Origin of the sequence: Undibacterium sp. Ji50W (genome assembly GCF_049340445.1) — a bacterium.
Classification (GTDB): Bacteria; Pseudomonadota; Gammaproteobacteria; order Burkholderiales; family Burkholderiaceae_D; genus Undibacterium.
Map to the genome: position 1 here is coordinate 115,004 of NZ_JBMPOX010000009.1, position 84,806 is coordinate 199,809.

The 84,806-nt window shown below is 52.1% G+C and carries 84 protein-coding genes and 2 tRNA genes (1 of these 86 cut by a window edge); 69 read left to right on the forward strand and 17 right to left on the reverse strand.

Annotation, left to right across the window (positions count from 1 at the left end; translation table 11 throughout):
• Positions 1 to 38 carry the end of an FAD-binding oxidoreductase gene (locus ACO0K9_RS14845; RefSeq protein ID WP_422986196.1) on the forward strand. The gene continues 1,324 nt to the left of window position 1, outside the view, so 38 of the gene's 1,362 nt are visible here — the last part of the coding sequence; its start codon lies off the left edge, out of view; it ends in the stop codon at positions 36 to 38.
• A gap of 61 nt (positions 39 to 99) precedes the next feature.
• Here the strand turns inward: ACO0K9_RS14845 and rarD are convergent, their stop codons facing one another.
• From rarD to ACO0K9_RS14900, 11 genes are all read right to left on the reverse strand, one after another.
• Positions 100 to 987: an EamA family transporter RarD gene (gene rarD, locus ACO0K9_RS14850; protein ID WP_422986198.1), complete on the reverse strand. Its 888-nt coding sequence runs from the start codon at positions 985 to 987 to the stop codon at positions 100 to 102.
• A 127-nt stretch (positions 988 to 1,114) separates the two neighbouring features.
• A complete protein-coding gene (locus ACO0K9_RS14855) occupies positions 1,115 to 2,044 on the reverse strand; it encodes a cobalamin-binding protein (protein ID WP_422986200.1) in 930 nt (309 codons plus the stop codon).
• Positions 2,044 to 2,883, reverse strand: a complete 840-nt coding sequence (gene panC, locus ACO0K9_RS14860) for a pantoate--beta-alanine ligase (RefSeq protein WP_422986202.1) — start codon at positions 2,881 to 2,883, stop codon at positions 2,044 to 2,046. The genes ACO0K9_RS14855 and panC overlap by 1 nt, the downstream gene beginning before the upstream one ends.
• 88 nt (positions 2,884 to 2,971) lie before the next feature.
• Complete coding sequence (locus tag ACO0K9_RS14865; protein WP_422986204.1) at positions 2,972 to 3,829, reverse strand: segregation and condensation protein A; 858 nt, start codon at positions 3,827 to 3,829, stop codon at positions 2,972 to 2,974.
• A 54-nt stretch (positions 3,830 to 3,883) separates the two neighbouring features.
• On the reverse strand, positions 3,884 to 4,093 hold the full coding sequence (locus tag ACO0K9_RS14870; protein WP_422986206.1) for a DUF3460 family protein: 210 nt from the start codon (positions 4,091 to 4,093) through the stop codon (positions 3,884 to 3,886).
• A 141-nt stretch (positions 4,094 to 4,234) separates the two neighbouring features.
• Entirely contained in the window at positions 4,235 to 4,816 is a 582-nt protein-coding gene (locus tag ACO0K9_RS14875) for a TIGR00730 family Rossman fold protein (protein ID WP_422986341.1), read from the reverse strand.
• An 8-nt stretch (positions 4,817 to 4,824) separates the two neighbouring features.
• Entirely contained in the window at positions 4,825 to 5,496 is a 672-nt protein-coding gene (locus tag ACO0K9_RS14880; RefSeq protein WP_422986208.1) for a TetR/AcrR family transcriptional regulator, read from the reverse strand.
• A 62-nt stretch (positions 5,497 to 5,558) separates the two neighbouring features.
• Positions 5,559 to 6,077, reverse strand: a complete 519-nt coding sequence (locus ACO0K9_RS14885; RefSeq protein ID WP_422986210.1) for an RDD family protein — start codon at positions 6,075 to 6,077, stop codon at positions 5,559 to 5,561.
• Positions 6,078 to 6,081: 4 nt separating this feature from the next.
• Positions 6,082 to 6,795, reverse strand: a complete 714-nt coding sequence (locus ACO0K9_RS14890) for a DUF3106 domain-containing protein (protein WP_422986212.1) — start codon at positions 6,793 to 6,795, stop codon at positions 6,082 to 6,084.
• 2 nt (positions 6,796 to 6,797) lie between these two features.
• On the reverse strand, positions 6,798 to 7,214 hold the full coding sequence (locus tag ACO0K9_RS14895; protein WP_422986214.1) for a DUF3619 family protein: 417 nt from the start codon (positions 7,212 to 7,214) through the stop codon (positions 6,798 to 6,800).
• Positions 7,211 to 7,783: an RNA polymerase sigma factor gene (locus ACO0K9_RS14900; RefSeq protein WP_422986216.1), complete on the reverse strand. Its 573-nt coding sequence runs from the start codon at positions 7,781 to 7,783 to the stop codon at positions 7,211 to 7,213. Before ACO0K9_RS14900 ends, ACO0K9_RS14895 begins: the two co-directional genes overlap by 4 nt.
• Before the next feature lie 563 nt (positions 7,784 to 8,346).
• On the opposite strand from ACO0K9_RS14900, the gene ACO0K9_RS14905 reads away from it, so the two are divergent.
• The 27 genes from ACO0K9_RS14905 to ACO0K9_RS15035 all read left to right on the forward strand — a co-directional run bounded on the left by ACO0K9_RS14905 (position 8,347) and on the right by ACO0K9_RS15035 (position 36,155).
• Positions 8,347 to 10,062 (forward strand): acetolactate synthase 3 catalytic subunit, encoded by a 1,716-nt coding sequence (locus tag ACO0K9_RS14905; RefSeq protein ID WP_422986218.1) that lies wholly within the window; start codon positions 8,347 to 8,349, stop codon positions 10,060 to 10,062.
• A complete protein-coding gene (ilvN, locus tag ACO0K9_RS14910) occupies positions 10,062 to 10,553 on the forward strand; it encodes an acetolactate synthase small subunit (protein WP_162059361.1) in 492 nt (163 codons plus the stop codon). The genes ACO0K9_RS14905 and ilvN overlap by 1 nt, the downstream gene beginning before the upstream one ends.
• A 64-nt stretch (positions 10,554 to 10,617) precedes the next feature.
• The gene (gene ilvC / locus ACO0K9_RS14915; RefSeq protein ID WP_110253979.1) at positions 10,618 to 11,634 is read left to right on the forward strand and encodes a ketol-acid reductoisomerase; all 1,017 of its coding nucleotides are present in this window, start codon (positions 10,618 to 10,620) and stop codon (positions 11,632 to 11,634) included.
• Positions 11,635 to 12,071: 437 nt separating this feature from the next.
• Positions 12,072 to 12,935, forward strand: a complete 864-nt coding sequence (gene pssA / locus ACO0K9_RS14920) for a CDP-diacylglycerol--serine O-phosphatidyltransferase (RefSeq protein ID WP_422986220.1) — start codon at positions 12,072 to 12,074, stop codon at positions 12,933 to 12,935.
• A 402-nt stretch (positions 12,936 to 13,337) separates the two neighbouring features.
• Positions 13,338 to 14,876 carry a 2-isopropylmalate synthase gene (locus tag ACO0K9_RS14925; RefSeq protein ID WP_422986222.1) on the forward strand — a complete coding sequence of 513 codons (1,539 nt, stop codon included), beginning with the start codon at positions 13,338 to 13,340 and terminating at the stop codon, positions 14,874 to 14,876.
• A 142-nt stretch (positions 14,877 to 15,018) separates the two neighbouring features.
• Positions 15,019 to 15,288 (forward strand): 30S ribosomal protein S15, encoded by a 270-nt coding sequence (gene rpsO, locus ACO0K9_RS14930; RefSeq protein WP_110253976.1) that lies wholly within the window; start codon positions 15,019 to 15,021, stop codon positions 15,286 to 15,288.
• Between the two features lie 216 nt (positions 15,289 to 15,504).
• Positions 15,505 to 17,637 (forward strand): polyribonucleotide nucleotidyltransferase, encoded by a 2,133-nt coding sequence (gene pnp, locus ACO0K9_RS14935; protein ID WP_422986224.1) that lies wholly within the window; start codon positions 15,505 to 15,507, stop codon positions 17,635 to 17,637.
• Between the two features lie 171 nt (positions 17,638 to 17,808).
• A complete protein-coding gene (locus ACO0K9_RS14940; RefSeq protein ID WP_422986343.1) occupies positions 17,809 to 18,795 on the forward strand; it encodes an NAD(P)H-quinone oxidoreductase in 987 nt (328 codons plus the stop codon).
• Positions 18,796 to 19,135: 340 nt separating this feature from the next.
• Positions 19,136 to 19,879: a triose-phosphate isomerase gene (gene tpiA, locus ACO0K9_RS14945; protein WP_422986226.1), complete on the forward strand. Its 744-nt coding sequence runs from the start codon at positions 19,136 to 19,138 to the stop codon at positions 19,877 to 19,879.
• Positions 19,880 to 19,928: 49 nt separating this feature from the next.
• Complete coding sequence (gene secG, locus ACO0K9_RS14950; RefSeq protein WP_422986228.1) at positions 19,929 to 20,315, forward strand: preprotein translocase subunit SecG; 387 nt, start codon at positions 19,929 to 19,931, stop codon at positions 20,313 to 20,315.
• Positions 20,316 to 20,399: 84 nt separating this feature from the next.
• Positions 20,400 to 20,484 (forward strand) — tRNA-Leu (locus tag ACO0K9_RS14955).
• Positions 20,485 to 20,599: 115 nt separating this feature from the next.
• Positions 20,600 to 20,959 (forward strand): NADH-quinone oxidoreductase subunit A, encoded by a 360-nt coding sequence (locus tag ACO0K9_RS14960; RefSeq protein ID WP_162059352.1) that lies wholly within the window; start codon positions 20,600 to 20,602, stop codon positions 20,957 to 20,959.
• Between the two features lie 6 nt (positions 20,960 to 20,965).
• Positions 20,966 to 21,442, forward strand: a complete 477-nt coding sequence (locus ACO0K9_RS14965) for a NuoB/complex I 20 kDa subunit family protein (RefSeq protein ID WP_422986230.1) — start codon at positions 20,966 to 20,968, stop codon at positions 21,440 to 21,442.
• 29 nt (positions 21,443 to 21,471) lie between these two features.
• Positions 21,472 to 22,068, forward strand: a complete 597-nt coding sequence (locus ACO0K9_RS14970; RefSeq protein ID WP_422986232.1) for an NADH-quinone oxidoreductase subunit C — start codon at positions 21,472 to 21,474, stop codon at positions 22,066 to 22,068.
• Positions 22,068 to 23,321, forward strand: coding sequence for an NADH-quinone oxidoreductase subunit D (locus tag ACO0K9_RS14975; RefSeq protein WP_422986234.1), 1,254 nt, complete (start codon positions 22,068 to 22,070; stop codon positions 23,319 to 23,321). Before ACO0K9_RS14970 ends, ACO0K9_RS14975 begins: the two co-directional genes overlap by 1 nt.
• Positions 23,322 to 23,358: 37 nt before the next feature.
• Positions 23,359 to 23,847: an NADH-quinone oxidoreductase subunit NuoE gene (gene nuoE, locus ACO0K9_RS14980; protein ID WP_422986236.1), complete on the forward strand. Its 489-nt coding sequence runs from the start codon at positions 23,359 to 23,361 to the stop codon at positions 23,845 to 23,847.
• Complete coding sequence (nuoF, locus tag ACO0K9_RS14985; protein WP_422986238.1) at positions 23,847 to 25,142, forward strand: NADH-quinone oxidoreductase subunit NuoF; 1,296 nt, start codon at positions 23,847 to 23,849, stop codon at positions 25,140 to 25,142. The genes nuoE and nuoF overlap by 1 nt, the downstream gene beginning before the upstream one ends.
• A gap of 32 nt (positions 25,143 to 25,174) precedes the next feature.
• The gene (gene nuoG, locus ACO0K9_RS14990) at positions 25,175 to 27,481 is read left to right on the forward strand and encodes an NADH-quinone oxidoreductase subunit NuoG (RefSeq protein ID WP_422986240.1); all 2,307 of its coding nucleotides are present in this window, start codon (positions 25,175 to 25,177) and stop codon (positions 27,479 to 27,481) included.
• Complete coding sequence (gene nuoH, locus ACO0K9_RS14995; protein ID WP_422986242.1) at positions 27,481 to 28,545, forward strand: NADH-quinone oxidoreductase subunit NuoH; 1,065 nt, start codon at positions 27,481 to 27,483, stop codon at positions 28,543 to 28,545. Before nuoG ends, nuoH begins: the two co-directional genes overlap by 1 nt.
• A 12-nt stretch (positions 28,546 to 28,557) precedes the next feature.
• Positions 28,558 to 29,046: an NADH-quinone oxidoreductase subunit NuoI gene (nuoI, locus tag ACO0K9_RS15000; protein ID WP_422986244.1), complete on the forward strand. Its 489-nt coding sequence runs from the start codon at positions 28,558 to 28,560 to the stop codon at positions 29,044 to 29,046.
• 16 nt (positions 29,047 to 29,062) lie between these two features.
• Entirely contained in the window at positions 29,063 to 29,710 is a 648-nt protein-coding gene (locus ACO0K9_RS15005; RefSeq protein ID WP_422986345.1) for an NADH-quinone oxidoreductase subunit J, read from the forward strand.
• A complete protein-coding gene (gene nuoK, locus ACO0K9_RS15010; protein ID WP_162041807.1) occupies positions 29,711 to 30,025 on the forward strand; it encodes an NADH-quinone oxidoreductase subunit NuoK in 315 nt (104 codons plus the stop codon).
• Between the two features lie 87 nt (positions 30,026 to 30,112).
• The gene (nuoL, locus tag ACO0K9_RS15015; protein WP_422986246.1) at positions 30,113 to 32,206 is read left to right on the forward strand and encodes an NADH-quinone oxidoreductase subunit L; all 2,094 of its coding nucleotides are present in this window, start codon (positions 30,113 to 30,115) and stop codon (positions 32,204 to 32,206) included.
• A 26-nt stretch (positions 32,207 to 32,232) separates the two neighbouring features.
• Positions 32,233 to 33,726 (forward strand): NADH-quinone oxidoreductase subunit M, encoded by a 1,494-nt coding sequence (locus tag ACO0K9_RS15020; protein WP_422986248.1) that lies wholly within the window; start codon positions 32,233 to 32,235, stop codon positions 33,724 to 33,726.
• 71 nt (positions 33,727 to 33,797) lie between these two features.
• Complete coding sequence (gene nuoN / locus ACO0K9_RS15025; RefSeq protein ID WP_422986250.1) at positions 33,798 to 35,282, forward strand: NADH-quinone oxidoreductase subunit NuoN; 1,485 nt, start codon at positions 33,798 to 33,800, stop codon at positions 35,280 to 35,282.
• A 2-nt stretch (positions 35,283 to 35,284) separates the two neighbouring features.
• Entirely contained in the window at positions 35,285 to 35,596 is a 312-nt protein-coding gene (locus tag ACO0K9_RS15030) for a DUF2818 family protein (RefSeq protein WP_422986252.1), read from the forward strand.
• A complete protein-coding gene (locus ACO0K9_RS15035) occupies positions 35,589 to 36,155 on the forward strand; it encodes an NUDIX domain-containing protein (RefSeq protein WP_422986254.1) in 567 nt (188 codons plus the stop codon). Before ACO0K9_RS15030 ends, ACO0K9_RS15035 begins: the two co-directional genes overlap by 8 nt.
• A gap of 235 nt (positions 36,156 to 36,390) precedes the next feature.
• Here ACO0K9_RS15035 and ACO0K9_RS15040 read toward each other — a convergent pair whose 3' ends face one another.
• Positions 36,391 to 38,013: an electron transfer flavoprotein-ubiquinone oxidoreductase gene (locus ACO0K9_RS15040; RefSeq protein ID WP_422986347.1), complete on the reverse strand. Its 1,623-nt coding sequence runs from the start codon at positions 38,011 to 38,013 to the stop codon at positions 36,391 to 36,393.
• 344 nt (positions 38,014 to 38,357) lie between these two features.
• On the opposite strand from ACO0K9_RS15040, the gene ACO0K9_RS15045 reads away from it, so the two are divergent.
• Together ACO0K9_RS15045 and ACO0K9_RS15050 are read left to right on the forward strand one after the other, a co-directional pair.
• Complete coding sequence (locus ACO0K9_RS15045) at positions 38,358 to 39,134, forward strand: SDR family oxidoreductase (RefSeq protein ID WP_422986256.1); 777 nt, start codon at positions 38,358 to 38,360, stop codon at positions 39,132 to 39,134.
• A complete protein-coding gene (locus ACO0K9_RS15050) occupies positions 39,131 to 39,583 on the forward strand; it encodes an acyl-CoA thioesterase (RefSeq protein WP_422986258.1) in 453 nt (150 codons plus the stop codon). Before ACO0K9_RS15045 ends, ACO0K9_RS15050 begins: the two co-directional genes overlap by 4 nt.
• Positions 39,584 to 39,620: 37 nt before the next feature.
• On the opposite strand, the gene ACO0K9_RS15055 is transcribed toward ACO0K9_RS15050, so the two are convergent.
• Positions 39,621 to 40,181: a LuxR C-terminal-related transcriptional regulator gene (locus tag ACO0K9_RS15055; RefSeq protein WP_422986349.1), complete on the reverse strand. Its 561-nt coding sequence runs from the start codon at positions 40,179 to 40,181 to the stop codon at positions 39,621 to 39,623.
• Positions 40,182 to 40,494: 313 nt separating this feature from the next.
• On the opposite strand from ACO0K9_RS15055, the gene ACO0K9_RS15060 reads away from it, so the two are divergent.
• Both ACO0K9_RS15060 and ACO0K9_RS15065 read left to right on the forward strand, forming a co-directional pair.
• Positions 40,495 to 41,196: a CoA transferase subunit A gene (locus tag ACO0K9_RS15060; RefSeq protein ID WP_422986260.1), complete on the forward strand. Its 702-nt coding sequence runs from the start codon at positions 40,495 to 40,497 to the stop codon at positions 41,194 to 41,196.
• A 19-nt stretch (positions 41,197 to 41,215) separates the two neighbouring features.
• On the forward strand, positions 41,216 to 41,857 hold the full coding sequence (locus tag ACO0K9_RS15065) for a CoA transferase subunit B (protein WP_422986262.1): 642 nt from the start codon (positions 41,216 to 41,218) through the stop codon (positions 41,855 to 41,857).
• A gap of 86 nt (positions 41,858 to 41,943) precedes the next feature.
• Here ACO0K9_RS15065 and ACO0K9_RS15070 read toward each other — a convergent pair whose 3' ends face one another.
• Complete coding sequence (locus ACO0K9_RS15070) at positions 41,944 to 42,468, reverse strand: DUF3617 domain-containing protein (protein ID WP_422986264.1); 525 nt, start codon at positions 42,466 to 42,468, stop codon at positions 41,944 to 41,946.
• A gap of 377 nt (positions 42,469 to 42,845) precedes the next feature.
• Here ACO0K9_RS15070 and ACO0K9_RS15075 point away from each other — a divergent pair, with 377 nt between their 5' ends.
• The 3 genes from ACO0K9_RS15075 to ACO0K9_RS15085 are packed head-to-tail and all read left to right on the forward strand — an operon-like array spanning position 42,846 to position 46,317.
• Positions 42,846 to 43,715: an alpha/beta fold hydrolase gene (locus ACO0K9_RS15075; protein WP_422986266.1), complete on the forward strand. Its 870-nt coding sequence runs from the start codon at positions 42,846 to 42,848 to the stop codon at positions 43,713 to 43,715.
• An 8-nt stretch (positions 43,716 to 43,723) separates the two neighbouring features.
• Positions 43,724 to 44,074, forward strand: a complete 351-nt coding sequence (locus ACO0K9_RS15080) for a RidA family protein (RefSeq protein WP_422986267.1) — start codon at positions 43,724 to 43,726, stop codon at positions 44,072 to 44,074.
• A 5-nt stretch (positions 44,075 to 44,079) separates the two neighbouring features.
• A complete protein-coding gene (locus ACO0K9_RS15085) occupies positions 44,080 to 46,317 on the forward strand; it encodes a RelA/SpoT family protein (RefSeq protein WP_422986351.1) in 2,238 nt (745 codons plus the stop codon).
• A gap of 48 nt (positions 46,318 to 46,365) precedes the next feature.
• On the opposite strand, the gene ACO0K9_RS15090 is transcribed toward ACO0K9_RS15085, so the two are convergent.
• On the reverse strand, positions 46,366 to 47,298 hold the full coding sequence (locus ACO0K9_RS15090) for a cation diffusion facilitator family transporter (protein ID WP_422986269.1): 933 nt from the start codon (positions 47,296 to 47,298) through the stop codon (positions 46,366 to 46,368).
• A gap of 220 nt (positions 47,299 to 47,518) precedes the next feature.
• Between ACO0K9_RS15090 and ACO0K9_RS15095 the strand changes: the two genes are divergently transcribed.
• The 9 genes from ACO0K9_RS15095 (at position 47,519) to ACO0K9_RS15135 (ending at position 55,724) form a co-directional block, all read left to right on the forward strand.
• Positions 47,519 to 47,595 (forward strand) — tRNA-Val (locus ACO0K9_RS15095).
• A gap of 227 nt (positions 47,596 to 47,822) precedes the next feature.
• The gene (thrS, locus tag ACO0K9_RS15100) at positions 47,823 to 49,730 is read left to right on the forward strand and encodes a threonine--tRNA ligase (RefSeq protein WP_422986271.1); all 1,908 of its coding nucleotides are present in this window, start codon (positions 47,823 to 47,825) and stop codon (positions 49,728 to 49,730) included.
• A gap of 53 nt (positions 49,731 to 49,783) precedes the next feature.
• On the forward strand, positions 49,784 to 50,320 hold the full coding sequence (gene infC, locus ACO0K9_RS15105) for a translation initiation factor IF-3 (RefSeq protein WP_422986273.1): 537 nt from the start codon (positions 49,784 to 49,786) through the stop codon (positions 50,318 to 50,320).
• A 329-nt stretch (positions 50,321 to 50,649) separates the two neighbouring features.
• Entirely contained in the window at positions 50,650 to 50,847 is a 198-nt protein-coding gene (gene rpmI, locus ACO0K9_RS15110; RefSeq protein ID WP_110253942.1) for a 50S ribosomal protein L35, read from the forward strand.
• A gap of 28 nt (positions 50,848 to 50,875) precedes the next feature.
• A complete protein-coding gene (gene rplT / locus ACO0K9_RS15115; protein ID WP_186949063.1) occupies positions 50,876 to 51,235 on the forward strand; it encodes a 50S ribosomal protein L20 in 360 nt (119 codons plus the stop codon).
• A 143-nt stretch (positions 51,236 to 51,378) separates the two neighbouring features.
• The gene (pheS, locus tag ACO0K9_RS15120; protein ID WP_422986275.1) at positions 51,379 to 52,395 is read left to right on the forward strand and encodes a phenylalanine--tRNA ligase subunit alpha; all 1,017 of its coding nucleotides are present in this window, start codon (positions 51,379 to 51,381) and stop codon (positions 52,393 to 52,395) included.
• A 69-nt stretch (positions 52,396 to 52,464) separates the two neighbouring features.
• The gene (gene pheT / locus ACO0K9_RS15125) at positions 52,465 to 54,891 is read left to right on the forward strand and encodes a phenylalanine--tRNA ligase subunit beta (RefSeq protein WP_422986277.1); all 2,427 of its coding nucleotides are present in this window, start codon (positions 52,465 to 52,467) and stop codon (positions 54,889 to 54,891) included.
• Between the two features lie 42 nt (positions 54,892 to 54,933).
• On the forward strand, positions 54,934 to 55,347 hold the full coding sequence (locus tag ACO0K9_RS15130) for an integration host factor subunit alpha (protein WP_186949066.1): 414 nt from the start codon (positions 54,934 to 54,936) through the stop codon (positions 55,345 to 55,347).
• A gap of 8 nt (positions 55,348 to 55,355) precedes the next feature.
• Entirely contained in the window at positions 55,356 to 55,724 is a 369-nt protein-coding gene (locus ACO0K9_RS15135; RefSeq protein WP_422986279.1) for a MerR family transcriptional regulator, read from the forward strand.
• A gap of 150 nt (positions 55,725 to 55,874) precedes the next feature.
• Here the strand turns inward: ACO0K9_RS15135 and ACO0K9_RS15140 are convergent, their stop codons facing one another.
• A complete protein-coding gene (locus tag ACO0K9_RS15140) occupies positions 55,875 to 57,857 on the reverse strand; it encodes a methyl-accepting chemotaxis protein (protein ID WP_422986281.1) in 1,983 nt (660 codons plus the stop codon).
• 284 nt (positions 57,858 to 58,141) lie between these two features.
• On the opposite strand from ACO0K9_RS15140, the gene ACO0K9_RS15145 reads away from it, so the two are divergent.
• The 25 genes from ACO0K9_RS15145 to ACO0K9_RS15265 all read left to right on the forward strand — a co-directional run bounded on the left by ACO0K9_RS15145 (position 58,142) and on the right by ACO0K9_RS15265 (position 83,315).
• The gene (locus ACO0K9_RS15145) at positions 58,142 to 58,909 is read left to right on the forward strand and encodes a CerR family C-terminal domain-containing protein (RefSeq protein ID WP_422986283.1); all 768 of its coding nucleotides are present in this window, start codon (positions 58,142 to 58,144) and stop codon (positions 58,907 to 58,909) included.
• 8 nt (positions 58,910 to 58,917) lie between these two features.
• Positions 58,918 to 60,402 carry an efflux transporter outer membrane subunit gene (locus ACO0K9_RS15150; RefSeq protein ID WP_422986285.1) on the forward strand — a complete coding sequence of 495 codons (1,485 nt, stop codon included), beginning with the start codon at positions 58,918 to 58,920 and terminating at the stop codon, positions 60,400 to 60,402.
• Between the two features lie 30 nt (positions 60,403 to 60,432).
• Complete coding sequence (locus tag ACO0K9_RS15155) at positions 60,433 to 61,674, forward strand: efflux RND transporter periplasmic adaptor subunit (protein WP_422986287.1); 1,242 nt, start codon at positions 60,433 to 60,435, stop codon at positions 61,672 to 61,674.
• A gap of 9 nt (positions 61,675 to 61,683) precedes the next feature.
• The gene (locus tag ACO0K9_RS15160; protein WP_422986289.1) at positions 61,684 to 64,833 is read left to right on the forward strand and encodes an efflux RND transporter permease subunit; all 3,150 of its coding nucleotides are present in this window, start codon (positions 61,684 to 61,686) and stop codon (positions 64,831 to 64,833) included.
• A 338-nt stretch (positions 64,834 to 65,171) separates the two neighbouring features.
• Entirely contained in the window at positions 65,172 to 65,936 is a 765-nt protein-coding gene (locus tag ACO0K9_RS15165) for a beta-ketoacyl synthase chain length factor (RefSeq protein ID WP_422986291.1), read from the forward strand.
• A complete protein-coding gene (locus ACO0K9_RS15170) occupies positions 65,929 to 66,702 on the forward strand; it encodes a lysophospholipid acyltransferase family protein (RefSeq protein WP_422986293.1) in 774 nt (257 codons plus the stop codon). The genes ACO0K9_RS15165 and ACO0K9_RS15170 overlap by 8 nt, the downstream gene beginning before the upstream one ends.
• Complete coding sequence (locus tag ACO0K9_RS15175; RefSeq protein WP_186949074.1) at positions 66,695 to 66,949, forward strand: phosphopantetheine-binding protein; 255 nt, start codon at positions 66,695 to 66,697, stop codon at positions 66,947 to 66,949. Before ACO0K9_RS15170 ends, ACO0K9_RS15175 begins: the two co-directional genes overlap by 8 nt.
• A 28-nt stretch (positions 66,950 to 66,977) precedes the next feature.
• Complete coding sequence (locus tag ACO0K9_RS15180) at positions 66,978 to 67,223, forward strand: acyl carrier protein (protein ID WP_422986295.1); 246 nt, start codon at positions 66,978 to 66,980, stop codon at positions 67,221 to 67,223.
• A gap of 62 nt (positions 67,224 to 67,285) precedes the next feature.
• Positions 67,286 to 67,783 carry a hypothetical protein gene (locus ACO0K9_RS15185; protein WP_422986297.1) on the forward strand — a complete coding sequence of 166 codons (498 nt, stop codon included), beginning with the start codon at positions 67,286 to 67,288 and terminating at the stop codon, positions 67,781 to 67,783.
• Complete coding sequence (locus tag ACO0K9_RS15190; protein WP_422986299.1) at positions 67,776 to 69,518, forward strand: AMP-binding protein; 1,743 nt, start codon at positions 67,776 to 67,778, stop codon at positions 69,516 to 69,518. Before ACO0K9_RS15185 ends, ACO0K9_RS15190 begins: the two co-directional genes overlap by 8 nt.
• Positions 69,512 to 70,591, forward strand: coding sequence for a class I SAM-dependent methyltransferase (locus tag ACO0K9_RS15195; RefSeq protein ID WP_422986301.1), 1,080 nt, complete (start codon positions 69,512 to 69,514; stop codon positions 70,589 to 70,591). The genes ACO0K9_RS15190 and ACO0K9_RS15195 overlap by 7 nt, the downstream gene beginning before the upstream one ends.
• Before the next feature lies 1 nt (position 70,592).
• Positions 70,593 to 71,339: a glycosyltransferase family 2 protein gene (locus ACO0K9_RS15200; protein WP_422986303.1), complete on the forward strand. Its 747-nt coding sequence runs from the start codon at positions 70,593 to 70,595 to the stop codon at positions 71,337 to 71,339.
• On the forward strand, positions 71,336 to 72,292 hold the full coding sequence (locus tag ACO0K9_RS15205; protein WP_422986305.1) for an acyltransferase: 957 nt from the start codon (positions 71,336 to 71,338) through the stop codon (positions 72,290 to 72,292). Before ACO0K9_RS15200 ends, ACO0K9_RS15205 begins: the two co-directional genes overlap by 4 nt.
• Positions 72,279 to 73,853, forward strand: coding sequence for an HAL/PAL/TAL family ammonia-lyase (locus ACO0K9_RS15210; protein ID WP_422986307.1), 1,575 nt, complete (start codon positions 72,279 to 72,281; stop codon positions 73,851 to 73,853). Before ACO0K9_RS15205 ends, ACO0K9_RS15210 begins: the two co-directional genes overlap by 14 nt.
• Entirely contained in the window at positions 73,846 to 74,280 is a 435-nt protein-coding gene (locus ACO0K9_RS15215; protein ID WP_422986309.1) for an acyl-CoA thioesterase, read from the forward strand. The genes ACO0K9_RS15210 and ACO0K9_RS15215 overlap by 8 nt, the downstream gene beginning before the upstream one ends.
• Positions 74,277 to 74,891, forward strand: a complete 615-nt coding sequence (locus ACO0K9_RS15220; RefSeq protein WP_422986311.1) for a LolA family protein — start codon at positions 74,277 to 74,279, stop codon at positions 74,889 to 74,891. Before ACO0K9_RS15215 ends, ACO0K9_RS15220 begins: the two co-directional genes overlap by 4 nt.
• Positions 74,892 to 74,972: 81 nt before the next feature.
• Complete coding sequence (locus ACO0K9_RS15225) at positions 74,973 to 77,336, forward strand: MMPL family transporter (protein WP_422986313.1); 2,364 nt, start codon at positions 74,973 to 74,975, stop codon at positions 77,334 to 77,336.
• On the forward strand, positions 77,314 to 77,877 hold the full coding sequence (locus ACO0K9_RS15230) for a DUF3261 domain-containing protein (RefSeq protein WP_422986315.1): 564 nt from the start codon (positions 77,314 to 77,316) through the stop codon (positions 77,875 to 77,877). The genes ACO0K9_RS15225 and ACO0K9_RS15230 overlap by 23 nt, the downstream gene beginning before the upstream one ends.
• A gap of 13 nt (positions 77,878 to 77,890) precedes the next feature.
• Complete coding sequence (locus ACO0K9_RS15235) at positions 77,891 to 79,093, forward strand: beta-ketoacyl-ACP synthase (RefSeq protein WP_422986317.1); 1,203 nt, start codon at positions 77,891 to 77,893, stop codon at positions 79,091 to 79,093.
• Positions 79,090 to 79,566 (forward strand): 3-hydroxylacyl-ACP dehydratase, encoded by a 477-nt coding sequence (locus tag ACO0K9_RS15240; protein ID WP_422986319.1) that lies wholly within the window; start codon positions 79,090 to 79,092, stop codon positions 79,564 to 79,566. Before ACO0K9_RS15235 ends, ACO0K9_RS15240 begins: the two co-directional genes overlap by 4 nt.
• Entirely contained in the window at positions 79,563 to 80,288 is a 726-nt protein-coding gene (gene fabG, locus ACO0K9_RS15245) for a 3-oxoacyl-ACP reductase FabG (protein WP_422986321.1), read from the forward strand. The genes ACO0K9_RS15240 and fabG overlap by 4 nt, the downstream gene beginning before the upstream one ends.
• Positions 80,285 to 81,547 (forward strand): beta-ketoacyl-ACP synthase, encoded by a 1,263-nt coding sequence (locus tag ACO0K9_RS15250; RefSeq protein WP_422986323.1) that lies wholly within the window; start codon positions 80,285 to 80,287, stop codon positions 81,545 to 81,547. Before fabG ends, ACO0K9_RS15250 begins: the two co-directional genes overlap by 4 nt.
• A 44-nt stretch (positions 81,548 to 81,591) precedes the next feature.
• On the forward strand, positions 81,592 to 82,041 hold the full coding sequence (locus ACO0K9_RS15255) for an excinuclease ATPase subunit (protein ID WP_422986325.1): 450 nt from the start codon (positions 81,592 to 81,594) through the stop codon (positions 82,039 to 82,041).
• Positions 82,042 to 82,113: 72 nt separating this feature from the next.
• Positions 82,114 to 82,698 (forward strand): hypothetical protein, encoded by a 585-nt coding sequence (locus ACO0K9_RS15260; RefSeq protein WP_422986327.1) that lies wholly within the window; start codon positions 82,114 to 82,116, stop codon positions 82,696 to 82,698.
• An 11-nt stretch (positions 82,699 to 82,709) separates the two neighbouring features.
• Complete coding sequence (locus ACO0K9_RS15265; RefSeq protein WP_422986329.1) at positions 82,710 to 83,315, forward strand: 4'-phosphopantetheinyl transferase family protein; 606 nt, start codon at positions 82,710 to 82,712, stop codon at positions 83,313 to 83,315.
• Here ACO0K9_RS15265 and ACO0K9_RS15270 read toward each other — a convergent pair.
• A complete protein-coding gene (locus ACO0K9_RS15270) occupies positions 83,304 to 84,194 on the reverse strand; it encodes a polysaccharide deacetylase family protein (RefSeq protein WP_422986331.1) in 891 nt (296 codons plus the stop codon). The two genes, ACO0K9_RS15265 and ACO0K9_RS15270, sit on opposite strands and share 12 nt — an antisense overlap.
• Positions 84,195 to 84,806: the final 612 nt, after the last annotated feature.

Below are 84,806 nucleotides of genomic sequence, written 5' to 3' on the forward strand. Positions count from 1 at the left end.
GCAAATTTGACAATGATTTTTTAAATAGTTATTTCTAAAAAAAACTGGAATGTTTTTCAAAAAAAATTGGATTTAGTCAGAACTTCTTTAATATCATTGTTACGATGTTTTTACCTTTTGTCCGCTTAAATTTATCCATAAGCCTTCTGCGGAGTACACAATCAGCGCAGCCCAGATGGCTACAAAGCCGAGCATTCTGCCAGAATCAAAAGGCTCGTGATACAGCCATACGCCGAGCAGCAACTGCACCAGTGGCGACATGTATTGCAACAAGCCCAGTGTGGTCATGGGTATGCGCCTTGCGCCAGCGGCAAACAGCAGCAGCGGGATGGCGGTGATGGGGCCGCTGACCAGTATCAGCATTTTGATGTCGATGTCGCCGCTGATGAAGGCATTCTGGCCGTGCATACCCATCCAGACCAGATAGCCAAGGGCAAACGGGAAGAGCAGGGTAGTTTCCAGCGACAGACCTTCCAGCGCACCCAGGGGCGAGGTTTTGCGCAACAGGCCATAGGTGCCAAAGGAAATGGCCAGGATCAGGCCTATCCATGGCAGGTGACCGGCTTGCCAGGTCAGCCAGGCCACACCACACGCTGCCAGTGCAACCGACAGCCATTGCACAGGGCGCAGGCGTTCACGCAGCCAGACCGAGCCGATGAGGATGTTCACCAGCGGTGTAATAAAGTAGCCAAGACTGGCATCAATGATATGACCGTGATTGACGGCCCAGATATACACAAACCAGTTGGCAGACAACAGCAGGGCACTGATGGCAAAGCCGGCGATTAGTTTGGGTTGACGTGCTGCTTCACTGATCCATGACCATTGCTTGCGCCAGGTCAGCACACCAAGCAAGAACAGCAGCGACCAGACCATGCGATTCAGCAGGATTTCTAAGGCGGGCACTTCATGCAGGGCTTTGAAATAGATAGGGAAAAGGCCCCACAGCAAATACGCGGAGCCTGCAAACAAGATACCTTTACGCATCGTTGCCAATCAAAATATAAGCCTGGCAGACCAGGCGAGATCGCTATTATCGCCTTAAAGCCGAATGCTTGCTTTGATAGGGCTTACGCAAAAGCGCCCCAGCTGTGTTGCATAAGTCCTGTTAGCCTTATTTTGATCTGGCTGTTGCCAGGTGTTTGCATAGTGCTTCGGTACCGTCGAGTATGCGTGGCCCGGCGCGATTCAGCCAGTCACCTTTGACGGTGTAGAAATGATTCTTTTTGACGGCGGTCAGGATGGGAAATTGTTGCCAGTCGGCCAGTGCTTCCACGTTGTCGCCTGTGGTCAGCATTATGTCGGGATTGGCTGACAGCACCGCTTCAGTGGTGATGGTGGAACTGAGTTCCTTCAATTTGCCGAATACATTTCTGCCGCCACACAGGCGTATTGCATCTGACACCATGTGATCATCATTGAGTGTCATCAGTGGCCGGCGCACCATCTGGTAAAACACGCTGACCGGCGTGGCAGAGGCGGGCAGGGCATAGGTCTTGCGCAGGTGGTCCAGGCGCTGGCGAAATTTCTGTGCTGCGGCCTGACCAACTGCATCAGTGCCTGCCAGACTTGCCAGCCGTTCTATCGAGGTCGCCACCATTTCAAAATCATGGGGTTCGCTTTCGAAAACGGTGATGTTATTGCTGCGTAATTTGTTGGCCAGTATCTTGGCATTGCCGGTTCCCCAGATAATCACCAGATCAGGTTTCAGTGCCAGCAGGCGTTCCAGGTCGAGGGCGAAGATATTCCCTATCGAAGGCAGTTTCTTTGCTGCTTCGGGGTAGTCGCTGTAATCGGTGACGGCAACAATCTGCTTCCCTGCACCGGCTTCAAACAATAACTCGGTAATGTGCGGTGCCAGGCTGATGATGCGTTGTGCTGGTTTGGCCAGGGTCACCTGGCGCTGCGCATCGTCCAGTACGGTGATGGCAGTTTTTCCTGTAGCCGTAGCCGCAGAGGCTGCTGCACATACACCGGCAAGCACCAGCATGCAAGTAAGGCATAAGCGTTTCAGCAGCGGTTTCGCGGCTAGCAGAATGCGCATCAAATTTCCAGATTGTCGATCAGGCGCGTGCCGCCCAGTTTGGCAGCAGCTACGACGACCAGTTGCGCTTTCTGTGCAATGTCACCGGCAGACGGTGGTTGTAAATCAGCGCGCTTGCGGATGGAGATGTAATCCGGTTTCCAGTTGCGTGCGGCCAGCCTGGCCATGGCTTCCCGTTCCAGTTCGAACATGTCGAGATGGCCGGCGCTCACTTCAGCAGCAACTTCATTCAGGGTTTGGTACAGGGCAGGTGCTTCGGCGCGTTCTGCTGCAGACAGATACATATTGCGCGAAGACAGGGCCAGGCCATCATCTGCACGGTAGGTTTCTGCAGCGATGATTTCGGTTGGCAGGGCAAATTGCTTGCTCATGTTACGGACGATCATCAACTGTTGATAATCCTTTTTCCCAAACACGGCAACACGCGGCTGTACGCATGAAAACAGTTTCAGCACGACCGTAGTGACGCCGGTAAAAAAGCCGGGACGGAATTCACCTTCAAGGATATTGCCCAGATCATCCGGCGGGCGCACGCGGTATTCTTGTGGTTCTGGATACAGGTCTTTTTCCGTCGGTGCAAACAGCACATAGACGCCTTCTTTTTCCAGCTTTTCTACGTCAGCCTGGAAGGTGCGCGGGTATTTGTCGAAATCTTCATTCGGGCCAAATTGCAGGCGATTGACGAAAATCGATGCGACCACAGGGTCGCCATGTTTTTTTGCCAGGCGCATCAGGGATAAGTGTCCCTCATGCAGATTGCCCATGGTCGGTACAAATGCGGTACGCAATTGTCCGCTTAACTGGTCGCGCAACTCTTCAATGGAGGAAACGATTTTCATGGTGCAGCTCTATAGTAATAAATAAGTTTTTTATCAGTGCCAATGGATGACGCATCAATATGCATCAAAACGCATCCAGACGCATCAATCAGGCTGGCGAATAGGCCAGGCGCACATAAATCGGCGCAAAGGCTTCGGCCTGGGTGATTTCTATCAGTGTTTCCTTGGCCAGTTCAAGCAGGGCGACAAAATTGACGACCAGCACAGGGGCACCGCGACTGGGGTCGAACAGATCAGAGAATTCTACAAATTTGGCTGACTGCAATTTACGCAAAATGCCGGTCATGTGTTCGCGTACAGATAATTCTTCCCGACTGATTTTGTGATGTGCTACCAGCGTTGCCCGCTTCAGCACATCGGCCCAGGCGGACTGCAGGTCGGCAATCTCTACCTGCGGCCAGTGCAGGACGGTATGTTGTTCAATGAAGACCTGGGCATGCAGGAAATCGCGCCCCAGTTGCGGCACTGCATTCAGGTCATAGGCGGCCAGTTTCATTTGCTCATATTCGAGCAGGCGGCGTACCAGCTCGGCGCGTGGATCATCGGCTTCATCGCTGTCGGCACTTTTGTTCGATGGCAGCAGCATGCGTGATTTGATTTCAATCAGCATGGCGGCCATCAGCAGGTATTCTGCAGCCAGTTCCAGATTGTGTTTGCGTATCTGATCCACATACTGCAGATATTGCAAGGTGACTTGCGCCATCGGAATATCGAGGATGTTGAAATTTTGTTTGCGTATCAGGTACAGCAGCAGATCCAGCGGGCCTTCAAATGCTTCCAGGAAAATTTCCAGGGCATCCGGCGGGATATACAGATCGGTAGGCAGCTTGAACAGCGGCTCGCCATATAATTTGGCAAAGGCCAGCCCATCGACAACATCAGGTGTGCTGTCAACTGCGCCAACCAGTGGCAACTCGGTTGGCGGCAAGGCATTGGTGGTTGTCACAAGCTTCTCTATTTACGGGCGGGTATGGGCTAGTGTGGGCGGATATGGGTGGTATCAGCCCTTGTTTTGATAAACGTAAGCTTGCTGGTTGATGCGCGACTCAAGCTGGCGCTTCTGGGTATCGAGGTCGACCGGTTGTTTGTCCCACAGCAGGGCACGACCATCGCGCTGGCTTTGTTCCAACGCAGGATTGGTTTTTTTCAGGTCTTTGATGAACTGACTTGCTTCGGATTCGTATAAGGGGAATTGCTTGGAGAATTTCATAATTTGAAATAAACACGAAAAGGTCGGATAAAGGCGCATTTTACTCCGGTTTTGACCGGGAACTGCTTTCGCCTGCGAAGTAAAGCTATCGATGTGGCTACAGATGCTGCTCCCAACAAGGCTTCAGATCATGCCGGGAACTTACAGGTCTTTGGCATCCAGCCATTTTCTGACATGGACAGGGCGGTATGCGGTAAATTTCAGCAAGAGGCTGGCGGCATCATTGTCGATATATAACAAGTCCAGATGGGCTGCTCGCAGGAAGCCTTGCTCTACGGTATGCAGCAAGAAATCATGCAGTTTCTGGTAAAAGCCATTGATGTTGTATAAACCGACCGGTTTTTCATGAAAACCCAGTTGCGACCAGGTCAGGACTTCAAACAGTTCTTCCAGCGTGCCTATGCCGCCAGGCATGGCAATAAAACCATCCGACAGGTCTGCCATCATGGCTTTGCGTTCATGCATATTGCTAACTATATGCAGCTCAGTCAGGCTGGTATGGCCGACTTCCTTGTCCATCAATGCCTTGGGGATGACGCCGGTGACTTGTCCACCCAGGCGCAATACTTCATCGGCAATGATGCCCATCAGGCCGACATTGCCGCCACCATAGACCAGGCGTAATTGCTGGCTGACCAGTTGTGCTGCCAGTTGCCGGGCGCCAGCCGCATAGTCAGCCGTGACGCCGGGTAAAGAGCCACAATAAACGCAGACCGTTTTCATACCGGATGTCATGCCGGATTCATCTTGCGCAGGTAGTCTTGCGAGAGTTTTTCAAAGACATTCTTGGTTTCGCCACGCAGATAAGGGCTGATCAGCACGATGACCTGATAACAGCCGCGCGCCAGCGAGTCTGACATGGTCTGTAATTCAGTGTATTTGCGCGGATTGCGCACATATTCATACGACAGCCAGTAAGTGGCTACCACCACCATATTGGTGGCCAGGGCATTGATATCCATGTCAGTGGCTTCAAACTCGCCATCGGCGCGCAGGCCGTTGCACAATTCGGTCGCGACCTTGATTTTGTGGGTCAGGATTTGCTTGAAATTCAGTTCCAGCTTGCGATTCCTGGACAGCAGGTCATTGAGGTCGCGGTAAAAAAAACGATAACGCCAGACCAGTTCAAATGTCAGGTGCAGGTAGGTCCAGATATCCTGGATATTCGCCTTGCGGCCTTCAGGGAAGGACAGCTTTTTATTGATTTCCGTTTCGAACTGGGTAAAGATGGAATTGACGATATCATCTTTGTTGCGAAAATGGTAATACAGATTGCCGGGAGAAATATTCATTTCCTCCGCAATCACGGTCGTGGTGATGTTTGGTTCACCGAATTCATTGAAAAGGCGCAGGGATAATTCCAGTATGCGTTCCCTGGTGCGACGAGGAGCTTTGTGTTGCATGTCATTCTTCTCGATAAATTATTTCATAAGAATAACATTGAAAAGCCAACATCAACAGCAGATCAGGTGTCAGAACTCGCTTTGAGTTCGTTTTCGGAAGGAATGTGGATCAATCGCGTCTTGGCAAGTTTGTCGTGCAGAAACTGTCCCTGTTTGTCCAGACGGGTCGTCATGGCCCAGCCGATGACTCCAGCGGTGACGAGCAATACCGTGGGCCATTCTTTCAGGCCTAGCTGATAATTCAATGCCATGGCTGGCAAAAACCACATCCATGCCAGGCAATACCGCACGATGGCCTTCACCACAGGTAATTTGCCGCCATCCAGGTCTACCGCCTTGATGCGCCAGGTCTGCATTGCCAGGGTCTGGCCGCTGCGACTCCAGCAAAATACAAAGTAGGCACCGATCACCAGAAACAGCCAGAACTGGCGCGCATGACGCAATACCAGCGCATGCCGGCTTTGTGTCAGTACATCAAAAATCCAGTCAGACACAAAAACAATGCCAAACAACAGCATGCCTTCATAAACCATGCAAATCAGACGGCGACGTAATGGTGGAGCAGTAAGTTCAGAATTCACAGATTTATTTGGCAGAGCCCTGAGATGCAGTAGCGCTGGCAGGCGCTGCGTCTGTCACTGTCGCGACGGAAACCGGGGCAGGTGTAGCAGAAATGGCTGGCGCCGACGCACTGACTGGCTGTTGGGCCAATGGTGCAGCTATTGGTGGCGTGGCTTTGACTGTGACAGCAGGCTTGGGGCCTACTTTGAGAGGGGCCAGGATTTTTGGGTTTTTCAGTGCGTCAGCCGGAAGATTGGTGACGCTTTTCTTTTTCTCGTTTTCAGAGGCCAGGCGTTTTTTCTCGTCCTCGCTCAATTGCTGGTATTGCTGCCACTGGGCAGACTTGTGTTCCGGCTTGAGTTGGGTGGATTTTGCATAGTTTTCGCGTGCAGCCATACGTTGTTCTGGTGTCAGTTTGACCCAGTCACGCATGCGTTCTTGCAATCTGGCTTGCTCGTCAGGCTTCATCGTTGCGTAACGATTGGCGATTTCCAGCCATTTTTTCTTGCCCAGTTCGGACATCCTGTCCCATTCAGGGCTGAGTGATGTCAGGGCCTGCTTTTGGGTGGGGCTGAGTTCTACCCATAAAGGTTTGGCATAGCTGGAGCTTGCCGCGCCATTGGCTGGCTTGGCATTTGTTTGTGGTGCGAGCGCAGTGCTACCACCGGCAAAAGCCGGTGATAATGAGAAAAGCACAACAGTAAGACACAGCAGATCTCGCATTAAGTGCAACGTCACGCCTATTCCTCCGTTTTGTTCAAATAGGCAGTGAACCCGGTATCAACATAAGCGGCTGGCGGCAATTCATCAACCAGAACGGCAGTGTCGATATCTGCCAGCTCATTGATGTTTTGCTGTTGTTCATATTCATAAATGCCTATCAGGCCGGCCACCAGCACCAGCAGTGGCAGGGCGATACCCAGCTTGCCCATCCAGGAACCAGGTCCCTGGAAAGAAAAACCGGAATTGCCGGCCAGCACGCCTTTAAATGCCAATACAGCAACAGGTGCTTCCTGTTTCTTGCGTGCCATGGCCATTTTACGAGCCTGTGCTAACCTATCCAGAGTTGGCACAGAGAGGCTTTCCGCTGATTCATTCAGCGCTCGTCTTACCTTGTAAGCAAATTCAAGGTCTTTCGCTTCTTTTGAATAATTCATAGGTGAATTCCTTTAGCCTTTAGTGTGACGGCCAATGCGTGTGTTGCTCTGGAGCAGTGTGTTTTGACGCTGCCTTCTGAGCAACCCATTGCAGCGGCGGTCTCCGCTACATCCATGTCTTCCCAATAACGCATGAGGAAGGCTTCCCGTTGACGCGCAGGAAGCTTTTTTATTTCTTCGTCAATTATATTCAGAACCTGCTCGCGTTCTATCTTGTCGGCGCTGGATTCTGAGGCTTCTGTTCCTTCTTCTGCCGCATAACTTTCCAATAAGTCAAAATTGTCATCATCCTGGTTATTGGCCGGGGTAATGCTGGAAAACAGGCTGACCCAGGTATTGCGCACTTTTTCCCTGCGGAAAAAATCCAGAATGGTGTTTTGCAGTATGCGCTGAAACAGCATGGGCAATTCGGCGGCAGGCTTGTCACCATATTTTTCCGCGAGTTTGATCATTGCTTCCTGGACAATGTCTAAAGCAGATTCCTCATTGCGGACGGTATACACGGCGTGCTTGAAAGCACGACGCTCTACACCTTCCAAAAAGCTGGATAATTCTTTGTCTGTGGCCATCGTTGGCAGTTACGTTGCGGGCAGTTACGTTGTAATTACGTGTTTAGTCAGGTATTTAAGCAGGCACCAGTTCCTGATCTGATTGGATTTCTTTAGGAAGATGCCAGCACTCAAAATTGCGCACATGCTAGCAAAAATACGCGTTTATGTCCTGCATTTCGTTAAGAATAGTTTTTATGATAATCAAATTTATTATAATAACTCGCTTTTTACTGTGAATTTTCCTTGACCAAAATGCTGCGACGCAGTACCTTGTGAGTCCGCTCCAAAATCTCGGGGCACAAAATGCTTGTCTGGAACAGCCCACAATGCTGACACCGACGGGTTCGCTTTAAGAAGCTGTTTGTTCTGACCCATGCCACAAGCGTGAGAAGTCTGTCGTTGTAAAGCCTTAATACTGATTGAACGAGTGCACTAAGCCTTGCCTGGCACCACATCCAACGGATGTGTAAAGGGGAATGTGACCGCACATAAAGGGATTTCAGCTTTCCGGTCTTGCATGTCGATTTCGCCAGGAAAGAACATCCGATCAATCTCCTATGGACCTTGAAAGGACACAATTTATGAGTTCAGAATTTACAGGCGCAGAGATACTTGTCAAGTGTCTGGCCGAAGAGGGTGTTGAGCATGTGTTCGGATATCCGGGCGGTGCCGTACTCTATATCTATGATGCAATTTTCAATCAGGACAAGTTTCAACATATCCTGGTGCGTCACGAGCAAGCTGCAGTACATGCCGCTGATGCCTATTCCCGTTCATCCAATAAAGTCGGTGTGGCTCTGGTCACTTCCGGGCCTGGTGTTACCAATGCGGTGACCGGTCTGGCTACTGCTTATATGGATTCCATACCCATGGTGATCATTTCAGGTCAGGTTCCCAGTGCCGTTATCGGCCAGGACGCCTTCCAGGAATGCGACACCGTTGGTATTACCCGTCCCTGCGTAAAGCATAATTTTTTGGTGAAAGACGTCAGAGACCTGGCCGAGACCGTCAAGAAGGCATTCTATATTGCGACGACAGGTCGTCCGGGTCCTGTGCTGGTGGATATCCCTAAAGATATCAGCATGCACAAAACTACCTACAGCTACCCTAAAGAAGTCGAAATGCGCTCTTACAAGCCAGTCGACAAAGGGCATGCAGGACAAATTCGCAAGGCTGTGCAACTGTTGTTGCAGGCTGAACGTCCGATGATTTATACCGGTGGCGGCGTGATTCTCGCGCATGCAGCGCCGGAACTGAATAAACTGGTTGATACACTCGGTTTCCCATGCACCAATACCCTGATGGGTCTGGGTGGCTACCGTGCCAGCGATGAAAAATTCGTCGGCATGCCAGGCATGCATGGTACCTACGAAGCCAATATGGCCATGCAGCACTGCGACGTGCTGATCGCCATTGGCGCACGTTTTGATGACCGTGTGATCGGCAACCCGAAACATTTTTCTTCGCATCCACGCAAGATCATTCATATTGATATTGATCCATCGTCGATTTCCAAACGCGTCAAGGTTGATATTCCTATCGTTGGCAATGTCAAGGATGTGTTGCAGGAAATGCTGTCACAACTGAGTGCAGTGGAGACGCGTCCTGATCCCAAGGCGCTGGCCGCCTGGTGGAAGCAGGTCAATGAATGGCGTGCTCGTGATTGCCTGAAATACCCGACTTCCAGTGAAGTCATCAAGCCACAATCCGTTGTTGAAAAAGTCTGGGAAGTCACTAAGGGCGATGCCTTTGTAACCTCTGACGTTGGTCAGCATCAGATGTGGGCAGCACAGTACTATCGCTTCGACAAACCACGTCGCTGGATCAATTCTGGCGGCCTGGGCACCATGGGTGTGGGCTTGCCGTATGCCATGGGCGTGCAGATGGCCAATCCGGATGCGACTGTCGCCTGTATCACTGGCGAAGCTTCGATACAGATGTGCATACAAGAGCTGGCAACCTGCAAGCAATATCACCTGACACCAAAAATCATCTTGTTGAACAACCGCTTCCTTGGCATGGTCAGGCAGTGGCAACAGATTGATTATGGCTCACGCTATTCCGAGTCTTACATGGATTCTTTGCCTGACTTTACCAAGCTGGTAGAGGCCTACGGCCACGTTGGCATGAAGATAGAAAATCCGGCAGACGTGGATGGCGCAGTGCGTGAAGCCTTTGCCATGAAAGACAGACTGGTATTCATGAATTTCATTACTGATCAAACCGAGAATGTCTGGCCTATGGTCAAGGCAGGCAAGGGCTTGACTGAAATGTTGCTGGGTTCGGAGGATCTGTGATGAGACATATTATTTCCATCCTTCTCGAAAATGAAGCCGGTGCCTTGTCGCGCGTGGTCGGTCTGTTTTCTGCCCGTGGTTACAACATTGAAACCCTGACCGTTGCGCCGACTGAAGATGCCACCTTATCGAGGATGACGATCGTGACCTCCGGTTCCGATGACATCATCGAGCAGATCACCAAGCACTTGAACCGCCTGATCGAGGTAGTCAAGGTGGTTGACCTGACCGAGGGCGCGCACATAGAACGTGAACTGATGCTGATCAAGGTAAGAGCGGTCGGCAAGGAACGCGAAGAAATGAAGCGCACCGCAGATATTTTCCGTGGCCGCATCATTGATGTCACCGAAAAGACCTACACCATAGAATTGACCGGTAATAAAGGTAAATTGGATGCTTTCATTGATTCAATCGACCGCACGGCCATTCTGGAAACGGTACGTACCGGTGGTTCAGGCATAGGGCGCGGCGAACGCATCCTCAAGGTTTAGCAATTCAGGCATTTGCTGTTATTTGCCAATTCTCTACAAAAATACTTAATTATTAGGATACAAAATGAAAGTTTTCTACGACAAAGATTGTGATCTCTCCCTGATCAAAGGCAAAAACGTTGCTATCATCGGCTACGGCTCCCAAGGCCATGCCCATGCGCAAAACCTGAATGATTCCGGCTGTAAAGTGACTGTCGCCCTGCGTAAAGGCGGCGCGTCCTGGGACAAGGCAAAAAATGCCGGTCTGAACGTTGCTGAAGTGAATGACGCAGTCAAAGCTGCCGACGTCATCATGATTTTGCTGCCTGATGAAAACATCGCCCAGGTGTATGCTGAAAACGTTGCACCACACGCCAAACAAGGCGCAGTGCTGGCATTTGCCCACGGCTTCAATGTTCACTACGGTCAAGTCGTGCCACGCGCTGACCTGGACGTCATCATGATCGCTCCTAAAGCACCTGGCCACACTGTACGTGGTACTTATAGCCAGGGTGGCGGCGTGCCTCACCTGATCGCTGTATATCAGGACAAATCCGGTTCTGCCCGTGACATCGCCTTGTCTTACGCCATGGCTAACGGCGGTGGCCGTGCTGGCATCATCGAAACCAACTTCCGTGAAGAAACAGAAACCGATTTGTTCGGTGAACAAGCTGTTTTGTGCGGTGGTGCAGTTGAACTGATCAAAGCTGGTTTTGAAACGCTGGTCGAAGCTGGCTACGCGCCAGAAATGGCTTACTTCGAATGCCTGCATGAACTGAAACTGATTGTTGACCTGATCTATGAAGGCGGTATCGCCAACATGAATTACTCGATCTCCAACAATGCAGAATACGGTGAATATGTGACTGGCCCGAAAGTCGTCACAGAAGACACCAAAAACGCCATGCGCCAATGCCTGAAAGATATTCAGACTGGCGAATACGCGAAGAGCTTCATCCTGGAAAACAAAGCAGGTGCACCAACTTTGATCTCCCGCCGTCGCTTGACTTCTGAACACCAGATCGAAGAAGTGGGCGCGAAATTGCGTGCCATGATGCCATGGATCGCCAAGAACAAACTGGTCGATCAAAGCAAGAACTAATTGCTGAGATTACCGGGCATCATCCAGCGTGCGCTCGTAGGCGCACGCAGCTAGAAGGCTAAAAGTCGTCCACTTGGACGACTTTTTTTACGCCTTCAAGTGCACTTGGATCGCTAAAAACAAACTGGTTGATCAAAGCAAGAACTAATTGCTGAGATCGCCGGGCATCATCCAGCGTGCGCTCGTAGGCGCACGCAGCTCGAAGACTAAAAATCGCCCGCAGGGGCGATTTTTACTTTGTGGGTCTTATGATTGCTTATCAGATCTGTGCATTAAATTTTAATTAAATGTAAATGAAGATGTATATTGGAGGCCGGACCGTGAACGAGGCATGTCTCTGAGTTTGTTTTCACCGGCAATAATCGGGGTTATACTTCGCACACTTTTGCATCCCTTGCACAGGCAAGTGACCTATTCCACAGATTACGATAGCAAGAATGGCACCTATACTAAAACGAAAGCCCAAAGGCAGTTTCAAGTTGTTCCCCAAGAGTATGCGCAAGAACTCGGCTGCGAACGGGCATGAGGGGGACGATGTACGCGTGCCGGCCAAACCCAGGCGCGGGATTTATTTGTTGCCGAATGCTTTTACGACGGCAGCCCTGTTCTGCGGGTTCTACGCCATTGTGATGGCGATGAATCAACGTTTTGACCAGTCTGCACTGGCGATCTTTGTGGCCATGGTGCTGGATAGCCTGGATGGTCGCGTGGCGCGTATGACCAATACTCAAAGTGAATTTGGGGCCCAGTACGACAGTTTGTCAGACATGATTTCTTTCGGTGCAGCGCCAGCGCTGGTTGCCTATGAATGGTCGTTAAAGGGCATGGGCAAGCTGGGATGGCTGGCTGCCTTTGTGTATTGTGCCGGTGCTGCTTTGCGCCTGGCACGCTTCAATACCAATATTGGGATTGTCGATAAACGCTACTTCCAGGGCTTGCCTAGCCCTGCAGCTGCGGCCCTGGTGGCAGGCTTTGTATTGTTGATGGAAGACTTGCATTTCCCTGGCCGTGAGCTGAGCTGGAGTACCTGGAGCATTACCCTGTTTGCCGGTTTGACGATGGTGACCAATGTGCCTTTCTATAGCTTCAAAGATGTCAATTTACGTCGTTCGGTGCCGTTTATCGCCCCATTTCTGATTGTATTGGCCTATGTGGCTGTGGTCAGTGACCCACCCAAGGTGTTATTTGGTTTGTTCGTCTTGTATGGTTTGTCTGGTTATGCCGTGTTGCTATGGCGCTGGCGCAAGGGCAGGCCGGTCAGCCTGGTGCAGACCAGTGTCGAGCCACATGAAGAGAAATAATATTTGAGAATATGTGCGCCGGATAATATTCGGCATTTTGCAAGAAAAGTCGCCATACAGAAAATGTATCGCGGCTTTTTTGTTTTTCTGCCTGAGAAAAATGGGATTTTGCTGCTATAAATTCTTGCACTTTTCTGCAATCGCGCTTATAGTCTTTGGCATGAACTTCGCATCCACATCAATAGCAAAAAACACTATGGCAGGCCTGTCTGGTCTGCTATCGCTATTGCTGGCATCTCTACTAGCGGTTACGCGCTAAATTCCCCATACCCACAATTCGAGTAGTCTCACCACCCATGTGCGTCTTGCAAGGGTAGGCTAGAGAATATTCACAATTTACAGTTTCATCTCATATCAATTTTGTAAATTCTGTTTTTTTAAATTTATCTCAGGAGCAATATCATGGCTGACAAACTCATCATATTCGACACAACCTTGCGCGATGGCGAACAATCACCTGGTGCATCCATGACCAAGGATGAAAAAATCCGCATTGCCAAGCAACTGGAAAGAATGAAGGTCGATGTGATTGAAGCCGGTTTTGCCGCAGCGTCGCCAGGTGATTTTGAATCCATCAAGGCGATTGCCTCCATCATCAAGGATTCCACGATTTGCTCACTGTCGCGCGCCAATGACCGTGACATCGCGCGTGCCGCCGAAGCCTTGCAGGCCGCGCAGCGCAAGCGTATCCATACGTTTATTGCGACTTCTCCTTTGCATATGGAAAAGAAATTGCGCATGACGCCAGACCAGGTGCTGGAGCAGGCGATACAGGCCGTGCGCTATGCCCGCAACTTTACGGATGATGTCGAATTCAGTCCGGAAGATGGCAGCCGCTCGGACATGGATTTCCTCTGTCGCGTGCTGGAGGCAGTCATCAAGGAAGGCGCAACGACCATCAATTTTGCGGATACCGTTGGTTATGCCGTGCCTGAACTGTACGGCAATATGCTGAAATCCCTGCGTGAACGCATCCCGAATTCCGACAAGGTGGTGTGGTCGGTACATTGTCACAACGATCTGGGCATGGCGGTGGCCAATTCCCTGGCGGGCGTCATGATAGGTGGTGCACGTCAGATCGAATGCACCATCAATGGCCTGGGTGAGCGCGCAGGAAATACTGCGCTTGAAGAAATTGTCATGGCAGTGCGCACCCGCAAGGATTATTTTGATCTGCAACTGGGTATTGATATCAGCCAGATCGTGCCTGCATCCAAGCTGGTGTCGCAAATCACCGGCTTTGCCGTGCAGCCGAACAAGGCCGTGGTGGGGGCAAATGCCTTTGCGCATGCATCCGGCATCCATCAGGATGGTATTTTGAAAGCGCGTGATACCTATGAAATCATGCGTGCCGAAGACGTGGGCTGGAGCGCGAATAAACTGGTCCTGGGTAAATTGTCTGGCCGTAACGCCTTCAAACAGCGTTTGGAAGAGTTGGGCATCGCATTGGAATCAGAGGCTGAAGTCAATGCAGCCTTTGCCCGTTTCAAGGAACTGGCCGACCGTAAGTCTGAAATATTCGACGAAGATATCCTTGCCCTGGTGTCTGATGAAGAGCATGCGCAAAACAACGACGCCTTCCATTATGTTTCTCTTTCGCAACGTTCTGAAACTGGTGAGTTGCCATTTGCTAAAGTCGTATTTACTTCAAACGGCAAGGAAGTCAGTTGCGAAGCGAACGGTAATGGCCCGGTTGATGCCATGGTCAATGCGATTGATTCCAAGGTGCAGAGTGGGGCAGAGCTGTTATTGTTCTCGGTGAACGCGATCACGACTGGTACGCAATCACAGGGTGAGGTCACCATGCGTTTGTCCAAGGCTGGCCGCATCGTCAATGGCGTCGGCGCTGATCCTGATATCGTTGTTGCTTCAGCGAAAGCCTATTTGTCGGCATTGAATAAATTGCAATCAAAGACTGAGAAACTGAATCCCCAGATTTAAAGCAGGATTTGATTCCGGCTTAAAACGGTGGTATAGTCACGCGTCCTGTCATTCCGGCGGGATTGCTATTTCACGATAACGATGGTTTTGTAGCTGTTTTTATAAAAACGGCGACTCTTGTTATCGCATGTTAAGGAAAATTATGTCTATCGAAAAAAATGCAAAAGCCGCTATCGTAGCGGACAATGCCCGTGGTCAAAATGACACAGGCTCTCCTGAAGTGCAAGTTGCTTTGTTGACTGCACGTATCAATGACCTGAATGGTCACTTCAAAGCGCACTCTAAAGATCACCACTCCCGTCGTGGTTTGATCATGATGGTTAACCGTCGTAAGAGTCTGCTGTCTTACCTGAAAGGTAAAGACCTGAATCGCTATCGCTCACTGATCGAAAAACTCGGCTTGCGTAAGTAATTCTTGCTGAGCTTAGCAAATCATTGGTAGTAAAAAGCCTGCGTCAGTCGTCTGTCGCAGGCTTTTTGTCTATGTAGAGTTTTAGTTTCTCCCAGTTTTAGCCCGGTTTTTAACGGAAATGTTGAAAACAGGCAAAAAAGCAATCCAGGCGGGTTGCTCGCGGTGAGGTGAACGACAGCGCCTGAAAATCTGTCGGCAAAATAGAAAGGACACATTGTGTTTAATAAAATTACGAAAACCTTCCAATACGGTCAGCACCAGGTCACACTGGAAACCGGTGAAATCGCCCGCCAGGCTTCTGGCGCGGTCCTGGTATCCATAGAAGATACCGTCGTACTGGCAACCGTTGTTGCAAAGAAGGATGCCAAGCCAGGTCAGGATTTCTTTCCTCTGACCGTGGATTACATGGAAAAAACTTACGCTGCTGGCCGTATTCCCGGCGGTTTCTTCAAGCGTGAAGGTCGTCCATCTGAAAAAGAAACACTGACTTCCCGTTTGATCGACAGGCCTATCCGCCCTCTGTTCCCAGAAGGCTATCTGAACGAAGTTCAGGTCATCATTCATGTATTGTCCGTCAATCCGGAAATCGATCCTGATATCGCTGCGATGATCGGCGCTTCTGCTGCGATTTCCGTTGCTGGCATCCCATTCAGTGGCCCGGTTGGTGCAGCACGTGTTGGTTATATCGATGGTCAATATGTATTGAACCCGACTGCAACGCAACTGAAACAATCCAAACTGGATCTGGTTGTTGCCGGTACTGAGCAAGCCGTGTTGATGGTGGAATCTGAAGCGCAGCAATTGTCTGAAGAAATCATGCTGGGCGCGGTAGTTTATGGCCACACGCAAATGAAAGCGGTGATCGATGCAATCCATGAACTGGTACGTGACGGCGGTAAGCCTGAAGTGCAATGGGCACCTGCTGCAAAAAATGAGCCACTGATTGCTGCTGTAACTGCAGTCGCAGAACCCTTGTTGCGCGCTGCTTATCAAACCAAAGAAAAACAGGCACGTACTGAGCAACTGAAGGCGGCAACGTCCACAGTCGCTGCCGCACTGGCTGAACAAGCTGCTGCCAAAGGCGAAGCTGCTCCTGATTCTTCCGAAGTGGGTAATATCCTGTTTGATCTGGAAGCGAAAATCGTTCGTTCCCAAATCCTCGAAGGCGAACCACGTATCGATGGTCGTGATACACGCACAGTGCGTCCTATCACCATTCGTACCGGTGTTCTGCCACGTACGCATGGCACCGCCCTGTTCACACGTGGTGAAACTCAGGCTTTGGTGATTGCTACACTGGGTACCGCCCGTGACGAGCAAAAAATTGATGCGCTGATGGGTGAATACTCTGATCGCTTCATGCTGCATTACAATATGCCTCCGTTCGCAACTGGCGAAACAGGCCGTGTTGGCACACCTAAGCGTCGTGAAATCGGCCATGGCCGTTTGGCTAAACGCGCATTGCAGGCTGCCTTGCCTGATCCGGAAGATTTCAGCTATTCCGTACGCCTGGTGTCCGAAATTACTGAATCCAATGGTTCTTCTTCCATGGCCTCCGTCTGCGGCGGTTGCCTGGCTTTGATGGATGCTGGCGTGCCGATGAAGGCACACGTGGCCGGTATCGCCATGGGCCTGATCAAGGATGGCAACAAGTTTGCCGTCCTGACCGACATCCTGGGTGATGAAGATCATCTGGGTGACATGGACTTTAAAGTAGCTGGTACTGCAGAAGGCATTACTGCCCTGCAAATGGATATCAAAATCCAGGGTATCACCAAAGAAATCATGCAAGTCGCTCTGGCGCAAGCCAAAGAAGGCCGTATCCATATTCTGGGTAAAATGCAAGAAGCCGTACCTGTCGGTAAAACCGAATTGTCTGACTTTGCGCCACGTCTGATCACAGTCAAGATCAACCCTGAAAAAATCCGTGATGTTATCGGTAAGGGTGGTGCAGTGATCCGTGCATTGACGGAAGAAACTGGTACGCAAATCGATATCAGCGATGAAGGTGTGGTCACTATCGCTTCTGTGGATGCAGCAGCTGGCCAGGAAGCCAAACGTCGCATCGAAGAACTGACTGCAGAAGTTGAAGTTGGCAAGGTCTACGAAGGTACAGTATTGAAGTTGCTGGACTTCGGCGCGATTGTCCAAATCATGCCAGGCAAAGACGGTTTGCTGCACATCAGCCAGATCGCCAATGAGCGCGTGAATGCGGTTGCTGACTACCTCAAAGAAGGTCAGCAAGTGCGCGTCAAAGTGCTGGAAACAGATGACCGTGGTCGCTTTAAGCTGTCCATGAAGGCGGCATTGTCTGAGTCTGAAGCACAAGGTCAGCCACAGCAGCAATAACAGCGGCAGGTAGTGAGGTAGATGATCAGTAGATAATCAGGCCGTCACTTGCCTTGCACCGCCAGGCTGGAAAAATGAAGAAACGCCCGTGCTTTGTACGGGCGTTTTTTTATTCGCTTACAATTCAAATCCCATCGTCCACTTTATTGATGAGTCCCCATGAAAACTGAAATGCGCGCCATAGAAATCACCCAGTACGGCAAGCCGGAAGTGTTGCAGATGGCTACCCGGCCCGTGCCTGTACCCGGCAAGGGTGAATTGCTGATACGGGTCAGTGCCGCCGGTGTGAACCGGCCTGATGTCTTGCAGCGTCTGGGCTTTTACCCGGTCCCTCCAGGAGCGTCGGATTTGCCGGGGCTAGAAGTGGCGGGAGAGGTGGTTGCCGGTGATGTCGAGGGTAGCGCGTTTCAGGTTGGAGATCAGGTTTGTGCCCTGGTGCAGGGCGGTGGCTATGCCGAATACTGTGTGGCACCGGCAGGACAATGCCTGAAGCTGCCGCAGGGCCTGTCTTTGCTGGAAGCGGCATCTTTGCCTGAAACTTATTTCACGGTCTGGAGTAATGTATTCCAGCGCGCCCATTTATCGCCGGGTGAAAGTTTTCTGGTGCAGGGCGGTACCTCGGGTATCGGTGTGGCCGCGATTCAAATTGCAAAGGCATTGGGGCATCGTGTATTTGCCACTGCCGGTTCGGACGACAAGTGTCGTGCGACAGAAAAGCTGGGTGCGGAACGCGGTATCAACTACAAGACTGAGAAATTTGTCGATGTCGTCAAGGAATTGACGGCTGGCAAAGGCGTTGACGTTATTCTGGACATGGTGGCGGGCAGTTATGTGCCGCAAGAGATCAATTGCCTTGCCGATGATGGTCGCCTGGCCATTATTGCCTTGCTGGGTGGTTCTACTGCAGAACTGGATCTGGCCCAGGTATTGCGCCGCCGCCTGACCGTGACTGGTTCTACCTTGCGCCCACGCTCGGTGGCTTTCAAAAAGGCGATTGCGACTGAATTGCAGGAACGTGTCTGGCCGCTGCTGAGTTCCCGGGCGATCGTGCCTGTGATTCATCATGTCTTCCCCCTGGCGCAGGCCGCGCAGGCGCATGCCATGATGGAAGAGGGTGCGCATATAGGAAAAATCATGCTGTCTATGGATGCAGGTTAAGAACCTGTTTACGATCTTACTGCGCGAGCGCAATCGGAGTCCACGCGGGGTTCATGTGCTGCTCAAAATGCTCATGGTCTTAAGTACATTCCGCTTTTTGCGCTGCGTTTTTGTTACCCTTACCCCGCTGACGCTCGCTCGCTACAGATCGTAAACACGTTCTACGACCTTAAAGTTTGGCTGATATGGCCAAAAAGATAGCTTATCTGCACTAAAAGCCTTCATTGAAGCGCCCTCTGGTGCAGTTTTTGTAGTCATAAAGTCATAAACCTGAGTACGCTGGTTTGACCCTGATAGCGCTGAGGGCTACAATAGACGGTTATTTATATTTTGGCTTACTATGCGACGCACCTTAATAGCCGGTAACTGGAAGATGAATGGTGGTTTTTCTGCTAACCGTTCGTTGTTGTCTGAAATAAAGGCGGGTTTGCCTGCATCATTAAATTGTGATGTCCTGGTATGCCCACCAGCACCGTATCTGGCGCAATGTGCTGAATTATTGACAGGTACTGCAGTCATGTGGGGCGCACAAGATGTGTCCGTGCATGCGCAGGGTGCTTATACCGGCGAGATATCGGCAGCCATGCTGGCGGATTGCGGTAGCAGGTATGTGATAGTCGGGCATTCCGAGCGCCGTGCCTATCATGCTGAAAGCGATGAGCTGGTGGCGCAAAAGGCATTGCGCTTGCAGAAATCAGGTCTGTTGCCTATTGTTTGTGTTGGTGAAACGCTGGAGCAGCGTGAAAACGGCCAGACCAATCAGGTGGTGGCTGCGCAGTTGAATGCGGTCCTTGATGTGCTCGACGATATGACGGCAATGGTGGTCGCGTATGAGCCGGTATGGGCAATTGGCACCGGCAAGACGGCAACGCCGCAAATGGCGCAGGATGTGCATCAGTTCCTGCGTCAGCAAATGGCAGCCAGAAATGCTGAGGCTGCAAGCAAGGTACAGATTTTGTACGGTGGCAGCATGAAACCGGAAAATGCCGCAGAATTGCTGGCAATGTCCGATATTGATGGTGGCCTGATAGGTGGTGCAGCATTGAAATCGCAGGATTTCCTGTCGATTATTGCAGCGACCTGAGTGGTTTGGATTAATTTGTTGGATGCTTAATTTTTTTTGGATGTCTTGAATGCAAACTTTATTTACGTTGGTTGTGGTTGTTCAGGTATTGTCAGCTTTGGCAATTATTGGCCTGGTTTTGTTGCAGCACGGTAAAGGTGCTGATATGGGGGCCTCTTTTGGTTCTGGCGCATCGGGCAGCCTGTTCGGTGCAACCGGCTCTTCCAACTTCCTGTCCAAGGCCACAGGCGTGGCTGCTGCGATCTTTTTTGCAGCGACTTTGGGCCTGGCTGTTTCTAGTGGCAATCGCAAGCCTGCCATTGGTGTTATGGAAGGTGTAACAGCTGTTAAGCCGGCCGCGCCAGCAAGTTCTGCAGGTGCGGCTTCTGGTCCGGTTATCACTGCCGTGCCTGCATCCTCTGCAGCTACTGGTCAGGCAAACCAGATTCCAAAATAATTTGATTTTCCCAGCAAAAAACATTGGATTGCTGCAATTGTGCGTTGAACAATGAGGCTAGACATAGTAGAATGCTGGGCTTAGGCCGACGTGGTGAAATTGGTAGACACGCTATCTTGAGGGGGTAGTGGCGAAAGCTGTACGAGTTCGAGTCTCGTCGTCGGCACCAATAAAAATAGAGTCAGTTTTCTTTGCTGACTTGGTCGAGGAAGCAGTTGTTTCTTGCTTGTCAATATCAATAAATGACTTGCTTCAATCTGGCGTTCAATTACAGGTAGCCTAACGTGAACCTCGAAAATTATTTCCCAGTTCTTCTCTTTATTCTGGTTGGTATCGCCGTTGGTGTGGTGCCGCAAATTCTGGGACGTGTTCTTGCCCCATATAAACCGGATTCACAAAAAAATTCTGCTTACGAATGCGGTTTTGAGGCGTTCGAAGATGCGCGCATGAAGTTTGATGTGCGTTACTACCTGGTAGCAATTCTGTTCATTTTGTTTGATCTGGAAACGGCATTCTTCTTCCCATGGGGCGTGGCGATGCGTGACCTGGGTTGGGCAGGTTTTCTGATTATGCTCGGCTTTGTGCTGGAGTTTGGCGTTGGATTTTGGTACATCTGGAAAAAAGGCGCTCTGGATTGGGAGTGATGGATTATGTCAATTGAAGGTGTATTGAACGAAGGCTTTGTTACGACAACAGCCGATAAGCTGATCAACTGGACGCGTACCGGTTCCATGTGGCCCATGACCTTTGGTCTGGCCTGCTGCGCAGTAGAGATGATGCACGCTGGTGCTTCGCGCTATGATCTGGACCGCTTCGGGGTCGTGTTTCGCCCATCGCCGCGTCAGTCTGACGTGATGATCGTTGCCGGTACGCTGTGCAACAAGATGGCACCTGCGCTGCGCAAGGTGTATGACCAGATGGCCGAGCCACGCTGGGTTATTTCCATGGGTTCCTGTGCCAACGGCGGTGGTTATTATCACTATTCGTATTCCGTGGTGCGTGGTTGTGATCGTATTGTTCCTGTGGATGTGTATGTGCCAGGTTGCCCGCCGACGGCAGAGGCCCTGATATACGGCATCATACAGTTGCAAAACAAGATCAAACGTACCAATACCATTGCGCGTTAATTGCGTCGTCGCCGGGGCAACATTAAATTATGACTACCAAACTGGAAAACCTTGAGGCGGCGGTAAAAACTGTCCTGGGTGAACGCATTCTGGAATTAAAAAATGCGTTGGGTGAAATCACTATCGTGGTTTCTGCAGCAGCTTACCTGGATGCCATGCGTACGTTGCGCGATCATCCGGATACCCACTTCGAAGAATTGATTGATCTGTGTGGTGTTGATTATTCCACCTATGGCGATGGCTTGTGGGAAGGCGCGCGTTATGCCGCCGTGTCACATTTGCTGTCCATTAAAAACAACTGGCGTCTGCGCGTGCGTGTCTTTGCGCCGGATGATGAAATGCCGGTCGTGCCTTCCCTGATTGATATCTGGAATGCTGCCAACTGGTATGAGCGTGAAGCGTTCGACTTGTTTGGTATCTTGTTTGATGGTCACAATGACTTGCGCCGCATTCTGACTGACTATGGTTTTATCGGACATCCTTTCCGTAAAGACTTTCCAGTTTCCGGCTATGTTGAAATGCGCTATGACGCAGATCAAAAGCGCGTCGTTTACCAGCCTGTCACGATAGAACCACGCGAAAATGTGCCGCGTATCATTCGTGAAGAACATTACGGGATGAAATAATGGCTGAGATTAAGAATTACACCCTGAACTTCGGTCCTCAGCATCCTGCTGCGCATGGTGTGTTGCGCCTGGTGCTTGAGCTCGATGGTGAAGTCATACAGCGTGCCGATCCGCATATCGGACTGTTGCATCGTGCGACTGAAAAACTGGCAGAACAAAAAACCTTCCTGCAATCCGTGCCTTACATGGATCGCCTGGACTATGTATCGATGATGGCCAATGAACATGCATATGTCATGGCGATTGAAAAGATGCTGGGCCTGGAAGTGCCTTTGCGTGCTCAGTACATTCGCGTCATGTTTGACGAAATCACGCGCTTGCTGAACCACTTGCTGTGGATAGGCGCGCATGCGCTGGACGTGGGGGCGATGGCGGTATTCCTGTACGCTTTCCGCGAACGTGAAGACCTGATGGATTGCTATGAAGCAGTCTCGGGTGCACGTTTGCATGCTGCTTACTATCGTCCAGGTGGCGTGTATCGTGATTTGCCAGAGCAAATGCCGCAATTCACGACTTCGGCTTTGAAGAATGAAAAGGCGATGCGCTTGCTGAATGAAAACCGCCAGGGTTCCCTGCTGGATTTCATTGAAGACTTCACCAACCGTTTTCCGAAATACGTCGATGAATACGAAACACTGCTGACCGACAACCGTATCTGGAAACAACGTCTGGTCGGTATCGGTGTCGTGTCGCCTGAGCGTGCCAAAGCCATGGGCTTTACCGGCCCTATGTTGCGTGGTTCCGGCATTGAATGGGATTTGCGCAAGAAGCAGCCGTATGAAGTGTATGACTTGCTGGACTTTGATATTCCAGTCGGTGTGAATGGCGACAGCTATGACCGTTATCTGGTACGCGTGGAAGAAATGCGCCAGTCCAATCGCATCATCAAACAATGTGTGGAATGGCTGAGAAACAACCAGGGTCCGGTGATTACTGATAACCACAAGGTGGCGCCACCACATCGTGTGAACATGAAGTCGAATATGGAAGAACTCATCCATCACTTCAAACTGTTCACAGAAGGTTTCCATGTTCCTGCTGGCGAAGCGTATGCCGCAGTCGAGCATCCTAAAGGTGAGTTTGGTATTTACTTGATGTCCGATGGTGCTAACAAGCCGTATCGTCTGAAAATCCGTGCGCCAGGTTTCGCGCATTTGCAGGGTTTGGATGAAATGGCAAAAGGTCACATGATTGCTGATGCGGTAACGATCATCGGTACTCAGGATATTGTGTTTGGTGAGATTGACAGATAAAGCGGCGTCCTGAGGGCGTCGAATCGAGGCATTAGCTATGGTGTTATCAGAGCAGGCATTTAAAAAAATTGATCGTGAACTGGCAAAGTTCCCGGCTGACCAGCGCCAGTCCGCTGTGATGGCCGCATTGGCTATCGCCCAGGATGAAACTGGCTGGGTATCTCCGGAAGTCATGCAGACCCTGGCTGATTACATCGGCATGCCTGCGGTAGCAGTGCAGGAAGTCGCGACTTTCTACAACATGTACAACACCAAACCGGTGGGCAAGTTCAAGATTTCGGTCTGTACCAATCTGCCTTGCGCCCTGTCAGGTGGCGAACGTGCAGCACATCACCTGAAGCAAAAGCTCGGTATTGATTACAAGGAAACCACGGCAGACGGCCAATTCACGCTGGTTGAAGGTGAATGTATGGGTGCCTGTGGTGATGCGCCTGTGATGATCGTCAATAACAAACGCATGTGCAGTTTCATGTCGAATGACAAAATTGACGGTCTGGTCAATGAATTGAAAGAGGCAGGTAAATAATGACGAGTCTGCACAATCGCCATATTAAGCCTTTGATACTGGCTGGCCTGGATGGCAAGAACTGGCATCTGCAAGATTACGTAGCACGTGGTGGCTATGAATCACTGAAACGTATCCTGAATGAAAAAATCCCGCCTGAGCAAGTGATCGCCGAGTTGAAGGCATCTTCATTGCGTGGTCGTGGCGGTGCGGGTTTTCCTACTGGTTTGAAGTGGAGCTTCATGCCGCGTCAGTTCCCAGGTCAAAAATACCTGGTCTGTAATACTGACGAAGGCGAACCTGGTACATTCAAAGACCGTGACATCATCCGTTATAACCCGCATGCCCTGATCGAAGGCATGGCCATAGGCGCTTACGCCATGGGCATCACAGTTGGTTATAACTATATCCACGGCGAAATTTTTGCTGATTACGACCGTTTCGAAGAAGCGCTGGAAGAGGCGCGTGCGGCCAATATGCTGGGCGACAAAATTGCCGGTTCCGATTTCAATTTCCAGTTGCATGCTTTCCACGGCTACGGCGCGTACATTTGCGGCGAAGAAACGGCCTTGCTGGAATCGCTGGAAGGGAAGAAAGGGCAGCCACGCTTCAAGCCACCTTTCCCGGCCAGCTTTGGTTTGTATGGCAAGCCAACCACGATCAATAACACAGAAACTTTTGCAGCCGTGCCGTTTGTGTTTGCCATGGGTGGTGAAAAATATGCAGCACTGGGCAAGCCAAATAACGGCGGCACCAAGATTTTCTCCATGTCGGGCGACGTAGCCAAACCAGGCAATTATGAAGTGCCGCTGGGTACGCCATTTGCGACATTGCTGGAACTGGCTGGTGGCATGCGCGACGGTAAAAAGATCAAGGCAGTTATCCCTGGTGGTTCTTCCATGCCAGTATTGACCGGCGATGTGATGATGGCTACCGATATGGATTATGACGCCATCGCCAAGGCGGGCTCCATGCTGGGTTCTGGTGCGGTGATCGTCATGGATGAAACGCGCTGCATGGTGAAATCATTGTTGCGCCTGTCTTACTTTTATTTTGAAGAATCTTGCGGTCAGTGCACGCCTTGCCGTGAAGGTACGGGCTGGTTGTATCGCATGGTGCACAGGATAGAACATGGCCAGGGTCGTGCGGATGATCTGGATATGCTGAACTCCATCGCTGACAATATTCAGGGCAAGACAATTTGCGCCCTGGGTGATGCAGCGGCGATGCCGGTACGCGCCATGATCAAGAATTTCCGCGAAGAATTTGAATATCACATCGAGCATAAGCATTGCTTGGTGCCCACTTACATGTAAGCCAGCTTCGGTTAGCACACTTAGAGTAGACCATGGTTGAAATCGAAATAGACGGCAAAAAAGTCGAAGTCCAAGAGGGCAGTATGGTGATGGACGCTGCCAATAAGCTTGGCACCTACATCCCGCACTTTTGCTATCACAAAAAATTATCTATTGCGGCCAACTGCCGCATGTGTCTGGTCGAGGTTGAAAAAGCACCGAAACCTTTGCCTGCCTGCGCCACGCCAGTGACCGCCGGCATGATCGTGCGTTCTTCCAGCGACAAGGCAGTAAAAGCACAAAAAGCGGTGATGGAATTTTTGCTCATCAATCACCCGCTGGATTGTCCTATCTGCGATCAGGGCGGCGAATGCCAGTTGCAGGATCTGGCTGTCGGTTACGGTGGCACGGCATCCCGTTACGAAGAAGAAAAACGCGTCGTATTCCACAAGGATGTCGGTCCGCTGGTATCCATGGAAGAAATGAGCCGTTGCATACACTGCACACGTTGCGTACGTTTCGGTCAGGAAATCGCTGGCGTCATGGAACTGGGCATGCTCAACCGTGGCGAACATTCCGAAATCACTTCCTTCGTCGGCAAAACGGTTGATTCCGAATTGTCTGGCAACATGATCGATCTGTGCCCGGTTGGTGCGTTGACATCCAAGCCTTTCCGTTATTCTGCCCGTACCTGGGAATTGTCCCGCCGTAAATCGGTAAGTGCCCATGATGGCCTGGGTTCCAACCTGATCGTGCAGGTCAAGAACAACAAGGTCATGCGCGTGGTCCCGCTGGAAAACGAAGAAATCAATGAATGCTGGATTTCTGACAAAGACCGCTTCTCTTACGAAGCGCTGAACAGCACAGAACGCCTGACCAAGCCGATGATCAAGCAGGGCGGTGAATGGCAGGAAACTGACTGGCAGACAGCTCTCGAATATGTTGCCCATGGCCTGCGTAACGTCAAGCATGAACATGGTGCTGATGCCATTGCTGCGGTTGCTGCACCCAGTGCAACACTGGAAGAACTGACCCTGTTGCAACGTGTCGTTCGTGGCCTGGGTTCTGATAATGTCGATTTCCGCCTGCGTCAGTCTGACTTCGCTTTGAATTCTGCCATCAAACCTTGGCTGGGTACCAGTATCGCCAAGTTTGCTCAGTTGAAAAATGTCTTCGTGATTGGTTCTTTCCTGCGTAAAGACCATCCTTTGCTGGCCGCCCGCTTGCGTCAATCGGTAAAAATGGGTGCCAAGCTGAGTATCCTGCATGCAACCGATGATGAATTGCTCATCAAGCTGGCCAACAATGCAGTCGTGGCACCATCGCTGTGGGCCGCTTTCCTGGCTGAAGTTGCGGTAGCCGTAGCAACGAAAAAAGAAATCGCCAAACCAGCCGGCCTGGAAGCAGTGCAGGCATCTGCCAAAGCAGAAGCGATTGCGGCCAGCCTGTTGGCTGGCAAAGCAGGTGTGTTCCTCGGTAACACCGCGTCTTACCATCCAGAAGCATCGCAATTGCATGCGCTGGCACAATGGATAGCTGAAAATGCAGGTAGCGAATTTGGTTACCTGACAGAAGCAGCGAATACTGTTGGTGGTTATCTGGCAAATGCCATACCGGCCAATAATGCCAAACCAGTTTTCACGCAAGCCAAAAAAGCCTACATCGTGTTGCACGCCGAGCCTTTGCTCGACAGCGCGTATCCGGTGCAAGCCAAGGCTGCACTGGATCAGGCTGACATGGTGGTCGTCATGTCGCCATTCAAGCATGGCGCAGAATATGCAGACGTCTTGCTGCCGGTTTCTCCATTCACTGAAACTGCAGGTACCTTCGTCAGTTGCGAAGGCCGTGCCCAAAGTTTCCAAGGCGTGGTCAAGCCTCTGGGTGACACCCGTCCAGCATGGAAAGTCTTGCGCGTAATGGGTAATTTGCTGGGTCTGGAAAACTTTGATTTTGAAACGGCAGAAGCAGTGCGCGATACCGTGTTGACGCAAGCTGACCTGACGGTGCAACTGAATAACCTGGCCAAAATCGCCCCGGCTGTTTCTGCTAATGCCAGTTCTGGTCTGGAACGTATTGCCGATGTCGGCATTTACAGCACAGACGCTATCGTACGTCGTGCAGAATCCCTGCAACTGACCGCCGATGCGCGTGCGCCACAAGCCTGGATCAGCCAGGCCGAAGCAGGCAAGTTGGGTATTGCCGAAGGTGACATGGTAAGACTGAGCAAAACAGGTTCTACCCTGATCCCTGTGGGAATAGATAAATCCCTGCCTGACAATGTGGTCAGGATTGCAGCAGGCCACAGCCTGACAACCAATCTGGACGGCATGTTCGGTGCCATCAAACTGGAGCGTGCATAATGAATTTGCTGCTCTCTATTCATGAGCTAGGTCAGCACTACCTCGGCGCTTTATGGCTGCCGCTGTGGACCTTGGTCAAGATTGTCTGCATCACCTTGCCTGTCATGGGCTGCGTGGCTTACCTGACCTTGTGGGAACGCAAGATGATAGGCTGGATGCATATTCGTCTTGGCCCGAATCGCGTTGGCCCTGCCGGCTTGCTGCAGCCTATCGCGGATGCGCTAAAGCTGCTGCTGAAAGAAATCATCATCCCGGCCAAGGCAAATAAAATCTTGTTCGTGCTGGCACCTATCATGACCATCATGCCTGCGCTGGCAGCCTGGTCGGTGATTCCTTTCGGCCCTGAAACAGTGTTGGCGAATGTAAATGCCGGTCTGTTGCTCATCATGGCGATCACTTCGATGGAAGTGTACGGCATCATCATCGCCGGTTGGGCATCCAATTCCAAGTATGCTTTCCTCGGTGCCATGCGTGCATCGGCACAGATGGTGTCGTATGAAATCGCCATGGGCTTTGTGCTGGTCATCGTATTGATGGTATCAGGCAGTTTGAACATGACGGACATCGTCAATGCGCAAACCCAGGGCTTTGCTGCCCGCCATGGTTTCAACCTATTCTCGTGGAACTGGTTGCCGCTGCTGCCCATGTTTGTGGTGTATGTGATTTCCGGTATTGCTGAAACCAACCGTCATCCGTTCGACGTGGTGGAAGGCGAATCCGAGATTGTTGCGGGTCACATGGTTGAATATTCGGGTATGTCCTTCGCCATGTTCTTCCTGGCCGAATATGCCAACATGATTTTGATTTCTGCCATGGCATCCCTGATGTTCCTGGGCGGCTGGTCTGCACCGTTTAGCTTCCTGGATTTCGTCCCCGGCTGGATTTGGCTGGGCATCAAGACCTTCTTTGTGGTTTCCCTGTTCATCTGGGCACGTGCTTCTTTCCCGCGCTATCGCTATGACCAGATCATGCGTCTGGGCTGGAAAGTGTTTATCCCGCTGACCCTGGTGTATCTGGTGATCGTCGCAGCATGGATGCAAACTCCATGGAATATTTGGAAGTAAGAGGCTAAAAAAATGGAAGCAATCAAGGATTTTTTTGGCAGCCTGATGCTGCGCGAACTGATCAAGGGCCTGGCCCTGACAGGCCGCTATATGTTTGCCCGCAAGATCACGGTGCAATTCCCGGAAGAAAAGACACCGCAGTCGCCACGTTTCCGTGGTTTGCATGCCTTACGCCGTTACCCGAACGGGGAAGAGCGCTGCATCGCCTGTAAATTGTGTGAAGCAGTATGTCCAGCCATGGCGATCACGATCGAATCTGAGCAGCGTGCGGACGGCAGTCGTCGTACTACCCGTTATGACATCGACCTGACCAAGTGCATTTTCTGTGGTTTCTGTGAAGAGTCCTGTCCGGTCGATTCCATCGTGGAAACCCATGTACTGGAATACCACGGTGAAAAACGCGGCGACCTGTATTTCACCAAAGAGATGCTGCTGGCTGTAGGTGATCGTTACGAGACACAAATTGCAGCAGCGCGAAGCGCTGATGCTACATACCGCTAACTGGACCTGGTTCGATATGGAATTTACTACCGTTTTATTTTATGTTTTCTCAGCGATCATGATAGTCGCTGCGATCCAGGTTATTTCTGCACGCAATCCTGTGCATGCTGCCTTGTTTCTGGTCTTGACCTTCTTCAATGCCGCGGGCATCTGGATGCTGCTGAAGGCCGAGTTCCTGGCGATTGTACTGGTGCTGGTCTATGTCGGCGCGGTGATGGTGCTGTTCCTGTTTGTCGTGATGATGCTGGACATCAATCTCGACAAGCTCAGGGAAGGTTTCTGGAGTCATTTCCCGCTGGCGGCAGCCGTTGGCGGCATTATCGTGCTGGAAATGGCGGCGGTACTGTGGCGCGGCTTTTTGCGTCCAGACAATCATGTGCCGGCAGCCGCAGACAAAATTGGTAATACCAAGGCCTTGGGTATAGAGATTTTCACGCATTACCAGTTTGCTTTTGAAGTGGCAGCAGCGATCTTGTTGCTGGCCATCGTGGCAGCGGTTGCCTTGACTTTGCGTCGCCGCAAGGACAGCAAGTACTTTGATCCGGCTGCTGCGGTGAAAGTGAAAGCCAAGGACCGTATCCGCATCGTCAGCATGAAGGCTGAATCCGAACGCGCTGAGAATAATGCAACTGCTGCGGCAGCTACTGTGAATCCGGAGGCTTAAATGGCTTTGACTTTGAGTTTGACGCATTACCTGATATTGGGCGCAATCCTGTTTGCGATTTCCATCGTCGGTATCTTCCTCAATCGTAAAAACATCATTGTGTTGTTGATGGCGATCGAGTTGATGTTGTTGGCAGTGAATATTAATTTCATCGCTTTTTCTCATTATTTGGGTGATGCCGCTGGTCAGGTATTCGTCTTCTTCATATTGACCGTGGCCGCCGCTGAATCTGCGATTGGTCTGGCAATACTGGTTGTGTTGTTCCGTAATCTGGACACGATCAATGTCGAAGATCTGGATGCATTAAAAGGTTAACAAGGATAATGCTGCGGACTGAGGTATGGCGACAGTCCGGCATACGCTGGCGATTTAAGAAAAGTAATAAGCTAACAAAGGGTCATCATGGCGGGGCAACTTAACCCACAATTATTATTGGCAGTACCTCTGGCGCCTCTGGCAGGGTCTGCTATCGCAGGTTTGCTAGGAACGAAGTTTTTTGGCAATGTGGTAGGACGAAAAGTATCGCATACAGCGACCATACTGGGCGTGCTGATTGCCTTCGTCATTTCTTGCATGACTTTGTCTGCCGTGATGGATGGCGCAAGCTATAACGCTACCCTGTATCAATGGATGAATGTTGGCGGCCTGAAGCTGGAAGTCGGCTTCATGGTCGATAGCCTGACCGCCATGATGATGTGCGTCGTGACCTTTGTGTCGCTGATGGTGCATATCTATACCATCGGTTATATGGCTGAAGACGAAGGTTACAACCGCTTCTTCTCGTACATTTCGCTGTTCACCTTCTCGATGCTGATGCTGGTCATGAGCAACAACTTCCTGCAATTGTTCTTTGGCTGGGAAGCGGTGGGTCTGGTGTCTTATCTGCTGATTGGTTTCTGGTATACCAAACCGACTGCCATCTACGCCAACATGAAAGCCTTCCTGGTTAACCGCGTTGGTGACTTTGGTTTCATCCTCGGCATAGGCTTGTTGGTGGCAAATGCCGGTTCCATGAACTATCTCGAAGTCTTCGCCAAAAAACAAGAATTGGCTACCATGCTGTTGCCACATACAGACTGGATGTTGATTACCGTTGCCTGTATCTGCCTGTTTATCGGCGCCATGGGTAAGTCGGCACAATTCCCCTTGCATGTCTGGTTGCCCGATTCGATGGAAGGCCCGACACCGATTTCTGCACTGATCCACGCGGCGACCATGGTAACGGCTGGTATCTTCATGGTGTCGCGCATGTCGCCACTGTTTGAACTGTCTGATACGGCCTTGTCCTTCATCTTGGTGATCGGTTCGATTACCGCCTTGTTCATGGGTTTCCTGGGGATTATCCAGAACGACATCAAGCGCGTGGTGGCCTATTCGACTCTGTCACAACTCGGTTACATGACGGTGGCTCTGGGCGCATCTGCGTACTCGGTGGCGGTGTTCCACTTGATGACGCATGCCTTCTTCAAAGCCTTGCTGTTCTTGGCTGCTGGTTCCGTGATTATCGGTATGCACCATGATCAGGACATCCGCAATATGGGTGGCCTGCGCAAATACATGCCGATTACCTGGATCACGTCCTTGCTGGGTTCGCTGGCGCTGATCGGTACACCGTTCTTTTCCGGTTTTTATTCCAAGGACAGCATTATTGAAGCCGTGCAGGCAAGTCATCTGCCAGGCGCAGGCTTTGCCCAGTTTGCCGTGCTGGCAGGCGTGTTTGTGACTGCTTTCTATTCTTTCCGCATGTACTTCCTGGTCTTTCACGGCAAGGAAAACTTTGGCCATGCGCACGATCATCATGATGATCACCATGCCAAAGATGCCCACGCTGCGCATGCAGATGACGCCCACGACGCCCACGGTGCGCACGACGACCATGATGCACATCACCATGGTCTGGCACCAGGGCAAAAACCGCATGAATCACCCATGGTGGTGTGGTTGCCACTGGTCTTGCTGGCAATTCCTTCCGTGCTCATTGGCTTCATTACCATCGAGCCTATGCTGTTTGGCAAATTCTTTGACAATGTCATTTTCGTCAATGAAGCCCACCATGCGATGGAAGAGCTCAGGCATGAATTCCATTCCCCATTTGCGATGGCCCTGCATGCACTGATGACGCCTCCGTTCTGGCTGGCACTGGCTGGTGTGGCGACTTCCTATGTGTTCTACATGGTCAAGCCTGCGATTCCTGCTGCGATCAAAGTCAAAGCCAGCGCCATTTATACGCTGCTGGACAACAAGTACTACATGGATCGTTTCAATGAGATCGTATTTGCTGGCGGCGCACGCGTGCTGGGTGGCGGTTTGTGGAATATCGGTGACAAGGGCCTGATTGATGGCCTGGTGGTGAACGGCAGCGCAAAACTGGTTGGCTGGTTCTCCAAAGTGATACGCCGGTTGCAAAGTGGTTATATCTATCACTACGCGTTTGTAATGATACTCGGCGTAATGGCATTCCTGGCTTACACAGTGCTGTTTCCCTTCGCTAAATAAGTGACCACGGCTATAAAAATATAATCATGATGCAGTCAACTTCTACTCTACTTAGCCTCGCGATCTGGTGTCCGATTGCGTTCGGCATTTTCGTCCTCGCTTTTGGTCGCGACAATAATCCTGGCCTGGTGCGCGGTGTGTCACTGATCGGTTCCATCGCCAGTTTCCTGGTCACGATTCCACTGATCAAGAATTTTGACAATGCCGCACACGGCATGCAGTTTGTCGAAAAATTTTCCTGGATAGAACGCTTCAACATCTTTTACTCGTTGGGTATAGATGGCATTTCCCTGTGGCTGATACCACTGACGGCATTTATCACCGTCATCGTGGTCATCGCTGCATGGGAAGTGGTTGAAAAGCAGGTTGCCCAGTACATGGGTGCTTTCCTGATACTGTCCGGTTTGATGATAGGTGTATTCTGCGCCACCGACGGTATGTTGTTCTATGTGTTCTTCGAAGCGACGCTGATTCCTATGTACATCATCGTCGGTGTCTGGGGTGGCCCGAATCGTGTGTATGCCGCCTTCAAGTTTTTCCTGTACACCTTGCTGGGCTCCTTGCTGACGCTGGTTGCCATCATTTACCTGTACCTGAAAGCCGGTCATTCTTTCGACATTCTGGTATGGCATAAACTGCCCTTGCCACTGACGACACAGATCATGATTTTCTGCGCCTTCCTGATGGCGTTTGCGGTCAAGGTGCCGATGTGGCCAGTGCATACCTGGTTGCCAGACGCCCACGTGGAAGCACCTACTGGTGGTTCCGTGGTACTGGCGGCGATCATGCTGAAACTGGGTGCTTACGGTTTCTTGCGTTTCTCTTTACCTATCGCGCCGGATGCCAGTCATTACATGGCTGGTTTCATTATTACTTTGTCGCTGATCGCCGTTATATACATCGGCCTGGTGGCGCTGGTACAAAAGGATATGAAAAAGCTGGTGGCGTATTCTTCGATTGCGCACATGGGCTTTGTGACGCTCGGCTTCTTCATGTTCAATGACATGTCGGTGCAGGGTGCTATCGTACAGATGATTTCCCATGGCTTTATCTCCGGCGCGATGTTCCTGTGTATCGGCGTACTGTATGACCGTGTACATTCCCGCGAAATCGCTGATTACGGTGGCGTGGTCAACACCATGCCAAAGTTTGCTGCCCTGTTCGTTCTGTTCTCCATGGCGAACTGCGGCTTGCCGGCGACGTCCGGTTTCGTTGGCGAATTCATGGTGATTCTGGGCGCGGTCCAGTTCAATTTCTGGATAGGCATGCTGGCAGCAACAGCTTTGATTTTTGGCGCAGCGTATTCGTTGTGGATGGTAAAACGTGTGATTTTCGGCAATATCACGAATGAACACGTAGCGCACCTGACAGATATCAACAAGCGTGAATTTTTCATGCTGGGTGTGTTGGCCATTGCGGTACTGGTGATGGGTTTGTACCCGGCCCCATTTACAGATGCAATGCAGGTCTCGGTGACTGATCTGTTGAAACATGTGGCAGTGTCAAAAGTGATGCCTTGATAGAGGATATGGATGCGCGAGCCACGTACTGAGAGCAGATCTCATGTGGCGGCAGATCAATGCTTGTAAAAATGAATAATATGAACCTGATACCACTTTATCCTGAAATCTTTTTGCTATTGGCGATTTGCGTCATATTGCTGATAGATATGTTTCTGGCAGACAGCAAGCGCAACGTCACGTATGTGCTGAGCCTGCTGAGCCTGGCCGTGTGTGGTGCCTTGACTGCGGCCAATTCTGATACGGTGATGTCAATCTACGTCAGCAACAACATGTTTGTTTCTGACCCCATGTCGAATATGCTGAAACTGCTATCTTACCTGGCAGTGGGCGTCACCCTGATTTATTCACGTCAGTACGTGAGTGATCGTGGCATGACCAATACCCAGCTGGGCGGTGAGTACTATGTATTGGCGCTGTTTGCCTTGCTGGGGCAGATGGTGATGATTTCCGGTAACAATTTCCTCGTCATTTACCTGGGCGTGGAATTGATGTCGCTGTCGCTGTATGCGCTGGTTGCCTTGCGTCGTAACCACACGGTATCGACTGAAGCCGCGATGAAGTATTTCATCCTGGGTGCGCTGGCATCGGGTTTCATGCTGTATGGTATTTCCATGCTGTACGGTGCGACCGGCTCTCTGCAATTGAGTGAAGTGGTCAAAGTAGCAGCAACAGCGACAGCCAACAAAACCATACTGGTGTTTGGCATTGTGTTCCTGGTTGCTGGCCTGGCGTTCAAACTGGGCGTGGTTCCTTTCCATATGTGGGTACCTGACGTGTATCAAGGTGCACCGACAGCCGTCACCCTGTTGTTGGGTGGCGCACCTAAGCTGGCAGCATTTGCCATCACTTTCCGTTTGCTGGTAGAAGGGCTGTTCCCGCTGGCGGTCGATTGGCAACAGATGCTGGTGGTGCTGGCAGTGTTGTCGATGGCCGTGGGTAACCTGACCGCTATCGCCCAGACCAATCTGAAACGTATGTTGGCGTATTCCACCATTTCACAAATGGGTTTCATGCTGCTGGGTATGTTGTCTGGCGTCGCCAATGGCAATGCTGATCTGGCGGTTGATGCCTACAGTGCTTCCATGTTCTACAGCATTACCTATGTGCTGACGACCTTGGGTACCTTCGGCGTCATCATGCTGCTGGCACGTACCGGCTTTGAAGCAGAAAATCTGGAAGACCTGAAGGGCCTGAACAAGCGCAACCCATGGTTTGCATTTGTCATGCTGCTGTTGATGTTCTCGCTGGCAGGTATCCCGCCTATGATGGGCTTTTACGCCAAACTGTCCGTATTGCAGGCAGTATTGTCTACAGGTCAGTTGTGGCTGGCAATTGTTGCCGTGCTGTTCTCGCTGATCGGTACTTTCTATTATCTGCGTGTCGTCAAACTCATGTATTTTGACGAACCTGTGGATCATAGTCCTATCGTTGCCAGCACCGACATGCGCGTCATACTGAGCATCAATGGCCTGGCGGTATTGGTCATGGGTCTGTTGCCCGGTTCCCTGATGATGGCCTGTGCAAACGCCATTTCTAACACGCTTAAATATTAATAGTGGGTAATTCTGCCTCAGTCTGGCTGGTGATCGTATTGGCGGTGTTGGCTGCCAATACGCCATTTGTGAATGAACGCTGTTTTGCGGTGATCAGCCTCAAATGGTTTGCCGATGCCAAGCCTTTATGGGTGCGCCTGCTTGAACTGATCGTCCTGTATTTTTGTCTTGGCTTGATTGCCCATGCATTGGAAGCCGGGGCAGGTAATCCTTTCCCGCAGGGCTGGGAATTCTATGCTGTCAATGCCTGCCTGTTCCTGGTGCTGGCTTTCCCTGGTTTTGTGTATCGTTACCTGAAACGCAAACATGGCTGAAAAAGTCACCAGCAAGCTGGATTTGCAAGAAACACGGCTCAGCACAGAGCTGGTGTATGCAGGCAGTTTTCTCAAGGTCGACAAAGATGTGGTGTCGCTGCCTGATGGTCAGACCGCCACCAGAGAATATATACGCCACCCGGGTGCAGTAGTCGTGATTCCCTTGTTTGATGATGGCAGGATCTTGTTGGAGAAGCAGTTTCGCTATCCGCTGGACCGCATTTTCATCGAATTCCCCGCTGGCAAGATTGATCCCGGTGAAGACCCCCTGGTCTGCGCCCAACGTGAACTGCGTGAAGAAACCGGCTATACCGCGACAGACTGGTCTTTCGTCTGCACCATACACAATGCCATCGCGTATTCTGATGAGCATCTGGACATCTACCTGGCCAAAGGCCTGACGGCAGGCAAGGCAGCACTGGATGAAGAAGAATTCCTGGAAGTATTCACCGCCACCTTGCCAGAGATGCTGGACTGGATCAAATCCGGCCACATCACCGACGTAAAAACCGTCATAGGTACTTTCTGGCTAGAGAAAATCCTGGCTGGTAAGTGGTGATTGCAGATCAGAGCCGCAAAAAATATTGAAAACAAAAAAGCCGCTGATCAGCGGCTTTTTGCATTATGGAAGATGTGAAGTTTCAATTCATATTACGACAGGAGGTGCTGAGTAAGCGTAGCGAGCGGCCTTAATTTTAGTTAAGAAGCGCAATCGTACTTTAGTACGATGACGAATTTGAAAAAAACAGCAGGCTAAAAATAAGGTCGCGCAGTAGCTTAATCAGCGCCTCATGTTACATGTTTGGATAATTTGGCCCACCCCCACCTTCAGGCGTCACCCACACGATATTTTGGGTCGGGTCCTTGATATCGCAGGTCTTGCAATGCACGCAGTTTTGCGCATTGATTTGCAGGCGATCTGCGCCTTCTTCGGTTTTCACGAATTCATATACGCCGGCCGGGCAATAGCGTGATTCCGGACCAGCAAATTTCACCAGGTTGATGGCTACCGGCACATCGGCATTTTTCAATGTCAGATGGATGGGTTGGTCTTCGGCATGATTGGTATTCGAAATGAACACCGATGACAGGCGGTCAAAGGTCAGCTTGCCATCCGGCTTGGGATAAACAATAGGTGTAAATTCCGAAGCAGGGCGCAGGCATTCATGATCTGCCTTGCTGTGATGCAGAGTCCACGGTGCCTTGCCGCGCAACACCACCTGATCCAGCCACACCAGTGGTGAGCCATAAGTGCCGCGCTTCAGCAATGCTTTGACATTGCGTGCGGTGTACAGCTCTTCATGCAGCCAGGATTGTTCAAACGCCGTCGAATAGCTGCTCAGTTCATCGTGCTGGCGACTGGCTGACACCGCTTCAAAGGCAGCTGTTGCTGCCAGCATGCCCGTCTTGATTGCGGCATGGCTGCCCTTGATACGGCTCATGTTCAGGAAACCGGCATCACAACCGATCAATGCGCCACCCGGGAACACCAGTTTAGGCAGGGATTGCAAGCCACCGGCAGTAATCGCCCGTGCACCATAAGAAATACGCTTGCCACCTTCAAAGAAACCACGAATCGCTGGATGGGTCTTGAAGCGCTGGAATTCTTCGTAGGGTGACAGGTAAGGGTTTTCATACGCGAGGCCGACAACATAACCCACGGCCACCAGATTGTCTTCCAGATGATACAGGAAAGAGCCGCTGTACTGATCCATCAAAGGCCAGCCCGTCGTATGCACGACCAGGCCTGCTTGATGTTGCTTGGGATCGATTTCCCACAATTCCTTGATGCCTATGCCATAGGATTGCGGGTCTTTGCCCTTGTTCAAGTCATATTTGGCGATGACCTGCTTGCCCAGGTGGCCACGTGCGCCTTCCGCAAACAGGGTGTATTTCGCGTGCAATTCCATCCCCAGCTGGAAAGAGGAAGTAGGTTGGCCGTGACGGTCTACGCCCATATTGCCGGTGGCCACGCCTTTGACCGAACCATCATCGTTATACAAAACTTCTGCAGCGGCAAAACCAGGAAACACTTCCACACCCAGTGCTTCGGCCTGCTGAGCCAGCCAGCGCGTCACATTGGCCAGCGAGACGATGTAGTTGCCGTGATTTTCGAAACAGGCTGGCAGCATCCAGTTTGGCGTGCGGTAAGCTTTGCTATCTGTCAGAACCAGGACGCGGTCTTCGGTGACTTCGGTATTCAGGGGCGCGCCCATTTCCTTCCAGTTGGGAAAGAGTTCGGTCAGTGCCTTGGGGTCCATGACGGCACCAGAAAGGATATGCGCGCCAGGTTCGCCGCCTTTTTCCAGTACGCAGACTGAGACCTCGGTGCCTTTTTCTGCCGCCAGTTGCTTCAGTTTGATGGCCGCCGACAAACCAGCCGGGCCACCACCGACGACGACCACATCATATTCCATTGCATCGCGAGGGCCGTACTGTTCAAGTATGCTTTGTGTCATGACTATTTTCACTTTCTGAAGATTTTCGAACGAGCGTGCTTATTTGTTTTCAGCATGTTATCTGCTGTAGATGTATTGCGCAAGCGAGGGTGCACTCCAAAAATTTTTCTTATTGGTGCACGAAATACACCGGATTATCGCAGAGCCAACTTTGGGATGCACCAAGATCATGTCAATTAGCAGGAAAATTTCTGTAAAAATCTTCAACTAATTCAAATCCATACAACACAAGCATAATCTCTATGTCATCATAGCGGCTAGATAGAGTAGTAAGCTTATTCCAATTATTAGCGGAGAATCAGATGGGCATAGAAGTCAATTTCGAAGGCAAAATAGCGTTGATAACTGGCGCTTCCAGTGGTCTTGGTGCACGCTTTGCCAAAATTCTGGCACAGGCCGGCGCACAGGTCGTGCTGGCATCGCGTCGTATAGACAGACTGAAAGAATTACGTGCCGAAATCGAATCAGAAGGAGGTGCCGCGCATGTGGTGGCGCTGGACGTGACCGACTATGGCAGCATCAAATCAGCGATTGCCCATGCCGAGACAGAGGCCGGTCCGATTGATATCCTGATCAATAATTCCGGTGTGTCGACTACGCAACGCCTGGTTGACGTGACGCCGGATGATTATGCCTATGTGATGGACACCAACCAGCGCGGTGCCTTCTTTGTGGCACAGGAAGCTGCCAAGCGCATGATAGCTCGCCATAAGGGGGACCCTAAAAAACAGCATCGCATCATCAATATTGCCTCGGTCGCCGGTTTGCGCGTGCTGCCACAGATAGGCATTTACTGTATGAGCAAGGCAGCGGTAGTGCATATGACCAAGGCCATGGCAGTGGAGTGGGGCAAGTACGGCATCAATGTGAATGCGATTTGCCCTGGCTATATTTCTACAGAAATTAATTCAGACTATTTTGCTACCGAGGCTGGCCAGAAACTGGTCGAGATGCTGCCAAGAAAACGCGTAGGTACGCCGGAAGACCTGGATGGCCTGCTGCTTTTGCTGGCGGCTGAAGAATCACGCTTCCTGAATGGCGCAATCGTCACTGCCGATGATGGTATGAGCGTGCAATGATAGAGGCTAAGGTAACGGAAAAGAAACTGGTCTATACCGTCACCATCCCCATACGATGGGGCGATATGGATGCCATGGGCCATGTCAACAATACCGTGTATTTTCGTTATATGGAGCAGGCGCGCATAGAGTGGCTGAGCATGATGGGTTGCCAGCCGGATGAACAGGGTAACGGCCCCGTCATCGTGAATGCCTATTGCATCTTCAAGAAACCGCTGAAATATCCTGACCAGGTTGAAGTCTGTACCTATATTGGCGAAGCAGGGCGCAGCAGTTTTGAAACCATACAGGAAATGCGCTCGGTCGGTGACGGTTACGCCCTGTATGCAGAAGGCGGTGCCAAAGTGGTCTGGGTGGCGGCAGAGACAGGTAAATCCGTCAGCCTGCCAGAATCGATCAAGCAAAAGCTGAGCGAAATCAAGGTCGCAAAACGTAAAAATAAGACCTGATGGCTTATTGCACGCGCCTTGTTTCAGGTGCCCCGGTTCAACGTATGATGCCGAGTAGCTTGTGTACCAGCTCACTGGATGTCGCTGAATTGAACTTGCGCATCAGCTTGGCCCTGTGCATTTCTACTGTCCGGGGACTGAGGTCGATCTGGCGTGCAATCAGCTTGCTGGTTTTACCTTCCACCAGTAGTGCGGCAATTTCGCGTTCACGTGGGGTCAGTTCGGCAGTTACCGGGCGTTTGGCGCTCAGGTCTTCAAAAGTCCAGATGCCAGCGGCGTGCGGATCGTCCTTGTTCAATCCCCGTCCTGATACGTGGCACCAAAACAGTTCCTGGTTGGCGCGTTTCATGATGCGTTCATCAGAGTAGTAGCCTTTGGCATTCATGATGGGGGTAATACGGGCACCGGTACGCTCAAATTCGTCGGGGCTGGGATACAGCACCAGGAAAGACTGACCCAGTAATTCGTCGTTTTGATAGCCAAACATTTTCGCCAGGTCATTATTGCAGGCATGAATGATGCGGTTCTGCGACACGCACATACCGACAGGCGCATGTTGAAATATGGATTCAAAATCTATGGGCTGTACGACATTCATTTCCACGATCCACTGACAGGGTTGTAGTAAAGGCGTATTTTTACGGTATTGCGAAGTATAACGCAGCATCATATCCTGTAAGAACCTGTTTACGATCTTACTGCGCGGGCGTGATCGGGGCTCATGCGCTGCTCAAAATGCTCATGTACTTGAGTACATTCCGCTTTTTGCGCTGCTCTTCACTCCCGCTGACGCACGCTCGCTACAGATCGTAAACACGTTCTAAAGCTAATGATTTGTAGTGTGCTTGACTGCATTTGCAGAGACCAAAGACAAAAGAAATATCGATTTAAAACCTGGAGAGGGAGACATTATGGACAAAGTTTATCCTGACGCTGCCAGCGCGCTGGCAGGTGTGATCAAGGATGGTCAGACCATCGCCGTAGGCGGTTTTGGCCTGTGCGGTATACCCGAGGCACTGATCGCTGCCTTGCGTGATTCTGGTGTCAAGGAACTGACTGCCATTTCGAATAATGCTGGCGTGGATGGATTTGGTTTAGGCCAGTTGCTGACCACCCGCCAGATCAAGAAAATGATTTCATCCTATGTCGGTGAAAACAAGGAATTTGAACGCCAGTACCTGGCTGGCGAACTGGAACTGGAATTTACCCCGCAAGGCACGCTGGCAGAAAAGCTGCGCGCAGGTGGCGCCGGTATCCCGGCTTTCTTCACCAAGACGGGGGTCGGCACCATCGTGGCCGACGGCAAGGAAATCCGTGAGTTTGATGGCCAAAAATACGTGATGGAGCGTTCGCTGGTATCCGACGTATCCCTGGTCAAGGCCTGGAAGGCCGACAAGGCCGGTAATCTGGTCTATCGCAAGACAGCGCGCAACTTTAACCCGAATGTGGCGATGGCTGGCAAGATCACTGTGGCAGAGGTTGAAGTACTGGTCGAAATCGGTGAGCTCGACCCGGATGAAGTCCACACACCGGGTATTTTCGTGCAGCGCATTGTGGTCAATGCCAATCCGGAAAAACGTATAGAACAGCGTACCGTACGCCCTTCGAAATAAACCGAGCAGGAGACAAGACATGGCATGGAATCGTGATGAAATGGCTGCACGTGCAGCACAGGAATTGCAAGACGGTTTTTACGTCAATCTGGGTATAGGCTTGCCGACCATGGTCGCCAACCATGTACCAGAAGGCATGGAAGTCTGGCTGCAATCCGAAAACGGCTTATTGGGCATAGGCCCTTTCCCAACGGAAGAAGAAGTAGACCCCGACATGATCAATGCCGGCAAGCAAACCGTAACGACCTTGCCGGGTTCATCGATATTCAGCTCGGCTGATTCTTTCGCCATGATACGCGGCGGCAAGATCAACCTGGCTATCCTGGGGGCGATGCAGGTCAGCGAACATGGCGATCTGGCTAACTGGATGATCCCTGGCAAAATGGTCAAAGGCATGGGCGGTGCGATGGACCTGGTGGCTGGTGTGGGTCGCGTCGTGGTCTTGATGGAGCATGTTGCCAAAGGTGATGTCCACAAGATTCTGAAAGCCTGCAATCTGCCTTTGACTGGCGTTGCCGTGGTCAACCGCATTATCACTGACCTGGGTGTGATTGATGTGACGCCTGCCGGTTTGAAACTGGTCGAACTGGCGACAGGTGTCAGCAAGGAAGAAATCATTGCCAAAACCGAAGCTGCAATCGATGTCAGTGGCGTGGCCTGAATCTGGGTCATTGTCGTTGACTTGAAACAAAAAGCCGATGTCAGAAACATCGGCTTTTTGTTTGCTTGCAGCAAAGCATGCAGGATTTATTTTTTCTGTGGCATGACAAAGGGTTTGACGTCGCCACAATCGCTGCCCATCCACTTGCCTGTGGTTTCCGTATGGTGCGAAAACGGCTTGCCGTGAGAGACACCCTTGAAATCATAAACGGAAGTCAGACTGTCAGGAGTGAAACTGCCTTTCACGTTACCTGTGCCCTTCATTTCCGGCATGTCGCAGACGATTTCCGAAGTATAGCTATTGCCTGAACGGGAAAAGTCCTTGTTCTGGCATTGCTGTTCACGACCACCTGAAGGCGGTTTATCCTGATCCACCATTTCCTTGGTAAAGCAGACTTTTTGTACCATTGCGCCGTTTTGCATGTCAGGCATTTTGATGCCCATCTGCTTCATTTTTTCCATTTGTTCCGGCGGGATTTTAGGCATGGCTTTCATGGCATCTGACTTGATCGTCAGTTCCCACAGGCCAGGTTTCATTTTATCTGCGGCAAGGCAGGTTCCGGTCATGATGAGAAGGGCAGAAATGCTTGCCAGGCGCACAAAAAGCTGCATGAGGGGCTCCCGTTTCGACAGTGTTATCGCACTATACATCCGAAAAAAGGGCGGCGAAAGCAAAAAAATACAAGCTGTCGCTTCTTTGCCCCTCACAGAGTGGCAGGTTCGCTATTCACCTGCCATTAAAAAGGGAACGCATCACATAAGCCCTTGAATTATCAGTGGGTGAGAGCGAATCAAGAATGGGCAAGGTAATTTCAAAAAATCATCTTTGCCCGGGATAGTTCGCGTTGTTAGTGGTAGTTAGTGGTAAGTAGCTGCCACATTTTGTTAATAAAACATGCCTTTGCACAGTTAACAATGATTTTAAGCGCAACGAACGGTAAAATGGAGGCCATCTTCATTCGTAAAAATACTGTTCACAGGAATAAATCATGCAGGCAAGACGCAAATCAGTGCAATGTATCTCGCCTACCGGCTTGCATACCATGTCCTACAAAGAGTGGGGTGACCCGCAGAATTCCAGGGTGTTAATTTGCGTGCACGGCGTGACCCGTGTCGCCGATGACTTTGATGCCCTGGCCGCCGAGCTGTGCCAGCATTACCGGGTAGTGTGTCCCGATGTGGTCGGACGCGGCTATTCCGGTCGTCTGCGCAACCCCATGCATTACCAGATTCCGCAATACGTCAGTGATATGGTGACCCTGCTGGCAAGGCTGGAAGCGGACACGGTGCACTGGTTTGGTACCTCCATGGGCGGCCTGATAGGCATGAGCCTCGCGAGTTTGCCGGATAATCCTATCAGCAAACTGATCCTGAATGATGTGGGGCCGGTACTGAATCCCGACGCCCTGGCCAGGATAGGTGATTACATAGGGCAGGATGTGCGCTTTGCGACATTTGAAGAAGCGCAAGCTTATATCAAGGCGATATCCATCTCCTTTGGTCCGCATACGCCAGACCAGTGGGAAAAGCTGGCCCGGGATGTGCTACGTCAAAATGAGCAGGGGCAATGGGTGCGACACTATGACCTCGGCCTGGCCCAGCCGTTCAAGACCAGCACGCCGGAAATGGTTGCCGTTGCCCAGACCATGCTGTGGGCAGCGTATGATGCAATACAGTGCCCGACTTTGCTGGTGCGCGGTAGCGAATCAGATTTGCTGACGGTCGAGTCAGCGGCAGCCATGACACAGCGCGGCCCACGGGCAAAGCTGGTGGAGTTTCCGGGAGTAGGACATGCGCCGACATTTGTGCAGCCGGATCAGATTGCCGTTGCAGTTGATTTTTTGTTGAACCAGGTTTGAGTATAAAAATGAGTATCCAGAGATTTCATGTAGGCCCGCGTTTGTCGGAAACGGCCCTGTTCAATAAAGTCGTCTATCTTGCTGGCCAGGTGCCGGATGATGCAACGCAGGGAATAGAAGGCCAGACTGAACAAGTGCTGGCCCATGTAGACCGTTTGCTGGCCGAAGCTGGCAGCGACAAGACGCGTATTTTAAGTTGCCAGATATTTTTGTCAGACATTACATTGATTAGCGCCATGAACCAGGTGTGGGACGCATGGGTAGCCGAAGGCAATTCACCACCACGTGCAACGGTGCAAGCCAAACTGGCGAAGCCCGAATGGCTGATCGAGATCGTCGTTACCGCAGCACAGAAATAAATCATATGGTATCAATTTCGACTACAGCTTCCGAAGCAGCATTGCTCGAAGGTTTGTCAGATACAGACGCGGAGCGGGTCATCGCTGCGCTGGAATATGTCACGCCCCTGTATGCGAATAAATGCGTAGTGACAGAGCAGAATGCCTTGCAGTTTGTCAGCGGTGTGGTAGCCACGCTGGCGATGCTGCGTACCGACGTTGATACCCGCATTGCCGCCATCCTGTTTGAATTGCCGGAACTGAATCCGATTGCGGCCGAACAGATAGAAATCCGCTTCGGCAAGGAAATTGCCGACCTGGTGACTGGCATACGCCGCCTGATGAAACTGCGCGAAGCCGCCCTGACACAGCGTGATGTAGGACGCGGCAAGGATGCAGCAGAAAAAGCGGCAACCCAGATGGAAACCCTGCGCAAGATGGTGCTGGCCATGGCCACCGATATGCGTGTGGTCCTGGTGCGACTGGCATCGCGCGTGACTACCCTGCGTTATTTTGCCGAATGCAAGCGCGAAGACGGTGCGGCCCAGCAGTATGCCAGCGAAACCATGGATTTATATGCGCCGCTGGCGAATCGTCTCGGTGTGTGGCAATTGAAATGGGAACTGGAAGACCTGTCTTTCCGTTTCCTCGAGCCGCAGCAATACAAGCGCATTGCCAAGATGCTGGAAGAAAAGCGACTGGAGCGTGAAAGCTTCGTCGTCAATGCCATCGCCAGGCTGAACAAAGAATTACAGGCAACTGGCGTCAAGGCCGAAGTCACCGGCCGTCCAAAGCATATATACAGTATCTGGAAAAAGATGAAGGGCAAGTCCGTCGATTTTGACGAACTGTATGATGTCCGTGCTTTCCGTGTGATTGTCGACGATATCAAGGATTGCTATACCGTTTTGGGTATCGTCCACAATGCCTGGGCACCGATACCCAAAGAGTTTGACGATTATATTTCGCGTCCCAAGCCGAATGGCTACAAGTCTTTGCACACGGTGGTCGTGGTGGAAGACGGCAGGCCGCTGGAAGTGCAGATACGCACGCGCGAAATGCATCAGTTTGCCGAATATGGTGTAGCTGCTCACTGGCGCTACAAGGAATCGGGCGGTTCGAATTTTTCAGCACAGGAATATGATGAAAAAATTGCCTGGCTGCGGCAATTGCTGGCCTGGAAGACGGATGTTGCCGATGTCGTCGTCGAGCAAGAAGAATTGCAGCGCGAATGGGTAGAAAAACTCAAGGCAGCCAGTCTCGATGACAGGATCTATGTACTGACACCACAAGCAAGAGTCATCGAATTGCCATGCAATTCAACCCCGGTGGATTTTGCTTATCACCTCCATACGGATGTCGGGCACCGTTGCCGCGGAGCGCGTGTCGATAACGTCATGGTGCCGCTGAATACACCCTTGAAAAATGGCCAGACGGTAGAAATCATTACCCTGAAAGTTGGCTCGCCACAGACCGGCCCTTCCCGTGACTGGTTGACTACCGAGTATTCTGCCAGTACCCGTACCCGCACCAAAATCCGCGCCTGGTTCAATACCATCGATCAGGAAGAAACCCTGTCTTCAGGTCGTGCCCTGGTTGAAAAAACCTTGCAGCGTGAAGGCAAGACTGCTGTCAATCTGGAAGAGCTGGCACGCAAGCTGGGCTTTGCCGAAGTCAATGAGCTGTTTTTATCGGTCGGCAAGGATGAATTCAGTCTGCGCCAGATTGAAACCGTGCTGCGTGAAAATGTCGTCGAGGCAGAACCGGAAGAAGTCAGTTTCACCAACAAGAGTCGCGCATCCAGCGTGACGCAGGGTGCCAAATCCGGTGTGCTGGTGGTGGGTACGGAAGGCTTGATGACACAACTGGCACGTTGCTGCAAGCCAGCACCGCCGGATGATATCGTCGGCTTCGTTACACGTGGCAAGGGTGTTTCCATCCACCGGTTGAGTTGCAAGAATTTCGCAGAAATGCGCAACAAGGCACCGGAGCGAGTGATCCAGACCACCTGGGGTGATCACGGCAAGGATACGGTGTATCCCGTGGATATTTTTGTCCTGGCACAAGATCGCCAAGGTTTGCTGCGTGATATTTCTGAAGTGTTTTCCCGCGAAAAAATCAATGTGATCGGCGTCAATACCCAAAGCGCCAAGTCACAGGCCAGAATGTCATTCACGGTAGAAATCGGCGGCACCACGCAGTTGCAAAAAGCATTGACGGTGCTGCATGAAGTCAGTGGTGTGCTGGAAGTAAGGCGGAATTAAAATGCATGCTGGATACCTCAGTTACTGAAGCGTCCAGCATGGCAAGCCTTAATCCTGAAATTCTTCCAGTTCATCCACCTCCGCCTGCAGGGTAATGTGGTCAATCTTATGCTTGCTCAGTAACATGGCCTTGACACTTTCCAGTATGCGCGGCCAGGCGCTCAGGTCTTCGATTTCCAGGTGACCTATCAGGGCAGGAAAGCCGGGTGACATTTCCCATACGTGCAGGTCATGTACTGACAGCACACCATTGATGGCTTCCAGGTCAGCGCCAATTTGCACGTAATCAATATTGTGAGGAACCCCTTCCATCAGGAAGTGGTAAGACTCGCTCAATACTGCCAGCGTGGATTTAAGGATCAGCAGGGACACAAAAATCGACAGCAGAGGATCAATCTGCATCCAGCCTGTCAGGTAAATTACGGCACCGGATACGATGGCTGCCACCGACCCCAGCAAATCCCCCATGACGTGTACCATGGCGGCTTTGGTGTTGACGCTTTCCTTGTCGTGTGACAATACCCATGCAACCACGATATTGATGGCCAGGCCTATGCCTGCCACCAGCATGACAGTGCCACCTTGTACTGTTTCTGGCGTGGAAAAGCGTTGTATTGCTTCCTTGATGATCCAGGCAATCACACCCAGCATGACCAGGCCATTGACAAAGGCTGCCAGTGCTTCGGCACGGCCAAAGCCAAATGAATTTTTTGCCGTCGGCGGGCGTTTTGCAATGATCTGCGCCAGCAGTGCCAGGCCCAGCGCAGCAGCATCGGTCACCATGTGACCGGCATCGGATATCAGCGCCAGTGAGTTGGATAAGAAGCCGAACACCACTTCCACGCCGGCAAAACTAAGGGTCAGGCCGAGTGCCCAGGCGAGTATCTTTTGGCTGCGGTTTTCAAAATAATGCCGGTGTTCGGCGTCACCCCGGCGGTGATCGTGTAAATGCTCGCTTTTGCTGTGGGCGTGATAGGGCATGTCTATGATGGCTTGCTGAATGGATAGATATTGGACAGATATGCCATAGTGTAGCCGAAGTGGGGATTTGGGCGCTTGGGAAATAATTACTGGCTAGTGGACCAGGTCAACACACCCTGGTTACGGACCGTTTTTCGCGCCTGCTTTTTGAGTGGTGTAAATTTTTTAGGGCGGGGGACTAGCAATTTTCCGGAAGTCTCTGCTATACTCTCGTTTCTTTAGGCGCGTAGCTCAGCTGGTTAGAGCACTACCTTGACATGGTAGGGGTCGTTGGTTCGAGTCCAATCGTGCCTACCAAAGATTTTAAAATTATTAAAACATTATAGTTAAGAGCGAGAAAGGCATCCTTGGTTATGACACCGCGAACTACCACGAAACTGGTTTGGGAGCGACTCTAGTCGAGGATACTTTTCGTTTGTAACAAACTGAAAAAGCACGGCTAGCCGTGCTTTTTTTTCGTCTGCGTTTTTTAGACTTATTTTTTATCTCAATTTTTTTTGTATTTTTCCGCTTTGGAGAGTGACATGGTTTCAGTAAAACTTCCTGATGGTTCGCAACGACAATTCGATGCGCCGGTAACGGTGGCGCAAGTTGCTGCCAGCATCGGTGCTGGCCTGGCAAAAGCTGCTCTGGCTGGACGCGTCAATGGCAAACTGGTCGATACCTCGCATCTGATCGATGCGGATGCGGATCTGGCCATCGTCACCGACAAGGATGCAGATGGCCTGGAAGTGATACGTCACTCCACCGCTCACCTGTTGGCGTACGCCGTCAAGGAATTGTACCCAGACGCGCAGGTCACTATTGGCCCTGTCATCGAAAACGGTTTCTACTATGACTTTTCTTACAAGCGCCCATTCACGCCAGACGATCTGGTGGCAATAGAAAAGAAAATGGCTGAACTGGCGAAAAAAGACGAGCCAGTCACACGCAAGGTATTGCCACGCGATGAAGCAGTTGCCTACTTCAAATCCATAGGCGAAGCCTATAAGGCCGAGATCATAGAATCCATTCCCGCTGACCAGGATGTGTCTTTGTACACAGAAGGCAATTTCACTGACCTGTGCCGTGGTCCGCACGTGCCATCCACTGGCAAGCTGAAAGTATTCAAGCTGATGAAACTGGCGGGTGCTTACTGGCGCGGCGATTCCAAAAACGAGATGCTGCAACGTGTCTACGGCACTGCTTTTGCCAGAAAGGAAGATCAGGAAGCCTACCTTCATATGCTGGAAGAGGCTGAAAAGCGTGATCACCGCAAGCTCGGCAAGGCACTGGACCTGTTCCACTTCCAGGATGAAGCACCTGGCCTGGTGTTCTGGCATGCAAAGGGCTGGACTATCTGGCAACAGGTAGAGCAATACATGCGCAAGGTGTATCAGGATTGCGGCTATCAGGAAGTAAAGGGGCCGCAAATCCTCGACAGCAGCCTGTGGGGTAAGACTGGTCACTGGGATAACTACAAAGACAATATGTTTGTCACCGAGTCGGAAAACCGCGTTTATGCCTTGAAACCGATGAATTGCCCTGGTCATGTGCAGATTTTCAATTCTGGCATGAAGAGTTATCGTGACCTGCCTTTGCGTTTTGGCGAATTCGGTCAATGTCACCGCAATGAACCATCTGGTGCCTTGCACGGCATCATGCGTGTACGTGGCTTTACCCAGGATGATGGTCATATTTTCTGTACAGAAGACCAGATTCAGGCTGAGGTCATGGCTTTCCATCCGCAAGCAATGAAAGTGTATGAAGATTTTGGTTTTGACAAGATTTTCATCAAACTGGCCCTGCGTCCTGAAAATCGCATCGGTAGCGATGAAATCTGGGACAAGGCAGAAGATACCTTGCGTACTGCACTGCGTTCCTGTGGCGTGGAATGGGAAGAATTGCCGGGCGAGGGTGCTTTTTATGGTCCCAAGATTGAATATCACCTGAAAGACAGCCTGGGTCGCCCATGGCAGGTTGGTACCATGCAGGTTGATTTCTTCATGCCAGGTCGCCTGGGTGCGGAATATGTCGCGGATGACAACAGTCGTAAAGTACCTATCATGCTGCACCGGGCGATTGTGGGCTCGATGGAGCGTTTCATCGGTATCTTGATAGAAAATCATGCTGCTGCCTTGCCCTTGTGGCTGGCACCGGTGCAAGTTTCCGTCTTGAATATCTCTGAATCGCAGGCTGAATATTCGCAATCTGTTGCGGAAATCCTGAAGAAACAAGGGTTTAGAGTGAATACAGATTTGCGTAATGAGAAAATTACCTATAAAATACGCGAGCATTCGATTCAAAAACTGCCATATATCCTCGTGATAGGCGATAAAGAGAGGGATGCCAATACAGTGGCTGTGCGTACGCGTGGCAATCTGGATCTGGGGGTAATGCCTCTGGACGCCTTTATAACTCGTTTGAAAAACGAAGTTGAAACCAAGGTTTAACAGATTAGCAGCGACCCTGTTTTCACAGGGTTGCATAGCTTTTATTATTATTTTTGAAGGAAACTGCAATAGCTACTGACAAGTCACATCGCATCAACGGTGAAATTACAGCGCCTGAAGTGCGCTTATCCGGCGTTGAGAATGAGCCCCTGGGCATCGTGAAACTTAGTGAAGCCTTCCGTTTAGCTGAAGAAGCCAACGTGGATTTGGTGGAAATAGCGCCGACGGCGCAGCCACCGGTTTGCCGTCTGATGGATTACGGCAAATTCAAATACCAGGAGCAGAAAAAAGCTCACGAAGCCAAGCTCAAGCAGAAAGTGATACTGGTCAAGGAAGTCAAATTCCGTCCAGGTACAGATGACGGTGATTACAATATCAAATTGCGTAATCTGGTCAAGTTCCTGGATGATGGCGACAAGACCAAGATTACCCTGCGTTTCCGTGGTCGTGAAATGGCGCATCAGGAAATCGGTATGCGTATGCTGGAGCGTTTGAAGCTTGATCTGGAACAGTATGGCCAGGTTGAACAGTTTCCGAAGATGGAAGGTCGCCAGATGATCATGATCCTGGCACCGAAGAAGAAAAAATAAGTTTCAGCTTATTTGAAACGAAAAAGCAAAAGCAGGTTTTGTGAGGCACGCCTTAGAACTTGTTTACGATCTGTAGCGAGCGAGCGTCAGCGGGATGAAGAGCAGCGCAAAAAGCGGAATGTACTCAAGTACATGAGCATTTTGAGCAGCGCATGAGCCCCGATCACGCCCGCGCAGTAAGATCGAAAACAGGTTCTTAGCGGGCATTACGATAGACCCAGCCAAAAGCTGGGTCACAATAAGTGAGAAGTAGGCATCCAAGAGTAGCGATCGTTGCTGCCACCTACCATCATATAAAAGTGGAGCTGTCTTAAAAGACAGATAGTACTATGCCAAAAATGAAGACGAAAAGCAGCGCCAAAAAGCGCTTTCGCGTCCGTCCAGGTGGTACCGTTAAACGCGGTCAAGCTTTCAAACGTCACATTCTGACCAAGAAAACTACCAAAAACAAACGTCAATTGCGCGGTTCTGTAGGTGTTCATGACACCAACATGGTATCCGTAATGCGCATGATGCCAACAGCTTAACCTCATACTCATTATTTAAGGAGTTATTATGCCTAGAGTAAAACGTGGGGTTACAGCTCGTGCCCGTCATAAGAAAGTTCTCAACCTTGCTAAAGGTTACCGTGGTCGTCGCAGTAAGGTATTCCGTATTGCCAAGCAAGCAGTTATGCGCGCTGGTCAATATGCATACCGCGATCGCCGCAACAAGAAACGTGTATTCCGCGCTTTGTGGATCACACGTATCAATGCAGCGGCTCGCCAGCATGGCCTGACTTACAGTGTGTTTATGAACGGCCTGAAAAAAGCCGCGATTGAACTCGACCGTAAAGTACTGGCTGACATGGCTGTGACTGACAAACCAGCATTCGCTGCGATTGTTAATCAAGTCAAAGTTAACTTGGCTGCTTAATAGCAGGCGAGCAGACTAGCAGACGGTAGTCGTAGCGACTGGTGCAAGCCAGTTGCAAATATCAAGCGGGGCAGAGGTTGAATCCTATGCCCCGTTTTGTTTTCAGATCATTATTTCAGCTTCATGGTAAGCGGGAACAAGGCATGAACCCTTTAGATCAAATCGTCAGCCAGGCACGTGCTGATTTTCTGGCAGCCAATGACGCTGCCGCTTTAGAGAACGCAAAAGCGCTTTACCTTGGTAAGAGTGGACAGATTACCGAACAGATGAAAAGTCTGGGCAAATTGCCACCAGAGGAAAAGAAGGTTCAGGGCGCAGTCATCAATGCAGCCAAAGTCCAGATTGAAACCGCCTTGACCGAGCGCCGTGACGCGCTGGCCAATGCACAAATGCAGACACGTCTGAATGCAGAAGCAATCGACGTCAGCTTGCCCGGCCGTGGCCGCAGCGTGGGTGGTATACACCCCGTCATGCGCACCTGGCAGCGCGTCGAAGAAATCTTCCGTTCCATCGGTTTTGATGTGGCAGATGGCCCCGAAATCGAAACAGACTGGACCAATTTTACGGCCTTGAACAGCCCGGAAAATCATCCTGCACGCTCTATGCAGGATACCTTTTATGTCGATGGCAAAGATAGCCAGGGCAAGCAACTGCTGTTGCGCACGCATACCAGCCCGATGCAGGTACGTTACGCACGCATGCACAAACCACCGATCAAGGTCATTGCACCTGGTCGCACGTATCGCGTCGACAGCGATGCCACGCATTCCCCGATGTTCCATCAGGTTGAAGGCTTGTGGATCGCCGAAGATATCAGCTTTGCTGACCTCAAGGGTGTGTACCTGAACTTTGTCAAAGCCTTCTTTGAAACCGATGATTTGCAGGTGCGTTTCCGCCCCTCTTATTTCCCGTTCACTGAACCTTCAGCCGAAATCGATATCGCCTTCGGTAGTGGCCCATTGAAAGGCCGCTGGCTGGAAGTGTCCGGTTCTGGCCAGGTGCATCCTAGTGTGGTGCGTAACATGGGTCTGGATCCGGAAAAATACATAGGCTTTGCCTTTGGTTCCGGTCTTGAACGTCTGACCATGCTGCGTTATGGCGTCAATGACTTGCGTCTGTTTTACGAAGGCGATTTGCGCTTCCTGAAGCAATTCAATTAAAAAAGCAGCGCATCCCTGAATTTTTGAGTGGCGCATCGCGCCCTGCATCCAACATTAGACGGCTGAATTATGCAATTTTCTGAAAACTGGCTACGTACCATGGTTGATCCGAAGATGACTTCGGATGAGTTGTCCCATCTGCTCACCATGTCGGGATTGGAAGTCGAAGAGGTAGAGCCGGTTGCTCCGCCATTTAATAATGTCGTTGTCGGCGAAATCCGCGAAATTGCCAAGCATCCCGATGCTGACAAGCTCAATATCTGCCAGGTCGATGTAGGTACTGGCAGTTTGCTTAATATCGTGTGTGGCGCACCGAATGTGCGCGTAGGCATGAAGGTGGCATGCGCCATGGTCGGCGCCATCCTGCCACCTGGTGCAGACGGCAAACCATTTGAAATCAAGGTCGGCAAGCTGCGTGGCGTAGAATCCTACGGCATGCTGTGTTCTGCCCGTGAATTGAAATTGTCTGAAGACCACGGTGGCTTGATGGATTTGCCATCCGATGCGCCAGTGGGGCAAAATTTCCGTGACTACTATCAGTTGAATGACCTTAAATTCACCATCAAACTGACACCGAACAAGGCCGATTGCCTGTCCGTACTCGGTGTGGCGCGTGAAGTATCGGCACTGACCGGTACACTTATGCAATTGCCGGAAGTGATCGTATTGCCGGTGACTTTGCAAGAAACCTTGCCTGTCAAAGTCAGTGCGCCTGATCTGTGCGGTCGTTTTGCCGGACGTGTCATTCGCGGTGTGAATGCCCGTGCCGCGACGCCAGAATGGATGAAGCAAAGACTGGAGCGCAGCGGTCAGCGTCCGATTTCTGCACTGGTTGATATCTCCAACTATGTGATGCTGGAACTCGGTCGTCCTTCGCACGTGTTTGATCTGGACAAGATCCACGGTAGCCTGGATGTACGCTGGGGTAAGGCCGGCGAATCCTTGAAACTGCTGAACGGTAATACGGTAGAAGTGGATGACTGGGTCGGCGTCATATCGGATGAAAAAGAAATTGAATCCCTGGCAGGTATCATGGGTGGCGATTCCACTGCCGTGAGCCTGGATACCCAAAACATTTACCTGGAAGCCGCTTTCTGGTGGCCACAGGCGATACAGGGCCGTGCCCGTCGCTTCAATTTCTCTACCGATGCAGCGCACCGCTTTGAGCGTGGTGTCGACTTTGCGTCTATCGTCGAACACATAGAGCGTATCAGTGCCCTGATTGTCGAGATTTGTGGCGGTGCCAGCCAGGTCAAACTGGGTCCGGTTGATGACCAGATCATCAATCTGCCACAACGCCCACCGGTCAAGCTGCGTACGGCACGTGCCGTCAAGGTCATCGGTGTGGCGCTGGATGATGCAAAGATTGCCGACATTTTCACCCGCCTGGGTTTGCAATTCACACAGGTGCCTGGTGAATTCATGGTGACGCCGCCGTCCTATCGTTTCGATATCGAAATCGAAGAAGATCTGATCGAAGAAGTGGCGCGCGTGTATGGCTTTGAAAACATTCCTGCATTGCCGCCGGTGGCTGCGAATGCGATGATGATTGCGCCGGAAAACCAGCGTTCGCTGTTTGCCGTGCGGCGCCTGATCGCTGATCAGGATTATCAGGAAGTCGTCAATTACAGCTTTGTCGAAGAAGCCTGGGAGCAGGATTTTTCCGGCAATGCCCAGCCTGTTCGCCTGTTGAATCCGATTGCCAGCCAGATGAGTGTCATGCGTACCAGCATGATAGGTAGCCTGGTGGCGAATGCCCGCTATAACCTGAACCGCAAACTGAACCGTATCCGTATTTTTGAAATCGGCGCAGTCTATTTGCAGGATGCCAATGTGCAAGATGGTCCGCTGGAAGTCGCCGGCTATCAGCAGCCAAAACGTCTGGCAGCGCTGGCTTATGGCCCGGTTGCTGAAGAGCAGTGGGGGCAGGAAACCCGTAACGTGGATTTCTTTGATATCAAGGCCGACCTCGAAGCATTATTTGCGCCAAAAACGTTACGCTTTATCAAGCGGGAACATGTTGCGCTGCATCCTGGACGTAGTGCCGCCATAGAATGTGACGGCAAGCACATCGGTGTTATTGGTGAACTGCACCCGCGCCTGCAACAGAAATATGAATTGCCTCTGGCACCCGTATTGTTTGAGGTGGACGTCGCTGCATTGCAAGATGTGGGCGTGCCGGTGTACCAGGAGATTTCAAAATTCCAGGCGGTTACCCGGGACTTGGCACTTGTTGTCAAACAGGCAGTAATGGTGCAAAATTTGCTAGATGTATTCCAGGCTGAAATTCGCCAGAATGAAGCCTGCAAGATAGTGCAAGCCGTTGTTTTGTTTGATGAATATCGTGGCAAGGGCCTGGAAACTGATGAGAAAAGTCTTGCTTTCCGCTTTAGCTTGCAAGATACTCAAAGTACCCTGCAAGATGATAAAGTAGAAGCTGCAATGAATGCACTGGTGGCCGCCGCCAGTCTGCAATTTGCAGCCCGTCTGCGTTAAATTTGCGTGAACCTGTTAGATTTACTTGGGAAGAGTTTTAAAATGAATGACGTTATTTCCGCTGAATTTCAGTCGGTGCTGGATGCTGATTTGAATCGTGCGATGCTGGAAGCCAGGGCGCGCTCACAGGCGGAAAAGGAGTTGCCGACCTTGACCAAGGCAGAATTGGCTGAGCTGTTGTTTGAGCATGTAGGCTTGAACAAGCGTGAAGCCAAGGACATGGTAGAAACTTTTTTTGATGAAATCCGTGATGCACTGGAAAGGGGCGAGGCTGTCAAGTTGTCCGGCTTCGGTAATTTCCAGTTGCGTGACAAGCCTCAACGTCCTGGTCGTAATCCCAAGACCGGGGAAGAAATTCCTATCACTGCTCGTCGTGTCGTTACCTTCCACGCCAGTCAGAAGCTCAAGGGCATGGTCGATGACGTCGGCAGTCAACCTCTGGCCCACGCTGCCTGACATTTTCCATGACAGAAATCAAGATCGAGTCTTTTGTGCTGCCGCCTATTCCGGCCAAGCGGTACTTTACGATAGGCGAAGTTGGTGAGCTATGTGGCGTTAAGCCACATGTTCTGCGTTATTGGGAGCAGGAATTCTCACAGCTCAAACCGGTAAAGCGACGTGGTAACCGTCGTTATTATCAGCATCATGAAGTGTTGTTGATACGCCGTATCCGTGAATTATTATATGAGCAAGGCTTTACCATCAACGGTGCCAGAAACAAGCTGAACGTCAATGGTGGCCCGGCAGAGGTGGAAGTGCGTGAAGCAGCGCCGGTCAACCTGCATCAGATCCGGGATGAGTTGAAATCAATTTTGAGTTTGCTGAAAGTCTGATACAGGCTGCTATGAACAAATTTGCCCCTTCAGCTTTGAAGTGGGAAAAAAACAAAAACCACCGCAAGGTGGTTTTTGTTTTTGGTGCTGCATCTGCGCAGATGCGCATCTGCGTCTTTTGCTATTGTTGCCGTTTTTTTGAACTAATCATCATGCTGCCAGCTTGCGCGTGGCTGGTGTGGGCGGCAGGTAGTCAGTGATGCTGGCCAGATGCAAATGCTGGGTTTCTGTTGCTGATGCCTGGGTTTTAAAGACGCTGACTGCGGCGCCCAGCAAGGCTGCCTGCTGTTCCAGTTTGGCAGTCGATTCGCTGGCTTGTTCTACCAGGCAGGTATTGTCCTGGGTGATCTGGTCTATATCAGCAATGGCCTGGTTGACGTGAGAAATACCCACGCTTTGATCCTGGCTCGCTTGCGCAATCTGCCGTATGAGTTCGGTCACCAGCGCTACATTTTCAGCAATATCCTGCATGGTCTTGCCTGCGGTATTGATCATGCTGCTGCCGGCTTCCACTGCCTGACCGGATGCGGCGATCAGGGTCTTGATTTCCTTGGCGGCAGTGGTGCTGCGTTGCGCCAGATTTCTTACCTCGGCTGCCACCACGGCAAAGCCACGTCCTTCCTGACCGGCGCGGGCAGCTTCTACTGCGGCGTTCAGTGCCAGGATATTGGTCTGGAAGGCGATACCGTCCATGACACCGATAATTTCGGTAATTTTCCTGGAGCTTGCACTGACGGTTAGCATGGACAGGATAGTGCTATCCATGACTCGCAAACCTTGCTGTACTCTTTCGGCCGAGCTGTGAATCAGGCTGTTGGCCTGCGCCAGGTTACCTGCATTTTCCGTGATGGTCGCGGTCAGTTCATCAATGGCGCTGGCAGTTTGCTGCAAGGCTTCCGCCTGGCTTTCAGTGCGGCTGGCGAGGTCAGTATTTTCATCATGGATTTCTCTGGCGATCACATCCACCGTGAGGGCACCATTGCGGATATTCGTCACCATGTCACACAAGTGCTGGTTCATCGCGCCGACGGCATTGATCAACTGCGCCAGTTCATCCTTGCCCTTGCTATGCACACGGTTTTGCAGATTGCCGGCAGCGGTTTCAGCAATGGCCTGAGTTAACAGTTTCAGGTCGCTGGTCAATGCCAGGTAAATCGCGATCAGGAAGTAGGTGGCGATGACCAGCAGCGCAATGATACAGGCCGACATCTTCCATGAACGCTGGTTCACGTCTTCGATATCGGCATTCAGATTCTGCTTGATCAGCGTGGCGATGACTGCCTCTGATTGTGTCAGTTTTTCTATGGTACCCAGGCCCGCAAGCAAGAAGGCATCACCGGAACTTTGATTGACCGAGGCCAGGACTTCATCCTGTGAACGGGCCAGGAATTTTTTTGCATCTTCGATTTGCTGCTGTATGTTTGCTTGTGCCGCTGCGTATTGCGGCTGATGCTGACTGATATCTTGCATGAGCTGGGCCAGGTTGTTCAGCTCATGCCGTGCCAGCATATGCATGGAATTCAGCATGACATCTTCACCAGCTTCAAACAGGCCGCTGTCGATATAGGCAGCACCACGCCCGGCTATCAGCGCCAGCTTTTCTTCAATCTGGGGCAGGGTGCTGACATAGGCATTCGCCAGTTGATGTGTTTTCAAATCACCATCCAGCGTCAGTTTAGATGTGTGGGCGATGGCCGTGACTTCGTTATCGATAGCCTGTATCAGCTTGCTGTGTTCGGCAAAGCTCTCCGGTGCCTTGAAGCTGTTTTGTTTTGCCAGCATGGCTGACCATAGTGTTTTCAGGGCTTCCTTGCGGTCCAGCTGTTCCAGTGCTTCGTCAATCCTGGTCTGGTTTTCAGCCAGTGCATTGGCGGTTTGTTTATTTCCCTGCAGGCGCATATGTTGTAGCGCACGCTGCTTTTGCACTAGCAGACGCAGCTTGCCTCTTTCTGCAATGGTGTTGATGGCAGTCTGCTTGGCTTCGATTTGCAGGATGTCGTTTCTCATATCCCGAAACAGCAGGAAGAGTACGACCAGTAAGGGTATGCCGAATGCCAGAGCGACAAAACTGAATTTGTGGGCGATCCTGACGTTGCGCATCAGACGAATGGCGGGGGAGCTGAATAAGTTCACTTTGAGGCACCAATCATGAGAAATACAATTTTTGAGAGCCTAATCCGTCAATATGACTATGCCGTGACAGTTGGCTTGTCTTCAGGAAATATTCTGCTCCGTCTCAAACTCATGCCGGAAAGCTTATGGTTTTGAATGAAAGTGGGGCGCAAAGGTAATGACATGGGATGTCCGAGGAGGGACTGATGTGTTTTATTGCTATGGTGAGATACAAATATGCAGGCGGGGAGCATTTTCCATGAGATAGTTAAATCAAACGTTTGATTTATGTTAGGATGCGTTTCATGAAAAAGTCCAGCCATAATAAAACTGCCAGCCAAACCGCAAGCCAAACCGCCAGCAGGTCTATCCAGTCCAAATTGATTACACCATCCACGACCCATGCGGGTAAGCCCTTACGGGTGGATGGGATAGAGGCGCGTACCCGCCTGCTTGACAGTGCCCTGCAATTATTTGCAGGAAGAGGATATGCCAAGACATCCACACGTGAAATCGCCAGGGCTGCTGAGGTGAATATTTCTGCCATCAGTTATTACTTTGGCGATAAGGCAGGCTTGTACCGTGCGGTGTTCAACGACCCCCGCAGCAATCCGAATGTGGATCCGGCTATTTTTGAGCAACCTGAAACGCAATTGCGCGACATATTGTCAGCGCTGATGTGTTCGTTTACCGATTCCCTGAAACAGGGGGAGATGGTAGAGCAATGCATGAAACTGCATTTCCGCGAAATGCTGGAGCCCACCGGTTTATGGGGGGAAGAAATCGATACCATGATACGCCCAGCCCATCAGGGACTGGTCCGTTTGTTGTGTCGCTATCTGGGTATCCGGCGCGCTGATGATGATGTGCACAGACTGGCTTTTTCCGTTACAGGCCTGGCAGTTTCCCTGATGGTCAGTCGTGACCTGATGCAGGTCATACGACCGGCATTGATCGCCAGACCCAAGGCCATCGATGTCTATTCATCCCGCTTGGCTGATTACGCCATGGCCATGTGTGAAGACGAAAAACGGCGTCGATTTTTGCATTCTTCCGATAATTTAACTTCATAAACAGCGATATGATCATTCGACGTTTGATACTTACTGCCGGCAGTGTTTCTCTGCTTGCTGCCTGTGCCACCACCAACACCGGTGTGGCGGGTATGGCTACCGTGCCGGCGCAGTGGCAGGCGGCTTTGCCATCCACTGAAAAAAATGCCGAACTGCGGTCCTGGTGGCAAGCCCAGGGTGACGCCACCCTGGTAGAACTGATTGATGCGGCACAAGCCGTCAGCCCATCAATTGCGCAAGCCTGGTCGCGCATAGAAACAGCCAGGGCGGCCAGGGTTGCCAGTGGTGCGGCCTTGCTGCCTTCGCTGGATGCGGTGGCGAATGTCAGCCGGGCAAAAAATCAGATTGGTGTTCCGGTCGCGAGTACGGCGCAAGTGGGTTTGCAGACTACGTGGGAACTGGATCTGTTCGGTGTCAATCGCGCCACCAATCAGGCAGCAGAGGCGGATCTGGAAGGCAGCAGGGCGCAATGGCATGATGCCCGCATCGTGGTCGCGGCGGAAGTCGCCCAGCTGTATTTTTCTGTGCTGAGTTGCCGTCAGGTCGCCGATATCACCTGGCAGGATGCCCGTTCCAGGGCAGAAACTGCACGTTTGACAGAACTCAGTGCGCAGGCCGGCATGACATCGAATGCAACTGCCAGCCTGACGCGTTCCAGTGCGGCAGAGGGAAATAGCCGCGCCATCCAGCAGGCAGCCCAGTGTGACCGTGACATCAAGGCACTGGTTGCCATGACAGCCAGGCCAGAGCCGGAACTGCGGCAAAAGCTGGATGCCCTCAGCCGTGATGCAGCGACAAAGAATTTGCTGCCATTGGGAATCAGTAGCGTACCGGCGCAAGTCTTGCAGCAACGTCCTGACGTGTACGCCGCAGAAAAAGAAGTGAGCATGGCCAGTTCCCAGATCGGTGCGGCAGAAGCGCGTCGCTATCCGCGCCTGACACTGAGTGGATCGATAGGCGGCATGCGTTACCGCAGCATGGGTACTGATAGCAGCATGGATACCTGGTCTATCGGCCCGCTGGCACTGACACTGCCCATCTTTGATGGTGGCCAGGCGGTAGCCAATGTTGACGCAGCAAAGGCGCGCTATCTGGCTGCCAGCAGCAGTTACACCAGCAAGGTCAGACAGGCGGTGCGTGAAGTGGAAGAAGCGCTGGTGAATTTGCAAAGCACCGATGCCCGCCGCCAGGATTCGGAACTGGCTGCACGCGGCTATGCGCAGGCATTGCAGGCAACCACGGTGCGCTACAACCAGGGCATGGCAAGTTTGTTGGAACTGGAAGATGCAAGGCGTACGGCGTTTGCCTCACAGTCATCGCTGATCAGTCTGCAACTTGAAAGAAATAATGCCTGGATCGCGTTATACAAGGCATTGGGTGGCGGCTGGGACATACACACACCTGCGGCCAACCCCACGCCTGTTGCGCCGCTGACGCCATCTGCCTCGTCTGCCTCATCTGCCGATAGCGTCACCACCCCATCACATTCCTGAATTTAACGAATAATAGAAAGCCTCATTCATATGATCCCATTCATTTCACGCAAACCAGTTTTCCTGGGCTTGAGTTTGGCGGGTGTTGTTGCAGTCGCGGCTGGTGGCTTGTGGATTTCTTCCACATCTGTTGCTGCAGATGCTAACTCAAAGCCTGGCAGCGCCAGTGCTTCGGCAAGTGCAGCCGCGCCAACCAAGCCAGCACTGACGGTAACCACCACCAAGGCAGTGGCAGGCAACTTGCTCATCAAGCTGGCCGCCAATGGCAGTGTTGCTGCCTGGCAGGAAGCATTGATAGGATCAGAAGCCAATGGCCTGCGCATACAGGAACTGCATGCCAATATCGGTGACCATGTGCAGCGTGGCCAGTTGCTGGTGAGTTTTTCCAGCGATACCGTGAAGGCCGACCTGGCCCAGGCCCAGGCCAGCCTGTCAGAGGCACAAGCCAATCTGGCAGATGCCGTCGCCAATGCCGACCGTACCCGCGCCTTGCAATCCAGTGGCGCTCTGAGTGCGCAGCAGGTTGGGCAATACCTGACAGCCGAACAAACTGCCAAAGCCAGGGTGGAAGCCGCAAAAGCAAATGTCGATGCACAGCAACTGCGCATGAAAAATACCCGTGTGCTGGCGCCAGACAGCGGCATCATCACCGCCCGTTCGGCAACCCTGGGTGCCGTGGTGGCCAATGGGGCTGAACTGTTTCGCATGATACGTCAGGGACGTCTGGAATGGCGGGCAGAAGTCACGGCCAGTGAAATGGCCAGATTGACACCCGGCACCGAAGCCGTCGTCACCGCCCCCGGTGGCACGCAATGGAAGGGCAAGGTCAGGGTGGTATCGCCGACTGTCGATGCACAGACCAGGATGGGTCTGGTGTATGTGGATCTGTTGCCCACGGTCGCCGTGGTATCAGGCAAGTCGCAAGTGGTAACGCAAACGAATGGTCAGGCATTCAAACCTGGCATGTTTGCCAAAGGTGAATTTGTCATGGGTAGTTCACAGGCATTGACGATTCCTCAGCAGGCGGTGGTGGTGAGGGATGGTTTCAGTTATGCCTTCCGCCTGAATCCAGATGGTCGCGTGACCCAGATCAAATTGCAGACTGGCCGTCGCGTCAGTCTGCCGCAGGGTGATCAGGTTGAAGTGACCCAGGGCCTGAATGCCGACAGCATCATTGTCGCCAACGGTGCCGGTTTCCTGAATGATGGTGATGCGGTGAAGGTGGTGGCTGCTACAGCCGCAGTGGCCGGACCGGCACCTGCAAAAAATTAAGGGGCAAACGTGAATTTTTCATCCCTCTCCATCAAGAATCCGATTCCAGCCATCATGCTGTTTGTGTTGCTGACACTGGCCGGCATATTGTCGTTCCGCACGACCATCGTGCAAGATTTTCCGGATATAGAATTGCCCATCGTGACCGTCAGCGCACCGTTGTCCGGTGCGGCACCGGCGCAATTGGAAACCGAGGTCGCCCGCAAGATAGAAGATGCGGTCGCGTCTTTGCAGGGCGTCAAAAACGTCTATACCAAGGTGCTGGACGGTGATGTCGAAGTGACGGTCGAATTTGTTTTGGAAAAAGTCATTTCTGATGCCGTCAATGAAGTACGCGACGCCGTGGCAACCGTGCGTGCCGACCTGCCCAGCGAAATGCGTGACCCCACGGTGAGCAAGGCGTCGACAGCCGGCCGTGTCATCATGACGTATACCGTCGAAGCGACCGAGCCTGACAAAGACAGCCATGTGGTTGTGGGTGAAAGCAGTAAGCCAGATGCACAGGACCTGAGCTGGTTCGTTGACAATACCGTTTCAAAACGTTTGCGCAGCGTACCTGGTGTAGGTGCCGTCAAACGCATGGGCGGTGTGACCCGTGAAGTGCGGGTGGAACTGGATACCGCCAAAATGGCGGCATTGAATGTGGCCGCCGTGGATGTATCGCGTCGCTTGAAACTGGTGCAGCAGGAAGCACCAGGCGGTCGTGGTGACGTCAGTGGTGCCGAGCAATCGGTGCGTACCATTGCTACCGTCAAGACTGCAGCCGAACTGGCTACACTGGATGTGCCTTTGCCGGATGGCCGTCACATACGCCTGGACCAGGTGGCCAGGGTGCTGGATACCGTCAGTGAGCCACGTTCCGCCGCAACCCTGGATGGCAAGCCGGTGGTCGGTTTTGAAGTCTTTCGTACCAAGGGTGCGAGTGAGGTGGATGTGGCCAGGGGTTCACGTGTTGCAGTCGAAGAATTGCAGGCGGCGCATCCGAACATGAAATTCCATCAGGCTATCGATAATGCTCAGCCTGTGGAAGAGAATTTTGATGGCTCCATGGATTTGCTGTATGAAGGGGCCTTGCTGGCGATTCTGGTTGTGTTCTGGTTTCTGCGCGATTGGCGTGCCACGCTGGTCGCGGCTGCGGCCCTGCCTTTGTCGGTGATCCCGACTTTCCTCGGTTTGAAATATTTCGGCTATACCCTCAACACCGTGACCTTGCTGTCATTGGCGCTGGTAGTGGGGGTGTTGGTGGATGACGCGATTGTGGAAATTGAAAACATCGTCCGCCATTTGCACATGGGTAAAACACCGATGCAGGCAGCGATGGAAGCGGCCGATGAAATTGGTATGGCCGTCATCGCCACTACCTTTGCGCTGGTCGCCGTGTTTTTGCCGACGGCCTTTATGGGCGGCGTACCGGGCCTGTTCTTCAAACAGTTTGGCTGGACGGCAGTGATTGCGATTCTGGCTTCGCTGGTGGTGGCGCGTTTGCTGACACCGATGATGGCGGCATACATCATGAAGTCGCCGAAACCAGGCAAGACTGGCGTGCATGCAGAAGGTGTGCATGGTCAGCCAGACGGCTGGCTCATGACGCGGTATATGAAAACCATGCAGTGGTGCTTGCGTCATCGTCTGGTGACCATGATCGCTGCGACTGTATTTTTTGTCTGCTCGATTGCGCTGGTCGGCTTGTTGCCTACCGGTTTCGTGCCATCGGCAGATCGTGCACAAACCCAGGTCAATATAGAACTGCCGCCAGGCAGCACCCTGGCAGAAACCCGTACAACGGCAGAGCAGGCCAGGGTCGCCATCATGCGCGACAAGAACATCATCAATGTATTCAGTTCCATCGGTGGTGGTTCCAGCGGTGATGCTTTTGCGCCAGGTGCAGCAGCAGAAGCCAGACGCGCCGTGCTGACTGTGACGGCGGTGCACAGGAATAATCGCAAGGATTCCATCAGTGATATCGATGCCAAGATACGTAAGGAAGTGGCAGATATTTCCGGTGCCAAGTTCACCGTAGGGCCACCGGATACGGGTGTCAAGATGCAACTGGTCTTGCAGAGTGAGGATCCCTTGGCCCTGATAGAAGCGGCTCAAAAAGTCGAAAGGGAATTGCGCACCCTGAAGGGCATCGGCAATGTCAGTTCCAGTGCATCGCTGGTGCGTCCTGAAATCATCGTGCGTCCCGACCCGGCCAGGGCCGCCGATCTGGGTGTGACTGCTGCCAGCATAGGTGAAACCGTGCGTGTGGCAACCGCGGGTGATTATGACCAATCCTTACCCAAGCTGAATCTGTCACAACGTCAGGTGCCTATCCGCGTGAAGTTGCCAGACAGCTTCAGGGCAGACCTGGCGGAGATAGAACGCCTGACCGTACCCGGCAAAAATGGCCCCGTCATGTTGGGCACTGTCGCCAGCGTGACGATGGAATCCGGCCCGGCACAGATAGACAGGTTGAACCGCAAGCGCAATGTGACCCTGGATGTGGAACTGGGTAACCGTCAACTGGGTGAAGTGAATGAAGAAGCGCGTGCTTTACCGAGCATGAAAAACCTGCCACCTTCAGTCAGTATTGCTGAACTGGGCGACGCGCAAGAGATGCAGGCCCTGTTCGCCAGCTTTGGTATCGCCATGCTGATCGGCGTATTGTGTATCTATGGTGTCCTGGTCTTGCTGTTCAAGGATTTCTTGCAACCGGTGACTATCCTGGCTGCCCTGCCTTTGAGTATCGGTGGTGCTTTCGTGGCCTTGCTGGTGACCGGGCGTGCGCTGTCCATGCCATCCATGATAGGCCTGATCATGCTCATGGGTATCGTCACCAAGAACTCCATCCTGCTGGTGGATTACGCTGTTATCGCAAGGGAAGCCGGCATGAGTCGGTTTGATGCCCTGGTGGATGCCTGCCACAAGCGCAGCCGCCCCATCATCATGACCACCATTGCCATGGGGGCCGGCATGATGCCGCTGGCTTTAGGCTGGGGCGCTGACCCCAGCTTCCGTTCGCCGATGGCGATTGCGGTGATAGGCGGTTTGATTACCTCAACCCTGTTGAGCCTGTTGGTGGTACCGGCAGTGTTTACCTATATCGATGATTTTGAACATTTGCTGGGAAAAATCAGGCATTGGCTGAAAGGCAAACCGGTCGCGGCAACATCGTGATGAATACCTGAATCAGGGGCAATACGTGGTTTCTTGATCCTGATTGTTTGGTGCAAAAAACAAAGGCCCGGGTGCATGCAGATGCACCCGGGCCTTTTTGCATTTCCATGGCTGCATGCCAATCCTAAAAGTAAATTGTCTTTTGGAAATGCTTATATTGTACTGAATTACTAAATTGTTAAAAGAAATGCAAAAATTACGACGATTTAAGCACATCAGATTGTGGGCTCTAATTGCGCTTTGTTATAATGACAGCCTGATTTGTTACAAATTGTATAGGACAGATTTTTTGCGCTATCAGCGAACCGTGTGGTGTGCCTGAGTGGAAAATAAAAATAATGCGTAAAAATGGAGTTCGTTTTTCTATTGCAAGTCATGCTGCCTGGGCCCCGGGCGTCGATACGCCAGATGCCTGGAAGGAATGGGCGAAAGCGCCTTTTCCTTTTGCGGGCGATGCCGAACCAGCCGTGGCTGCGATGCCGCCGATGTTGCGTCGTCGTGCCGGTTCCCTTGGGAAGATGGCACTGGAAGTGGCTTATCAATGCCTGGATGGGCGTACCAATATTCCCACTGTGTTTTGCTCGCGTCATGGCGAAGTGACGCGTGCCATTGATTTGCTGACAGAACTGGTGCAAGAGCAATCTGTATCACCGACCGGATTTGGCCTGGCCGTACACAATGCCAGTGCCGGTTTGTTTTCGATTGCCCGCAAGGATCAGGCAAATCATATTGCCCTGGCAGCTGGTAATAGCACGATAGAGCATGGTGTGATTGAGGCTTGTGGCTTGTTGGCAGATGGCGAGCCCATGGTGCTGCTGGTTGCTTACGACCAACCCTTGCCTGAACTCATGAAACAGTTCCAGGATGTCGATGAACAGCCTTATGCCTGGGCATGGCTGATGACGCCGGCACAGGACGATGTCATCCAGTTACGATGTGAAAGCGTTACAGACAGGCAGGAAGACAGCTTGGATGCCGAATCGGGAGCGGATGTGGGTGCAATGACATCCGGCTTGCAGATATGGCGCTTTGAATGCGGCGCGCAGTCGAAGCTAATCCGGCTGGCGGGAACGCGCCGCTGGATCTGGTCGCGAGATGTTTGATTATCTCGATCGTTGCTGGCGTATCGTTGCCACAGGCATCAGTTTTACGGCTTTCGGTATAGGCGGTGTAGTGCTGTGGGTGGTGGTATTTCCGCTGTTGCATCTTCTGGTATGGCAACAAGACCGGCGCAGGACGATGGCACGCCATATCATACGCTGGACGTTTCGTTGTTTTGTCGGCCTGATGCGCTTGCTGGGCGTATTGCGTTATGAGTTGATAGGGCTGGAAAAACTGGAGCGTGGTGGCTTGTTAATACTGGCTAATCATCCTACCTTGATAGATACCGTATTTTTAATGGCATTTGTCAAACACGCCGACTGTATAGTGAAGGGACGCCTGCGGAATAATGTGTTTACCCGTGGGCCGGTAAGGGCAGCAGCGTATATCAGTAATGAACACGGGCAAGATTTGCTGGAAGCATGTATCGCGTCCTTGCGAGCGGGAAATAACCTGATCATTTTCCCCGAAGGTACGCGCACCCCGGCAGATGGTGTTATCAGCCTCAAGCGCGGCGCTGCCAATATCGCTGTGCGTGGTGTACGCGCGGTCACTCCGGTATTGATACGTTGCGAGCCACCCACCCTTGGAAAAGGGGAAAAGTGGTGGCAGGTACCGTGCAAATTGGCGCAGTTCAGAATAGAAGTAAGGGATGATATTCCGATACAGGGTTTTATCGACGCCGGTCAATCGGACGTCATGGCGGCACGTCATCTGACGGACCACCTGCAACATTATTTTACCGAGGAAAACCAACGTCATGCTTGAACAAGAAGTAAAAGAACTGATTATCGAAGTGCTGCAACTGGAAGACATCACAGCCGCCGATATAGATAGCAATGCGCCTTTGTTTGTAGAAGGCCTGGGCCTGGATTCCATCGATGCGCTTGAGCTGGGTGTAGCTTTACAAAAACGTTACGGTATTTCGCTGTCTGCTGATTCAGAAGACACGCGTCGCCATTTCGCATCAGTCAGCGCACTTGCTGCACTGATTGAAACACATAGAAAGAAGTAAGGGGCAGGCAATGGTTGTGGTAAGTGCAATGAGCAAAGATGAATTGTTTGTGTGGGTAGTGGATCTGCTGGCTGAGATGTTTGAGCTGGACAAGTCTTCATTGACACTGGAATCAAATCTATACGCAGACCTGGATATTGACAGCATTGATGCTGTCGATCTGGCCGTCAAGCTGAAACAAATGACAGGCTTGCGTTTGCAACCCGACGTGTTCAAGAAAATTCGGACTATCGGGGATGTAGTGGAAGCCCTGGGCAATCTCACTGCGGAGTAATCAGCATCTTTCGCCGAATACTGGCCGCGCTGGCGGTCGTCCTCACAATACTTTATCCGCTGGTGATCTGGTTGGGTCAGGGGCAGGTAGAGCCGCGCTGGATGGCTGCCCTGTTGTTGCTGGCGGCTGCCACAAGAATCCCCAGTTTCAAGCTCAGTCAAATCGCCCGCTGGTCCATGTTTGCAGCCCTGGTGCTGGCGGCATGCGCGGTCTGGGCGAATGCCTTGTTGCCGTTGAAATTATATCCGGTTCTGGTGAATGCAGTACTGCTGGCCGTGTTTGGTTTCAGTCTGGCCGTTCCACCTTCCATGGTCGAACGCTTGGCCCGTTTGCGTGAGCCGGATTTGCCGCCAGCGGCAGTGGCTTACACCAGGCGCGTGACCCAGGTCTGGTGCGTGTTTTTCATATTCAATGGGGCTATCGCTTTGGGCACCGCCCTTTGGGCATCGGCCCAGGTGTGGTCACTGTATACCGGCGTCATCGCCTACATCCTCATGGGATTGTTGTTCGGCCTCGAATATCTGGTACGTCTACGATTTAAGCGGCTGCATCATGTCTGATTTTTTTTCTGATCCTTGCCTGGCGGTGGCATCCCGTCCGGCACAATCTGTGGTCGGCTTACGTGCCGGTTCCATTACTTTATCTCATTCCGCTTTCATGCAGCGCATAGGTGCGTGGTCGCATGCTTTTCAGCACCTGCCCGGCAAGCAACTGGCCCTGTATCTGAATGATAGCCTGGAATTTGCAGCGGCCTTGCTGGCGGCATGGCAGTGCGGTAAAACCGTCTGGCTGAATGCCGATACCCTGAACAGCAGTTGCGCGGCAATGGCGAAATCTGTCGATGCATTTGCCGGTGATTTTCCTGCCGAATTTCAGCCACTGCAAGCCAGTCCAGCACCTGTCCACCTACCGCCGCTGACTGGCCTGGACCCTGAGTTTTTGGGCTTGGTGGTGCATACCTCAGGCAGTACCGGGCAGGCGCAGGCAGTACCTAAAAAAATCTCACAACTGACCAGTGAAGTGGCCAACCTGGAAGAGGTGTTTGGTGCACGCCTGGAAAATGCTGTGGTGCTGGCGACAGTTTCGCATCAGCACATCTATGGTTTGCTGTTCCGGATTTTATGGCCTTTGGCAGCAGGGCGTGTCATTCATGCAGAAAGCCTGAGCTTTCCTGAACAATTGCTGCAACTGGCCGGGCAAGCAGACTGTGTGCTGATTGCCAGCCCGGCCCACCTGAAACGTTTACCCGACCATCTGGATTGGCAGGCTGCCAGGCAGCACCTGCGTGCCGTGTTTTCATCCGGCGGGCCATTGACTGCAGAAGTCGCATTTTCAGTCGGAAAATTATTGGGACAGGTCCCCCTGGAAGTGTATGGCAGTTCCGAAACCGGCGGCATTGCCTGGCGTCAGCGCAAGCAGGGCAATATCGATACCTGGCAAGCGCTGCCCGGAGTGGCATGGCGTATTCATCAGGAAGATGGCTTGCTGGAAGTACGTTCACCACATTTGATGCAGGATGCCTGGCTGCGTTTGACAGATAGAGGACAGATGACGGAAGACGGCCATCTGCTGTTGCTGGGGCGTAGTGACCGTATTGTCAAAATTGAAGAAAAAAGAATTTCACTGGACGCCATGGAACAGGCTTTGCTGAGTTCAGAACTGGTGAACGAAGTGCGTATCCTGGTCGATGAAGAAGTCGCTGGTCAGCGACAGAAATTAACGGCCTTTGTGGTGCCCTCTGCACTAGGACATGACTTGCTGGCGCAGACGGATAAAAATACCTTCAACCAGCGTTTGCGCGCCTTGTTGTCTGGCGTGGTCGATGCCATTGCACTACCGCGTCGCTGGCGTTACCTGGACCAGATGCCGGTCAATGCCCAGGGCAAGACCACGCATGCGCAATTGCTGGCCCTGATCAATGAAAATCAGGACCAGCGACCACGCCTGCCACAGGTGCATATGCTGGAGCAGGAAGCTACGCGCGTCGTACTGGAATTGACCGTACCCGCATCGCTATTCTATTTCGATGGACATTTTGCGATCGCCCCGGTATTGCCTGGTGTGGTACAAGTTGACTGGGCCATTTTATATGGGCGTCAGTATTTTGATTTGCCAGCCATTTTTATCTCCATTCATGCGCTCAAGTTTCAGCAGGTGATTCATGCTGAAACTCCTGTCATGCTGGAAATGATCCACGACCTGCATAAGGGCAGTGTGCAATTCCGTTATTTTTCCGACGCCGGGCAACACGCCAGTGGTCGCATCTTATTCACCAATGAAAAGACCGCATGCTAGATAAAAAATTCTCCCCGGAACGCCAGAGTGCTTTTGCTGCCCGTTTTGAAGCGCAGAAGATCGCTTTCGGGCCTGTCGTGTTCCAATGCGTTCGCTATGCCTGGAAGCGCGGCATGCTGCAAGCCTTGTCGGATACTGGTAGTACTGGCCTGACGATTGCCGAACTGGCCGCCACCGGGCGCTGGACTGAATATGTGCTAAAGGTTGTGCTGGAAACCTGTCTGTCGGCTGGCGTCGTGTATTTGAGCGCGGGGCGCTATGTACTCGATAAAACCGGTTATTGCGTACTGACCGATGCGATTACCCAGATCAATCTCGATTTCAACCATGATGTATGTTACGAAGGCCTGTTCCGGCTGGACGCATCCCTGGACCAGGAAAAACCCTTGGGCCTGAGCGCGCTAGGTGACTGGCCCACCCTGTACCAGGGGCTGTCGCAATTGCCAGAACCTGCCAAAACCAGCTGGTTTGCGTTTGACCATCATTATTCGGATACATCTTTCCCGGATATCTTGCCGGATGTATTCGCCACGGCACCGCGCCGCCTGATGGATATCGGTGCGAATACCGGCAAGTTCAGCTGCGCGGCGCTGGCCTACAATCCGTCAGTGGAAATGCATCTGGTTGACCTGCCCAGGCAATTGATAGTTGCCGAAGAAAACCTGCGCAAGGCTGGTGTGGCTGAGCGTGCGCATTTTCATCCGGTGGATTTATTGGATGCTGAACTGACATTGCCTGCAGATATGGACATGATCTGGATGAGCCAGTTCCTCAGCTGTTTTTCCGAACCGGCCATTGCCAGTATCTTGCAGCGTGCTGCTGCCGCCCTCAGTCCTCAGGGACAGTTGTTGATCATGGATACTTTCTGGGACCGGCAACGTTACGATATCGCCGCTTTTTGCCTGATCAATACCTCGCCGTATTTCACGTCCATGGCCAGCGGCAACAGCAAGATTTACGAAAGCAATGACTATATACGTCTGGCAGAAGCCGCCGGCCTGCAATTGCTGACCACCCGTGACGATATTGGTTACTGCCATTCCCTGCTGCGATTTACGAGGGCAGGGAAGTAAAGTGTTCAAAGCCTGCGTATTGATCCCCGTCTACAACCACGAACATGCCATTACTGCGGTAGTGCATGCCGTCCTGGCGCATGACGTGGATTGCATACTGGTCGATGACGGCTGCTCGCCCGCTTGTGCCAGGGTGCTGGATGACTTGCATGCGGCAACGCCGGCGCGGGTCAGCCTGTTGCGCCATGCCAGTAATCAGGGCAAGGGTGCGGCGGTGATGACAGGGTTTGAACATGCGGCAAAAACCGGCTACACCCATTTGCTGCAGGTGGACGCCGATGGTCAGCATTGCATCGCTGATATTCCACGCTTTCTGGAACAGGCGCAGGCGCACCCACAGGCTATCATGGTCGGTTACCCGGTGTATGACGATTCGGTGCCGGCTGTGCGCCTGTATGCACGCTATCTGACCCATGTCTGGGTATGGATCAATACCCTGTCGTTGGCGATTCGTGATTCCATGTGTGGTTTCAGGGTGTATCCGATAAGCCCGGTAATGACACTGCTGGCGAAACAGAAGGTCGGTAAGCGCATGAATTTTGATACCGATATCCTGGTCAGGCTGTATTGGGACGGTGCCGACATTGTCAACCTGCCGACCAGGGTGGCGTATCCGTCGGATGGCGTTTCCCACTTCCGCGTCTGGCTGGATAATGTGCTGATCACCAAAATGCATACTCAATTATTCTTTGGCATGTTGTGGCGTTTTCCACGTTTGCTGTTACGTAACTGGCGGGGCAGGCCATGACTAAACCGGCGGCCACCAACAGGCATTGGGCCAGTATGAATGAAGTCGGTTTCGTGGCTGGCATGCGGCTGTTGTTCTGGATTTTTCGCTATTTTGGACGCTGGCCCTTCCGCATTGTCCTGTACCCGGTCTTGCTGTGGTACGTAATGCTGCAGGCGGTGCCGCGTCGCGCATCGATGGATTATTTGCGTCGCATTAATGCCTACCGCGCGGTACGACAAGGCTGGCTGGGGGTATTCCGGCATTTTGCTGCGTTTGCCGAAAGCATACTGGATAAAATGCTGCTCTGGGGGGGCTTGTTCAAGACTGAACAAGTGCAGTATCACGGACAAGAACAGATACATGCGCAGATGCTTACCCGAAGCGGCGCTGTATTGATTTGCTCACATCAGGGTAATCTGGAAATGTGCCGGGTATTGTCCCGCGATTTTCCTGACGTGAAATTGACCATACTCGTGCATACCAAGCATGCCCAGGTATTCAATCGCATGTTGGGCCAGCTAGATCCTCACAGCCAGATGGATTTGTTGCAAGTGACTGAAATGACACCTGCTACCGCTATGCTGCTGGCTGAAAAAATTGCCGGGGGCGGCTTTGTCGTCATCGCCGGTGACCGCATACCGGTGGCACCACAGCCCAGGGTGGCGTGCGCAAAATTTCTTGGGCAGGATGCGGCTTTCCCGGTAGGGCCGTACGTGCTTGCCAGTATTTTGCAGTGCCCGGTGTATTTATTGTTTTCCCTGCAGATGGATGGCGTGCCGCAGGTACGGTTCGAGTTACTGCGTGAATCAGTCAGGCTGCCCCGCAAGGATCGCGACACCATGTTGCAGGAACTGATAGCCGCCTACGCCGCACGACTGGAACACTATTGTGTGCAGGCACCCTTGCAATGGTTTAATTTTTACGATTTTTGGTATATACCTCATTTGGAACAAACAGATGCATCCCGCTGATCCGACCATCTCAACTATTTCCAGCAGCAAGCCGCGTGTCGTTGTGTTTGACCGCAACCGGCTCTGTATAGAAGATATTGTAGCTATTGCGCATGGCAAAGCGCAGGCCGTCTTGTCGGCTGATCCTGTTTTTCGGGCGGCAATTGCCCGTGGGGCGGATTTTCTGGATCGCCTGTTGCGGGAAGATGGCACCATCTATGGCGTCACCACGGGTTATGGTGATTCCTGCACGGTCACAGTACCGGCAGAACTGGTAGGGGAATTACCGCATCACCTGTACACCTACCATGGTTGCGGGCTGGGTGAATACCTGAACCCGGCACAGACCCGCGCCGTTTTGGCGACCCGCTTGGCCTCATTGTCCAAAGGGTTTTCCGGCGTCAGTGTGGAATTGCTGGTGCAGATCGCCAGTTTGCTTGAGCATGACCTGTTGCCCCTGATTCCGTCAGAAGGTTCGGTGGGTGCCAGTGGCGACCTGACTCCCCTGTCTTATCTGGCTGCCGTCTTGTGCGGCGAACGCGAAGTCTGGCGCAAGGGTGAACATGTGGCAGCTGCCCAGGCCCTGAGTGAAGCCGGCATCAAGCCTTTGCGGCTGCGCCCGAAAGAAGGCCTGGCGATCATGAATGGCACGGCGGTCATGACAGCACTGGCTTGCCTGGCGTATGACCGCGCCGCTTACCTGACGCAACTGACGACACGTATCACCGCGCTGGCTTCTTTCGCGCTGGATGGCAATGCCCATCATTTTGATGAAGTACTGTTCTCTGTCAAGCCACATGCAGGCATGCAGGGCGTGGCAGCATGGCTGCGCCATGATTTACCGGCAGGGCAGGTGGAACGCAATGGCAAGCGCCTGCAGGATCGTTATTCCATACGCTGTGCGCCCCATGTGATTGGCGTGCTGGCCGATGCCTTGCCATTTTTCCGGCAGTCCATAGAAAATGAATTGAACAGTGCCAATGACAATCCCATCATTGATGCCGACAATGAACGTGTACTGCACGGCGGCCATTTTTATGGCGGCCATATCGCATTTGCCATGGATGGCATGAAGAACGCCGTCGCCAACCTGGCTGATCTGCTTGACCGGCAAATGGCCTTGCTGGTGGACAGCCGTTACAACCATGGCCTGCCTGCCAATCTGTCTGGCGTGCAAGGGCCGCGTGCTGCCATCAATCATGGTCTCAAGGCTTTACAGATCAGCGCTTCTGCCTGGACGGCGGAAGCCTTGAAGCTGACCATGCCGGCCTCGGTGTTTTCACGTTCTACCGAATGTCATAACCAGGACAAGGTCAGCATGGGCACCATAGCCGCCAGGGATTGCCTGCGCGTGCTGGAACTGACCGAACAAGTGGTCGCCGCCTTGCTGATTACCGTACGTCAGGGTGTTTGGTTACGCTTGCGACTGCACCCGGAATTATCGCTTTCACCAGCGTTGACACAGATGATGGAAACCCTGGCCACAGATATCGCCCCGATACAGGAAGACCGCCGTCTGGAACCGGATTTGCGCCTGCTGCTGGAACGCATGCGGCAACAGGAATGGAGTCTGTATGCGTAAGAATGCCACCCCTAGCCGCTGGGCTGCCGAAGTCGAGATGCAGGTACAGTTTTTTGACCTGGACCCGATGGAGATAGTCTGGCATGGCAACTACGTCAAATACCTGGAAGTGGCGCGTTGTGCGCTGCTGGACAGTATTCAGTACAACTATGTGCAGATGAAAGAATCTGGCTATGCATGGCCAGTGATAGACATGCAGTTACGCTATGTGGCTCCAGCCAGTTTTGGGCAAAGACTGAAACTGCGTGCCGATATCGTCGAATGGGAAAATCGTTTGAAGATCGATTATCTGATCACCGATGCGGCCAGCGGAAAACGTCTGACCCGCGCCAGCACCACACAAGTCGCGGTGGAAATCAGCAGTGGTGAAATGTGCTTTGTTTCACCACCCGTACTATTTGAAAAATTGGGAGTGACCCCAGCATGAAACCCAGACTTTCCAGCTTGTTTGCGCTGATGGCAGTATTGCTGACGACTAATGCCAGTGCCACTTCGGCACTGACTACAAAAATCCAGAACACGCTGGCCAAACCTGCCATCCTGTGCGGTCGCTTTGACCAGACCAAGCAACTGGTGGGCATGAAAAAACCACTGGCTTCCAATGGCCGGTTTTGCGTGATCAATGGCAAGGGCGTGTTGTGGCGTACCTTGCAGCCTTTCCCGAATACCTTGCGGCTGACGCGCGATGAAATCGTGCATATGCAGGGCGATCGCGTTGCCATGCGACTGGATGCGCAAAAAGAACCCACCGTGCGCATGATCAATAGCGTGCTTTTTTCCCTGCTATCCGGGGACCTGGGCAAACTGGAATCGCTGTTTGAGGTGGATGGCACGGCTGACGCCGGTAGCTGGAAAGTCAGCCTCAAAGCACGCGAAGCGGCGCTGGCCAAAGCCATAGGACAGATCAGCCTGGATGGCGCAGCCTATGTAAAAAACATACATATCGACGAAGCCAGCGGCGACCGTACTGCGATTATCTTTTCCGATATTAAAACCGGTGAAACGGCAATCACTGCAGAAGAACTGGCGATGTTTTGATGACCTGCATACAACCTGAACCTGCTTTTGTAGACGCATGCAAACCACAGAATGGATAAAGCCTTAAAAAATCGGCCTAGCATGGGTGCAGTCCTGGCCATAGCATGGGCCCTGGTGGTGTGCCTGTTATTGGCACATAACGCCTATTTGTGGCTGGGCAAACGTATTACGCCCGACACCGACATCCTGGCTTTGTTGCCGGTGCAGGAACGCGACCCGGTATTGCAGCAATCCTTTGCGCATATGGTGGACACGGCCCAGCAAAGGGTGGTGGTATTGATCGGTGCACCTGACTGGGAACAGGCAAAACGCGCGGCACAGGCGTATAACGCCGTCATCGCCACTCGCGCCGATCTGTTGACGCCAACCACCATCAACGACCAGACCCAAAGCGACTGGTTGACAGCTTTTCAAAAGAATAGCCTGGGTTTGCTGACTGCACAGCAAGAGCAGCAACTGCGCACGCAACCAGCGCAGTTCTGGACCGAGACTGCACTGGTCAAAATGTATGGTGCTTTTTCCGGTCCCAAACTGGGTTCCTTCCAGGATGACCCTTTTGGTCTTTTCAGTGGCTGGGTACAGGAGAGGGCGCAGGAAACGCCAGTCAGACCGCGTGACGGCATGCTGTTTGTTGCTGATGCAGAAAACCAGTATGTGCTGTTGCCCTTGAGCCTGAAACCACCAGCATTCTCATTGACGGCGCAGGAAGCCGTGCTGCCGTTGCTGACACAGGCTGCCAATGCCGCAAGGCAGGCTACACCGGGTGTACAGATCATCAGTGCTGGCGTGGTATTGCATGCCGCCGCCGCCGGGCAACAGGCGAATGCGGAAGTATCGACCATCGGTGTCGGTTCCCTGGCCGGTATCATTTTGCTGATGTGGTTCAGTTTCCGCTCGTTGAAACCCATCATGCTGATCCTGATGTCGATAGGCATAGGTTTTCTGGGTGCGATGTCGGTCTGCTGGCTGTTGTTTGGCGGCATACATTTGCTGACACTGGTATTTGGTGCCAGTCTGATTGGGGTGGCACAGGATTACGGTATTTACTTTTTATGTAACCGTTTGAATGCCGATGCAGAACTCGATTCCCATCAATTGCTGAAGCGCCTGCTGCCTGGCCTGGGCCTGACTTTGCTGGCGGCGGTGATCGGTTATCTGGGCCTGGGCCTGACACCATTCCCCGGCTTGCGGCATATGGCGGCATTTTCTGCCCTGGGCCTGCTATTTGCCTGGCTGACGGTAGTCTGCTGGTTTCCGCATCTGGTGCGTGCTGGCGGTTTGAAAAGCGGCAAACTGGTGGCCTGGTACAGTGCTGTGCTGTGGCATTGGCCGCGTCTGAGAATGAATCGCTATGGTATAGGCATACTGCTGGCATTTTCATTGCTGGTACTGTTTGCCTGTTCCAGGCTGGGTGCAAATGACGACATCAGGTTGTTGCAAACACCGCCAAAACAGTTGGTGGCAGATCAGATCAAGCTTGGCAAATTGCTGGATGCGCCGACCCCGGTGCAGTATTTCCTGGTACGCGGCGCTTCGGCAGAAATGGTGTTGCAACGCGAAGAAATCCTGAAACGCAAGCTGGAGACCATGATAGCAGCACACACCATCTCCGGTTATCAGGCACTGTCCAACTGGGTGCCTTCGGCACAGACACAGGCGACACGGCGGCAGTTGATAGAAGAAAAACTGCTGGCCGACGGTGGCCCCTTGTCGCAACTGGCGGTCAAGGTGGATGAAGAGGCGAGCTGGGCTGCCGGTATCCGTGCGCATTTGCTGCAGCCTTCTGAAGGCATGAGCGTAGACAGTTTCCTGAAAACTGCCGCCGGCGAACCCTGGCGGCATTTGTGGCTGGGCCGTATCGGTAATGAATATGCCAGCATTGTTGCCCTGCGCGGTGTGAACTATGCCAACGCCGGTCTGACATCCCTGCAACATACCGCCGATGGTCTGGAAGGCGTGCAGTGGGTCGATAAAGTCAGTGAAATTTCTTCGGTACTGGGGCGTTATCGCGCGTATATGGGCTGGGTAGTCTGTGCTGCCTATGGGCTGGTATTTGCCTTGCTGTGGCCGCGTTATCGCCGTCATGCATGGCGCGTGCTGGCGCCGACCATGGTCGCCAGCCTGGCCACGCTGACCCTGTTTGGGCTGGCCGGACAAAGCCTGCAATTATTCCATGTGCTGGCGCTGATGCTGCTGCTGGGGGTAGGGGTTGATTACGGTATTTTCATGCAGGAACATGCAGACAGACGCAATGCCACGCCCTGGCTGGCGGTGGGTCTGTCTGCGGCGAATACCATCTTGTCCTTCGGTTTACTGGGACTGAGCCGCACGCCGGCATTGCAGGCATTTGGGCTGACCATGCTGATTGGTACCAGTCTGGTCTGGCTGATTGTGCCGTGTTTTACTTCTTCCGGGAGCCATCATGCGCCACCTGTTCAGTCATAAAATAGTCGCACTTCCCGTGTTGCTGATGCTGGCGATATTGTCTGGCTGCGCAACTGCACCGCCAGCATCCAATCAGGCTCGTCTGGGTTTGAAGTTGCCACCTGCCAGCCTGGGTGAAAATTTTAGCGTGCAGCAACATCTGAAGGTGGAACGCAATGGCCGCATCGATGAACTGGATGCTGCACTGGAAGTGGATGGCGGGCAACTGGAGCTGGTAGGTCTGGCTTTTGGTCAGCGCGTGTTAAGTCTCAGCTATGATGGCAAGGAACTCAAATCCTGGCGTCATATGATGTTGCCGGCACAGGTCAAGGCCGAAGATGTGCTGGAAGACATGCAATTGAGTTTGTGGCCAGTGCAGGCGATTGCCCAGGCGCTGCCAGCGGGCTGGCGCATTGAAGAGCGGGGTTTGCGCCGGCTACTGTATCTGGAGAATGAACTGGTGGCCAGCATAGACTATAGCCGCATGCCGCGCTGGAGCGGCACCGTGGTCTTGAACAACCTGCGTTATCACTATCGCCTGACCATACAGTCGGCACCTTGAAGCTATTTTATTTATGAAGCTGTATTTACATCACTGTGGCGTGGTCTGTGCCCTGGGTGACAATCACCAGGAGATCAGGCGCCGCTTGCTGGAAGAAGCCGGTACCGGCCTGCAGATGACCGATACCTGGTCGGCGGGACGGGTATTGCCGGTAGGCCAGGTGCGCGGTATGTTGCCGGATGTCAGCCATTTGCCAGTCACCTTGCGCAGCCGCAATAATCAACTGGCGCTGGCTGCACTGGCACAGATCCGCGAGGCGGTAGATGTCGCCATACAGCGCTTTGGTGCTGACCGTGTCGGTATCGTCATCGGTACCAGCACATCCGGCATTGCCAGCACAGAGAGCGCCATGCGGGCTTACCACGAGCACGGCAGCCTGCCATCGTCGTTTCAATATGCAGTGCAGGAAATGGGATCACCGGCTGCCATGCTGGCCCATGAACTGGGCACGGGTGGGCCAGCTTATACCCATTCCAGTGCCTGTTCTTCCAGCGCCAAGGCCATGGCAAGTGCCGCCCGCCTGATCAAAATGGGCGTGTGTGATGCGGTGGTGACTGGTGGTGTGGATAGCCTGTGTGAATTTACCGTGGCCGGTTTTTCTGCACTGGAATCAGTCAGTACAGAATTTTGCAACCCGCTCAGCGCCAATCGCAAAGGCATCAATATTGGCGAAGGCGCTGCGTTCTTTTTGATGACTGCCGAGCCCGCACCCGCAACCGCACCCAGTGCCGTGGCGTTGTGTGGCTGGGGTGAATCTTCGGATGGTCACCACATGTCAGCACCTGATCCCGCCGGTGGTGGTGCCCGTATGGCGATTACCCAGGCCCTGCAGCGTGCCGGTATTGCACCATCCGAGGTCGACTATATCAACCTGCATGGTACGGCCACGGTGCAGAATGACGCGATGGAATCACGCGTGATCCAAGACATATTTGGTGCTGCCGTTGCTGTCAGTTCCACCAAGCCATTTACCGGGCATGCCCTGGGGGCTGCCGCTGCCATTGAAGCGGCACTGTGCTGGCTGGTGATGCAGGATGACAATCCGCAAGGCTTATTGCCGCCACATCTGTGGGATGGTATTGCTGATCCACAATTGCCTGCCCTGCATATCGTGGCACCACGGCAGCAGGCAGGTAAACCATTGCGCTGGATAGTCAGCAATTCTTTCGCCTTTGGCGGATCGAATGCATGTCTGGTGCTGGGGAAGACAGAATGAATCGAACAAACACAACTATATTTCCGCCAGTGCGCAGCCTGGTCCCGCATGACGGCGAAATGGTCTTGCTGGACAGGATAGTGGCAGCCGACGCCGAAACCCTGACCGCTGAAGTGGCGATCCGGCCAGAAACCCTGTTTTGCAAACCGCAAGGTGTGGATGCCTGGGTCGGCATCGAATACATGGCGCAGGCGATAGCCGCCCATGCCGGTTATCTTGCCAGCCTGCGCGATGAACCGGTGAAGGTTGGCTTTTTGCTGGGAACCCGGCGTTACGATTGCAGCCAGCCGGTGTTTGCCACTGGCAGCGTATTGGAAGTGCAGGTACAGCGGGTCTTGCAAGGTGATAATGGATTAGGGGCATTTGAGTGTGGCATCCGTGATCAGGCAACAGGCACGTCGCTGGCTATTGCCACCATCACGGTATTTCAACCGGCTGATGCCAAAGAATTTCTGCAACGGAGTGAGAGATGAGTAAGAGTGTATTAGTAACCGGATCTTCACGTGGCATAGGCAAGGCCATCGCCTTGCGTCTTGCCCGCGATGGCTACGATATCGTATTGCATTGCCGTAGTCAGCGTGAAGAGGCTGAGCTTGTCGCGACTGAAATTACCAGTATGGGCCGGGCCGCCCGCGTATTGCAGTTTGATATCAGCGAACGGGATAATGCGGCAGCGCTGTTGCTGGCAGATGTGGAAGCGCATGGTTGTTATTACGGCGTGGTCTGCAACGCCGGCGTGGCAAGGGATAATGCTTTTCCGGCCATGTCGGGCGAAGACTGGGATCTGGTCCTGAATACCAATCTGGATGGTTTCTATAATGTCCTCAATCCCCTGGTCATGCCCATGGTACAGCGCCGCCAGCCGGGTCGCATCATTACCATGGCCTCGGTGTCTGGCCTGATCGGCAATCGTGGCCAGGTCAACTACAGCGCAGCCAAGGCGGGTATTATTGGTGCCAGCAAGGCACTGGCAATAGAATTGGCCAAGCGTGCCATCACCGTCAATTGTGTGGCACCAGGCTTGATAGAAACTGACATGATCAGCGAAGTACCGCTGGAAGAAGCTTTGAAAATGATACCGGCACGCCGTGTCGGCAAGCCGGAAGAGGTCGCCGCTGTGGTCAGTTTCCTCATGCATGAAGATGCAGCGTATGTGACACGACAGGTCATATCGGTGAATGGAGGTATGGCATGAGTTTGGGTATGAACATGAGTATGAATCTGCAAAATCGCCGCGTCGTCGTGACCGGCATGGCTGGCATCAGCCCTCTGGGTAATGACTGGCCGGCTATCCGCAAGCAGTTGGGTGAATTCCGCAATGCCGTCGTGCGCATGCAGGAGTGGAGTGATTATGAAGGTTTGAATACACAACTGGGGGTACCGGCTGCACCCTTTGAACTGAATGAACGCTACCACCGCAAAGCCACCCGCAGCATGGGCAGAGTGGCCCTGATGGCGACCCGCGCCAGTGAAATGGCACTGGCTGATGCCGGCTTGCTGGACGATCCTTTGCTGACCAGTGGTAAGATGGGAATCTCTTTCGGCTCATCGGCAGGTACGCCCAGTGCCATCGGTGATTTTGGCCGCATGATGGAAGAACGCACCACCAAAGGCATCAATGCAACCACCTATATCAAAATGATGGCGCATACGGCACCAGTCAATATTGGTGTGTTTTTTGGCTTGACCGGTCGCGTCATCACGACTTCATCGGCCTGTACATCAGGGAGCCAGGGTATAGGTTATGCCTATGAAGCCATACGCAGCGGCAAACAAATTGCCATGATTGCAGGCGGTGCTGAAGAATTATGCGCCACCGAAGCGGCCGTGTTCGACACCCTGTTTGCCACCAGCGTGCGCAATGATAATCCGCAAGATACACCACGGCCTTTCGATGCCGGTCGTGACGGCCTGGTGATAGGTGAAGGTGCCGGTAGCCTGATACTGGAAGAGCTGGAACATGCACAGGCACGCGGTGCAAGAATTTATGCCGAGCTGGTCGGTTTCGGTACCAATAGCGATGGCTGCCATGTGACGCAACCGAATGCAGAAACCATGAAGATCGCCATGCAACTGGCGCTGGAAGATGCACAATTGCAGCCATCCGACATCGCCTACGTGAATGCGCATGGCACTGGTACGCAGCAGGGTGATATCGCCGAAAGCCAGGCTACCGCCCAGGTGTTTGGCAATGCCATCCCCATCAGTTCACTGAAAAGCTATATGGGGCACACCCTGGGCGCATGCGGCGCACTGGAAGCCTGGATCAGCATAGAAATGATGCGTGAAGGTTGGTTTGCCCCCACCATCAATTTGCAAGAACTTGATCCACTATGCGCAGAACTGGATTACATTCGAGGCGAGGGCAGGGCCATTGATTGCGACTACGTGATGTCGAACAACTTTGCATTTGGCGGTATCAATACCTCTTTGATTTTCAAAAAATATCCTTGATGATCTGGCGTGCTGATAGCGGGTTTTTAACCAGGAGATGGAACATGAAAAAATTGATTTCAACGGTAATTGCATTGGCCACACTGTCTGGATTTGCATTGCCGGTTATGGCTGCCGACAACGTAGTGATGTTGCCCATTGCAACAGCAATGGCCAGCAATAATGCACCGTATAGACTGGGCGACAAGGTGAAATATTATTTTGGTAATCAGGCCACGCCACCTGTCCTGAAAAAAATCCTTAATGATCAAACCAACAAAAAAACAAATGCCTTGAATAAGTCGACGGAGCAAGCGTGCAACTGGGTTTTTTTATCCGCCATGTTGCAACTGAAAAAGCGTGCTGAAAGTTCAGGTGCCAACGCCGTGATCAATATTGTCAGCAACTATGACAATGTTGAAAAATCAAGCGAAACAGAATTTGAATGCCATGTTAATGCCTTGATGGCTGGTGTTGTCCTTAAGGCAGATTTTGTGACAATAGCGGACAAATAAAATGGAAACAATGCACCATCTAGTGTGCATTGTTCTACAACAGATCATCTCATCATTTTTTAAGGACTCATAATGACTCTTGCCTTACAGCGCGGTTTTTTAATTTCCATGGTATTTGCACTCAGTCTTTTACAGGGTTGCGCCACGTCGGTAAAAGCTACTTCCATGCAGAATCCACCTCCATCTGAAGCTTTTTCCGGATTTGGACGTATCAGGGTTCAGCCAGTTGTATTCCGACCAGGTTATGATGGTGATAAATCCGGTTTGGTCAAGATCAATCAAAATATCCAGGAAGATCTGGCGAGTTCTTTGGCAAACTGGAACATGCGTCCAGATAATGGCCGTGTGCTGATCATTGAACCTGTGATTGAGGAAATGGAATTCAAGCATGGCGTCAAGCGCGTAATGCTGGGGCCTCTGGCTGGCAGTTCCGGCGTGCTGATGCGCATGAAGATCACTGACGGCAATGGTAAAGTAGTTGCGTTGCCGGAGTTTTTCCAACGTGCCAACGCAATGGCTGCCGGTTTTGTATTTGGTGTGCATGACAATTTGATGTTGACCAGAGTTGCGAATCTTGCCAGCCGCTATATTATGGATAACTACAGTAGCGCCATTGGCGGACAAACGGGCGCAGATGAAAAAGCGCTGGCCAGATAATAAAGCCAGTTATGCCAGATCATACAGCCAGTCTCTTTCTGGTCAATATCACCGATATTGATCTGGCTGCTTATCTGCCCTGGTTAAGTAAAAACGAAGTGCTGCGTTATCAGCGCTTCGTTAAAAGAGAAAGACAGCGCCAGTTCCTGGCTGGGCGTGTGCTCTTGCGTCAAAGCCTGAGTCAATTGCTGGACGTACCGGTCAGCACATTGCAACTGACTGAACGTCCGGGCAATGCGCCACGGCTGGATTTTCCGGCTTGCCCTGAGCTTGGCTTCAGCCTTTCGCATAGCGGTAACTGGCTTGCCTGCGCGGTCAGTGCCGACAGCAGGCTGGGTCTGGATATTGAATTGTTGAATCCCGACCGCGATTTTTCTGCGCTGGCATTGCAGGCTTTTGATGCTGCCGAAAATGCCTGGCTACATCAACAGGACGCGGGTAGCCGGGTGCGTGATTTTTATCAACTATGGACCAGTAAGGAAGCGCATATCAAACTGAATGTTGCCAGTGCAGAATGCCTGCACTTCCAGCATCCTGAATTGTCCATCACACTATGCAGTGCCAGGCAGTTCACATCTCCGCCACAACTCCTGCACATTGGTTTGTCAGCGGAATAAACTCCAGAACCAGTTCCATATACCCGGTAACTTTGGCGGATTGCTGGCATCTTTCACCACCCTTGCCAGGGCTGCGTGTTCCAGTTCTTCCCGGTTATCGTAAAATGGTTTTTCACTGGTGGGTATGTCCAACTCTTTGGCGACATCCAAAAGAATTTCCAGATACTCTTCCAGATGATTGGCGGTATAAGGATTGATGTCGTGAAAGGTAACGACGATGGGCGTTACCCCATCCACCGCAGGCATTTCGTTGTTGCACCAGTGCGGGCGTACTGCCAATAACAGCTTGCGCATATTGCGGTGCTTGGTCAGGCTGAAATTAATGCCATAAATAATGCCGTCATTGGCACTTAAATCCGTCAACAGCATTTGCAAGCCATGGCTGTGATAGGTATCCAGCGTGCGTGCATCATAATTCCAGAAGGGCGGGCGTACCAGCTTGGGGGCAATACCCGTAATGCCCGTCAGGTCAGTGATACCCAATGCCAGTGAAGCATTGAATTCATCTTCTGTCAGATAGCGATGATTGGAATGCCGTGGCGTCGCGGTATGAAAGGCCAGCAAATGCCCTTCATCCACTTCGCGTTTCAGCAGGCTGCGACCGTACTCGGTTCCACCGCCATTGACTGCCCGCGTCTGGGTAAAGAAGACCGCCTTGATATCTGACTGATACGGGTTTTTCGACAAAGTCCCTAATACTTTTTCTGTCGGATTGTTTGGTCGCACAGCACTGGGGCCATCGTCAAAGCTCAGCAGGTAACGAATTGGCGCAGGATTGCCCTCACAGGCATCGGCAGCTGACGATGCATTACACAAAGCCGCCATCAGCAGGGCCAGCAAGCAGGGGGCAACGAATTGCCTGTTACGGAAGGTAAACAAAGTCGGAATGCAGTTTTTGCCAGAAGGCCCGTATTGTATCTGCCCTCCAGGAATTTTTCTTGCCCATTCTACCGAGGCTCAGGGCTATAGAGTTTCAGAATGTTTGCGAGGTGAATGTAAATATTTCTTGAGGGTAATTTTACGGGAAGCCCAACGACAATCCATACCTGCATTTTCCTTGCCCTTGCCCAGATGAATGGCTAAACCACCCTGGGGAAGTCGTCAGTGGCTTAATTGACGACTTTTGATGTGTTGGTCTTGAGATGATTACTGAGACAGCTACTGAGTTAACGTAAATTAACATTCAAGTTTTTGGCGAGATAAATATTTGTGATATTAGTCACAAGTAAATCAAGATTGGCGTGATAGTCTTTCGCAACCCACGTTTGTAATATTGTGTAACCAGGTCAACACGCCCTAATGCAATTCTGGTTTTTTTGAATTAATTCGTCAGAGATATTAAATAAATGGCCAATACCACTGCAGATATCCAAAAGCTTTACATCGCTTATTTCAACCGTCCAGCGGACCCACTGGGTCTGGCATATTGGACAGCGTCCAGCCTGTCCCTCAAAGACATCGCTCAAAGCTTCTCCGTACAAAAGGAATACG

Coding starts and splice junctions, on each gene's coding strand:
- ACO0K9_RS14880 (WP_422986208.1), bottom strand. CDS start 5,496: ATGCAACACAAAGCTCCTCGTCGCACCAGGGAACGCATACTGGAATTA.
- ACO0K9_RS15205 (WP_422986305.1), top strand. CDS start 71,336: ATGACTAAACCGGCGGCCACCAACAGGCATTGGGCCAGTATGAATGAA.
- rarD (WP_422986198.1), bottom strand. CDS start 987: ATGCGTAAAGGTATCTTGTTTGCAGGCTCCGCGTATTTGCTGTGGGGC.
- ACO0K9_RS15170 (WP_422986293.1), top strand. CDS start 65,929: ATGTTTGATTATCTCGATCGTTGCTGGCGTATCGTTGCCACAGGCATC.
- nuoK (WP_162041807.1), top strand. CDS start 29,711: ATGGCTTTGACTTTGAGTTTGACGCATTACCTGATATTGGGCGCAATC.
- ACO0K9_RS15240 (WP_422986319.1), top strand. CDS start 79,090: ATGAATCGAACAAACACAACTATATTTCCGCCAGTGCGCAGCCTGGTC.
- ACO0K9_RS15190 (WP_422986299.1), top strand. CDS start 67,776: ATGTCTGATTTTTTTTCTGATCCTTGCCTGGCGGTGGCATCCCGTCCG.
- ACO0K9_RS15035 (WP_422986254.1), top strand. CDS start 35,589: ATGGCTGAAAAAGTCACCAGCAAGCTGGATTTGCAAGAAACACGGCTC.
- pheS (WP_422986275.1), top strand. CDS start 51,379: ATGAACCCTTTAGATCAAATCGTCAGCCAGGCACGTGCTGATTTTCTG.
- rplT (WP_186949063.1), top strand. CDS start 50,876: ATGCCTAGAGTAAAACGTGGGGTTACAGCTCGTGCCCGTCATAAGAAA.
- ACO0K9_RS14905 (WP_422986218.1), top strand. CDS start 8,347: ATGAGTTCAGAATTTACAGGCGCAGAGATACTTGTCAAGTGTCTGGCC.
- thrS (WP_422986271.1), top strand. CDS start 47,823: ATGGTTTCAGTAAAACTTCCTGATGGTTCGCAACGACAATTCGATGCG.
- ACO0K9_RS15255 (WP_422986325.1), top strand. CDS start 81,592: ATGAAAAAATTGATTTCAACGGTAATTGCATTGGCCACACTGTCTGGA.
- ACO0K9_RS14895 (WP_422986214.1), bottom strand. CDS start 7,214: ATGAATTATTCAAAAGAAGCGAAAGACCTTGAATTTGCTTACAAGGTA.
- ACO0K9_RS15235 (WP_422986317.1), top strand. CDS start 77,891: ATGAAGCTGTATTTACATCACTGTGGCGTGGTCTGTGCCCTGGGTGAC.
- ACO0K9_RS15145 (WP_422986283.1), top strand. CDS start 58,142: ATGAAAAAGTCCAGCCATAATAAAACTGCCAGCCAAACCGCAAGCCAA.
- panC (WP_422986202.1), bottom strand. CDS start 2,883: ATGAAAATCGTTTCCTCCATTGAAGAGTTGCGCGACCAGTTAAGCGGA.
- ACO0K9_RS15225 (WP_422986313.1), top strand. CDS start 74,973: ATGGGTGCAGTCCTGGCCATAGCATGGGCCCTGGTGGTGTGCCTGTTA.
- ACO0K9_RS14970 (WP_422986232.1), top strand. CDS start 21,472: ATGACTACCAAACTGGAAAACCTTGAGGCGGCGGTAAAAACTGTCCTG.
- ACO0K9_RS14870 (WP_422986206.1), bottom strand. CDS start 4,093: ATGAAATTCTCCAAGCAATTCCCCTTATACGAATCCGAAGCAAGTCAG.
- tpiA (WP_422986226.1), top strand. CDS start 19,136: ATGCGACGCACCTTAATAGCCGGTAACTGGAAGATGAATGGTGGTTTT.
- ACO0K9_RS14925 (WP_422986222.1), top strand. CDS start 13,338: ATGGCTGACAAACTCATCATATTCGACACAACCTTGCGCGATGGCGAA.
- nuoG (WP_422986240.1), top strand. CDS start 25,175: ATGGTTGAAATCGAAATAGACGGCAAAAAAGTCGAAGTCCAAGAGGGC.
- ACO0K9_RS15085 (WP_422986351.1), top strand. CDS start 44,080: ATGGTATCAATTTCGACTACAGCTTCCGAAGCAGCATTGCTCGAAGGT.
- ACO0K9_RS15005 (WP_422986345.1), top strand. CDS start 29,063: ATGGAATTTACTACCGTTTTATTTTATGTTTTCTCAGCGATCATGATA.
- ACO0K9_RS15065 (WP_422986262.1), top strand. CDS start 41,216: ATGGCATGGAATCGTGATGAAATGGCTGCACGTGCAGCACAGGAATTG.
- pheT (WP_422986277.1), top strand. CDS start 52,465: ATGCAATTTTCTGAAAACTGGCTACGTACCATGGTTGATCCGAAGATG.
- ACO0K9_RS15050 (WP_422986258.1), top strand. CDS start 39,131: ATGATAGAGGCTAAGGTAACGGAAAAGAAACTGGTCTATACCGTCACC.
- ACO0K9_RS15215 (WP_422986309.1), top strand. CDS start 73,846: ATGCGTAAGAATGCCACCCCTAGCCGCTGGGCTGCCGAAGTCGAGATG.
- nuoE (WP_422986236.1), top strand. CDS start 23,359: ATGGTGTTATCAGAGCAGGCATTTAAAAAAATTGATCGTGAACTGGCA.
- ACO0K9_RS15060 (WP_422986260.1), top strand. CDS start 40,495: ATGGACAAAGTTTATCCTGACGCTGCCAGCGCGCTGGCAGGTGTGATC.
- fabG (WP_422986321.1), top strand. CDS start 79,563: ATGAGTAAGAGTGTATTAGTAACCGGATCTTCACGTGGCATAGGCAAG.
- ACO0K9_RS15155 (WP_422986287.1), top strand. CDS start 60,433: ATGATCCCATTCATTTCACGCAAACCAGTTTTCCTGGGCTTGAGTTTG.
- ACO0K9_RS15020 (WP_422986248.1), top strand. CDS start 32,233: ATGATGCAGTCAACTTCTACTCTACTTAGCCTCGCGATCTGGTGTCCG.
- ACO0K9_RS14940 (WP_422986343.1), top strand. CDS start 17,809: ATGCGCGCCATAGAAATCACCCAGTACGGCAAGCCGGAAGTGTTGCAG.
- ACO0K9_RS15080 (WP_422986267.1), top strand. CDS start 43,724: ATGAGTATCCAGAGATTTCATGTAGGCCCGCGTTTGTCGGAAACGGCC.
- ilvN (WP_162059361.1), top strand. CDS start 10,062: ATGAGACATATTATTTCCATCCTTCTCGAAAATGAAGCCGGTGCCTTG.
- ACO0K9_RS15130 (WP_186949066.1), top strand. CDS start 54,934: ATGAATGACGTTATTTCCGCTGAATTTCAGTCGGTGCTGGATGCTGAT.
- nuoH (WP_422986242.1), top strand. CDS start 27,481: ATGAATTTGCTGCTCTCTATTCATGAGCTAGGTCAGCACTACCTCGGC.
- ACO0K9_RS15045 (WP_422986256.1), top strand. CDS start 38,358: ATGGGCATAGAAGTCAATTTCGAAGGCAAAATAGCGTTGATAACTGGC.
- pssA (WP_422986220.1), top strand. CDS start 12,072: ATGGCACCTATACTAAAACGAAAGCCCAAAGGCAGTTTCAAGTTGTTC.
- ACO0K9_RS15090 (WP_422986269.1), bottom strand. CDS start 47,298: ATGCCCTATCACGCCCACAGCAAAAGCGAGCATTTACACGATCACCGC.
- ACO0K9_RS15040 (WP_422986347.1), bottom strand. CDS start 38,013: ATGGAATATGATGTGGTCGTCGTCGGTGGTGGCCCGGCTGGTTTGTCG.
- ACO0K9_RS14875 (WP_422986341.1), bottom strand. CDS start 4,816: ATGAAAACGGTCTGCGTTTATTGTGGCTCTTTACCCGGCGTCACGGCT.
- secG (WP_422986228.1), top strand. CDS start 19,929: ATGCAAACTTTATTTACGTTGGTTGTGGTTGTTCAGGTATTGTCAGCT.
- ACO0K9_RS15180 (WP_422986295.1), top strand. CDS start 66,978: ATGAGCAAAGATGAATTGTTTGTGTGGGTAGTGGATCTGCTGGCTGAG.
- nuoN (WP_422986250.1), top strand. CDS start 33,798: ATGAATAATATGAACCTGATACCACTTTATCCTGAAATCTTTTTGCTA.
- ACO0K9_RS15195 (WP_422986301.1), top strand. CDS start 69,512: ATGCTAGATAAAAAATTCTCCCCGGAACGCCAGAGTGCTTTTGCTGCC.
- rpsO (WP_110253976.1), top strand. CDS start 15,019: ATGTCTATCGAAAAAAATGCAAAAGCCGCTATCGTAGCGGACAATGCC.
- ACO0K9_RS15165 (WP_422986291.1), top strand. CDS start 65,172: ATGCGTAAAAATGGAGTTCGTTTTTCTATTGCAAGTCATGCTGCCTGG.
- ACO0K9_RS15150 (WP_422986285.1), top strand. CDS start 58,918: ATGATCATTCGACGTTTGATACTTACTGCCGGCAGTGTTTCTCTGCTT.
- ACO0K9_RS15265 (WP_422986329.1), top strand. CDS start 82,710: ATGCCAGATCATACAGCCAGTCTCTTTCTGGTCAATATCACCGATATT.
- nuoL (WP_422986246.1), top strand. CDS start 30,113: ATGGCGGGGCAACTTAACCCACAATTATTATTGGCAGTACCTCTGGCG.
- nuoF (WP_422986238.1), top strand. CDS start 23,847: ATGACGAGTCTGCACAATCGCCATATTAAGCCTTTGATACTGGCTGGC.
- ACO0K9_RS15220 (WP_422986311.1), top strand. CDS start 74,277: ATGAAACCCAGACTTTCCAGCTTGTTTGCGCTGATGGCAGTATTGCTG.
- ACO0K9_RS14965 (WP_422986230.1), top strand. CDS start 20,966: ATGTCAATTGAAGGTGTATTGAACGAAGGCTTTGTTACGACAACAGCC.
- ACO0K9_RS14900 (WP_422986216.1), bottom strand. CDS start 7,783: ATGGCCACAGACAAAGAATTATCCAGCTTTTTGGAAGGTGTAGAGCGT.
- ACO0K9_RS14975 (WP_422986234.1), top strand. CDS start 22,068: ATGGCTGAGATTAAGAATTACACCCTGAACTTCGGTCCTCAGCATCCT.
- ACO0K9_RS15175 (WP_186949074.1), top strand. CDS start 66,695: ATGCTTGAACAAGAAGTAAAAGAACTGATTATCGAAGTGCTGCAACTG.
- ACO0K9_RS15230 (WP_422986315.1), top strand. CDS start 77,314: ATGCGCCACCTGTTCAGTCATAAAATAGTCGCACTTCCCGTGTTGCTG.
- rpmI (WP_110253942.1), top strand. CDS start 50,650: ATGCCAAAAATGAAGACGAAAAGCAGCGCCAAAAAGCGCTTTCGCGTC.
- ACO0K9_RS14855 (WP_422986200.1), bottom strand. CDS start 2,044: ATGCGCATTCTGCTAGCCGCGAAACCGCTGCTGAAACGCTTATGCCTT.
- ACO0K9_RS15250 (WP_422986323.1), top strand. CDS start 80,285: ATGAGTTTGGGTATGAACATGAGTATGAATCTGCAAAATCGCCGCGTC.
- nuoI (WP_422986244.1), top strand. CDS start 28,558: ATGGAAGCAATCAAGGATTTTTTTGGCAGCCTGATGCTGCGCGAACTG.
- ACO0K9_RS15075 (WP_422986266.1), top strand. CDS start 42,846: ATGCAGGCAAGACGCAAATCAGTGCAATGTATCTCGCCTACCGGCTTG.
- ACO0K9_RS15070 (WP_422986264.1), bottom strand. CDS start 42,468: ATGCAGCTTTTTGTGCGCCTGGCAAGCATTTCTGCCCTTCTCATCATG.
- ACO0K9_RS15260 (WP_422986327.1), top strand. CDS start 82,114: ATGACTCTTGCCTTACAGCGCGGTTTTTTAATTTCCATGGTATTTGCA.
- ilvC (WP_110253979.1), top strand. CDS start 10,618: ATGAAAGTTTTCTACGACAAAGATTGTGATCTCTCCCTGATCAAAGGC.
- ACO0K9_RS15135 (WP_422986279.1), top strand. CDS start 55,356: ATGACAGAAATCAAGATCGAGTCTTTTGTGCTGCCGCCTATTCCGGCC.
- ACO0K9_RS15055 (WP_422986349.1), bottom strand. CDS start 40,181: ATGAATGTCGTACAGCCCATAGATTTTGAATCCATATTTCAACATGCG.
- ACO0K9_RS15210 (WP_422986307.1), top strand. CDS start 72,279: ATGCATCCCGCTGATCCGACCATCTCAACTATTTCCAGCAGCAAGCCG.